This window comes from Citrobacter sp. GW821-FHT02E08 (genome assembly GCF_059421685.1).
Map to the genome: position 1 here is coordinate 115,344 of NZ_JBWKVL010000001.1, position 112,982 is coordinate 228,325.

Annotated in this window: 112 protein-coding genes, 1 tRNA gene, 1 other RNA gene, 3 pseudogenes and 1 riboswitch (2 of these 118 cut by a window edge); of the genes and pseudogenes, 50 read left to right on the forward strand and 67 right to left on the reverse strand. The window is 51.8% G+C overall.

Annotated features, from left to right (window positions below):
* Together deaD and mtr are read left to right on the forward strand one after the other, a co-directional pair.
* Window positions 1–504 carry the final stretch of an ATP-dependent RNA helicase DeaD gene (deaD, locus tag AC07UY_RS00545; protein ID WP_203359855.1) on the forward strand. It extends 1,422 nt beyond the left edge of the window, so only the last 504 of its 1,926 coding nucleotides appear in the window; its start codon lies off the left edge, out of view; the stop codon is at window positions 502–504.
* 153 nt (window positions 505–657) lie between these two features.
* On the forward strand, window positions 658–1,902 hold the full coding sequence (gene mtr, locus AC07UY_RS00550; protein ID WP_494660897.1) for a tryptophan permease: 1,245 nt from the start codon (window positions 658–660) through the stop codon (window positions 1,900–1,902).
* Window positions 1,903–1,986: 84 nt separating this feature from the next.
* Here the strand turns inward: mtr and AC07UY_RS00555 are convergent, their stop codons facing one another.
* The 3 genes from AC07UY_RS00555 to ubiU form a co-directional block, all read right to left on the reverse strand.
* Window positions 1,987–2,994: a luciferase-like monooxygenase gene (locus AC07UY_RS00555; RefSeq protein WP_494700569.1), complete on the reverse strand. Its 1,008-nt coding sequence runs from the start codon at window positions 2,992–2,994 to the stop codon at window positions 1,987–1,989.
* 78 nt (window positions 2,995–3,072) lie between these two features.
* Window positions 3,073–3,951: a U32 family peptidase gene (locus tag AC07UY_RS00560; protein ID WP_494700570.1), complete on the reverse strand. Its 879-nt coding sequence runs from the start codon at window positions 3,949–3,951 to the stop codon at window positions 3,073–3,075.
* 8 nt (window positions 3,952–3,959) lie between these two features.
* Window positions 3,960–4,955, reverse strand: a complete 996-nt coding sequence (gene ubiU / locus AC07UY_RS00565) for a ubiquinone anaerobic biosynthesis protein UbiU (RefSeq protein ID WP_203359859.1) — start codon at window positions 4,953–4,955, stop codon at window positions 3,960–3,962.
* 220 nt (window positions 4,956–5,175) lie between these two features.
* Between ubiU and ubiT the strand changes: the two genes are divergently transcribed.
* Both ubiT and AC07UY_RS00575 read left to right on the forward strand, forming a co-directional pair.
* Entirely contained in the window at window positions 5,176–5,700 is a 525-nt protein-coding gene (gene ubiT, locus AC07UY_RS00570; protein ID WP_203359860.1) for a ubiquinone anaerobic biosynthesis accessory factor UbiT, read from the forward strand.
* Window positions 5,694–6,197 (forward strand): GNAT family N-acetyltransferase, encoded by a 504-nt coding sequence (locus AC07UY_RS00575; RefSeq protein ID WP_203359861.1) that lies wholly within the window; start codon window positions 5,694–5,696, stop codon window positions 6,195–6,197. The genes ubiT and AC07UY_RS00575 overlap by 7 nt, the downstream gene beginning before the upstream one ends.
* Here the strand turns inward: AC07UY_RS00575 and AC07UY_RS00580 are convergent.
* On the reverse strand, window positions 6,184–6,486 hold the full coding sequence (locus AC07UY_RS00580) for a GIY-YIG nuclease family protein (protein WP_494660900.1): 303 nt from the start codon (window positions 6,484–6,486) through the stop codon (window positions 6,184–6,186). The two genes, AC07UY_RS00575 and AC07UY_RS00580, sit on opposite strands and share 14 nt — an antisense overlap.
* Before the next feature lie 50 nt (window positions 6,487–6,536).
* Between AC07UY_RS00580 and AC07UY_RS00585 the strand changes: the two genes are divergently transcribed.
* Together AC07UY_RS00585 and AC07UY_RS00590 are read left to right on the forward strand one after the other, a co-directional pair.
* Window positions 6,537–6,977 (forward strand): YhbP family protein, encoded by a 441-nt coding sequence (locus AC07UY_RS00585; RefSeq protein WP_494700571.1) that lies wholly within the window; start codon window positions 6,537–6,539, stop codon window positions 6,975–6,977.
* Window positions 6,978–7,014: 37 nt separating this feature from the next.
* Window positions 7,015–7,662 carry an NAD(P)H-binding protein gene (locus AC07UY_RS00590; RefSeq protein WP_494700572.1) on the forward strand — a complete coding sequence of 216 codons (648 nt, stop codon included), beginning with the start codon at window positions 7,015–7,017 and terminating at the stop codon, window positions 7,660–7,662.
* A gap of 38 nt (window positions 7,663–7,700) precedes the next feature.
* Here AC07UY_RS00590 and dolP read toward each other — a convergent pair whose 3' ends face one another.
* The 4 genes from dolP to AC07UY_RS00610 are packed head-to-tail and all read right to left on the reverse strand — an operon-like array spanning window position 7,701 to window position 11,304.
* The gene (dolP, locus tag AC07UY_RS00595; RefSeq protein WP_203359865.1) at window positions 7,701–8,276 is read right to left on the reverse strand and encodes a division/outer membrane stress-associated lipid-binding lipoprotein; all 576 of its coding nucleotides are present in this window, start codon (window positions 8,274–8,276) and stop codon (window positions 7,701–7,703) included.
* Window positions 8,277–8,285: 9 nt separating this feature from the next.
* Window positions 8,286–8,876 (reverse strand): DnaA initiator-associating protein DiaA, encoded by a 591-nt coding sequence (gene diaA / locus AC07UY_RS00600; protein WP_203359866.1) that lies wholly within the window; start codon window positions 8,874–8,876, stop codon window positions 8,286–8,288.
* Window positions 8,877–8,896: 20 nt separating this feature from the next.
* The gene (locus AC07UY_RS00605) at window positions 8,897–9,292 is read right to left on the reverse strand and encodes a YraN family protein (protein ID WP_494700573.1); all 396 of its coding nucleotides are present in this window, start codon (window positions 9,290–9,292) and stop codon (window positions 8,897–8,899) included.
* Complete coding sequence (locus tag AC07UY_RS00610) at window positions 9,250–11,304, reverse strand: penicillin-binding protein activator (RefSeq protein ID WP_494700574.1); 2,055 nt, start codon at window positions 11,302–11,304, stop codon at window positions 9,250–9,252. The genes AC07UY_RS00605 and AC07UY_RS00610 overlap by 43 nt, the downstream gene beginning before the upstream one ends.
* A gap of 62 nt (window positions 11,305–11,366) precedes the next feature.
* Between AC07UY_RS00610 and rsmI the strand changes: the two genes are divergently transcribed.
* Entirely contained in the window at window positions 11,367–12,227 is an 861-nt protein-coding gene (gene rsmI, locus AC07UY_RS00615; RefSeq protein ID WP_494700575.1) for a 16S rRNA (cytidine(1402)-2'-O)-methyltransferase, read from the forward strand.
* Window positions 12,228–12,383: 156 nt separating this feature from the next.
* On the opposite strand, the gene AC07UY_RS00620 is transcribed toward rsmI, so the two are convergent.
* From AC07UY_RS00620 to kbaZ, 6 genes are all read right to left on the reverse strand, one after another.
* Window positions 12,384–13,556: a MalY/PatB family protein gene (locus AC07UY_RS00620; protein ID WP_494700576.1), complete on the reverse strand. Its 1,173-nt coding sequence runs from the start codon at window positions 13,554–13,556 to the stop codon at window positions 12,384–12,386.
* Between the two features lie 12 nt (window positions 13,557–13,568).
* Window positions 13,569–15,140, reverse strand: coding sequence for a maltose/glucose-specific PTS transporter subunit IIBC (gene malX / locus AC07UY_RS00625; RefSeq protein ID WP_494660905.1), 1,572 nt, complete (start codon window positions 15,138–15,140; stop codon window positions 13,569–13,571).
* Between the two features lie 121 nt (window positions 15,141–15,261).
* Window positions 15,262–16,134 (reverse strand): tagatose-bisphosphate aldolase subunit KbaY, encoded by an 873-nt coding sequence (gene kbaY / locus AC07UY_RS00630; RefSeq protein WP_494660906.1) that lies wholly within the window; start codon window positions 16,132–16,134, stop codon window positions 15,262–15,264.
* Between the two features lie 12 nt (window positions 16,135–16,146).
* A complete protein-coding gene (locus AC07UY_RS00635; protein WP_494700577.1) occupies window positions 16,147–17,301 on the reverse strand; it encodes an AgaS family sugar isomerase in 1,155 nt (384 codons plus the stop codon).
* Window positions 17,302–17,609: 308 nt separating this feature from the next.
* On the reverse strand, window positions 17,610–18,743 hold the full coding sequence (gene nagA, locus AC07UY_RS00640) for an N-acetylglucosamine-6-phosphate deacetylase (RefSeq protein ID WP_494660908.1): 1,134 nt from the start codon (window positions 18,741–18,743) through the stop codon (window positions 17,610–17,612).
* 32 nt (window positions 18,744–18,775) lie between these two features.
* The gene (kbaZ, locus tag AC07UY_RS00645) at window positions 18,776–20,053 is read right to left on the reverse strand and encodes a tagatose-bisphosphate aldolase subunit KbaZ (RefSeq protein WP_494700578.1); all 1,278 of its coding nucleotides are present in this window, start codon (window positions 20,051–20,053) and stop codon (window positions 18,776–18,778) included.
* A 249-nt stretch (window positions 20,054–20,302) separates the two neighbouring features.
* Here kbaZ and AC07UY_RS00650 point away from each other — a divergent pair, with 249 nt between their 5' ends.
* From AC07UY_RS00650 to rnpB, 3 genes and pseudogenes are all read left to right on the forward strand, one after another.
* Complete coding sequence (locus AC07UY_RS00650) at window positions 20,303–21,112, forward strand: DeoR family transcriptional regulator (protein WP_203359877.1); 810 nt, start codon at window positions 20,303–20,305, stop codon at window positions 21,110–21,112.
* A gap of 14 nt (window positions 21,113–21,126) precedes the next feature.
* Window positions 21,127–21,222 (forward strand): annotated as a pseudogene (locus AC07UY_RS00655) (hypothetical protein); the annotation flags it as partial.
* A gap of 32 nt (window positions 21,223–21,254) precedes the next feature.
* Window positions 21,255–21,632: RNase P RNA component class A (rnpB, locus tag AC07UY_RS00660), an RNA gene on the forward strand.
* A gap of 278 nt (window positions 21,633–21,910) precedes the next feature.
* Here the strand turns inward: rnpB and AC07UY_RS00665 are convergent.
* From AC07UY_RS00665 to AC07UY_RS00690, 6 genes are read right to left on the reverse strand one after another with little or no spacing between them, the layout of a single operon-like run.
* Entirely contained in the window at window positions 21,911–22,606 is a 696-nt protein-coding gene (locus AC07UY_RS00665) for a 6-phosphogluconolactonase (protein ID WP_494660910.1), read from the reverse strand.
* A gap of 3 nt (window positions 22,607–22,609) precedes the next feature.
* Entirely contained in the window at window positions 22,610–23,323 is a 714-nt protein-coding gene (locus AC07UY_RS00670; RefSeq protein WP_494700579.1) for a GntR family transcriptional regulator, read from the reverse strand.
* Window positions 23,313–23,750, reverse strand: a complete 438-nt coding sequence (locus AC07UY_RS00675; RefSeq protein ID WP_494660912.1) for a PTS sugar transporter subunit IIA — start codon at window positions 23,748–23,750, stop codon at window positions 23,313–23,315. The genes AC07UY_RS00670 and AC07UY_RS00675 overlap by 11 nt, the downstream gene beginning before the upstream one ends.
* On the reverse strand, window positions 23,750–24,562 hold the full coding sequence (locus AC07UY_RS00680; protein WP_203359881.1) for a PTS system mannose/fructose/sorbose family transporter subunit IID: 813 nt from the start codon (window positions 24,560–24,562) through the stop codon (window positions 23,750–23,752). The genes AC07UY_RS00675 and AC07UY_RS00680 overlap by 1 nt, the downstream gene beginning before the upstream one ends.
* Before the next feature lies 1 nt (window position 24,563).
* Window positions 24,564–25,343 carry a PTS sugar transporter subunit IIC gene (locus AC07UY_RS00685; protein ID WP_203359882.1) on the reverse strand — a complete coding sequence of 260 codons (780 nt, stop codon included), beginning with the start codon at window positions 25,341–25,343 and terminating at the stop codon, window positions 24,564–24,566.
* Window positions 25,344–25,348: 5 nt separating this feature from the next.
* The gene (locus tag AC07UY_RS00690; RefSeq protein WP_203359883.1) at window positions 25,349–25,819 is read right to left on the reverse strand and encodes a PTS sugar transporter subunit IIB; all 471 of its coding nucleotides are present in this window, start codon (window positions 25,817–25,819) and stop codon (window positions 25,349–25,351) included.
* Window positions 25,820–26,895: 1,076 nt separating this feature from the next.
* On the opposite strand from AC07UY_RS00690, the gene tdcA reads away from it, so the two are divergent.
* The 9 genes from tdcA (at window position 26,896) to AC07UY_RS00735 (ending at window position 38,676) form a co-directional block, all read left to right on the forward strand.
* Complete coding sequence (gene tdcA, locus AC07UY_RS00695; protein WP_203359884.1) at window positions 26,896–27,834, forward strand: transcriptional regulator TdcA; 939 nt, start codon at window positions 26,896–26,898, stop codon at window positions 27,832–27,834.
* A 95-nt stretch (window positions 27,835–27,929) separates the two neighbouring features.
* A complete protein-coding gene (gene tdcB, locus AC07UY_RS00700) occupies window positions 27,930–28,919 on the forward strand; it encodes a bifunctional threonine ammonia-lyase/L-serine ammonia-lyase TdcB (protein ID WP_203359885.1) in 990 nt (329 codons plus the stop codon).
* Window positions 28,920–28,939: 20 nt separating this feature from the next.
* On the forward strand, window positions 28,940–30,271 hold the full coding sequence (gene tdcC / locus AC07UY_RS00705) for a threonine/serine transporter TdcC (protein ID WP_203359886.1): 1,332 nt from the start codon (window positions 28,940–28,942) through the stop codon (window positions 30,269–30,271).
* Between the two features lie 26 nt (window positions 30,272–30,297).
* A complete protein-coding gene (tdcD, locus tag AC07UY_RS00710; protein ID WP_494660913.1) occupies window positions 30,298–31,506 on the forward strand; it encodes a propionate kinase in 1,209 nt (402 codons plus the stop codon).
* A gap of 33 nt (window positions 31,507–31,539) precedes the next feature.
* A complete protein-coding gene (pflB, locus tag AC07UY_RS00715; protein WP_203359888.1) occupies window positions 31,540–33,834 on the forward strand; it encodes a formate C-acetyltransferase in 2,295 nt (764 codons plus the stop codon).
* 13 nt (window positions 33,835–33,847) lie between these two features.
* Window positions 33,848–34,237 (forward strand): enamine/imine deaminase, encoded by a 390-nt coding sequence (locus tag AC07UY_RS00720; RefSeq protein WP_494700580.1) that lies wholly within the window; start codon window positions 33,848–33,850, stop codon window positions 34,235–34,237.
* A 94-nt stretch (window positions 34,238–34,331) separates the two neighbouring features.
* A complete protein-coding gene (tdcG, locus tag AC07UY_RS00725) occupies window positions 34,332–35,696 on the forward strand; it encodes an L-serine ammonia-lyase (RefSeq protein ID WP_494700581.1) in 1,365 nt (454 codons plus the stop codon).
* A gap of 310 nt (window positions 35,697–36,006) precedes the next feature.
* Window positions 36,007–37,338: an SLC5/6 family protein gene (locus tag AC07UY_RS00730; protein ID WP_494660916.1), complete on the forward strand. Its 1,332-nt coding sequence runs from the start codon at window positions 36,007–36,009 to the stop codon at window positions 37,336–37,338.
* A 27-nt stretch (window positions 37,339–37,365) separates the two neighbouring features.
* Window positions 37,366–38,676, forward strand: a complete 1,311-nt coding sequence (locus AC07UY_RS00735) for an L-cysteine desulfidase family protein (protein WP_494660917.1) — start codon at window positions 37,366–37,368, stop codon at window positions 38,674–38,676.
* A gap of 84 nt (window positions 38,677–38,760) precedes the next feature.
* Here AC07UY_RS00735 and AC07UY_RS00740 read toward each other — a convergent pair whose 3' ends face one another.
* Together AC07UY_RS00740 and AC07UY_RS00745 are read right to left on the reverse strand one after the other, a co-directional pair.
* Window positions 38,761–38,922 (reverse strand): protein YhaL, encoded by a 162-nt coding sequence (locus AC07UY_RS00740; RefSeq protein WP_203359892.1) that lies wholly within the window; start codon window positions 38,920–38,922, stop codon window positions 38,761–38,763.
* A 25-nt stretch (window positions 38,923–38,947) separates the two neighbouring features.
* Window positions 38,948–39,649, reverse strand: a complete 702-nt coding sequence (locus AC07UY_RS00745; RefSeq protein WP_494660918.1) for a pirin family protein — start codon at window positions 39,647–39,649, stop codon at window positions 38,948–38,950.
* A gap of 104 nt (window positions 39,650–39,753) precedes the next feature.
* Between AC07UY_RS00745 and yhaJ the strand changes: the two genes are divergently transcribed.
* Entirely contained in the window at window positions 39,754–40,650 is an 897-nt protein-coding gene (gene yhaJ / locus AC07UY_RS00750) for a DNA-binding transcriptional regulator YhaJ (protein WP_192613565.1), read from the forward strand.
* A 39-nt stretch (window positions 40,651–40,689) separates the two neighbouring features.
* Here the strand turns inward: yhaJ and AC07UY_RS00755 are convergent, their stop codons facing one another.
* The 11 genes from AC07UY_RS00755 to AC07UY_RS00805 form a co-directional block, all read right to left on the reverse strand.
* Window positions 40,690–41,055 (reverse strand): DUF805 domain-containing protein, encoded by a 366-nt coding sequence (locus tag AC07UY_RS00755; protein ID WP_203359894.1) that lies wholly within the window; start codon window positions 41,053–41,055, stop codon window positions 40,690–40,692.
* A gap of 124 nt (window positions 41,056–41,179) precedes the next feature.
* The gene (locus tag AC07UY_RS00760; protein ID WP_494700582.1) at window positions 41,180–42,166 is read right to left on the reverse strand and encodes a glutathione S-transferase family protein; all 987 of its coding nucleotides are present in this window, start codon (window positions 42,164–42,166) and stop codon (window positions 41,180–41,182) included.
* 71 nt (window positions 42,167–42,237) lie between these two features.
* Window positions 42,238–42,630: a DoxX family protein gene (locus AC07UY_RS00765; protein WP_193568566.1), complete on the reverse strand. Its 393-nt coding sequence runs from the start codon at window positions 42,628–42,630 to the stop codon at window positions 42,238–42,240.
* 220 nt (window positions 42,631–42,850) lie between these two features.
* Window positions 42,851–43,150, reverse strand: coding sequence for a YqjK-like family protein (locus AC07UY_RS00770; RefSeq protein WP_494660920.1), 300 nt, complete (start codon window positions 43,148–43,150; stop codon window positions 42,851–42,853).
* Window positions 43,147–43,545 carry a phage holin family protein gene (locus AC07UY_RS00775; protein WP_494660934.1) on the reverse strand — a complete coding sequence of 133 codons (399 nt, stop codon included), beginning with the start codon at window positions 43,543–43,545 and terminating at the stop codon, window positions 43,147–43,149. The genes AC07UY_RS00770 and AC07UY_RS00775 overlap by 4 nt, the downstream gene beginning before the upstream one ends.
* 2 nt (window positions 43,546–43,547) lie before the next feature.
* On the reverse strand, window positions 43,548–43,853 hold the full coding sequence (locus AC07UY_RS00780; protein WP_162379426.1) for an ElaB/YgaM/YqjD family protein: 306 nt from the start codon (window positions 43,851–43,853) through the stop codon (window positions 43,548–43,550).
* A 41-nt stretch (window positions 43,854–43,894) separates the two neighbouring features.
* The gene (locus AC07UY_RS00785) at window positions 43,895–44,263 is read right to left on the reverse strand and encodes a DUF1090 domain-containing protein (RefSeq protein WP_203359897.1); all 369 of its coding nucleotides are present in this window, start codon (window positions 44,261–44,263) and stop codon (window positions 43,895–43,897) included.
* Between the two features lie 147 nt (window positions 44,264–44,410).
* The gene (gene mzrA, locus AC07UY_RS00790) at window positions 44,411–44,794 is read right to left on the reverse strand and encodes an EnvZ/OmpR regulon moderator MzrA (RefSeq protein ID WP_494660921.1); all 384 of its coding nucleotides are present in this window, start codon (window positions 44,792–44,794) and stop codon (window positions 44,411–44,413) included.
* Between the two features lie 3 nt (window positions 44,795–44,797).
* Window positions 44,798–45,460, reverse strand: coding sequence for a DedA family general envelope maintenance protein YqjA (gene yqjA / locus AC07UY_RS00795; RefSeq protein ID WP_203359899.1), 663 nt, complete (start codon window positions 45,458–45,460; stop codon window positions 44,798–44,800).
* A gap of 346 nt (window positions 45,461–45,806) precedes the next feature.
* Window positions 45,807–46,583 carry a transcriptional regulator ExuR gene (gene exuR, locus AC07UY_RS00800; protein ID WP_203359900.1) on the reverse strand — a complete coding sequence of 259 codons (777 nt, stop codon included), beginning with the start codon at window positions 46,581–46,583 and terminating at the stop codon, window positions 45,807–45,809.
* 132 nt (window positions 46,584–46,715) lie between these two features.
* Complete coding sequence (locus AC07UY_RS00805) at window positions 46,716–48,017, reverse strand: MFS transporter (protein WP_203359901.1); 1,302 nt, start codon at window positions 48,015–48,017, stop codon at window positions 46,716–46,718.
* A 475-nt stretch (window positions 48,018–48,492) separates the two neighbouring features.
* Here AC07UY_RS00805 and uxaC point away from each other — a divergent pair, with 475 nt between their 5' ends.
* The 3 genes from uxaC to AC07UY_RS00820 all read left to right on the forward strand — a co-directional run bounded on the left by uxaC (window position 48,493) and on the right by AC07UY_RS00820 (window position 52,038).
* Window positions 48,493–49,905, forward strand: a complete 1,413-nt coding sequence (uxaC, locus tag AC07UY_RS00810) for a glucuronate isomerase (protein ID WP_494700583.1) — start codon at window positions 48,493–48,495, stop codon at window positions 49,903–49,905.
* 13 nt (window positions 49,906–49,918) lie between these two features.
* Window positions 49,919–51,406, forward strand: a complete 1,488-nt coding sequence (locus AC07UY_RS00815; RefSeq protein WP_494660923.1) for a UxaA family hydrolase — start codon at window positions 49,919–49,921, stop codon at window positions 51,404–51,406.
* Between the two features lie 77 nt (window positions 51,407–51,483).
* Window positions 51,484–52,038 carry a YgjV family protein gene (locus AC07UY_RS00820; RefSeq protein WP_203359904.1) on the forward strand — a complete coding sequence of 185 codons (555 nt, stop codon included), beginning with the start codon at window positions 51,484–51,486 and terminating at the stop codon, window positions 52,036–52,038.
* Between the two features lie 15 nt (window positions 52,039–52,053).
* On the opposite strand, the gene sstT is transcribed toward AC07UY_RS00820, so the two are convergent.
* From sstT to AC07UY_RS00840, 4 genes are all read right to left on the reverse strand, one after another.
* Window positions 52,054–53,295: a serine/threonine transporter SstT gene (gene sstT, locus AC07UY_RS00825; RefSeq protein ID WP_301702353.1), complete on the reverse strand. Its 1,242-nt coding sequence runs from the start codon at window positions 53,293–53,295 to the stop codon at window positions 52,054–52,056.
* A 252-nt stretch (window positions 53,296–53,547) separates the two neighbouring features.
* The gene (locus AC07UY_RS00830) at window positions 53,548–54,516 is read right to left on the reverse strand and encodes a TerC family protein (RefSeq protein ID WP_276293814.1); all 969 of its coding nucleotides are present in this window, start codon (window positions 54,514–54,516) and stop codon (window positions 53,548–53,550) included.
* 272 nt (window positions 54,517–54,788) lie between these two features.
* Window positions 54,789–55,787 carry a Gfo/Idh/MocA family protein gene (locus tag AC07UY_RS00835; RefSeq protein ID WP_494700584.1) on the reverse strand — a complete coding sequence of 333 codons (999 nt, stop codon included), beginning with the start codon at window positions 55,785–55,787 and terminating at the stop codon, window positions 54,789–54,791.
* Between the two features lie 72 nt (window positions 55,788–55,859).
* The gene (locus AC07UY_RS00840; protein WP_490469602.1) at window positions 55,860–56,360 is read right to left on the reverse strand and encodes a M48 metallopeptidase family protein; all 501 of its coding nucleotides are present in this window, start codon (window positions 56,358–56,360) and stop codon (window positions 55,860–55,862) included.
* Window positions 56,361–56,446: 86 nt separating this feature from the next.
* Between AC07UY_RS00840 and rlmG the strand changes: the two genes are divergently transcribed.
* Window positions 56,447–57,583 carry a 23S rRNA (guanine(1835)-N(2))-methyltransferase RlmG gene (gene rlmG / locus AC07UY_RS00845; RefSeq protein ID WP_494700585.1) on the forward strand — a complete coding sequence of 379 codons (1,137 nt, stop codon included), beginning with the start codon at window positions 56,447–56,449 and terminating at the stop codon, window positions 57,581–57,583.
* A gap of 85 nt (window positions 57,584–57,668) precedes the next feature.
* Here the strand turns inward: rlmG and AC07UY_RS00850 are convergent, their stop codons facing one another.
* From AC07UY_RS00850 to ebgR, 5 genes are all read right to left on the reverse strand, one after another.
* Entirely contained in the window at window positions 57,669–59,687 is a 2,019-nt protein-coding gene (locus tag AC07UY_RS00850) for an oxidoreductase (protein ID WP_494700586.1), read from the reverse strand.
* Between the two features lie 171 nt (window positions 59,688–59,858).
* The gene (locus AC07UY_RS00855) at window positions 59,859–61,292 is read right to left on the reverse strand and encodes an amino acid permease (protein WP_203359911.1); all 1,434 of its coding nucleotides are present in this window, start codon (window positions 61,290–61,292) and stop codon (window positions 59,859–59,861) included.
* Window positions 61,293–61,351: 59 nt separating this feature from the next.
* Window positions 61,352–61,801: a beta-galactosidase subunit beta gene (locus AC07UY_RS00860; protein WP_494700587.1), complete on the reverse strand. Its 450-nt coding sequence runs from the start codon at window positions 61,799–61,801 to the stop codon at window positions 61,352–61,354.
* A complete protein-coding gene (gene ebgA / locus AC07UY_RS00865; protein ID WP_494700588.1) occupies window positions 61,798–64,890 on the reverse strand; it encodes a beta-galactosidase subunit alpha in 3,093 nt (1,030 codons plus the stop codon). Before ebgA ends, AC07UY_RS00860 begins: the two co-directional genes overlap by 4 nt.
* Before the next feature lie 207 nt (window positions 64,891–65,097).
* Window positions 65,098–66,081, reverse strand: a complete 984-nt coding sequence (ebgR, locus tag AC07UY_RS00870) for a transcriptional regulator EbgR (protein WP_276293822.1) — start codon at window positions 66,079–66,081, stop codon at window positions 65,098–65,100.
* Between the two features lie 217 nt (window positions 66,082–66,298).
* On the opposite strand from ebgR, the gene AC07UY_RS00875 reads away from it, so the two are divergent.
* Window positions 66,299–66,631: a tRNA-binding protein gene (locus AC07UY_RS00875; protein ID WP_301702343.1), complete on the forward strand. Its 333-nt coding sequence runs from the start codon at window positions 66,299–66,301 to the stop codon at window positions 66,629–66,631.
* Window positions 66,632–66,733: 102 nt separating this feature from the next.
* On the opposite strand, the gene ygjG is transcribed toward AC07UY_RS00875, so the two are convergent.
* Window positions 66,734–68,113: a putrescine aminotransferase gene (gene ygjG / locus AC07UY_RS00880; protein WP_192613541.1), complete on the reverse strand. Its 1,380-nt coding sequence runs from the start codon at window positions 68,111–68,113 to the stop codon at window positions 66,734–66,736.
* Window positions 68,114–68,543: 430 nt separating this feature from the next.
* Here ygjG and AC07UY_RS00885 point away from each other — a divergent pair, with 430 nt between their 5' ends.
* Window positions 68,544–70,064 carry a methyl-accepting chemotaxis protein gene (locus tag AC07UY_RS00885; protein ID WP_494700589.1) on the forward strand — a complete coding sequence of 507 codons (1,521 nt, stop codon included), beginning with the start codon at window positions 68,544–68,546 and terminating at the stop codon, window positions 70,062–70,064.
* Between the two features lie 72 nt (window positions 70,065–70,136).
* Here the strand turns inward: AC07UY_RS00885 and AC07UY_RS00890 are convergent, their stop codons facing one another.
* The gene (locus AC07UY_RS00890) at window positions 70,137–70,868 is read right to left on the reverse strand and encodes a PadR family transcriptional regulator (RefSeq protein ID WP_494660931.1); all 732 of its coding nucleotides are present in this window, start codon (window positions 70,866–70,868) and stop codon (window positions 70,137–70,139) included.
* A gap of 240 nt (window positions 70,869–71,108) precedes the next feature.
* Here AC07UY_RS00890 and AC07UY_RS00895 point away from each other — a divergent pair, with 240 nt between their 5' ends.
* The 3 genes and pseudogenes from AC07UY_RS00895 to AC07UY_RS00905 all read left to right on the forward strand — a co-directional run.
* Entirely contained in the window at window positions 71,109–71,891 is a 783-nt protein-coding gene (locus AC07UY_RS00895; RefSeq protein WP_494660932.1) for a siderophore-interacting protein, read from the forward strand.
* Window positions 71,892–72,128: 237 nt separating this feature from the next.
* The gene (locus AC07UY_RS00900; RefSeq protein ID WP_192613537.1) at window positions 72,129–72,452 is read left to right on the forward strand and encodes a DUF1889 family protein; all 324 of its coding nucleotides are present in this window, start codon (window positions 72,129–72,131) and stop codon (window positions 72,450–72,452) included.
* Between the two features lie 150 nt (window positions 72,453–72,602).
* Window positions 72,603–72,686 (forward strand): annotated as a pseudogene (locus AC07UY_RS00905) (YagK/YfjJ domain-containing protein); the annotation flags it as partial.
* A 68-nt stretch (window positions 72,687–72,754) separates the two neighbouring features.
* Here the strand turns inward: AC07UY_RS00905 and AC07UY_RS00910 are convergent.
* From AC07UY_RS00910 to AC07UY_RS00935, 6 genes are read right to left on the reverse strand one after another with little or no spacing between them, the layout of a single operon-like run.
* The gene (locus AC07UY_RS00910) at window positions 72,755–73,408 is read right to left on the reverse strand and encodes a hypothetical protein (protein ID WP_494700590.1); all 654 of its coding nucleotides are present in this window, start codon (window positions 73,406–73,408) and stop codon (window positions 72,755–72,757) included.
* 15 nt (window positions 73,409–73,423) lie between these two features.
* Window positions 73,424–74,179, reverse strand: a complete 756-nt coding sequence (locus AC07UY_RS00915; protein WP_203359920.1) for a PDDEXK-like family protein — start codon at window positions 74,177–74,179, stop codon at window positions 73,424–73,426.
* Between the two features lie 23 nt (window positions 74,180–74,202).
* Entirely contained in the window at window positions 74,203–74,469 is a 267-nt protein-coding gene (locus AC07UY_RS00920; RefSeq protein ID WP_494700591.1) for a YkgJ family cysteine cluster protein, read from the reverse strand.
* Complete coding sequence (locus AC07UY_RS00925) at window positions 74,466–76,037, reverse strand: cobalamin adenosyltransferase (RefSeq protein WP_494700592.1); 1,572 nt, start codon at window positions 76,035–76,037, stop codon at window positions 74,466–74,468. Before AC07UY_RS00925 ends, AC07UY_RS00920 begins: the two co-directional genes overlap by 4 nt.
* 47 nt (window positions 76,038–76,084) lie before the next feature.
* The gene (locus AC07UY_RS00930; protein ID WP_494700593.1) at window positions 76,085–77,182 is read right to left on the reverse strand and encodes a chemotaxis protein; all 1,098 of its coding nucleotides are present in this window, start codon (window positions 77,180–77,182) and stop codon (window positions 76,085–76,087) included.
* A 38-nt stretch (window positions 77,183–77,220) separates the two neighbouring features.
* A complete protein-coding gene (locus AC07UY_RS00935) occupies window positions 77,221–78,141 on the reverse strand; it encodes a helix-turn-helix transcriptional regulator (RefSeq protein ID WP_494700594.1) in 921 nt (306 codons plus the stop codon).
* 126 nt (window positions 78,142–78,267) lie between these two features.
* On the opposite strand from AC07UY_RS00935, the pseudogene AC07UY_RS00940 reads away from it, so the two are divergent.
* Window positions 78,268–78,613, forward strand: a pseudogene (locus tag AC07UY_RS00940) (transposase domain-containing protein); the annotation flags it as partial.
* Between the two features lie 148 nt (window positions 78,614–78,761).
* Window positions 78,762–79,286 (forward strand): SMI1/KNR4 family protein, encoded by a 525-nt coding sequence (locus tag AC07UY_RS00945; protein WP_203359925.1) that lies wholly within the window; start codon window positions 78,762–78,764, stop codon window positions 79,284–79,286.
* Between the two features lie 840 nt (window positions 79,287–80,126).
* Here the strand turns inward: AC07UY_RS00945 and AC07UY_RS00950 are convergent.
* Entirely contained in the window at window positions 80,127–80,642 is a 516-nt protein-coding gene (locus tag AC07UY_RS00950) for a hypothetical protein (protein WP_494700595.1), read from the reverse strand.
* 264 nt (window positions 80,643–80,906) lie between these two features.
* Between AC07UY_RS00950 and AC07UY_RS00955 the strand changes: the two genes are divergently transcribed.
* Entirely contained in the window at window positions 80,907–81,161 is a 255-nt protein-coding gene (locus tag AC07UY_RS00955) for a hypothetical protein (protein ID WP_494700596.1), read from the forward strand.
* 211 nt (window positions 81,162–81,372) lie between these two features.
* Here the strand turns inward: AC07UY_RS00955 and AC07UY_RS00960 are convergent.
* Window positions 81,373–81,448: transfer RNA gene (locus tag AC07UY_RS00960), tRNA-Ile, on the reverse strand.
* Window positions 81,449–81,573: 125 nt separating this feature from the next.
* Between AC07UY_RS00960 and mug the strand changes: the two genes are divergently transcribed.
* The gene (gene mug, locus AC07UY_RS00965; RefSeq protein WP_494700597.1) at window positions 81,574–82,074 is read left to right on the forward strand and encodes a G/U mismatch-specific DNA glycosylase; all 501 of its coding nucleotides are present in this window, start codon (window positions 81,574–81,576) and stop codon (window positions 82,072–82,074) included.
* 51 nt (window positions 82,075–82,125) lie between these two features.
* On the opposite strand, the gene ybiA is transcribed toward mug, so the two are convergent.
* The 4 genes from ybiA to rpsU form a co-directional block, all read right to left on the reverse strand.
* Window positions 82,126–82,689, reverse strand: coding sequence for a riboflavin biosynthesis intermediates N-glycosidase (ybiA, locus tag AC07UY_RS00970; protein ID WP_494700598.1), 564 nt, complete (start codon window positions 82,687–82,689; stop codon window positions 82,126–82,128).
* A gap of 58 nt (window positions 82,690–82,747) precedes the next feature.
* On the reverse strand, window positions 82,748–84,622 hold the full coding sequence (gene rpoD / locus AC07UY_RS00975; RefSeq protein ID WP_494661449.1) for an RNA polymerase sigma factor RpoD: 1,875 nt from the start codon (window positions 84,620–84,622) through the stop codon (window positions 82,748–82,750).
* A gap of 120 nt (window positions 84,623–84,742) precedes the next feature.
* Window positions 84,743–86,488, reverse strand: coding sequence for a DNA primase (dnaG, locus tag AC07UY_RS00980; RefSeq protein ID WP_494700599.1), 1,746 nt, complete (start codon window positions 86,486–86,488; stop codon window positions 84,743–84,745).
* Between the two features lie 152 nt (window positions 86,489–86,640).
* Window positions 86,641–86,856, reverse strand: coding sequence for a 30S ribosomal protein S21 (gene rpsU / locus AC07UY_RS00985; RefSeq protein ID WP_001144069.1), 216 nt, complete (start codon window positions 86,854–86,856; stop codon window positions 86,641–86,643).
* Window positions 86,857–87,093: 237 nt separating this feature from the next.
* Here rpsU and tsaD point away from each other — a divergent pair, with 237 nt between their 5' ends.
* Window positions 87,094–88,107, forward strand: a complete 1,014-nt coding sequence (tsaD, locus tag AC07UY_RS00990) for a tRNA (adenosine(37)-N6)-threonylcarbamoyltransferase complex transferase subunit TsaD (protein ID WP_494661407.1) — start codon at window positions 87,094–87,096, stop codon at window positions 88,105–88,107.
* Between the two features lie 101 nt (window positions 88,108–88,208).
* Here the strand turns inward: tsaD and AC07UY_RS00995 are convergent, their stop codons facing one another.
* From AC07UY_RS00995 to ttdA, 3 genes are read right to left on the reverse strand one after another with little or no spacing between them, the layout of a single operon-like run.
* Entirely contained in the window at window positions 88,209–89,672 is a 1,464-nt protein-coding gene (locus AC07UY_RS00995) for an anion permease (protein WP_494661408.1), read from the reverse strand.
* Window positions 89,673–89,720: 48 nt separating this feature from the next.
* A complete protein-coding gene (gene ttdB / locus AC07UY_RS01000) occupies window positions 89,721–90,326 on the reverse strand; it encodes a L(+)-tartrate dehydratase subunit beta (RefSeq protein ID WP_276293864.1) in 606 nt (201 codons plus the stop codon).
* Window positions 90,323–91,234: a L(+)-tartrate dehydratase subunit alpha gene (gene ttdA / locus AC07UY_RS01005; RefSeq protein ID WP_494700600.1), complete on the reverse strand. Its 912-nt coding sequence runs from the start codon at window positions 91,232–91,234 to the stop codon at window positions 90,323–90,325. The genes ttdB and ttdA overlap by 4 nt, the downstream gene beginning before the upstream one ends.
* Window positions 91,235–91,443: 209 nt before the next feature.
* Between ttdA and ttdR the strand changes: the two genes are divergently transcribed.
* Window positions 91,444–92,394, forward strand: a complete 951-nt coding sequence (gene ttdR, locus AC07UY_RS01010; protein WP_494661410.1) for an L-tartrate utilization transcriptional activator TtdR — start codon at window positions 91,444–91,446, stop codon at window positions 92,392–92,394.
* Between the two features lie 2 nt (window positions 92,395–92,396).
* Here the strand turns inward: ttdR and plsY are convergent, their stop codons facing one another.
* Complete coding sequence (gene plsY / locus AC07UY_RS01015; RefSeq protein ID WP_192613524.1) at window positions 92,397–93,014, reverse strand: glycerol-3-phosphate 1-O-acyltransferase PlsY; 618 nt, start codon at window positions 93,012–93,014, stop codon at window positions 92,397–92,399.
* A gap of 106 nt (window positions 93,015–93,120) precedes the next feature.
* Between plsY and folB the strand changes: the two genes are divergently transcribed.
* Window positions 93,121–93,489, forward strand: a complete 369-nt coding sequence (folB, locus tag AC07UY_RS01020) for a bifunctional dihydroneopterin aldolase/7,8-dihydroneopterin epimerase (RefSeq protein WP_271444099.1) — start codon at window positions 93,121–93,123, stop codon at window positions 93,487–93,489.
* 91 nt (window positions 93,490–93,580) lie between these two features.
* Window positions 93,581–94,399 carry an undecaprenyl-diphosphate phosphatase gene (gene bacA / locus AC07UY_RS01025; RefSeq protein WP_490469625.1) on the forward strand — a complete coding sequence of 273 codons (819 nt, stop codon included), beginning with the start codon at window positions 93,581–93,583 and terminating at the stop codon, window positions 94,397–94,399.
* 54 nt (window positions 94,400–94,453) lie between these two features.
* On the opposite strand, the gene AC07UY_RS01030 is transcribed toward bacA, so the two are convergent.
* Complete coding sequence (locus tag AC07UY_RS01030) at window positions 94,454–95,692, reverse strand: multifunctional CCA addition/repair protein (RefSeq protein WP_494661411.1); 1,239 nt, start codon at window positions 95,690–95,692, stop codon at window positions 94,454–94,456.
* Between the two features lie 63 nt (window positions 95,693–95,755).
* Window positions 95,756–96,376, reverse strand: coding sequence for a TIGR04211 family SH3 domain-containing protein (locus tag AC07UY_RS01035; protein ID WP_203359950.1), 621 nt, complete (start codon window positions 96,374–96,376; stop codon window positions 95,756–95,758).
* Between the two features lie 241 nt (window positions 96,377–96,617).
* Between AC07UY_RS01035 and AC07UY_RS01040 the strand changes: the two genes are divergently transcribed.
* From AC07UY_RS01040 to glgS, 4 genes are all read left to right on the forward strand, one after another.
* Entirely contained in the window at window positions 96,618–97,919 is a 1,302-nt protein-coding gene (locus tag AC07UY_RS01040; RefSeq protein ID WP_494661412.1) for a CYTH domain-containing protein, read from the forward strand.
* Between the two features lie 21 nt (window positions 97,920–97,940).
* Complete coding sequence (glnE, locus tag AC07UY_RS01045; protein ID WP_494700601.1) at window positions 97,941–100,781, forward strand: bifunctional [glutamate--ammonia ligase]-adenylyl-L-tyrosine phosphorylase/[glutamate--ammonia-ligase] adenylyltransferase; 2,841 nt, start codon at window positions 97,941–97,943, stop codon at window positions 100,779–100,781.
* Window positions 100,782–100,828: 47 nt separating this feature from the next.
* Window positions 100,829–102,262 carry a bifunctional D-glycero-beta-D-manno-heptose-7-phosphate kinase/D-glycero-beta-D-manno-heptose 1-phosphate adenylyltransferase HldE gene (gene hldE, locus AC07UY_RS01050; protein WP_494661414.1) on the forward strand — a complete coding sequence of 478 codons (1,434 nt, stop codon included), beginning with the start codon at window positions 100,829–100,831 and terminating at the stop codon, window positions 102,260–102,262.
* 240 nt (window positions 102,263–102,502) lie between these two features.
* A complete protein-coding gene (gene glgS, locus AC07UY_RS01055) occupies window positions 102,503–102,712 on the forward strand; it encodes a cell surface composition regulator GlgS (RefSeq protein ID WP_192613516.1) in 210 nt (69 codons plus the stop codon).
* A gap of 34 nt (window positions 102,713–102,746) precedes the next feature.
* Here the strand turns inward: glgS and ubiK are convergent, their stop codons facing one another.
* Complete coding sequence (ubiK, locus tag AC07UY_RS01060) at window positions 102,747–103,043, reverse strand: ubiquinone biosynthesis accessory factor UbiK (RefSeq protein WP_192613515.1); 297 nt, start codon at window positions 103,041–103,043, stop codon at window positions 102,747–102,749.
* 132 nt (window positions 103,044–103,175) lie between these two features.
* Window positions 103,176–103,325, forward strand: a riboswitch (FMN riboswitch).
* A gap of 105 nt (window positions 103,326–103,430) precedes the next feature.
* On the opposite strand from ubiK, the gene ribB reads away from it, so the two are divergent.
* Both ribB and AC07UY_RS01070 read left to right on the forward strand, forming a co-directional pair.
* Entirely contained in the window at window positions 103,431–104,084 is a 654-nt protein-coding gene (gene ribB, locus AC07UY_RS01065; RefSeq protein WP_494700602.1) for a 3,4-dihydroxy-2-butanone-4-phosphate synthase, read from the forward strand.
* Window positions 104,085–104,366: 282 nt separating this feature from the next.
* A complete protein-coding gene (locus AC07UY_RS01070) occupies window positions 104,367–104,543 on the forward strand; it encodes a hypothetical protein (protein WP_370552283.1) in 177 nt (58 codons plus the stop codon).
* Between the two features lie 74 nt (window positions 104,544–104,617).
* Here the strand turns inward: AC07UY_RS01070 and zupT are convergent, their stop codons facing one another.
* A complete protein-coding gene (zupT, locus tag AC07UY_RS01075; RefSeq protein ID WP_192613513.1) occupies window positions 104,618–105,391 on the reverse strand; it encodes a zinc transporter ZupT in 774 nt (257 codons plus the stop codon).
* Between the two features lie 142 nt (window positions 105,392–105,533).
* On the opposite strand from zupT, the gene ygiD reads away from it, so the two are divergent.
* The gene (ygiD, locus tag AC07UY_RS01080) at window positions 105,534–106,322 is read left to right on the forward strand and encodes a 4,5-DOPA-extradiol-dioxygenase (RefSeq protein ID WP_494661416.1); all 789 of its coding nucleotides are present in this window, start codon (window positions 105,534–105,536) and stop codon (window positions 106,320–106,322) included.
* An 85-nt stretch (window positions 106,323–106,407) separates the two neighbouring features.
* Here the strand turns inward: ygiD and AC07UY_RS01085 are convergent, their stop codons facing one another.
* Window positions 106,408–107,568: a glutathionylspermidine synthase family protein gene (locus AC07UY_RS01085; RefSeq protein ID WP_494661417.1), complete on the reverse strand. Its 1,161-nt coding sequence runs from the start codon at window positions 107,566–107,568 to the stop codon at window positions 106,408–106,410.
* A gap of 5 nt (window positions 107,569–107,573) precedes the next feature.
* Window positions 107,574–108,245 (reverse strand): DUF1190 family protein, encoded by a 672-nt coding sequence (locus tag AC07UY_RS01090; protein WP_494661418.1) that lies wholly within the window; start codon window positions 108,243–108,245, stop codon window positions 107,574–107,576.
* 28 nt (window positions 108,246–108,273) lie between these two features.
* Here AC07UY_RS01090 and AC07UY_RS01095 point away from each other — a divergent pair, with 28 nt between their 5' ends.
* Complete coding sequence (locus tag AC07UY_RS01095; protein ID WP_494661419.1) at window positions 108,274–108,429, forward strand: hypothetical protein; 156 nt, start codon at window positions 108,274–108,276, stop codon at window positions 108,427–108,429.
* A gap of 32 nt (window positions 108,430–108,461) precedes the next feature.
* Here the strand turns inward: AC07UY_RS01095 and tolC are convergent, their stop codons facing one another.
* Entirely contained in the window at window positions 108,462–109,934 is a 1,473-nt protein-coding gene (gene tolC / locus AC07UY_RS01100; protein ID WP_494661420.1) for an outer membrane channel protein TolC, read from the reverse strand.
* Window positions 109,935–110,139: 205 nt separating this feature from the next.
* Here tolC and nudF point away from each other — a divergent pair, with 205 nt between their 5' ends.
* The 5 genes in view from nudF to parE are tightly spaced (at most 28 nt apart) and all read left to right on the forward strand, a layout consistent with a single transcriptional unit that may run on beyond the window.
* Window positions 110,140–110,772: an ADP-ribose diphosphatase gene (gene nudF / locus AC07UY_RS01105; RefSeq protein ID WP_494661421.1), complete on the forward strand. Its 633-nt coding sequence runs from the start codon at window positions 110,140–110,142 to the stop codon at window positions 110,770–110,772.
* On the forward strand, window positions 110,769–111,191 hold the full coding sequence (locus tag AC07UY_RS01110; RefSeq protein WP_012135164.1) for a DUF1249 family protein: 423 nt from the start codon (window positions 110,769–110,771) through the stop codon (window positions 111,189–111,191). Before nudF ends, AC07UY_RS01110 begins: the two co-directional genes overlap by 4 nt.
* A gap of 24 nt (window positions 111,192–111,215) precedes the next feature.
* On the forward strand, window positions 111,216–112,043 hold the full coding sequence (gene cpdA, locus AC07UY_RS01115) for a 3',5'-cyclic-AMP phosphodiesterase (protein ID WP_203359961.1): 828 nt from the start codon (window positions 111,216–111,218) through the stop codon (window positions 112,041–112,043).
* A complete protein-coding gene (yqiA, locus tag AC07UY_RS01120; RefSeq protein ID WP_192613506.1) occupies window positions 112,043–112,624 on the forward strand; it encodes an esterase YqiA in 582 nt (193 codons plus the stop codon). Before cpdA ends, yqiA begins: the two co-directional genes overlap by 1 nt.
* Before the next feature lie 28 nt (window positions 112,625–112,652).
* Window positions 112,653–112,982, forward strand: the beginning of a protein-coding gene (parE, locus tag AC07UY_RS01125) for a DNA topoisomerase IV subunit B (RefSeq protein ID WP_203359962.1). The gene runs 1,563 nt beyond the window's last position; the window shows 330 of its 1,893 coding nt (coding positions 1–330); the start codon lies at window positions 112,653–112,655; the stop codon falls past the right edge of the window.

Sequence of the window (112,982 nt, forward strand, 5' to 3'; positions counted from 1 at the left end):
GAACGTGGTGGTGAAGACCGTCCGCGTCGTGAACGTCGTGACGTTGGCGACATGCAACTGTACCGCATTGAAGTAGGCCGTGATGACGGTGTTGAAGTACGTCATATCGTTGGCGCGATCGCTAACGAAGGTGACATCAGCAGCCGTTACATCGGTAACATCAAGCTGTTTGCTTCCCACTCAACCATCGAACTGCCGAAAGGTATGCCGGGCGACGTGCTGCAGCACTTTACCCGTACCCGCATCCTGAACAAGCCGATGAACATGCAACTGGTTGGCGATGCAGTTCCGCATACCGGTGGCGAGCGTCGTGGTGGCGGCGGTGGTCGTTTCAGCGGCGAGCGTCGTGAAGGCGGTCGTAGCGAAGGCGGTCGTGGTTTCAGCGGTGAGCGCCGTGAAGGTGGCCGTGGTGACGGTCGTCGTTTCAGCGGTGAGCGTCGTGAAGGCCGTGCGCCGCGTCGCGATGATTCCACTGGTCGTCGTCGTTTCGGTGGTGACGCGTAATTTACGCTGATCAACGCACCCGTACTGTAAAGTAAAATATACAGCCCCGATATTTATCATCGGGGCTTTTTTTATTTCCTTTGTACTCATGTACTGGTACAGTGCAACACAATAAAATGCAGTTGCAATATTATTCACTGGAGAGATGGCTGAATGGCAACACTAACCACCACCCAAACGTCCCCTTCGCTGCTTGGCGGCGTCGTGATTATTGGCGGTACCATTATTGGCGCAGGGATGTTTTCCCTGCCGGTGGTGATGGCGGGTAGCTGGTTCTTTTGGTCAATGGCGGCGCTGATCTTTACCTGGTTTTGTATGCTGCACTCGGGGCTGATGATCCTGGAAGCTAACCTCAACTACCGGATTGGTTCGAGCTTTGACACCATCACCAAAGACCTGCTGGGTAAAAGCTGGAACGTGGTCAACGGCATTTCCATCGCCTTTGTGCTGTACATCCTGACCTATGCCTACATCTCTGCGAGTGGTTCGATTCTGCACCACACCTTTGCCGAAATGTCATTGAACGTTCCGGCGCGGGCGGCAGGTTTGGCGTTTGCGCTGTTGGTGGCGTTTGTGGTGTGGATGAGTACCAAAGCTGTCAGCCGGATGACGGCGATCGTGCTGGGCGCGAAGGTCATTACATTCTTCCTGACCTTCGGGAGTCTGTTGGGGCACGTGACGCCAACAACCCTGTTTAACGTGACTGAAAGCCACGCATCGTATACGCCTTATCTGTTGATGACCCTGCCGTTCTGTCTGGCCTCGTTTGGTTATCACGGTAATGTACCGAGCCTGATGAAGTATTACGGCAAAGATCCGCGTACTATCGTTAAGTGCCTGGTCTACGGAACGCTACTGGCGCTGGTGTTGTACGCCGTTTGGTTGCTGGGGACGATGGGCAATATTCCACGCCCGGAATTTATCGGCATCGCACAGAAGGGCGGCAATATTGATGTGTTGGTGCAGGCGCTTAGCGGCGTACTGAATAGCCGTAGCCTGGATCTGCTGCTGGTGGTGTTCTCTAACTTTGCGGTCGCGAGCTCTTTCCTCGGCGTCACTCTGGGACTGTTTGACTATCTGGCGGATCTATTTGGTTTTGATGATTCTGCATCGGGCCGCTTTAAAACGGCATTGCTGACCTTTGTTCCGCCAATTATTGGTGGCCTGCTGTGGCCGAACGGTTTCCTGTACGCTATCGGCTATGCAGGACTGGCGGCGACCATCTGGGCGGCAATTGTACCGGCACTGCTGGCACGTGCGTCACGTAAGCGCTTTGGCAGCCCGAAGTTCCGCGTCTGGGGTGGCAAGCCGATGATTGCGCTGATTCTGGTATTTGGTGTCGGTAACGCGCTGGTGCATATTCTGTCGAGCTTTAATCTGTTGCCAGTGTATCAGTAAAACCGTTTGCCGGATGGCGGCTACGCCTTATCCGGCCTACAGATCTCGTAGGCCCGGTAAGGCGTAGCCGCCACCGGGCAAAAGTTACCCCAACAGTTCCTCTTTCACATCCATCGCCAGCCCAAACGAGTGCAGCCGTGCCTGGTGATCGAAGATCTGCCCGTTGACCATGATCTCATCCGCCTGGGTTTCACGCAGGATGGATTCCAGACTGTGACGCACTTTCGCTTTATCCCCCACCAACGACATGCTCAGCGCCTGCTGCACACCATACTGCTCAGACGCAGACCATAACTGATGCATATTCTCTACCGGCGGCGGCAGTTGCCCTGTCTCGCCACGGCGTAATTTTACGAACGCCTGCTGCATCGAGGTAAACAAGAATTCGGCATCCCGGTTGCTGTCGGCGGCGATAATGTTGATGCACACCATGGCATAGGGCTTCTTAAGGCGTTCAGACGGCTTAAACTGGGTGCGGTAGAGATGCAGCGCCTGGAACAGCATATCTGGCGCGAAATGAGAGGCAAACGCAAACGGCAGACCGAGTTGTGCGGCCAACTGAGCACCATACAGGCTGGAGCCGAGCAGCCACACCGGGATTTTTTCGCCGTAACCGGGGACCGGGCGTACTTGCGGATTAGGATCGCGGGCGTCGAACCAGTCGACCAGTTCGGTCACGTCGCGCGGGAAGTTATCGATATCGCTGCTCATATGACGACGCAGCGCGCGCATTGTCGGCTGATCGCTGCCCGGCGCGCGACCTAATCCTAAGTCGATACGCCCCGGATAAAGCGTGTTCAGCGTACCGAACTGCTCGGCAATCACCAGCGGGGAATGGTTTGGCAACATGACGCCGCCGGATCCCAGGTGCAGGGTGGCCGTATTCGCCGCCAGATAGCCAATCAGCACCGACGTTGCCGCACTGGCAATACCGGTCATGTTGTGATGTTCTGCCAGCCAGTAGCGATGATAGCCACGCTTTTCTGCCAGCCGGGCGAGATCCAGTGAGTGCGAGAAAGCTTCTTTGGCGCAGGAGCCTTCGGGGATCGGTGCCAGGTCCAGCACCGAAAAGGGAATAGTGTTGTCTGTCATAACGGCTCACTTTGTCGACGGTGAATCATTTAATACTGCATTAAAATTTGATTATCGTTGTTAACAAAGTGAGCTTTTTTACGCCTGTAACTCCAGACCGGCGAGACGCTTCCAGTAACCGTTGCAGTCGCTGTTAGCCGTCAGAGGCAGCGGCGATAAACCATTTTCGTTGGCACGGAAGGCGTCGAGCATGGAGAGCGTCTCTGCGCCCAGCGGCGACAAGCGTACGATATCGACCAACCCTTGCATGGAGTTCAGTTCATTGCCAAGGTTGTAGACGTACCCACTCATCGTCTGAATCCCGTTCAACACGAACACCTGCTGATTCTCCTGAGACAGCACATTGCGACCATTCGGATAGTGGATACAGCAGGTTTCACACTCATCCTTCGGGCGGTCTTCCGAACGGGCGGTAAAGCAGCGGGCTGAATAGGCCAGTGGCAGATGACCGTAGCTCAACACTTCCACTTCAAACTGCTGACGAATGCCCAGTTCATCACACTGGTTAAGCAGATTCACCAGCCAGTCGCGTGAAAGCTCTACTGGCATACACCAACGCACCATTCCCTGTTTGAGCAGCAAGCGCAGCGTCACGGCGTTGTAGCAGTTGAGCGCATGCCCGGCGACAAACGGCAGTTTGCGCTCAGCGCACATGTTCACGACACCGAGATCGCTGGCTTCCAGCAGGAAGTCGCCATTTTCAACATAACGTTTCAGTTCGCCCAGTTCAGACGATGCCTGAACCAGCGCCAGCGTTGAAAGCACAATCTGCTTGCCGCTTCCGGCGAGCGATTTCGCCATATCCAGCCAGTCACCGACTTTGGTTGCGCGGCGCTTACTACAGACCGCCTCACCGAGATAAATCACGTCGGCATTGCTGGTGACGGCTTGCTGGTAAAACGCTTCCAGTGTCTCTTTCGGCCAGTAGTACAGCACCGGCCCTAATGAATATTTCATTGCTTTTCTCACTGCCATTTACGGTGATATGCGCCAAGCGTTGTTTGCGTGCCTTCGGACATCGAACCGAGTGTTTCCATCCAGGCGCGTTGCGGGACAAAGTTTTGTGGGTCAGCTTTACAGCGATCGATCGCCTGACGCCACACTTTCGCCACCTGGCTAACGTAGGCTGGGCTACGCTGGCGGCCTTCGATTTTCACGGAGGCGATATTGGCGGCCAGCAGTTCCGGCAACAACTCTAACGTGTTGAGACTGGTCGGTTCTTCCAGCGCATGATAGCGCTCGCCATCCACCAGATAGCGGCCTTTGCACAGTGTTGGGTAACCGGCATTCTCACCGTCCTGATAGCGGTCAATCAGCACTTCATTCAGGCGGGATTCCAGGCCCTGCGGTGTTTGCTGCCAGCGTACAAATCGGGCAGGGGAACACGCGCCTACCGTATTGGGCGACTCTCCTGTCAAATAAGAAGAGAGATAGCAACGACCTTCCGCCATGATGCACAGGCTGCCGAAAGCAAACACTTCCAGTGGTACGGGCGTTGAGCGCGCAAGCTGTTTGACCTGATGAATCGACAGTACGCGTGGGAGTACAACACGTGCGACGTCGAAATTGCGATGATAAAAGTTCACCGCTTCCTCATTGGTCGCAGATGCCTGAACAGAGACATGGCGCTCAATATGGGGGTAACGTTCTGCGGCATACTCAAGCATGGCAAGGTCGGCCAGAATCAGCGCATCCGCACCGAGTTGTGCCGCCATATCCACAGCGCGCTGCCAGCGGGCGTAACCGTCCGGGTGTGCAAACGTGTTAATCGCGATGTGCAGCTTACGGCGATGTTGATGGACAAAACTCACCGCTTCCTGCAATTTTTTCTCGGTAAAGTTAAGGCCGGCGAAGTGGCGGGCGTTGGTGTCATCTTTCAGCCCGATATAAACGGCATCAGCGCCGTTCTCAATGGCCGCCTTAAGCGCCGGGAGATTTCCGGCAGGGCAGAGCAGCTCCATAATTTATCCTGAAGGTTGCGCCGCCTGGGACGCATAATTGTTAACGAACAGGGATTTTAGTTAACCTTGCTGCGACAATTTTTGATTTAAGGCAGTTAAAGTCGTATTGGTAACACCAATAACGGGGTAGCAATTTCACACGTAATTGTTGATTTACGCCGCTACGTTGTTTATCTGATATGGCAAAATAGCAGGATTAATGAAACAGGGAGTAAAGCTCGTGTTGGAAAAACTGCGTTCACGCTTAGTACATGTTGGTCCTTCTCTGATGAGTGTACCGGTTAAACTGACGCCCTTTGCGTTAAAGCGCCAGGTTCTGGAACAGGTCCTGAGCTGGCAATTCCGCCAGGCGCTGGCAGATGGGGAGCTGGAGTTCCTCGAAGGCCGTTGGTTAAGTATTCATGTTCGTGATATTGATCTCAGATGGTATACCTCTGTTGAGAATGGCAAACTTATCGTTAGCCAGAATGCCGAGGCCGACGTGAGTTTTAGTGCCGACGCCAGTGATTTGTTGATGATCGCGGCACGTAAACAGGATCCGGATACGCTTTTCTTTCAGCGCCGCCTGGTGATCGAAGGTGATACCGAGTTAGGGCTGTATGTGAAAAACCTGATGGATGCAATCGAACTGGAGCAGATGCCAAAAGCGTTACGCGTTATGCTGATGCAACTGGCAGATTTTGTTGAGGCGGGCATGAAACACTCGCCGGAAACCAAACAGACATCGGTAGGTGAACCATGCTGATTCGAGTAGAAATTCCCATTGATGCCCCTGGTATTGATGCCCTGTTACGCCGCTCGTTCGAAAGCGATGCGGAAGCGAAACTGGTCCATGACCTGCGTGAAGATGGTTTTCTGACGCTGGGCCTGGTTGCCACTGACGATGAAGGTCAAGTGATTGGTTACGTTGCATTCAGTCCTGTCGATGTGCAGGGCGAGGATCTGCAATGGGTAGGGATGGCGCCGTTGGCGGTGGATGAAAACTACCGTGGACAAGGGCTGGCCCGTCAACTGGTCTACGAAGGACTGGATTCGCTTAATGAGTTCGGCTATGCCGCCGTCGTTACATTAGGCGATGCGGCATTATACAGCCGCTTCGGCTTCGAACTGGCCGCGCATTACGATCTGCATTGCCGCTGGCCGGGAACAGAAAGCGCCTTCCAGGTGCACCGACTGGCAGAAGACGCGCTAAACGGCGTCACCGGTCTGGTGGAATACCACGACCATTTCAATCGTTTTTAAGCGATGGGGTTTGCAGGCTGGCTAACAACGCCTCAAACCCTTCCCCTTTCGCCACCAGACGCTCTTTCTGGGGCTTTGTCAGCTGCTTGACCCGATATTCCATGCGCAGAGCGAGAGAGCGATCGCCGACCTGTTTCGCAAAAACTAGCGTTAATTCCCCTTTCCCCCGTAACGCTTTCGCCCCTTTTCCACTTTGATGCTGTCGGTAACGGCGATCCACATCGGTGGTGATCCCGGTGTAGAGAGCGTTGTCTGCGGTGCGGATGAGATAAAGATACCAGGGTGTCATTGAATGATCATATGTTAATGTTCAGGCGCTCAGTATAAGAGAGAACAGAGATGGAAACACTGACTGCTATATCGCGCTGGTTGGCGAAACAACACGTTGTGACCTGGTGTGTACACCATGAAGGCGAACTGTGGTGCGCCAATGCCTTTTACCTGTTTGATGCTCAGAAGATGGCATTTTATGTGCTGACGGAAGAGAAAACCCGCCACGCCCGGATGTCCGGACCACAAGCACCCGTCGCCGGGACGGTGAATGGTCAGCCTAAAACCGTCGCCCTGATCCGTGGCGTACAATTTAAAGGGGAAATCCGGCGTCTTGACGGTGAGGAAAGTGACTCCGCGCGCAGGCTCTACAACCGCCGCTTCCCCGTTGCCAGAGTACTGCCTGCACCGGTTTGGGAAATTCGCCTGGATGAAATCAAGTTCACCGACAACACAATGGGTTTTGGCAAAAAAATGCACTGGTTACGTGAGCAAGCCGGTGTTCTATAGTTAGAAGGCGTATTGATGCCAGAAACCAGGAGATGCGATGAGCCAGGTGTTAATCACGGGAGCGACAGGGCTGGTGGGCGGCCATCTACTGCGAATGTTGCTGAACGAACCGAAGATCCATTCAATCGCCGCGCCTACACGTCGTCCTCTCCCGGATACGCCAGGTATCTATAACCCGCACGACCCACAACTCACCGATGCGCTGGCGCAGGTCACCGATCCGATTGATATCGTCTTTTGCTGTCTGGGAACGACCCGGCGCGAGGCGGGAAGTAAAGAAGCGTTTATCCATGCAGACTATACGCTGGTGGTGGACACCGCTCTGACGGGGAAACGTCTGGGGGCGCAACATATGTTGGTGGTGAGCGCGATAGGGGCCAATGCCCATTCGCCTTTTTTCTACAATCGGGTAAAGGGCGAGATGGAAGAGGCGCTGATGGCGCAAAACTGGCCAAGATTAACCATTGTGCGTCCGTCCATGCTGCTCGGCGAGAGATCGAAGCAACGCATGAATGAAACGATCTTTGCACCGTTGTTTCGGCTGCTGCCAGGGAACTGGAAATCGATTGAAGCGCGTGATGTGGCAAGCGTGATGCTGGCACAAGCCCTGTCACCGGACCATGAAGGGGTGACTATTCTGAGCTCTTCACAGCTTCGTGAAAGAGCGGCGTGGAAGGTGTCGTGAACATGCCCGGTGAAGCGTCACCGGGCAATGGATGACGGCTACTTAATAAAAGTAAAGGCGGTAGTGACGCGTTTCACACCGCTGACGCGACTGGCCATATCCGCCGCCGCTTTTGCTTCGCGGTCAGTCACCAGACCCATCAGGAAGACTTCTCCATTTTCGGTGGTCACTTTCACGTTAGACGATTTTACCTGGTCGCTGGTGAGCAACTGGGAGCGTACTTTCGTCGTAATCCAGGTGTCGTTAGAAGCTTCACTCAGGCTAATGGGCTGACCCTGGCGGACTTCGTTAAACACCTCAGTCGTTCCTTCCACACCCATCGCAATTTGTTTTGCTCGTGAGGAAAGCTCAGCATTCGGCGTCTGGCCGACGAGCAGAACTTTACCCTGATACGCTGTTACGTTGATGCGTGCTTCTTTCTTGATTTGTGCGTCTTTAGACAGCGCACTGCTCACGCGTAACTCCAGGGTACTGTCGTCTACCTGGGTCCCTACGCTACGTGGGTCAGTGACGGCTTTTGTGCCAACGGCTGCAGTACCGACAACGGCAGCAGCGACGCAACCTTGCAACAGCAACGCAGAAATAAGGACTGCGAGCGGCGAAAGTGCCTTCATGTGTACTCCTTAATCATCCTGGTGAGGGAAAAGCGTGTTATCGATCAGATCGCACAAGCAGTTTACCGTCAGCATATGCATTTCCTGAATGCGCGCGCTATGGTGTGAAGGGATACGAATCTCAACATCCTGCGGCCCTAACAATCCGGCCAGTTCGCCCCCGTCATAACCGGTTAGCGCCACAATAGTCATGTCACGAGTGACGGCAGCTTCTACGGCTTTTACGATATCGCGGCTATTGCCACGCGTTGAAATTGCCAACAGGACATCTCCCGCGTGTCCCAGCGCGCGGACCTGTTTGGCATAGATTTCATCATGCAGACGATCGTTAGCAATCGCTGTTAAGACCACATTATCGGTATTAAGTGCAATGGCAGGTAAACTGGGCCGTTCTGTTTCAAAACGGTTGATCATGTTGGCAGCAAAATGCTGTGCGTTGGCAGCGGAGGTACCATTACCACAACAGAGAATTTTGTTGCCATTGAGCAGGGAGTGAACCAGCGTCATGGCGGCACGGGAGATAGCATCCGGGAGCGCTTCTGCCGCAGCAATTTGAGTTTGAATGCTTTCTGTAAAGCAAACTTTGATTCTTTCTAGCACGCTAATCCTTAAATCTTCAATTACGAGCGATCGTTAAACGCATCCTGAATCCACTCAACATCATTTCCGGTGAAGGCTAACACATCGAACCGGCAATCCACAGTATCAAAACTTCCGTTATGGCGCGCGAGCCACACGCGGGCGGTCTGTAATAATTTGTGTTGTTTGCTCCGGGTCACACTGGCTGCCGCTCCACCGAACAAGGCGGAGCGACGGTATCGGACTTCAACAAAAACCGTGGTATTGCCTTCACGCATGATCAGATCGATTTCGCCACCGCGCTCATGCACGTTGGCGGCAATAAAATGCAGTCCTTTGCGCTCCAGCCATCGACGCGCGGCGGCTTCCCACGCGTCTCCGGTCTGTTTATGCGTTAACTGGCGGGAACAACCTGTCCTTGCTGGTATTTGAGCCATGATAACTTCCTGTTAATCACACAATCCGACGTGGCAGTTAATGTGCCGGTATTTCCGTTAAGCTCAAAACCTAGCATCTGGCGCATTTGCGAGAAATTGTTCGCCAGAGACCAGGCGTCAACGCCCATGGCATACATACGGGCGAGAGAGTAGTCATTACCCACAGCGCTGAGCGCTTGCTGCATCAACGGGGCATTATTGCCCGCCAGCATGGGGATTTCACTGTATTGCAGACCTTCCATTTCCAGACGGAAGTCTGGGCCTGCGGTCCCTTGCGCGCTGCGTGAGCTGGCGTACAGTGTCGCACCGCTCTGGCTACCGTTACGCATGGCGATCATCGGCTTAATAAAGGCGATTTCTTCAGGTGTTGCCAGAATATAGACTGCATCCACTCGACCACCGCTGCCTGTGATTTGCGCGTCTGTCGGCGGGGCTGGAATCGTCAGATCGCCAATCGTAACGCCAGGTTGTGACGCGGATCCGGTGGTGACAGGGCTTCCGCTCAGCGCGATACCTGCACCGCCGTTGACGCCCATTCGCAGCTCAGCGGTTGAGCCAAACTTCTGCTGCAACACGGTACTGCCGCCCAATTTCTGCCACTCCTGAGCAAACGCGTTTGTCACGCGATCGCCCAGCCCGCTACGCGGAACCAGCAACAGGGGCGCTTGTTTCCCCTGTTCGCGAATGTGGCGTGCCGCATCGCGAGCTTCATCTTCCGGCGAAAGGGCAAAGTAACAAATATTGGCGTGGTTCTGTACCGCTTCTGGCTGATTCAGCGCCAGCACATTCAGCGGCGTGTTGCTCTTCATCAGCTCTTCGACGTTATTTTTCAACAGCGGACCGACAACAATGCTGGCGCCATCTTGCTGAACCTGGGCCAGAACCTGGCTCAGTGGTTGGGAACTGGTGTCATAGACTTTCAGTTCCGCCGAAGGGTTCGCTGGGGTGCTTGCCGTTACCGGTTGAGCAGGTGCGGCTTGCACCGCGCTAACCGGCGCGTCGGGTTGCGTCTGTTGTTCGTTCGTCAGGTCGCTGACGGAGGCCTGAGAAGGGCTGGCAACACCGTCGGTGACTTGCGGTTGACTCTCTGCTACGACAGGTTCCGCTGCGGGGGCGGGTGTTGCTGTCGGTTGCGAGGCTACCGGCTGAGTCCCCATATTTTTTGCCGCTTCAAAGCCTTTCTGGATAGTGCGACCAAAGACGGCAGCCTGGCCATTCAACGGCAGCAGAAGGGCGATTTTACTGGTGGAGGCGGGTTTAAAACTCTGAACGTTAGTCAGCTGTGTTGGCAACATTTTCGCCCCCGGGTTTTGCGGGTAGCGTTTTTGCCAGTCAACAATGCCAGCCTTCATCATGTTCGGATCGTTACGGTTATCAAACCAGACACGCTGCAGATCCAGCCATCCTTGCAGGACATTTTCATCCGCGTTGATGACCAGCGCCTGAGCTTGCTCCTGCGTCATGGACGAAAGCGCTTGCCAGGTAGCATCGATATTCTTCTGCTTGTCTTTAGCGGCCAGTAACGGCTCCTGAGCGATTAAGGCACGCAGCAAAGAGAGGGAAGGCTGTCCCTGGCTGGCATCAATTTGCGCCTGCCAGTAACGCGCCTGTTGATTTTGATCGAAATCAGCAGGGGTCAGCTTATCCAGCAACGCCTGCGCGCCAGCCACATCTTTTTGTGCCAGCTTGATTTCCACCGCCAGCAGAGACTGTTCACGGCGTTGATTATCGTTCAGATTTTGCGGCAACTGGTTAAACAATTCGACCGCCTGCTGACTTTTACCTTCCTTCAGCAGTGCACGAATGGCGAGTAATTGCCAGTTGGTCTTGCTATCATCTGAACTTTGCTGCATCTGTTGCAGATAAAAGCCGGAATCAGCCTGTGCAGTGCCCTGCATATGGGCTGCACTCTGATCGGGCGCCTGGGTGCCACAACCGGCGAACATCAAGGCTGCCAGGATAACAGGCAGACAGCGCGCGGCTTTCAAACGACAAAATGTTGAGGGTACCATACTGTATCCAGTGATATTTTTTACGCAATGCTCAATATTAAATCGGCAATACGGACGACACAATGAAACAACACGAATCGGCGGATAATTCTCAAGGCCAGCTCTTTATTGTACCTACTCCTATCGGGAATTTGGCTGATATTACCCAACGAGCGCTCGAAGTTTTGCAAGCCGTTGATTTAATTGCTGCTGAAGATACTCGCCACACGGGTTTATTGTTACAACACTTTGCGATTAACGCTCGCCTGTTTGCGCTGCATGACCATAACGAGCAGCAAAAGGCCGAAACGCTGGTGGCGAAACTCAAAGAAGGGCAGAACATTGCGCTGGTTTCCGATGCGGGAACACCGCTCATCAATGATCCTGGCTACCACCTGGTGCGTACCTGCCGCGAAGCAGGGATCCGCGTGGTGCCTTTACCGGGGCCGTGCGCCGCGATTGCGGCCTTAAGTGCGGCCGGACTGCCGTCGGACCGTTTTTGCTACGAAGGATTTCTGCCAGCAAAATCCAAAGGGCGTCGCGATGCGATGAAAGCTATCGAAGCAGAACCGCGTACGCTGATTTTCTATGAATCCACCCACCGTTTATTAGACAGCCTGGAAGATATGGTCACCGTGTGGGGGGAGTCCCGCTATGTGGTACTGGCCCGTGAGCTGACAAAAACCTGGGAAACGATTCACGGCGCGCCGGTGGGTGAATTGCTTGCGTGGGTTAAAGAGGACGAAAACCGTCGCAAAGGTGAGATGGTCCTGATTGTCGAAGGGCATAAGGCGCAGGACGACGATCTTCCCGCCGATGCGCTACGCACGTTGGCATTATTACAGGCGGAACTGCCGTTGAAAAAGGCCGCTGCGTTGGCCGCCGAAATTCACGGCGTGAAAAAGAATGCGCTGTATAAGTATGCGCTGGAGCAGCAGGGATAAGACATTAACCCGGGATCCATTCGGATCACAGTTCATTCTTCACCAGTATTGCCTGAAGATTATTGTGCAGCCGGTTTAGTTTCACGGTGAGTTTTGGTTTTCGTTTTTTAAGATAAACAGTACTGCCCCCAAGGGGACAGTACTGTTGTTCGTGGATCAGTAATGCTTCAACATTCTGTCTATTGACTGTTCCAGCCAGTAACGTTGGGTGCCGAAGTTAATGCGCAAGTAGTTTTCACCGTCTTGTACATAATGGCTGCCATCCTCAATTACCACTCCCGCCTGCCGGGCAAAATGCTGAGTTAATTGCGTCGCGCTGCGTTTATCGGCACTGACATCTATCCACGCCAGATATGAAGATTCTGGATTCATCATTTTCCAGTCAGGGAAATGTGATCTGATGGAATCCGTCAGATATAACGCGTTGCTGCGTAGATAGCCATTTAACGCATCCAGCCACGGAAGTCCCTGTTGATAGGCGAAAATAATTCCCCAGACGCCAAAGATATTTGGAGAGGTAATCGAGTTTTTCTCCAACTGCTGGCGAAAACGCTGCCGGAGTGTTGCATCCGGAATCATGGAGTAAGAGGTTTTCAACCCACCTAAGTTAAAGGCTTTGTTAGGTGACGTGAGGACAATCAGGTTATCTGGCGCTGCGCACCCCGATGTCAGGCAACTGACAAACTCTCCGTCAAGAATATGCTCAGCATGCACTTCATCGACAACCAGTATCACACCGTAGCGTTTACACAGTTCTGAAACCTGACGAATTTCAGCGGCGCGCCATATCCGCCCTGACGGGTTATGCGGAGAGCAGAAGAACCACAGTTTCGGGTGATAGGTTTTAAGCTGGCTTTCAATGAGATCAAAATCCAACTGATAGCGATTGTCCTCTACACGAAGTGGATTAGCGAGAACGCGTACATCCTGTCGCTGCGCTGCCATTGCAAACGGATCGTAGACTGGCGTATTCATCATTACGTAATCACCAGGCTGGCAAAACGCCTGAACCGTGTAGTGCAATGTAGAAACGGTACCGTAGGTTAATGTTATCCACGATTTCTCAACACTGACGTGATGACGTTGCCTCTGGAAATTAATGACGGCATCGTAAAATTCATCAAAGCACCATGTGTATCCAAAGGTCCCGTGCTCGACTATTCGCTGGAAACCCTCAATAACCTCAGGCGGTGAAGTGAAATCCATGTCGGCAATCCACAGTGGAATAAAGTCCGCAGGGATCTCCCCAAAGCGAGAACAGACAAAAGCGTGATCCCATTTCCGGCATTTATCGCTTTTTCGTTCAATGATTTTATCAAAATCAAACACAGCAACCCCCTGTTAGATTAACGCTTCAATGCCTGTTTTTACGCTCTGGACTTGTGGTCCGATAATGACCTGCACGCTGTGCGCATCAAGGACAACCACTGACAATGCACCGGCATCCTTTAGTGTTTGCTGATCAATTTTGCTCATATCTTTCACTACCAGACGCAGGCGAGTAATGCAGTTGTCCAGCGAATCAATGTTCTCTTTCCCGCCAAGGGCGCGGAGAATCAGACCATGATCGTATTTCGATTTCCCTCGTGCTTTGGTGTTAGCTTCAACCGCTTGCGATGCCCCTTGTTGATCCTCCTCGCGTCCTGGTGTTTTGATATCGTGTTTGAGGATGTACCAACGGAAGACAAAGAAGTAGGTGGCAAACCATACAATCCCAACAGGGAAGACCAGGTACCATTTTGTTGACAAGCCCTGCATGACACCGAAGATCAGTAAATCAAGAATACCGCCGTCGGTGTTACCGATTGTGACGCCTAACAGCGCCATGACCATCAAGGCCAGGCCTGACATCACAATGTGGAAGACATACAACGCTGGGGCAATAAACAAGAACAAGAATTCGATAGGTTCAGAAATCCCCGTTACCACTGACACCAGCACGCCAGAAAGTAACAGACCTTTAATCACCGGGCGGTTTTCCGGGCGAGCAGTGCGATAAATGGCGTAAGCCACGGCAGGCAGGCCGAAAATGAACGTTGGCATAAACCCTTGTGACAGAAATGCCGTAACATGTGGGCTAAACGGTAAGCCCGCTTTAAGCTCCGCATAGAAGATATTCAGTGCCCCAGCGACCTCATGACCGTTAACAATCTCCATGCCACCCGCTGGGGTGAAACGCACCATCGCGAGCAGAATGTGGTGCAGGCCAAAGGGTTTGAGCAACAGTACACCCACGCCGTACAAGAATGGCCCAAAGACGCTGGTACCCTGAATGAGATGACCAATCCCTGCAATGCCAAGCGCGACGTACTCCCACAGAAGAGGAATAAACAGACCCACCAGCGAGAGCGTTAATGCAGTAATAATCGGGACAAAACGGATGCCGCTAAAAAATGCGAAAGCATCATGCAGCACGGTGTCCTGAAAACGCTCATGGAGAAAATAGGTAATTACACCAACCACAATACCGCCAAGTACCCCCATCTCAAGAGTCTGGATACCTAACACGATTGACTGACCCACTTGTTTCATTGCCGCAGGATCAGCAAGTTGGTGAGTAACGCTAAGATAGTAGTTAATGCTCATGTTCATCAGCATGTAACCCACAAAACCGGCAAAGGCGCCTACGGCTTTGTTACGTTTGGCGAGACCCATAGGGATAGCCATGGCAAACATGATAGGAAGATAGCTGAAGGCGAACCCACCAACCATAGCAATAAAGCCGAAGGTTAATTGGGTGAGCTCTCCTCCCAAAAAAGGGAAACTTTTAATTGTTGAAGGACTGGTGACTGAGCTACCAATGCCCAGTAATAAACCCATAAATGCAAGGAGGGATACTGGGAACATAAATGTTTTTCCCAGACTCTGAAAAAACTCCCACGCCTTCGATTTAAACGACTTTACCTGCGTCATGTAGGGACTCCTCGGAATCGATAATATTAATTGAAGGTCCGCCTTGTATTAAGAACGCACCTTCATATTTGAGAGGTTTAGAATTATTTTTTTATGTCGTGATTCTGGTACCTGATATTTTTCAGGCTTCAGCAGTGAGCAGCAGGCGGTTAGCCGAGCCGCAGACATTAACTTTGCTTCTCACCACGTCTTTCATGGCATCCATACCGACGCGCATGTAGTAGCGCGGGTCGTTACCCTGCGGATTTTCAGCAAACCATGCTTTGACAGCGTCGGCGAAGGCGATTTTCAGCTCTGTCGCGACATTGACTTTACATACCCCCAGTTCGATAGCGCGGCGCACATACTCGTCTGGAACATCGCTTGCGCCGTGAAGAACCAACGGCACATTAACCACTTCGCGTATTTCCGCCAGGCGCTGAAAATCAATTTTGGGGCGTTTGGTGTAGAGCCCGTGTGCAGTACCAATTGCAACGGCAAGGCTGTCGACACCGGTCTGCTCAACAAAACGCTTCGCTTCGTGTGGATCGGTCAGGAAGGCGCTTTCTGCATCAACGCTCATGTCATCTTCTACACCACCCAGACGTCCCAGTTCTGCCTCCACGCTGCAGTCACGCGCGTGGCAAAAATCGACAACCGATTTCACCAGTTTCACGTTTTCCTCGAACGGGAAGTGGCTGCCGTCGATCATGGCGCTACGAACGCCTGCATTCACTTTACGGCGGATGTCGTCCAGCGATTCATGGTGATCAAGATGCAGCGCCAGCGGCATGTCATAGGTCGTGGAATAGGCGTTGCACAGCGCGTAAATCTCTTCCAGTGCGATATGTTTGAAGGTGCCCGGCGTCCCGGCAAGGATCACCGGCGATCGCATTTCAGTGCAGACCTCGAGGATCGCCTGGATCGTTTCGGCGTTATGGATGTTGAAGGCGGGAACCGCATAACCTTTTGCCTGGGCATCCTGAAGAAGATATTTGGTGGAAATAATGCTCATCGCGGGATCCTCTTACGCATTCCAGGGGTGAATAACGACGCCTTGCACAACACGATTTACCGTGCCGCTGGCGGAAGGTGTATCTGGGGTATTACCGACGCTGATGGATTGCGTCAGGGCAAACACTTGCGCGTACATCAGGAAGCAAAATGCCTGCTCCATATCGATAAATGGGCGCGAAGGGGGCAGCAGGATATGTGGACCTGCCTCGATGATGGCGTCGCTTTCAGCCGCAATCGCCATGACGCGCATTGCCTGCTGGTCGCGACGTAATTCAGCCAACAGATCAAGATCGTACTGGCGTGTGTATGGATGGCTGGAGACAAACACCACAACCAGTGTTTCGTCATCGACCAGCGATTTTGGACCGTGGCGGAAACCGGTAGGGGAGTCGTAGAACGCAACCAGTTTACCCGCCGTCAGTTCCAGCACTTTCAATGCCGATTCGCGCGCAGCACCCTGTAGTCCACCGCTACCGAGATAAACGATGCGTTTCCATGGCGCATTGCCGAACACGCCGTGACTGAAATCGCCGAGGGAAGTGAGGATCGCATGGCAACGATCGGCCACATCACGAAACGTTTGGCTGTTAATAGCTTCAGGGGCGAAAACAGCCAGGCAACTGGCCATCATGGTGGTGATGCTGCTGGTCATTGCAAACCCACGATCGTGGGTTTCTGCAGGCATCAGCAGAGCGAAGGCGTTATCGCTTTCGGCGGAATTTCGATACAAGCTTCCGGCTTCATTGCAGGTGATGGAAAGGTGGTAGCACTCGGGGATGAATTGATTTGCCAGTTCAACGGCGGCAACGCTCTCCGGACTGTTGCCAGAGCGGGCGAAAGAAACCAGCAACAGAGGGTGTGCAGGATTCAGGTAATCCATCGGATTGGTAACCAAATCAGTAGTCGGTACGGAGCTGATGTTTTTTCCGGTATGACTGGCGAGCCAGGGAGCGATGATGTCGCCGATAAAAGCCGAGGTGCCTGCACCGGTCAATACGATCCGCAGATCATCCTTACTCAACAGCGGCGTAAGAAAATCGTCGATAGCGGCTCGAAGAGTGTCGATGTTCTTGAGCGAGCGGATCCAGCTTGCGGGTTGCTGGCGGATCTCTTCTTCAGTCCAGGTGCCGGTTGCGGCGGTGGCGGAAGTATAGGTTTCGGGCATAACTCAATCCTTAGTCGTGTGAATTCCACATCAGACGCTGGTCAAAAGACCATGGCCTTTCGTTTCATTTCACTTGTTCACATGGTCAATTGAATGAAATCTATAAGAAAGAAATCGAAACTTCAATGAAAGAAAAAGGAATAAAACGAAAATTGTGATCAATGAAATGAAAGTGAAATCTATCTCATTGAAATTTAATCTATTGAATTTGGACTCTGGACCCAGATAAAGTTGATTAAACGAAAGGAAAAGAAAGAAAAGGCCTTTCGGGTAAACACCGAAGGCCTGTGTGAGACAACGTATCAGGGCTAAAGAGAGTGGGGGTGACCCTGAATCCAGATCTGCTGAAGATGGAGCCCACTATCGAGGGCGATAATGTTGGCGCACTTGCCTGCTCTTAACGATCCGAGTTGGCGCTCTATGCCGAGTAATCGGGCCGGGTGAAGCGAGGCCATGTGGATGGCATCTTCTGGCGAGACAGCTGTGTGTTCAACGATATTACGTACCGCCGCATCAAGTGAGAGTGTGCTGCCAGCGAGTCCGCCTGCGGCGGTTCGCACAATGCCATCACGCATCTCTACTTGCTCGCCACACAGCGAGTAACGCCCATCAGGCATCCCTGCGGCTTGCATTGCATCGGTAATCAGTACCACCCGTTCTTTTGCACAGCAGCAGCAAACTTGCATAGCGCCCGGGTGGACATGATGTCCGTCTGCAATAAGTTCCAGCCAGGCACGCGAATCAATGAGTCCGGCGCCGGCCATCCCAGGTTCACGATGATGCAGTCCGGTCATACCGTTAAAGCAGTGCACTAACCCATCGGCCCCCGCATCAAATGCCTCACGCGTTTGCTCATAGGTGGCTGCGCTGTGTCCAAGCATTACCCGAATGCCTTGTTGCCTGAGATGCTGAATAGCCGCCAGCGCCCCCGGCTTCTCCGGGGCCAGCGCCACCACGCGTAACGTGTGTTGCGAGACAGAAATCAGTGCGTCCAGCTCGGCGATATTCAGTTCGCGAAACAGCTCAGGCGGATGCGCGCCCTTGTTCTGCGGCGTGAAATACGGACCTTCCAGATAGCTACCCAACACCTGCGCGCCAGGTCCTCCGTTTTGGCAACGCTGTGCGATACGCGCCAGCGTGTTGTGGATAGCACTCAACGGAGCCGTAACGGTCGTGGGCAACCAGCCGCCCACGCCTTCACGTGCCTTATACAGCGCCAGTTTGTCGAGCGTATCGGGTGCCTCATCCATAACATCGATACCTGCACCACCATGAACATGAGTATCAATGTACGAAGGGCAGAGTAATTCCGCATCGCGCTGACTGATTCCCGTAGGAATAGGTTCAATGGCGGTGATAACGCCGTTATCGACCCTTAGCTGATAATCATCGAGCCAGCCCTCTTCAGTGAGCAGGCGTCTTGCGCGCAGTAGCATGGCCATATTTTTCCTAATCCTCTGTCTGTGACGGGATGCTATTCCTGACAGGCTGCATGGTACTGTCGCAGGATGTCCTGGATATGGTCGATGATGAGGTCTCGTGGCGCAGCCTTGAGAACCCCCTCGCGGACTTTGACGTACTGCAGCGGTAAATATTGGCTAATGAGCGGCAGTGGAATCGGTTCGTCAGCCAGGTTGCGCACCAGACGGGCAAAAGCGTCATCAATGTGTTGATCCGGCCAGTAATAGCGGATGCGGTCGGAATAGCTGTAACCGCGAGCAAACCGACGCGCATTGCGATCGCCGTGGTAGTGGCTTTGCCAGTACTCAGGGCGGTCAATCATCACGCTCTCAAGGACCTGACGTAGTCCGGAACCTGCTTTTGCAGGGAGTAATTCTTCTTCAATGGCCGCCAGCGAGAAAAGAGCCTCGCGCAAAGCGAAGGTGAGAGCCGGTCCTACTTTTAGGATCGCGAAATGATCTTTCACCAGTTGGCGCAACGACTGAGGTGTTTGATAGTCCGTTGAATGTGCTTCAAAGATCAGCGTGTCGTACGCTTCTACCATCGTGCTGAGTGCTTCTGCTTTTTGCGGCTGGTAGTCAATAACATGCGTGTGATCGAACTCGACGCCGGGTTGTACCACCAGTCCAATGATGCGGGGCCAGATGGAATTTAACCCTTGCTTTTCAAATGCGTGCCGATGGGCTTCTAGTGTCGCGCGTGCTGCATCTGGCGTTGTGACTTCAAGTTCAGTGAGTGTTTCATGAGCGCCGCCGGGGACGGGGACTTCGGTGCCGATGACATAAACCAGATCGGCTTCGCCAAAATGTTCGCAGCAGGTTTCTTCCGCGATCCTCGCGAGGCGAGCGGCGCGCTCTGCGACAATCTCGTCAGTCAACGGAACAGGATCGTTGGCACAGGACATACTGCAATCAAGGTGGATCTTTTTGAATCCTGCGGCAACATAGCTTTTGATCAGCACGTCTGCATTATCCATGGCCTGATCGGCGGGGAGATTTTGCCAGCGGTTTGGGCCGAGATGATCGCCTCCCAGAATGAGCTGCGACTGGGGGAAGCCAAGTGAGTCGGCAAGACTGCAAATAAAACCGCGAAAATCGGCGGGCGTCATACCGGTGTAGCCACCGAACTGATCAACCTGGTTCGACGTTGCCTCTACCAGCAACGGAGCCTGGTGTTCGTGGGCATAGCGTATTGCGGCTTCAAGCACCAGTGGATGTGCGGAACAAACGGCATAAATCCCGTTTGTTTTTCCCCGTTTATGCTGTTCCACCATTTCTGTCAGATGTTTCACTTCCCTCTCCCGGTCAGATATCTATGACATTAATCTTTCGTTTTGTTTCGATTGATACTGCTTTATGGTGTCGTAAAAATAAAACGAAAGATACTGGTTTTTCGATCTGTTTCACAAAAGAAACATAATGAAAGGTTTCAGTGGTGCGTTGACGGGGGCATGACAGGCTTATGGGACTTGCATTCCGCTAAAGGAAAGGCGTTAATAAGAAAAACGAAATGAAACGAAAGATTTACTAAAGGATTTTTTATGAGTAATACCGACGCTTCTGCAGATAAGCGGGTAACGGGTACCAGCGAAAGGCGTGAGCAGATTATTCAGCGGTTGCGACAGCAGGGAAGTGTGCAGGTAAACGATCTTTCAGCATTGTTCGGGGTTTCCACGGTTACAATCCGCAACGATCTGGCGTTTCTGGAAAAACAGGGCATTGCCGTTCGAGCATACGGCGGTGCGCTGATTTGCGATAGCAATATGCCGGCCGCGGAACCTTCTGTTGAAGATAAAAGTTCGCTTAATACGGCGGTGAAACGCAGTATTGCCCGAGCGGCCGCGGAACTGATCAAACCCGGGCATCGCGTGATCCTTGACTCCGGTACTACCACCTGTGAAATTGCCCGCATGCTACGCCAGCATACCGATGTGATTGCGATGACCAACGGTATGAACGTTGCCAATGCGTTACTCGAAGCGGAAGGGGTTGAACTGCTGATGACGGGCGGGCATTTGCGTCGCCAGTCGCAGTCGTTTTACGGCGATCAGGCGGAACAGTCATTGCAAAATTACCACTTTGATATGCTGTTTCTCGGCGTCGATGCGATCGATTTAGATCGCGGCGTCAGCACGCACAACGAAGATGAGGCCAGACTTAATCGCCGAATGAGTGAAGTGGCGGAACGGATTATCGTCGTCACAGACTCCAGCAAATTTAACCGCTCCAGCCTGCACAAAATTATTGATATGCAGCGTATTGATATGATTATTGTTGATGAAGGCATTCCCGTTGAGTGTCTGGAAGCATTACGGAAAATGGGTATTGATGTGATTCTGGTCGAGAATTAAAGCTCCCTCTTGCACTGAAAGAGACCTTCCGGGGCGTATTTGACAATATTTATCGTGCCTCGCGCAATATTGCGGCCACGCTGGCCGTCGGGATGCACAGTGCGGGGTGACAAGGGCACGCAAACCCTCTATACTTCGCGCCGAAGCTGACCAGACAGTCGCCGCTTCGTCGTCGTCCCTTTCGGGGGAGACGGGCGGAGGGGAGGAAAGTCCGGGCTCCATAGGGCAGGGTGCCAGGTAACGCCTGGGGGGGAAACCCACGACCAGTGCAACAGAGAGCAAACCGCCGATGGCCCACGCAAGTGGGATCAGGTAAGGGTGAAAGGGTGCGGTAAGAGCGCACCGCGCGGCTGGTAACAGTCCGTGGCACGGTAAACTCCACCCGGAGCAAGGCCAAATAGGGGTTCATAAGGTACGGCCCGTACTGAACCCGGGTAGGCTGCTTGAGCCAGTGAGCGATTGCTGGCCTAGATGAATGACTGTCCAACGACAGAACCCGGCTTATCGGTCAGTTTCACCTAATTATGTAAAAACCCGCTTCGGCGGGTTTTTGCTTTTATGGGGCAGGGAAGATGAATGACTGTCCACGACGCTGTACCCAAAAGAACGCGGCTTATCGGTCAGTTTCACCTAATTAAGTAAAAACCCGCTTCGGCGGGTTTTTACTTTTACGGGACAGGGAAGATGAATGACTGTCCACGACGCTATACTCAAAAGAAAGCGGCTTATCGGTCCGTTTCACCTATTAAAAAACCCCGCTTCGGCGGGGTTTTTGCTTTTCAGGGGATGGTGTAGAAATCAAATTACATCTTCGGAATACACTATTTCAGCATTAGGATGTATTTTCACCAGCGATGCAGGTAGGGATGTCGTCACGTTACTTTTAAGTAACTTGTCAAAGATCTCCTTTTTATGCTCGCCAGTCACCATCAAAATGACTTTTTTGGCTGACATAATTTCCTGCAATCCTAATGAGATACCAAATTCAATATTATTCTTACCTGATACCATCGGATGCGCTTTTGAAGCCGAGTGCAGCGTAACTTTACTGACGTTCACTGGCAAGCCGTCGTTAGGTTCGATAAAACCAATATGCCCGTTCATACCCAGACCAATAATGCACAGGTCAGGATTTTTCATGGAGTCCATGACTTCCTGAATACGTTCAACTTCGGTTTCCGGTAATTCACCGCCATCGAACGCGATGTAATTTTCGGGTTGAATACCCCATGGCTTAACAACATGTTCAGTTAAATAGTGTTCACACGAGTCTTTATCCGAATTACTGAGACCCACCCATTCATCTAACTTAATGATTTTTGCGTTGCTGGCAGGACTGGACAGCATTGACGGTACCATATCAAATGCTTTAGTCGGTGTTCCACCTGAAGCAAGAATAAATGAAGCGTCTTCTTTTCTCGCGATAGTGTCGGCAATCTGTTGCGCTACATGGGCCGCAACATCTTCCTGGGTCGTTAATTTAACCAATTGCATCAGTTAACCTCTTTTCATATTTCGTGTAAATTCAAGAATGCCTGAATCAGTGATTGAGACGGTATATTCAAATACGCCATTCTCATTTGAACCGATGCGAATAACGCTCATCATGGGAGTGGGTTCATTCACCTCAAAAATTTTGCACTGCTCTTCATTGAGAATAATGGGCGTGAGCTTTTCTTTAATGCTCATTTCGCCGCTCTTGCCGATATCATCAAGGGCCCGGTACAAGCCAACCTGTTCAACATGTTCAATATTAAGCAAGTTAAATGTTGATTGCAGAAGATAGGTATCTTCAAGCACAGCCAGAGCGTCGTTGACATAACGACGACGGGATATGACTGCAAAACATTCATCTGCGGCAACACCAAAAATATTTGCGATAAACGCAGACGTTAGAAAATCAACTTTCTCAATAATGGTTTTATGTTTCAGCCCTTTTTTATCGACATCCTGAGTAAAGCTCAACTCAGGTTCGACTTCCTCACGGAGCATCGGAATGGTCACAATATTACCAATGCCCTGTTTCGAGACGAGGTAGCCACGTTCAATCAGGTAGGCAATAGCGCTACGTATGGTTGAGCGGCTGCATTGATATTTTTCTTTTAGCATCAATTCTGACGTTAATTTATCACCTTCCTGTAAACCGCGAATCTCTTCTAAAATCAGTTCAGAAATCTGCAGATACTTCGGCAATAAATGTTTAGATTCCATCGTCTTCTTCCTCAAAGGATATCTGCGTATCTTCTATAACAAACGCAGATATTGATTCTTTCCCCTGCTCTAACACTATTTCAACAAGCTCAGGCATGGTACCGACGTCATCTCGAGCCTCGATAGCGGCCACCACCATATTGAAATTTGTACCGGTTAGAACCTCAATGTCATAACCTTTTAGTTTTAACTCTACTGACTTATTAAAAGGGGTACCACCCTTCATGTCAGTGAGGACTAAAAATGCAGAGTTCGGTTCCTGAGATGTCACCAGACATTCCAGTTGATCCCTGAACACGGCGGAAGACATATCGTAGGCATAGGGAACGGCATAAAAATTGTCTATATCACCCAATACGCCTTTAATCAGACTCTGTAGCCCTTGAGAGAATTCTCCGTGGCCGCTAATGATCACCACAACGTTCATTACACAATCCCCACTGCTGCGCCAAGAATTGAAAGTGCAGTGATGGCGCCAATCATGACCAGCGGTTTGATTTTTTTCACCTTAACGGCATAGAACACAGCGATGGCGACCAGTGCAGGCAGTAAGTTAGGCATCACTGCGTCGAGCAGATCGCTTTGCAGCTTAACCACCATGTCTCCGGCATCGAGCGTTAGCGGTGTCGATATCGATATATAGGAGGCCATCAGACCGCCTATTACTGTCATCCCAAGAATGGTGGCGGTGCGTGAAAGCTGTGCAGAAACCGTCTTGATGTTGGCAAAGGCCTTTGTGCCATTTCTGTAGGCAAAGTGCATCAGGCCAAAACGGATCGAAAACTGAATCACGAAGAAGCTGATCAGATAAAAGAACGGCGCGAACACATTACCGTGGCTTGCCAGACTCGCGGCAATACCGGCAATGATGGGGATCGCCGTCGCCCACAGTAACGAGTCGCCTAAACCTGCCATTGGCGCCATTGCGCTGATTTTAATGCTACGGATAACGTCAGGCGCCGCTTTCTTACGTTCGGCGGCCAACGCCAGGCCAAAAGCAAATGTGGGCACAAAGGTGTTGGTGTTGAAAAACTCACTGTGCAAATTCAACGACTTTTTAAGATCGTCAGGATTGGTGTGGATCTTCTTCAATGCGGGCAGCATTGAGTAAATGACACCGCCTGCCTGCATACGCTCGTAGTTAAAACTGGTATTCAACAGCATTGAGCGCCAGCACACCTTATTTAAGTCTGCTTTGGTTAACTCAGGCGCTTCAGTTTGGTCGATAAAATCGCTCATCTTAGATCCCTTCCTCTTCGGCTTCTGGTGCCGTTTTAGTCATAGTCTGCTGACGATGTTGATTAGAAAAGAAATCGTAAGCGGCGAAACAACCCCCAAAGATAGCCAGTGCAAGGATCGGCATCTTCAGGTAACTCACTGCGGCGAAACCGGCAATCAGGAACAGGATATGCTGGCGTTGCCACATCATTTTAAGCAGCATGGCGAAACCAACGGCAGGCAGGATCCCGCCAGCGACGCTCAGACCGTGGATGACAAACTCAGGTAACGATTTGATGAAACCGGAAGCTTGTTCGGCGCCAAAGTAAATCGGAATAAAAGCGACAACAAAATACAAGATGAAGGCGAGGCTAAGACCCGTCCATTGAGTACGGGCAAAACCAGAGAAATTCATGGTTTCGATATAGCGATCGTTTTTATGCATGTACACCGCAAGGAAAGTACAAAATGCGGTCATGATCGCCTGCATCAGGATGGCGAATGGCACCGCCAGCGCAACAGATACCTTTGGATCGAGCCCGCTCACAATCGTGAACGTTACGCCGATAACGGTACCGATCACCATGTTAGGGGGTTGGGCGCCGCCAAATGCCGCAGTCTGACCCAGAAAGACCAATTCCAGAATCGCACCGACCATCAAACCTGTTTTGACGTCACCCAGCACCAGGCCAACCAAAAAGCCAACAACCACCGGGCGATAGGTTTGAAACTGCTCAGCAAACGAATCTGCACCGGTAAATGCGGCAACAAGCGCAATGAGCAAAACTGTTGTTAATTCCATGAAATTTAACCTTTGTAGACTTGTTTGCTGTCATTAGGCGTCAGCGCGTAGTACACAGTAATTCCCTTGCTGACCAACGTGTCCAGGGCGGCTTTCTCTTCAGAGCTTACGTGATAGGACTTGTAAACTTTAATGTCGTGCTCGGCGGACCAGGCGCGATTCCCCAGGTTGATCTCTTTGATCGGCACGCCGTTTTCAACAAGCTTTAATGCATCCAGCGGGTTGTCCGTCATCAGCAGAATGTGTTGTTTCTGCGAGGCCTGGTGAATGACATCGATCGTTTTTTGGACTGAAAAATAGCGAACCCCAACTCCCTCTGGCGCGGCAATGGATATCAACTGTTTCCTCAATTCATCTCCGGCTACAGCGTCATTGCAGATAACAACCAGATTTGACTGTGTATGCGGAATCCATCCCGTCGCAACCTGACCGTGAATGTAGCGGTCATCTAAGCGGGTGTGCACGATATTCACCATGGTTCATTCTCCAGACCGTTGAGTGATTATTTGTCCGGATGTCCGGACAAGTGCAATTATCAACCATAACCCAGAGTAAAAATGAGAACGTGGTCAAAAAAGAGAACAAAATGAAAAACCATTTCAGACCAGAATGGAGAACGCTGAAAACTTCAGTGGTGAGGTGTGGAGGGGCTGATAGCACATGAACACAGTGAATTGTGCTGCTCAGGGGACCTTGTCTGGCCTTCTTTGTGGCGTAAAGGCAACGGATAATCGGCGAGAATTTCCGATCATTTTGCGGTTTTGTGGTGAAAGAAATGAGTCAGGGGGAGGGACGTGCTTACCTTTGGAAGCCAGCACTGCGTCCGATAAACGTTTTATTAGCGGGTAATGTACTCGTTGCTTGCATGAATTTAGCGCTCCTGGAGTGCAATAAACGGGAAGGACAGGGTAATAAATCGGCATATTTGAAATAACGTGGGCAGTATTCATCTGGAGAGATTTCTTGTTTTGTGACGATTAACACAAAACGCTACCACCGAGGATTTTTGCCAGACAAAAGAAATGCTGATGATCAAAATCACAAAATTACGCGCTGCAAAAACTAACAAATAAAGTGTTAAAATATTGTTTAAAATGATAATAAAAAGAGCGAAATAGTTTAGTAAATGATAAATATAATATTTATTCACACACAAACAAGGTAGAAAAATGTGATGTGCCACAGTTTTTAACGGCAATTTTGTCCTGCTTATACAGATAGTTGATAAATTACTTTATAAATTTAAATGTAAATTCGCGTAATAATCACGCTGTAATTGCTTGAATTATCGTCTGTGTGGTCTTTTTAAAATAACCTCTAAAACGTAGATGTTATCGCCATAAAATATCGTTATCCCCTGTGTTTTTTCTTGATAAAAGCCCATCAAAAGTCTCTGCTGAAATGCATATGACTATGATTTATAAGTATTTATTTTGAAAATCATAGGTCTGGCAAATGTAAGGTAAGGTAATTTGTGAGTGGTCGCACATAACCACATAACTTTTATTTGGTACACTTCCTGCCGTCAATAAAGTAATTAGTGTAGGCCGATATGAATACTATTCTTCTCCCTAAAACACAGCACTTAGTGGTCTTTCAGGAAGTCATTAGAAGCGGTTCTATCGGCTCGGCTGCAAAAGAATTAGGATTAACTCAGCCAGCGGTCAGCAAAATTGTTAGTGATGTCGAAGCCTATTTTGGTGTTGAGTTAGTTGTTCGTAAAAATACGGGTGTGACGTTGACGAGTGCGGGTCAGGTATTGTTATCCTGGTCCGAAACAATCACCCGCGAAATGAAAAAAATGGTGAGTGAGATGAACAGCATGACCTGCAATACGGTCGTCGACGTCTCGTTTGGTTTTCCTTCGCTAATTGGCTTTACGTTCATGTCAGACATGATTCACAAGTTTAAAGAGGTGTTTCCGAAAGCGCAGGTTTCGATGTACGAAGCGCAGCTTTCCTCTTTTCTACCTGCGATTCGTGATGGCCGACTGGATTTCGCTATCGGTACGCTGAGCGATGAGATGAAACTGCAAGATCTGCATGTGGAGCCGCTCTTTGAATCCGAGTTTGTGTTGGTTGCCAGCAAGTCCCGAACATGCACCGGCATCACTACGCTGGAATCGTTAAAGAACGAACAGTGGGTGTTGCCACAAACGAATATGGGCTACTACAGCGAACTCCTCACCACGTTACAAAGAAATGGCATCAACAGTGAAAACATCGTTAAAACAGATTCTGTTGTCACCATTTATAATCTTGTTCTCAATGCTGATTTTCTGACAGTCATTCCTTGCGATATGACCACACCTTTTGGTTCAAATCAGTTTATTACTATTCCAGTTGAGGAGACTTTACCGGTTGCGCGATATGCCGCGGTATGGTCTAAGAATTATCGAATTAAAAAGGCAGCATCGGTTTTGGTTGAATTAGCCAAAGAATATTCATCATATAATGGTTGCAGACGAAAGCAATTAATCGAAATTAACTGAATTTAGTTTTAATACGCAATTGACGCCATGTGTCTAAATATCAGACAGTGGTAACAGCTATTCATATTAGTTTAATACCCAGGTAAGAGGTTTTCATGCACATTACATACGATCTCCCGGTTGCTATTGAAGATGTCATCGAAGCGAAAAAAAGACTTGCGGGCAAAATCTATAAAACGGGGATGCCTCGCTCCAACTATTTGAGTGAACGTTGCAAAGGTGAAATATTCCTGAAGTTTGAAAATATGCAACGTACCGGCTCATTTAAAATCCGTGGCGCATTTAATAAACTCAGCTCTTTAACGGAAGCTGAAAGACGCAAAGGTGTCGTGGCCTGTTCAGCGGGTAACCACGCGCAAGGGGTTTCTCTCTCCTGTGCCATGCTCGGTATCGACGGCAAGGTTGTCATGCCTAAGGGCGCGCCGAAGTCTAAAGTCGCAGCCACCTGTGACTATTCTGCAGAAGTGATCCTGCACGGTGACAACTTCAACGACACGATTGCTAAAGTTAGTGAAATTGTTGAAACCGAAGGGCGTATTTTTATTCCACCTTATGATGATCCGAAAGTGATTGCCGGTCAGGGTACAATTGGCCTGGAAATCATGGAAGATTTATATGATGTCGATAACGTGATTGTGCCAATCGGTGGCGGCGGCTTAATTGCAGGTATTGCGATTGCAATTAAATCCATCAACCCGACCATTAAAATTATCGGCGTACAGTCTGAGAACGTACACGGTATGGCGGCATCTTACCATGCCGGTGAAATAACCACGCATCGAACGACCGGCACCCTGGCGGATGGTTGTGATGTCTCTCGCCCGGGTAATTTGACCTATGAAATTGTTCGTGAATTAGTTGACGACATCGTACTGGTCAGCGAGGACGAAATTCGCAGCAGTATGATTGCGTTAATACAGCGTAATAAAGTTGTCACCGAAGGCGCTGGTGCTCTGGCTTGTGCAGCATTATTAAGCGGGAAATTAGATAGCTATATCCAGAACAGAAAAACAGTCTGCATTATTTCTGGCGGTAATATCGATCTTTCTCGTGTATCTCAAATTACTGGTTTAGTTGACGCTTAATATTTCGTTGAGGATAGGATATGAGTACTACTGATAGCATTGTATCCAGCCAGACAAAACAGTCGTCCTGGCGCAAATCGGACACCACCTGGACACTGGGTTTATTTGGTACAGCCATCGGCGCAGGGGTATTGTTCTTCCCTATCCGCGCAGGTTTTGGCGGACTGATCCCCATTTTGTTGATGCTGGTGTTAGCGTACCCCATCGCGTTCTATTGCCACCGCGCACTGGCACGCCTGTGTCTTTCCGGTTCTAATCCATCCGGGAACATTACAGAAACGGTTGAAGAGCATTTTGGTAAAACAGGTGGCGTGGTTATCACGTTCCTCTACTTCTTTGCGATTTGTCCACTGCTGTGGATTTATGGTGTCACCATCACCAACACCTTTATGACTTTCTGGGAAAACCAGTTGCAGATGCCAGCGCTTAACCGTGGCTTCGTGGCACTGTTCCTGCTGCTGCTGATGGCATTCGTCATCTGGTTCGGTAAAGATCTGATGGTTAAAGTGATGAGCTACCTGGTATGGCCGTTCATTGCCAGCCTGGTGCTGATCTCCATGTCGTTGATCCCTTACTGGAACTCTGCAGTCATTGATCAGGTGGATCTCAGTAATATCGCGTTGACCGGGCATGACGGTATCCTGGTTACCGTATGGCTGGGTATTTCCATCATGGTGTTCTCTTTCAACTTCTCGCCGATTGTCTCTTCTTTCGTGGTCTCTAAACGCGAAGAGTATGAGAAAGACTTTGGTCGTGAGTTCACTGAGCAGAAATGTTCCAAGATCATCTCCCGCGCCAGTATGTTGATGGTTGCCGTGGTGATGTTCTTCGCCTTCAGCTGCCTGTTCACGCTCTCTCCGGCAAACATGGCGGAAGCCAAAGCGCAGAACATTCCGGTGCTTTCTTACCTGGCAAACCACTTTGCTTCACTGTCCGGCACGAAATCGACTTTCGCGACGGTTCTGGAGTACGGTGCTTCTATTATCGCACTGGTTGCCATCTTCAAATCTTTCTTCGGCCACTATCTGGGCACCCTGGAAGGTCTGAACGGTCTGGTACTGAAGTTTGGTTATAAAGGCGATAAAACCAAAGTTTCCTCCGGCAAACTTAACACCATCAGCATGATCTTCATCATGGGTTCCACCTGGGTTGTGGCCTACGCCAACCCGAACATTCTGGACCTGATTGAAGCCATGGGTGCGCCGATCATTGCATCGCTGCTCTGCCTGCTGCCGATGTACGCCATCCGTAAAGCGCCGTCTCTGGCGAAGTACCGTGGTCGTCTGGATAACGTGTTTGTTACCGTCATTGGTCTGCTGACCATTCTGAACATCGTGTACAAACTGTTTTAATCCTTAAACGCAGGATGAGTAGTGAAATGAATGAATTCCCGGTAGTTTTGGTTATTAACTGTGGATCATCTTCAATTAAGTTTTCAGTGCTGGATGCAACCCATTGTGATGTTTTGATGGCGGGTATTGCGGACGGAATTAATTCTGAAAATGCTTTTTTGGTCGTGAATGGGGGAGAGCCAGCGCAGCTGGCTCACCACAGCTACGAAGGTGCATTCCAGGCGATAGCCGTTGAGCTGGAAAAACGTAAATTAATCGATAGCGTGGCCTTAATTGGCCACCGTATCGCCCACGGCGGAAATATCTTTACTGAGTCAGCCATTATCACTGATGAGGTTATTGAAAATATTCGCCGGGTTTCTCCTTTAGCACCATTACACAATTACGCGAATTTAAGCGGAATTGAATCGGCAAAGCAGTTGTTCCCTGGTGTTCAGCAGGTGGCCGTTTTTGATACCAGCTTCCATCAAACGCTGGCACCTGAAGCTTACCTGTACGGTTTACCGTGGAAATATTTTGAAGAGCTGGGTGTGCGCCGATATGGATTTCATGGCACATCGCATCGCTACGTTTCACAACGTGCATTCGATCTCCTTGAACTGCAGGAGCAGGATTCCGGTCTGGTGATTGCTCATCTCGGCAATGGCGCGTCAATCTGCGCGGTCCGTAACGGACAGAGCGCCGATACCTCAATGGGGATGACGCCGCTGGAAGGGCTGATGATGGGCACGCGCAGCGGCGACGTGGACTTTGGCGCCATGGCGTGGGTAGCCAGCGAAACCAACCAGACGCTGAGCGACCTTGAGCGAGTGGTCAACAAAGAGTCCGGCTTACTGGGCATTTCGGGTCTGTCTTCTGATTTACGCGTGCTGGAAAAAGCCTGGAGCGAAGGCCATGAACGCGCACAGCTGGCGATCAAAACGTTTGTGCATCGCATTGCACGCCATATTGCTGGTCACGCTGCGTCGTTACATCGTCTGGACGGCATTATTTTCACTGGCGGTATCGGTGAGAACTCCGTGTTAATTCGCCGCCTGGTGATTGAACATCTGGCCGTACTGGGCGTGAGTGTAGACAGCGATATGAACAGTCTGCCTAATTCCCATGGCGAAAGAATTATCTCAGGCAAAGAGGCCCGTGTTATTTGCGCCGTCATTCCAACGAATGAAGAAAAAATGATTGCACTTGATGCTATTCATTTAGGCAAAGTTAACGCCCCCGTGGAATTTGCATAACTTATTTGTTGTTCTGTAGAGAGATTATTTTTCATGAAGGTAAATATCGATACCAGCGATATGCTGTATGCCGACGCCTGGCTTGGTTTTAAAGGTACGGACTGGAAAGAAGAAATTAATGTCCGTGATTTTATTCAGCACAACTATACGCCATATGAAGGGGATGAATCTTTCCTTGCAGAAGCGACCCCGGCAACCACAGCATTGTGGGAAAAAGTCATGGCGGGAATTCGTATTGAAAACTCAACCCATGCTCCGGTTGATTTCGATACCAATATAGCGACAACGATCACCGCGCATGATGCGGGATATATTGAACAAGAGCTGGAAAAGATCGTCGGTCTGCAAACGGATAAACCGCTGAAGCGCGCCCTGCACCCGTTTGGCGGCATCAATATGATCAAAAGCTCGTTCGATGCTTATGGTCGCGAGATGGATGCCGATTTTGAGTACCAATATACTGAACTGCGTAAAACCCATAACCAGGGCGTGTTCGACGCCTATTCCCCGGATATGCTGCGCTGCCGTAAGTCCGGTGTATTGACCGGTCTGCCAGACGGCTATGGTCGTGGTCGCATCATTGGCGATTACCGCCGCGTCGCGCTGTACGGTATCCGCTATCTGGTGCGTGAGCGTGAACAGCAATTTGCCGATCTTCAGTCGAATCTGGAGTGGGGACAGAATCTTGAGGCGACCATTCGCCTGCGTGAAGAGCTGTCTGAACACCGCCGCGCGCTGCTGCAAATGCAGGAAATGGCTGCGAAATACGGTTGCGATATTTCCCGTCCGGCGCGTAATGCGCAGGAAGCCGTACAGTGGGTTTACTTCGCCTATCTGGCTGCGGTGAAATCGCAGAACGGCGGTGCAATGTCACTGGGCCGCACCGCGTCGTTCCTTGATATCTACATCGAACGCGACTTTAAAGCTGGCGTCCTGACGGAGCAGCAGGCACAGGAACTGATCGACCACTTCATCATGAAGATCCGTATGGTGCGCTTCCTGCGTACGCCGGAATTCGACACCCTGTTCTCCGGCGACCCTATCTGGGCGACCGAAGTGATCGGCGGGATGGGGCTGGATGGTCGTACGCTGGTGACCAAAAACTCCTACCGTTACCTGCATACGCTGCACACCATGGGGCCAGCGCCAGAACCAAACCTGACCGTGTTGTGGTCAGAAGCGCTGCCGATTGCGTTTAAAAAGTATGCTGCGCAGGTCTCTATCGTCACCTCATCGTTGCAGTATGAAAACGACGATCTGATGCGTGCTGACTTCGACAGCGACGATTATGCCATTGCCTGCTGCGTGAGCCCGATGGTGATCGGCAAGCAAATGCAGTTCTTTGGTGCGCGTGCCAACCTCGCGAAAACCCTGCTGTACGCAATCAACGGCGGTGTTGATGAGAAGCTGAAAATCCAGGTTGGGCCGAAAACGGCGCCATTGATGGATGACGTGCTGGAATACGACACGGTGATGGAGAGCCTGGACCACTTTATGGACTGGCTGGCGGTGCAGTACATCAGCGCCCTGAACATCATCCACTACATGCATGACAAGTACAGCTACGAAGCGTCACTGATGGCACTGCACGATCGCGATGTTTATCGGACGATGGCGTGCGGAATGGCGGGCCTGTCCGTTGCAGCGGATTCCCTCTCTGCAATCAAATATGCACGAGTGAAACCGATTCGTGATGAAAACGGACTGGCTGTCGACTTTGAAATTGAAGGCGACTACCCGCAGTACGGGAATAACGATGAACGTGTAGACAGCATTGCCTGCGATCTGGTTGAACGCTTTATGAAGAAAATTAAAGTGTTGCCAACCTACCGTAACGCAGTGCCGACGCAGTCCATCCTGACCATCACCTCCAACGTGGTGTATGGCCAGAAAACCGGGAACACCCCGGATGGTCGTCGCGCCGGTACACCGTTCGCACCAGGGGCTAACCCGATGCACGGCCGTGACCGTAAAGGGGCTGTAGCGTCGCTGACATCGGTAGCAAAACTGCCGTTCACCTACGCCAAAGACGGTATTTCGTACACCTTCTCCATTGTGCCAGCAGCGCTGGGTAAAGATGACGGCGTGCGCAAAACCAACCTGGTCGGCCTGTTGGACGGTTACTTCCATCATGAAGCGCACGTTGAAGGTGGACAGCACCTGAACGTGAACGTGATGAACCGTGAAATGCTGCTGGATGCCATTGAGCACCCGGAAAACTATCCAAACCTGACAATCCGTGTCTCCGGTTACGCTGTGCGCTTCAATGCGCTGACCCGCGAGCAGCAACAGGATGTCATTTCGCGTACTTTCACCCAGGCGATTTAACGCCGGAGGCGATATGAGAAAGAGTATTGAGACCCAACGTGCACCGGGGGCCATCGGCCCCTACGTACAGGGCGTTGATTTAGGCAGTTTGGTGCTCACGTCGGGTCAGATCCCGGTTTGCCCACAAACGGGCGCGGTCGCAGAAAACGTTGCCGATCAGGCACGTCAGAGCCTTGAGAACGTGAAGGCAATCGTGGTTGCAGCCGGGTTAGAGGTGGGCAGCATCGTGAAAACAACTGTCTTCATTACCGATATGAATGACTTTGCCACCATCAATCAGGTTTACCAGCAGTTCTTTGACGAACATCAGGCTATCTATCCGGCGCGCAGTTGCGTTCAGGTTGCCCGTCTGCCGAAGGACGTGAAACTGGAGATTGAAGCCATCGCGGTACGCAGCGCATAAGTCATCCCCTGCGGGGCGATCGTCAGGATCGCCCCGATCCCAATAATGAGTGTGAAACCTGGTCTTCACTGAACGGCAATCCGAGGGTGTGGATATGATTAGCGCATTCGAAATTTTTAAGATTGGCATTGGACCTTCCAGCTCGCATACCGTAGGGCCAATGAATGCTGGAAAATGTTTTATTGATCAACTGACCCATTCTGGAACGCTGCTGCAGACGACGCGTATGGTGGTCGATCTGTATGGATCGTTATCGCTGACCGGAAAAGGGCATGCAACCGATATCGCCATCATGATGGGACTGTCTGGAAATAGTCCACAGGATGTTGATATTGATGGTATTCCTGCGTTTATTCAGGAAGCTACCCGTACCGGACGCCTGCTCGTGGCGGACGGCGCTCACGTGGTCGATTTTCCCGTCGCAGACAGTATTCTTTTCCATGAAGAAACGCTCCCGCGCCATGAGAATGGGATGCGCATCACTGCGTGGAACGGGCAGGAAAAACTGTTAAGCAAAACCTATTACTCCGTTGGCGGCGGCTTTATCGTCGAAGAGGAGCGTTTTGGCCAGGCGCATGACGTTGAAACGTCGGTTCCTTATGGCTTTCACTCCGCCAGCGAACTCCTGAAACTGTGTGAAAGAAATGGCCTCTCCGTCTCTGGCTTGATGATGCAAAATGAGCTGGCGATGCGCAGTAAAGACGAAGTGGATGCGGGATTTGCGCGTATCTGGGAGGTGATGCATGCAGGGATAGAACGTGGCATGAACACCGAAGGCGTGTTGCCTGGGCCGCTTAATGTGCCGCGTCGTGCGGTCGCGCTGCGTCGGTTACTGGTCTCCAGCGACAGCCTGTCGAGCGATCCGATGAATGTCATCGACTGGATCAACATGTTCGCCTTAGCCGTGAGTGAAGAGAACGCGGCGGGAGGACGGGTCGTGACTGCGCCCACGAACGGTGCGTGTGGCATTATCCCTGCCGTACTGGCCTATTATGACAAGTTCCGCCGTCCGGTGAATGCAAACTCAATTGCTCGTTATTTACTGGCGGCTGGCGCCATCGGCGCATTGTACAAGATGAATGCTTCCATCTCCGGGGCCGAAGTCGGCTGTCAGGGCGAGATAGGCGTCGCCTGTTCGATGGCCGCGGCAGGACTCACGGAATTGCTGGGCGGTAGCCCGGCGCAGGTCTGTATTGCGGCGGAAATCGCGATGGAACACAACCTGGGATTAACCTGTGATCCGGTAGCCGGACAGGTACAAATTCCGTGCATTGAACGTAACGCGATTAATGCTGTAAAAGCGGTGAATGCGGCGCGCATGGCGTTGCGCCGGACATCTGAACCACGGGTTTCTCTCGATAAAGTCATCGAGACGATGTATGAGACCGGTAAAGATATGAACGATAAATACCGTGAAACCTCACGTGGCGGTCTGGCAATTAAAGTCGTTTGTACCTGACAGAACCCCTTCTTCTCTTCCCCCTTTAGGCGCATCCTGGTGCGCCTTTTTTTATGTTGTGATCTCCGTCAAATTCATGTTGTGATCCCCTTCAAATAGAGAAAGTGTACTCACTTATTGCTTTTTAAATAGAAAATATTTCTTAACTTTTAGAAATTGTAGGGGTTTTATTGTGAAGTTTTTCTCTGACCCTGCGCGTATGATTTCTTCATTACAAAAGCTCGCCTGCAGAAAACGTACCGCGTATCGCCTTGATGCGGCACGAAAAAAATAAAAAAATACCTCTACCTGGACATTAAGCGAGAACCTTATGGAAACGGCAACGAATAATAGCGTCATACTCGACGCATCGACTCCAGCGCGCCGGGCTGGAATGAGTGAAAGTGAGTGGCGTGAAGCGATTAAATTCGACAGCATGGACACTGGCTGGGTCATTATGAGTATCGGCATGGCGATTGGCGCGGGGATTGTTTTTCTCCCCGTCCAGGTGGGATTAATGGGGCTGTGGGTCTTTTTGCTCTCCTCCGTTATTGGCTACCCGGCGATGTACCTCTTTCAGCGTTTGTTTATTAACACCCTGGCGGAATCCCCTGAATGCAAAGACTACCCCAGCGTCATCAGTGGCTATCTGGGTAAAAACTGGGGGATCTTGTTAGGCGCGCTTTACTTTGTGATGTTGGTTATCTGGATGTTTGTGTACTCCACCGCCATAACCAATGACAGCGCGTCATACCTGCACACGTTCGGCGTCACCGAAGGTTTACTCTCTGACAGCCCGTTCTATGGCCTGGTGCTGATTTGTGCTCTGGTGGCCATCTCATCACGTGGTGAAAAGCTCCTGTTTAAAATCTCTACCGGCATGGTGCTGACCAAGCTGTTAGTGGTGGCGGCGTTAGGGGTTTCTATGGTCGGGATGTGGCGTCTGTATAACATTGGCGCGCTGCCGCCGATGGCGCTGTTGGTAAAAAACGCTATCATCACGTTGCCCTTTACGCTGACCTCAATTCTGTTTATCCAAACCTTAAGCCCGATGGTGATCTCTTACCGTTCACGTGCAAAATCCATCGAAGTGGCGCGTCATAAAGCGCTGCGCGCCATGAATATTGCGTTCGGGATCCTGTTTGTCACGGTCTTCTTCTATGCAGTCTCTTTCACACTGGCGATGGGCCACGATGAAGCGGTGAAAGCGTATGAGCAGAATATTTCCGCCCTCGCGATTGCCGCGCAGTTTATCAGTGGCGCAGGGGCCGGCTGGGTCAAAGTGGTCAGCGTTATTCTGAACATCTTTGCTGTGATGACGGCGTTCTTCGGGGTTTACCTGGGCTTTCGTGAAGCCACGCAAGGGATTGTGATGAACCTGCTGCGTCGCAAAATGCCTGCCGAGAAGATCAACGAAACCCTCGTCCAGCGCGGCATTATGCTGTTCGCCATCTTACTGGCCTGGAGCGCAATTGTATTGAATGCGCCCGTCCTTAGCTTTACCTCAATCTGTAGCCCAATCTTCGGCATGGTGGGATGTTTGATCCCCGCGTGGCTGGTCTACAAAGTTCCTGCACTGCACAAATACAAAGGCGCGTCGTTATATCTGATTATCTTCACTGGCCTGTTGCTGTGCGTTTCTCCGTTCCTGGCATTTTCTTGATATTGATGAAATTTTAAGGTCATTGTTATGTTTGAGACTACAGTAAATCCATTATGGCAGCGTTTTATCCTGGCGGTGCAGGAAGAAGTCAAACCGGCGCTGGGATGTACTGAACCGATTTCACTGGCCCTGGCGGCGGCCGTTGCGGTCTCTGAGCTTGAAGGCCCGGTCGAACGCATTGATGCGTGGGTCTCGCCAAACCTGATGAAAAACGGCATGGGAGTTACCGTACCGGGCACGGGGATGGTCGGGTTGCCCGTCGCGGCAGCGCTGGGTGCGCTGGGGGGCGATGCTCATGCCGGTCTTGAAGTGCTGAAAGACGCATCTGCTGAGACGATTGCAGAGGCGAAAAACCTGCTGGCGGCTGGAAAGGTTTCGGTGATGTTGCAGGAGCCTTGCGAAGATATCCTGTTCTCACGCGCTAAAGTTTATAGCGCCTCAGGATGGGCATGCGTGACGATCGTCGGCGGTCATACCAACATTGTGCATGTTGAAACAAACAAGGGTGTGGTGTTTACGCAGGATGAATGCCGTCAGCATGAAGATCAGGCGTCGCCGCTGGACGTACTTGCAGAGACGTCGCTGGAGGAGATTTTAGCCTTTGTGAACGCGGTTCCGTTCGAATCGATCTGTTTTATTCTCGACGCCGCGAAGCTCAACGGCGCGCTGTCTCAGGAAGGCCTGCGTGGCGCCTGGGGGTTGCATATCGGGGCGACGATGGAGAAACAGTGTGCACGGGGTCTGCTGGCAAACGATCTGTCCACCGCCATTCTGATCCGCACCAGTGCGGCGTCAGATGCGCGGATGGGGGGCGCAACGTTACCTGCAATGAGTAACTCTGGTTCGGGTAATCAGGGGATTACCGCGACGGTGCCGGTGATGGTGGTTGCAGAGCATTTCGGCGCCGATGAGGAGCGTCTCGCGCGTGCGTTGATGCTGTCACACCTGAGCGCGATTTACATCCATTACCAGTTGCCGCGTTTGTCTGCCCTGTGTGCGGCGACCACGGCGGCGATGGGCGCGGCAGCAGGAATGGCGTGGCTGATTGACGGGCGTTACAACACCATTGCGATGGCGATCGGCAGTATGATCGGCGACGTCAGTGGGATGATTTGCGACGGTGCGTCGAACAGCTGCGCAATGAAAGTGTCCACCAGCGCATCGTCGGCATGGAAAGCGGTGTTAATGGCACTGGATGATACGGCGGTGACCGGTAATGAGGGGATTGTGGCGCATAACGTCGAACAGTCTATCTCGAACCTGTGCGCGCTGGCGTCTCGTTCCATGCAGCAAACGGACAAGCAGATCATTGAGATTATGGCCAGTAAGGCACATTAATCGCCAGGCCGGATAAGATGCGTTGGCGTCACTATCCGGCAATTTACCGTCTGACTCCCCGATGGCGTTGCGCTTATCGGGTTGTCAGGCGGCGTCTTCTTCCGCCAGCCGGATTTCGGCATCCGCGACAATCGCTTCCAGCTCGGTCAACATCTCTTCATAACCAAACGGAGCAGGTTTGCTCACGGTTTCCTGCACGCTTTTTTTTGATACGGATTGACGCTGTTTAGCCGACTTTTTGCTCATAGTCATACTCCCTTGTTTTTCCAGACTATATAGGCAAATCTATCAGCAATGCGCGCAATGGCGTATCGGCCACTAACGTTATGTTAGCTTCATCACGAATAAATGCGCCGTCACCGCAGGTTAGCGCTTCTTTTTCTTCGTTATGGGTCACCGCATGGAACGTACCGTGAATCGATTGCAGGTAGGCGCGTGGACCATGCAGTTGAAAACTCACGGATTCACCCTGATTGAGCATGATGTGATGCACCCACACCTGTTGACGCAGTTGCAGGCTTTCCTGCGCGCCGTCCGGGGACGCGATCAGTTGCTGCTTGCCCAGGGTTAGCGCGGTTTTTTGTACCAGCGCATTTTCCCTTTCAGGGCAGGCGTCCAGCCACAGCTGCATCCGGGTCAGTGGCTTCTCTTTGCTGAGATTGTGTTCGCTGTAGCTGATTCCCGGCTGGGTGGCGAGCAGTAATGCCTCTCCCGCTTTCGCCTGGACATGGTTTCCTTCGCTGTCGCGATACTCGGCTTCGCCTTCCAGAATCAGATTTAAAATGTCCACCTTCGGATAGGCGCGCGGCTGGAAAGAGGCGCCCGGCGCAAGGACTTCCTGGTTCAGGACGCGCAGCGAGGCGTATCCCAACAGTTTGGGGTCAAAGTAGTGTCCAAAAGAAAAGGTGTAACGGGCCTGCAACCATCCATAATCTGCCTGGCCGCATTGTTTGGCTGTTCGGGTAGTAATCATAATTCTTGACCTCTCTTTACTTCCTTTTATGTTAAGGGGCTGGACGCTGCATTGTTAGCCAGATATTCTGCCCGGTATGTTCAAATTTCCTGAATGAGAACGCTATGGCCAAAGAAAGGGCGTTAACGCTGGAAGCGTTACGTGTAATGGATGCGATTGACAGGCGTGGCAGCTTTGCTGCCGCGGCGGATGAGCTGGGGCGCGTGCCGTCTGCGCTCAGCTACACCATGCAAAAACTGGAAGAAGAGCTGGATGTGGTGCTGTTTGACCGTTCGGGCCACCGGACAAAGTTCACCAATGTCGGGCGTATGTTGCTGGAGCGCGGGCGGGTACTGCTGGAAGCGGCTGACAAGCTCACGACGGATGCGGAAGCGCTGGCGCGTGGCTGGGAAACGCATCTGACGTTAGTGACTGAAGCTCTGGTGCCGACGTCGGCGTTCTTCCCGCTTATCGACAGGCTGGCCGGTAAAGCGAATACCCAGCTTTCGGTTATTACCGAAGTGCTGGCGGGCGCATGGGAACGTCTGGAGCAGGGGCGTGCCGATATTGTCATCGCGCCGGATATGCATTTTCGTTCCTCGTCAGAAATTAACTCCCGCAAGCTGTACACCCTGATGAACGTCTACGTGGCGGCACCTGACCACCCGATTCATCAGGAGCCTGAACCTTTATCGGAAGTTACGCGTGTCAAATATCGTGGGATTGCGGTGGCGGATACCGCCCGTGAGCGTCCGGTGTTAACCGTTCAGCTTCTGGATAAACAGCCTCGTCTGACGGTGAGCACCATTGAGGATAAGCGTCAGGCGTTATTGGCCGGACTTGGTGTCGCAACGATGCCGTATCCGCTGGTGGAGCAGGATATCGCCGAAGGGCGGCTACGTGTTGTCAGCCCGGAATCGACCAGCGAGATCGATATCATCATGGCGTGGCGACGTGACAGCATGGGAGAAGCGAAGTCCTGGTGTCTGCGGGAGATCCCCAAGCTGTTTGCCGGAAAGTAAAAGTGAAACGCACCTCTGACGAGAGGTGCGAAGATGACATCAGGCGTTAAGCTTCGGATCCGCTCCGAAACGGTTTTCGCCCGACACGCCGCTCTGGCAGGTAAAGATAAAAATGACCAGCCAGCCGATGATGGGGATGAGTAATATCAATAGCCACCATGCTGTGCGGTCGGTGTCATGCAGACGGCGAAACAGTACCGCTAAGCCGGGTAAAAAGATCAGAACCCCATAAATGCTGGTCAGCATGCCTTCTCCCGCAGTGCCCTCCCAGCCAAACATCTTGTCCAGTACCGCCAGTACCACTGTAAAGATGCCGTTGACCAGAACAAACATCCAGTACTCTTTGCGGCGCGCACGACCGCCAAAACCGATGTAGTTCTTTAATACTTTTAAATACCAGTCCATTTTTTCCTCAATCGTGGTCAATCACTTGTTTTTAAAGTAATCAAACCAAGAATAGCCGCGAATGGGAAAGTGGTAAATATTTGAGGTGTGAATAAACAAAGCACCCTGAAGGGTGCCCTGTAAACTAGCGAAAACGGAGATCGCGTCCGTGAGGCTCGTTAAGATCCTGCCACGGGCCGACAGAAATAATGCCGGTTGGGTTGATGGTTTTGTGACTGCGGAAATAGTGGTGGCGAATATGGTCGAAATTGACCGTTTCCGCGATGCCCGGAATTTGATAAATATCGCGCAAAAAGCCGTACAGATTCAGGTAGTCGCTGATACGGTGCTTGTCGCACTTGAAATGTGTCACGTACACCGGGTCGAAGCGCACTAATGTCGTCCACAGCCGGATGTCTGCTTCTGTTAACCGATCTCCGGTCAGATAGCGATGCTGCCCCAGAATCTGCTCCAGGCGCGCCAGCGAGTCAAAGACGTGGGTCACGGCGTCATCATAAGCCTGTTGGCTGGTGGCAAAACCGGCTTTATAGACACCGTTGTTCACATTGTCATAAATCCAGCTGTTCAGTTCGTCTATTTCAGTGCGCAGTTCCGGAGGGTAGTAATCGCCCGCTTTCGCGCCCAGCGCGTCAAACGCCGTGTTGAACATACGGATGATTTCCGCCGATTCGTTACTGACGATGGTGTGATTCTTTTTATCCCACAGCACCGGCACGGTGACGCGACCGCTGTAATGCGGGTCGGCGTGCAGGTAGAGTTGGTAAAGAAATTCATGCTGATAGAGTGTATCGCCCGTCACCGCGGGAAAATCATCGTCGAACGTCCAGCCGTTTTCCAGCATCAGCGGATTGACGACCGACACCGAGATGAACGGTTCCAGACCTTTGAGTTTACGTAAAATCAGTGTGCGGTGCGCCCAGGGGCAGGCAAGAGAGACGTACAGATGATAGCGGTCTTTTTCCGCGGCAAAACCCCCGTTGCCAGATGGACCCGGTGCGCCATCCGCAGTGAGCCAGTGGCGGAAAGCCGATACGGAACGTTGAAATTTCCCTCCGGTAGATTTGGTTTCATACCAGACATCATGCCAGACGCCGTCAATCAGTTGTCCCATTTTTTCTCTCCTGCGGATAGTAAAAACGAGGAGTAAACCTCCTCGTTTTTTGATTCTTAATTATAGTGCGCTTACCACTTTTTATTCAGCACACGGTCGATGCTGAATGCGCCCGGACCCGTGATAGCCAGCAGCAGGAAGCCGCCTGAAATGGTCAGGTTTTTCATGAACATCAGCGAGTTTACGCCTTCAGCAAAGTTGCTGTGGAACAGGAATGCCGTTAACAGTGTAAAGCCCGCAGTGAACAGCGCGGTCGTACGGGTCAGGAAACCAAACAGGATTGCCAGACCGCCGCCAAACTCAAGCAAAATCACCAGCGGCAACATAAAGCCAGGGACGCCCATCGCTTCCATATATTGTTGGGTACCCGCATATCCGCTGATTTTTCCCCATCCTGCGGTAATAAACAGGATTGGCATCAGAATGCGCGCTACCAGTACACCAACATCTTCTAATTTTTTCATTTTACTCTCCAGGAAACCACTCAGGCTGCTGATTATGTTTTTTATGCTATTACGCGGTAAAGCGCGTCGTTGCTGTCGATGGAGGGAATCATAAACGTGGCTAATGACAATTGTTAGCAAGGAAAACTGTCAGTATTTTTCAAAAAATTTGAGTGATGCGCAGAAGAAAGGGTGTGTAGCCTGATAAACGAAGCGTTATCAGGCTTGAGGTGTGGCAAGGTTAATTACGTAAATGCTGCTGCCGTAGCGTCGACTTAACCAAGCGCCAGGCACTCCAGAGACCGAATCCTCGTTTCGTCCAACGCACCAGCCTGTTGGGGTGACGAAGTGTCCAGATGGCCATCACGCTGCTGCCCACTAGCGCCCATGAGCGTAGATTGAGCAGCGTGTTCCAGCCGCGATCGTACGCACGGGTGGTTTCAAGCCAGTCCCGGCGACAGACAGACAGATCCAGCCTTTGCTGCTGGATCTGACTAAGCAGGATGGCCTTACGCTTTTGGCGTTCGACTTTGCTGCTCATTGGGCATCATCCTCAAGGATTTGTCTGTCGTTCGCCAGTTCGCGTCGTGTGTGGCGCAACAGGGTAGAACGACGCGCCTTGCGTAACGTCCAGATTCCGCCGATCAATGCCATCACCAGCAGCACCACTGTCGTGGCGATCATGACATTGAGTCGATACTGAGGATCAACGGCCCAGATGATCAGAATCATCAGGCTCATCAGACCGAAAGCGGCAAACAGCATGGTGAGACCCAGCATCAGCAAAAGCTGGATGAGGTTTGCTTTTTCTTCTTCCAGCTCAACAACCGCCAGTCGCAAACGGGTCTCCACCATCTCAACGAGAATAGTGACAATTCGCTGGCCAATCCCCAGAACGCTTTTACCCGGTCCTGGTGTTTGATGGGAATCCGCCATCATTAACGACGCGTCAGCAGTACGCCCAGCACGACACCTACCGCAGCGCCGATGCCGACGCCCGTCCACGGATTTTCACGCACATAGTCATCGGCGCGGGCCGCAGCTTCACGGGTCTGTTTTGCAATCGCGTCTCCGGTTTCTCCCAGACGATGGCGGCTTTCTTTCAGCGCGCGCTCGGCTTTGCTACGAATCTTACTCAGCTCTTCTTTTGACTTATCGCCAGAGGAACTGAGCACCTCTTCAAGCGTATCGGCCAGGGATTTCAACTCAGCGCGCAGATGTTCCGTAGTGTTATCATTCGACATAGTTTTCTCCAGGTGAGTGAGTAGTGATTGTTACAGATAAATCAGTAGTCGCGAGCTTCCAGTTTTTTCAGGTCTTCCTGAGCTTCCGCAAGCTTGTGTTCGCGTTTTGCAATCTTATCCGCATCGCCTTTTTGCTTAGCCTCTGCTAAGTCACGTTGACGCTCAGAAATCTCTTTTTTCTGTTCTGAGATTTTTTTCTCATGGTCAGCACGCAACTGACTGTCGCTACAGTTTGCTCTGACTTCACTGAGTGCTTTATTCAGACCGTTGATGCGGTTCTGGTTGTTGTGCTTCTCGGCATAGCTGATTTCCCGCTGAATATCCTGCTCTTTTTCCTGACAGAGGGTGTTGGCGTAGCTGCCTGCACTGAGCGTGAAAAGGGTAATAGCTAAAGCAATGCGGTATTTCATTCTTGAACCTTCCATTGTGACTCGTACCCATTTTTCGGGCGCGATGATCCAAATAACAAAGCGGCGGGTAATGTACCCGCTCACTTAATCATAGCCAGTAAACAGCGAAATCACCAAAGTGAGTGATATGATTCGGATTGTTTGAAATTATCCGAAGCGAAGCGGGGTATCTCGTAAACGGGAAATCCACTGCACCGCTGAGTTTTGGCCATCTTGTTGGGCAATGATGTAGCCATGGGGCAATGTTCTGACTAACACCGCCCGGGCTGCTGCGCTTTGCGCGTGGGAGTCGAATGTGATCAGTAAGGTGTCGTTATGCGGGGTGATGCTTTTGAAACGAATGCCATTGGCATCCAGATGATGCCAAATTGAAAAGCCATCCGGCATGCTGGCACCCTGATTAATTGCACGGATAGCCAGCGTCGACTCTTGTTGACGAATCGCTGACCACACCAGAATCAGTACGGTCAGCAGCACCAAAAATGAGGTTGTCCAGCCCAGTTGTCGAAGCGTCAGGCGTGGTTTCAGCATCACTTACCCTCGATTACCGTATTTCTTTTTCCACACCACGACCAGCGAACCTCCCAGCCCAAATACCAGCAGGACCACGGGAAGTAACATCAAGCACGACATCAACTGATCTTCGTACTTCAGGAAGACGGGCGTTTTGCCCAGCATGTAGCCCAGGGTGGTCAGTATCAGCACCCACAATAAGCCGCTCATCCAGTTGAAGAACTGAAAACGTGCATTATTGAGGCCGGACAAACCGGCGATGGTGGGCAGTAATGTACGCACAAAGGCAATAAAGCGGCCGACCAATAATGCCGATAAGCCATGCTTGTGGAAAAGGTGGTGCGCGCGTTGGTGATAGTGCGCCGGTAAATGAGACAGCCAGTTCTGTACGATTCGGGTGTTGCCTAACCATCGACCCTGTATATAGCTGACCCAGCAGCCTAAGCTGGCGGCGGTGGTGAGTAACAGAATCGTTTGTGGGAATCCCATGGCGCCTTTTGCAATGAGTACGCCGACCAAAACCAACAGGCTGTCGCCAGGCAAAAAGGCAGCAGGAAGCAACCCGTTTTCCAGGAACAAAATCATAAACAAGACTAAATAAAGCATGCCAATCATCGAAGGGTTGGCCAGTGTTTCAAAGTCCTGCGCCCAGAGGGCATGCAGCAATTGGGTAAAAAGTTCCATTCAGTATTCCTGGAGAATCGGTTGTCGTCATGCCGGTTTTCTGGAGTTTGCAACATTGCGACATTCTTCGTTTTTTGTATGGGTCGCTGTAGGGTGCAAAGTCACGGGCTTGCACAATTCATTGTTAAGTTATGAAGTAAGCAAGCACTAACACACATAATTTAAAAAACATCTAAGTGTAACAAAGGTCAACGTAGTCCGTTATAGAAATTGCCGTCGATACACGCTGATTTTGCTTATCGCAAAGGAGGGTGGCGAGAGGATTTACACAGGCTGACACTTTATACCTTCCGCTTACTGAATACCGCAGACAGGCGCATTGCCGCGCCTGCCGAAGTCAGAGTGTTTATTTTGCGCCGTTGGCCGCAGTATCGAGATGAACAACGGGATTTTCCGCAAAAAGATAACGGTCGGCGTTGAACTCAAAATCGTCGCTGGTTTCATTGAATAGCATCTGTTTTGTATTCTCAAGATGCTGCCACATCGCCAGTTTGGCCGCGTGGGGATCTTTGCGAATCAGCGCTTTCAGGATCTGATCATGGTCATCGCACCAGTTATCCACGGTGCGGAGATCGATGTGATCGTGAAGTTTCTTCCAGTAGGGGTTATGCACGCGCTGAGTCCACATTTTCTCAACGATAGCGGCCAGTGCGGTATTTTGTGTGGCCAGTGCGACCTGAACATGAAACTGGAGATCCCACTCGGAGTCGCGGAAACATTTTTCGTTACGCGCATTCTCCTGAATTTGCATCAATTTCATGATGTCTTGTTTGGTCACCTGGGTGGCAGCAAATTCGGCAATATTACTTTCGATGAGTTGTCGAGCCTGGAGCAGTTCAAACGGACCATAGCTGGCGAACTCAAGGTTTTCGTCTGGCGTAACATATTGTTTTGGCTGGTTCGAAACGACGTGAATACCGGAACCTTTACGCACTTCTACATAGCCTTCAACTTCCAGCATGATGATGGCTTCGCGAACCACAGTGCGGCTGACATTCTTTTCATCGGCAATAAAACGTTCTGCAGGCAGTTTTTCGCCCACGAGATAAGCGCCTTTTTCGATACGCTCTTTAAGGTCAGCAGCTAATTGTTGATACAAACGTCGTGGTTCGGTGATTTCCATATGCGCTCCAGGCATGATACGGCAGGCTACATTTGTTATACCACTTTTGCGAGTCTGGCTCCACTTGTACTGATGAAAAAGCCGCCTGTGAACAGGCGGCTGTGGAGGTAATTGATGACAGATTGTGTTGGGTCAATTTTGCGGGGCAGGTTCATTGAGCGATTCGCCTGAACCTGAATCGTCCGCCGATTTGTTTTGCAACACGGTCCAGATGACCAGCGCGCCCAGCAGGTCGAACACCGCCAGCACCGCAAACAGCGGGCTAAAGCCAATGGTGTCGGCCAGTGCACCAACCACCAGCGCAAACATCGTACTCGCCATCCAGGCGGACATCCCGGTCAGGCCATTTGCCGTCGCCACTTCGTTACGACCAAAGACGTCCGAAGAGAGCGTAATCAGTGCGCCGGAAAGCGCCTGGTGGGCAAAGCCGCCGACGCAAAGCAGCGCGATGGCGGCATAGGGGCTGGTAAACAGACCGATCATGCCAGGGCCAATCATCAGGAATGCGCCCATGGTGACGACCATTTTACGGGAAACGATCAGATTCACGCCAAACCAGCGTTGGAACAGCGGCGGCAGATAACCCCCAACGATACAGCCCAGATCGGCAAACAGCATTGGCATCCAGGCGAACATGGCGATCTCTTTCAGGTTAAAGCCGTAGACTTTAAACATGAACAGCGGGATCCATGCGTTGAAGGTACCCCAGGCCGGTTCAGCCAGGAAACGCGGCAGTGCAATACCCCAGAACTGGCGGTTACGCAGGATCTGGCCAACGGACATTTTCTTCGCCGCCCCGACCTGGTGCTGTGCTTCCTGACCATTAATGATGTAGTCACGCTCTTCGTCAGACAGTTTTTTCTGATCGCGAGGATGTTTGTAGAAAACCAGCCATGACATCGCCCAAATAAAGCTCAGCGCGCCGGAGATAATGAACGCCATTTGCCAGCTGTGCATGACGATCGCCCAGACCACCAGAGGCGGAGCTATCATCGCGCCAATCGAGGAACCGACGTTGAAATATCCCACGGCAATGGAACGTTCTTTTGCCGGGAACCATTCAGAACTGGCTTTCAGACCTGCCGGGATCATGGCAGCTTCAGCGGCGCCGACAGCACCACGCGCCAGGGCCAGACCGCCCCAGCTTCCTGCCAGCGCTGTCGCACCGCAGAAAATGGCCCACAGTACGGCAAACATCGCGTAGCCCACTTTCGTACCGAGTATATCCAGGACGTAGCCCGCGACAGGTTGCATAACGGTGTAAGCAGCAGAATAGGCTGCGATGATATAGGAGTACTGTTGGGTGGAGATGTGTAACTCTTCCATCAGCGTTGGCGCAGCGGCCGCAACCGTGTTACGTGTCAGGTAACCCAGCACGGTGCCTAAGGTCACCAGTGCGATCATGTACCAACGTAACCCTTTAATTTTACGCATGTAAAGCCTCATCGTTTTGTTATTTCCGCAAAAAATGCGGCTATCCTCCTGCTCGGGGCGGAGGATGTTCTTTAACGAAAGGGGGGTAGCCGTAAAATGAGATACTCCCCGAACCTTGCCATTTAAGTCATCGTGCTAATTCGGTTTCCGTACCGTTTAATTCGAGGGGGAACCCTCGATATTTTTATATTCAGTCGGTTTATATATCGCGACGAAAAAAAGATAACTTGTCATACAACTTCAAAAGGTGAGTGACATCACAAAAGTATGAATCTTCGCAGGGGTATTATTTTGATTCCACGAAGCCAGTGCTGGTGCGGCCTGGAGCACTGTTTACTCCGTAAAGGGGAATTTAATTGTTTAGGTTTATTGATCTATCTCACGAAAAATTCTTCAGTGACTGGAAATTGGTGTGATAACTTTGCAGCATCTAAACATAAGCAATCTGACGCACTCGTTGAGAGGAAGACGATAAATGACTCCGTTTATGACTGAAGATTTTCTGCTGGATACCGAATTTGCCCGTCGTCTGTACCATGATTACGCCAAAGACCAGCCCATCTTCGACTACCATTGCCATCTGCCGCCGCAGCAAATCGCCGAAAACTACCGTTTCAACAACCTGTATGACATCTGGCTGAAAGGCGATCACTACAAGTGGCGTGCCATGCGTACCAACGGCGTCGCTGAACGTCTGTGTACCGGCGACGCTTCCGATCGTGAAAAGTTTGATGCCTGGGCAGCGACCGTTCCACACACTATCGGCAACCCGTTATACCACTGGACGCACCTTGAGCTGCGTCGTCCGTTTGGCATCACTGGCAAACTGCTTTCTCCGTCTACCGCCGACGAAATCTGGAACCAGTGCAACGAGTTGCTGGCGCAGGATCAATTCTCCGCGCGCGGCATCATGCAGCAGATGAACGTGAAAATGGTCGGCACCACCGATGACCCGATCGATTCTCTGGAGCACCATGCAACGGTGGCCAAAGACATCACCTTCTCCGTTAAAGTGCTGCCGAGCTGGCGTCCGGATAAAGCCTTCAACATTGAGCAGGCGACCTTTAACGATTACATGGCGAAGCTGGGTGAAGTTTCCGATACCGATATTCGTCGTTTCACTGACCTGCAAACTGCACTGACCAAACGTCTGGATCACTTCGCCGCACACGGGTGTAAAGTCTCCGACCATGCGCTGGATGTCGTGATGTTTGCTGACGCGAACGAAGCGGAGCTGGACAGCATTCTGGCGCGTCGTCTGGCTGGCGAAATTCTGAGTGAGCACGAAGTCGCGCAGTTCAAAACAGCTGTACTGGTGTTCCTTGGCGCAGAATACGCGCGTCGCGAGTGGGTACAGCAGTACCACATTGGCGCGCTGCGTAATAACAACCAGCGTCAGTTCAAACTGCTGGGCGCAGACGTCGGCTTTGATTCCATCAACGACCGCCCGATGGCGGAAGAGCTCTCCAAACTGCTGAGCAAGCAAAACGAGCAGAACCTGCTGCCGAAAACCATCCTCTACTGCCTGAATCCGCGCGATAACGAAGTGCTGGGCACGATGATCGGTAACTTCCAGGGCGAAGGGATGCCGGGCAAAATGCAGTTCGGTTCCGGCTGGTGGTTCAACGACCAGAAAGACGGCATGGAACGTCAGATGACCCAACTAGCGCAGCTCGGCCTGCTGAGCCGCTTTGTCGGTATGCTGACCGACAGCCGCAGCTTCCTGTCCTATACGCGCCATGAATATTTCCGTCGCATCCTGTGCCAGATGATTGGCCGCTGGGTCGCGGCTGGCGAAGCACCGGCGGATATCCAGCTGTTGGGTGAGATGGTGCGTAATATTTGCTTTAACAATGCGCGTGACTACTTCGCCATTGAACTGAACTAAGGTCTGGGTTGATATGCAATACATCAGGATCCATTCGCTGGATAACGTTGCAGTTGCCCTGGCCGATTTGGCGCAGGGCACAGAAGTCAGCATTGATAGCCACATCGTGACGCTTGGTCAGGACATTGTCCGCGGACATAAATTTGCGTTAAGCCAGATCGCAAAGGGCGAAAACGTTATTAAATATGGCCAGCCGATCGGTCATGCTCTGGCGGACATTGCGGCGGGGGAGCACATTCACGCCCACAATACCCGTACCAATCTGAGCGATCTGGATACGTATCGCTATCAACCCGATTTTCAGGCCGAAGAAGCACAGCCTGCCGATCGCAATGTGCAGATCTATCGCCGCGCCAACGGCGAGGTGGGTGTGCGCAACGAATTGTGGATTTTGCCGACGGTCGGCTGCGTGAACGGTATTGCACGCCAGATCCAGACTCGCTTCCTGAAGGAGACCAACGACGCCGAAGGTACTGACGGCGTGCATCTCTTCAGCCACACTTACGGCTGCTCTCAACTGGGTGACGATCACATCAATACCCGCACCATGCTGCAAAATATGGTGCGCCATCCGAATGCCGGAGCGGTGCTGGTGATTGGCCTGGGCTGTGAAAACAACCAGGTGGATGCCTTCCGCGAAACGCTGGGTGAGTTTGATGCCGATCGCGTTCACTTTATGATCTGTCAGCACCAGGACGACGAAGTGGAAGCGGGCCTCGAGCATCTCCATCAGTTGTATAACGTGATGCGTTACGACAAGCGCGAACCGGGCAAACTGGGCGAATTAAAGTTCGGTCTGGAGTGCGGGGGTTCAGATGGCCTGTCCGGCATCACTGCCAACCCGATGCTGGGACGCTTCTCCGATTACGTGATTGCCAATGGCGGAACGACCGTATTGACGGAAGTGCCGGAAATGTTTGGCGCAGAGCAATTGCTGATGACGCATTGCCGTGATGAAGAGACGTTTGAAAAACTGGTCACCATGGTTAATGACTTCAAACAGTACTTCATTGCCCATGACCAGCCGATCTACGAGAATCCTTCTCCGGGCAACAAAGCGGGCGGTATCACGACGCTTGAGGATAAATCGCTGGGCTGCACCCAGAAAGCGGGGGCCAGTCAGGTGGTGGATGTGCTGCGCTACGGCGAGCGTCTGAAAACGCCGGGCCTGAATCTGCTGAGCGCACCGGGTAATGATGCTGTCGCCACCAGTGCGCTGGCGGGGGCTGGCTGTCACATGGTGCTGTTCAGTACCGGTCGCGGCACGCCATACGGCGGCTTTGTACCGACGGTAAAAATCGCCACGAACAGCGAGCTGGCGGCGAAGAAAAAGCACTGGATCGATTTTGATGCCGGGCAACTGATCCACGGTAAAGCGATGCCGCAGCTACTCAACGAGTTCGTCGATACGATCGTTGATTTTGCCAATGGTAAGCAGACCTGCAATGAGCGTAACGACTTCCGGGAACTGGCGATCTTCAAAAGCGGCGTGACGTTATAAAACGATCGCTTTAAAATTGAAACGGCGTTTCATATAATGAGGCGCCGTTTCTTTTTGCCTGTCTACAGGGACTCTTCATGACCGCGTATTGGTTGGCTCAGGGCGTTGGTGTCATCGCCTTTCTGATTGGTATTACCACCTTTTTCAACCGCGACGAGCGTCGCTTCAAACTGCAACTTGCCGTCTATAGCGCCACCATTGGCGTGCATTTCTTTTTGATGGGGGCCGCCCCAGCCGGGATGAGTGCTGAACTTAACACCGTACGTACGCTGATTTCGATGTATACCCGGCGGCTTTGGGTGATGACCGTTTTCATCGTGCTCACGTTGGTTCTCGGCCTGGCAAAACTGCAACATGCGATGGAACTGTTGCCCATTATGGGCACGCTCGCCAGCACCTGGGCGCTGTTTCGCTGCAAAGGATTAACCGTGCGTTGCGTGATGTGGTGTGCCACGGCCTGTTGGGTCATTCATAACTTCTGGTTGGGATCGATTGGCGGTACGCTTATTGAGGGCAGCTTTTTGGTGATAAATGGTCTCAATATCATCCGCTTCAGACGTATGCAAAAACGCGGTATTGATCCTTTCAGAATGGAGAATGCAGCGTCGCAGGAAAACCCCTCCGCACGTTGACGGAGGGGGAAGAGATTACCCGCGCAGTGCGTTGTTAGCCAGACGTTCGTCTTCTGCCTGGCAGGCTGCTGCGGTGAACAGGACGTCAGTCGACGAGTTCAGCGCCGTTTCGCAGGAGTCCTGCAGTACGCCGATGATGAAGCCGACGGCAACCACCTGCATGGCAATATCGTTAGGAATACCGAACATATTGCACGCCAGCGGGATCAGCAGCAGGGAGCCACCCGCCACACCTGACGCACCACACGCGCACAGCGAGGCAACCACGCTTAGTAACAGCGCTGTCGGGAGATCCACCGGAACGCCTAACGTGTTAACTGCGGCCAGCGTCAGGACGGTAATGGTGATCGCCGCCCCAGCCATATTGATGGTCGCGCCCAGCGGGATAGAGACGGAGTAGGTATCCCGGTCCAGGTTCAGCTTTTCACACAACGCCATGTTTACCGGGATATTGGCGGCTGAACTGCGGGTAAAGAAGGCATAAACGCCGCTTTCACGCAGACAGGCCATGACCAGCGGATACGGGTTACGGCGAATCTTCCAGAATACCAGCAGCGGGTTAATGACCAGCGCGACCAGCAGCATACAGCCAATCAGCACGACCAGCAGTTGCGCGTAACCCCAGAGCGTTGCAAAACCGGTCGTGGCGAGCGTGGATGAAACCAGCCCAAAGATACCGATAGGGGCGAAACGGATAACCAGTTTCACCATGAAAGTCACGGCGTTTGCCATGTCATTAACGAGATTTTTTGTCGTCTCATTACCGTGGCGAAACGCAAAGCCCAAACCTACGGCCCAGACCAGAATACCAATGTAGTTCGCATTGAGCAGGGCATCAATCGGGTTGGTGACCATGCTCATCAGCAGGCCGCGTAACACTTCTACAATGCCTGAGGGCGGTACGATATCCCCAGCGCTGGTGGATAAATGCAGCGTTGACGGAAAGGCAAAACTGAACACTACTGCCGCCAGGGCAGCAGAAAATGTGCCCAGAAGATACAGGAACAGAATCGGACGGATATTGGTTTTCTGACCCTGCTGGTGATTGGCGATAGATGCCATAACCAGCGTTAGCACCAGGACAGGGGCAACGGCTTTCAGGGCGCCAACAAACAGCGTTCCCAGCAGACCCGACGCTTCTGCCGCAGGTTTAGATACCAGAGCCAGCAAAACGCCGAGCACTAAACCTACGAGGATTTGTTTTACGAGACTACCTTGCGACAGGCGTGCGAGCAGGCCTGAAGTTGATGACTTCATGGAGATTTCCTTAAGTGATATTGCGTCCATCCTGGAACGTACTCTTTGTTACGTTTATGCCCGGATGTAATAAATGTTTGCCTGAGTGAGTATAAGGAAAGATGCGCTCTGGGGAAGCGTAAAATGCTGAAATTTACGTGTCACATCATATTTTTTAACTATTTGTTTACGTATTGCCAGGGGGCGCTACGTTTGTCGGTCTGCGGAACGTATTTTTGCTGGCCCGGCAGGCATACTGCCGGGCCATGGAGGTTACTGCGCTTGCTGTTTCTTATCGTTTTGATGGTTTACCCATGCGTTAACGAGCAGTGTGACGATCAGGATGCCAAACACCACACCTAACGAGATGGCGATAGGAATATGATAGAAGTCGACAATCAGCATCTTGATACCAATGAACACCAGGATTATCGACAAACCATATTTGAGCATTGAGAAGCGCTCCGCGACACCCGCCAGCAGGAAGTACATCGCACGCAGACCCAGAATCGCGAACAGGTTAGAGGTCAGTACAATGAACGGGTCGGTCGTCACGGCAAAGATAGCCGGAATACTGTCGACGGCGAAAATGACGTCGCTCAGTTCAACCAGAATCAGTACCAGCATCAGCGGCGTTGCGAACAGCAGGCCGTTCTTACGCACGAAGAAATGCTCGTTCTCGATGGTGTCGGTCATGCGCAGATGCCCACGTAGCCAGCGAACCACCGGTCTGTCGCCGATGCCGGACGCATCATCTTTCGCCAGCGCCATTTTTACACCGGTAAACAGCAGGAAGGCACCGAACACATACAGCAGCCACTCGAACTGCGCGATCAGCCAGCTTCCGGTAAAGATCATGATGGTACGCAGTACGATCGCACCCAGTACGCCATAGACCAACACCCGACGTTGCAGCGCGGGCGGGACAGAGAAGTAGCTGAAGAGCATCAGCCAGACAAAGACGTTATCCACCGCCAGTGATTTTTCGATCAAATAACCGGTCAGAAACGCCAGCGCCTGCGGATCGGCAACCGCACGTCCTTGCGTTTGAGCCAGATACCACCAGAATACGGCGTTAAACAATAATGAGAGTGTTACCCAGACCAGGGACCAGATTGCCGCCTGCTTCATTGACATCGTATGTGCGCCACGACGCCCCTGTAGCAGAAGATCAATAGCCAGCATAATCACCACAACGACAGCGAATCCACCCCATAACAACGGTGTGCCGACAGTATTCATAAAATTTCCTTACACATAAAAAAACGGCTGACGTCAGAAGACGACAGCCGTTGCTTTTTATATGCATAGACCTCGCCTTCCGGCAAGGTCTCACTTACAACAAAACAGGAATACGACGACGCATTCCTGTTTTGTTGCCCGGTGACCGGATGTGGTTTTTCACACATCGTAATGACGATCCACCGGCAATGAAGTTACTCCCCTTTGCGGGTAACAAAATATGACAGGCCATGCTTCCAGTCAATGGCCTGTTACATCTGTTTTACATTGATTTACGCAGTGGCTGCGGGGTTTTGATCATCCGCCGGGAATAGTACCCCAGTCTGGCGACGAATTTCCGTTTGCAGTTTCGCAGTAATGCGGCTGACTTCCAGAGCGGGATGGTTCACCTCATGCGTTTCAACCAAATGTGCAAAGACCTCTGCCTCATAGAGCATAGTATTAATATGCTGAGGTGCAGTGAGATCCTGCGTCTTCCCGCCGCGTGGAATAAAGCAGACTTTCTGACACTCGGCGATTTTCTCAATCACCAGGGAACCCGCTTCTCCCTGAATTTCGCTGGCCAGCACAGAGTCGCTGACTTTGGAGTGCTGCAAGGTCACGCTGAAATCACCGTAATTCAGCACCACGACGCCATGGGCATCAACGCCGCTTTCCAGCAGGCTGGCAGAAGCCTGCACGCTGCAAGGTTCACCCCAGAGTGCGATGGCGGACGCCAGGCAATAAAAGCCGATATCCATGATCGAGCCATTTGAAAACGCCGGATTAAAGGTGTTGGGGTTTTCACCGTCCAGATAGCGCTGGTAACGCGAGGAGTACTGGCAGTAATTGATAAAGGCCTTACGTACTTTCCCCACCTTCGGCAAGGCTTGTTGTAGCAGCAGGAAATTGGGCAGGCTGGCCGTTTTAAAGGCTTCAAAGAGCACGACCTGATTTTCGCGGGCACAGGCGATAGCCGCTTCAACCTCAGCCAGATTCGATGCCAGCGGCTTCTCGCAAATCACATGTTTTTGGTGACTGAGAAAGAGCCGGGTCTGGGAAAAATGCAGTGAATTTGGGCTGGCAATATAGACCGCATCAATCGCCTCGCTTTTTGCCATGGCGTCCAGCGAGGTAAACAGATGTTCGACGGGATAGTCGTTAGCGAACGTTTGCGCCTGTTCGAGGCTGCGGGAATAGACTGCAGTTAACTTATATTTGCCGGTTTCATGAGCGGCATCGACAAACTGGCGGGTGATCCAGTTTGTGCCAATAACAGCGAAACGTATCATAAACGCCTTCAGGCTCCATAAAGGGATTCTCGCGCCAATGTATCACGCCTTTATGGCAAAGCCAGTGCGCGACTACGCAGTTTCCTTTAACGACAACTGCGTCAGCCACAGGCGGGTATCAAACTCAAGCTGGTGATACTGCGGCTCCATATGACAGCACAACTGGTAGAACGCTTTGTCGTGCTCTTTTTCCTTCAGATGCGCCAGTTCATGGACGACGATCATCCGCAGGAACGGCTCCGGCGCGTTGCGAAAAACCGTGGCGACGCGGATTTCCGCCTTCGCTTTCAGCTTTCCACCCTGGACGCGTGAAACGGCGGTATGCAAACCCAGTGCGTTTTTCAGCACGTGGATCTTATTGTCATACATCACTTTATTGATCGGTGGCGCATTACGCAGAAACTGGCTTTTCAGATCCTGGGTGTACTGCCAGAGCGCCTTATCGGTCGCGAAGCTGTGTGTGCCTGGGTAACGTTTTTCAAGAACGCTGCCCAGCCGCTCTTCGGCAATTAAGGTGCGTACCTGGGAAAGTAAATTCTCCGGATAGCCCTGCAGATAACTAAGATTGCTCATCAACAACGCCCCAACTGAATAATAAAAAGGTATACTCACGCACCCTTTTCAGGGATAACGCCAAATTTTACCACTCAGGAGGGCCGATGAGCCACTTAGACAACGGTTTCCGTTCACTCAATCTTAAACGTTTCCCGGAAACGGACGACGTTAACCCGCTTCAGGCGTGGGAAGCGGCGGATGAATATCTGCTGCAACAGTTGGATGACACTGAAATTGTCGGTCCGGTTCTGATCCTGAATGATACCTTCGGAGCACTGGGTTGCGCGCTGGCTGAACACACGCCTTACAGCATCGGTGATTCCTATTTAAGCGAACTCGCGACGCGCGAAAACCTGCGTCACAACGAGATTGCGGAATCCAGCGTCAAGTTTCTCGACAGCACGGCACAATATCCGCAGGCACCGGGCGTTGTGCTGATTAAAATTCCTAAAACGCTGGCCCTGCTGGAACAGCAACTGCGCGCACTGCGTCAGGTGGTCACCCCAGAAACGCGGATTATTGCGGGTGCTAAAGCGCGTGATATTCACAACTCCACGCTTGAGCTGTTCGAAAAAGTGCTGGGCCCAACGACCACCACGCTGGCCTGGAAAAAGGCGCGTCTGATCAACCCAACGTTCACGAAGCCCGAACTTGCCGATGCACCAGAGACGCTGAGCTGGAAGCTGGACGGAACCAACTGGACCATTCACAACCATGCCAACGTCTTCTCGCGCACGGGGCTGGATATCGGTGCCCGTTTCTTTATTGAGAATTTGCCCGACAATCTGGAAGGGGAGATCGTGGATCTCGGATGTGGCAACGGGGTGATTGGTCTGACGCTGCTGGAGAAAAACCCGGAAGCCAGCGTCATCTTTACCGATGAATCGCCGATGGCCGTGGCGTCCAGTCGTCTGAACGTAGAAACCAACATGCCTGAAAACCTGGATCGCTGCGAGTTTATGATTAACAACGCCCTATCAGGCGTGGAGCCTTTCCGCTTCAACGCGGTCATTTGTAATCCGCCGTTCCACCAGAAGCATGCCCTGACGGATAACGTCGCTTGGGAGATGTTCCATCACGCGCGTCGTTGCCTGAAGATCAACGGCGAGCTGTATATTGTGGCGAACCGTCACCTCGACTATTTCCACAAACTGAAGAAGATCTTCGGGAACTGCGAAACCATCGCCACCAACAATAAATTCGTGGTGCTGAAGGCGGTGAAACTGGGCCGTCGTCGCTAAACTATTGTTTGCCGGGCGGCGCTTCGCTTGCTCCGGCCTACGAGGTTTTGTAGGCCCGGTAAGCGTAGCGCCACCGGGCAATAGGTTAAATTTCCAGCGCTAGCTTTGTGCCCTGCGCAATGGCTCGCCGGGCATCCAGCTCCATTGCCACATCGCATCCACCAATCAAATGCACCACTTTACCTGCTGCGTGCAACGGATCGGCCAGTTCGCGTCTTGGATCCTGCCCGGCGCAAATCACCACGTTGTCGACGGCCAGAAGTTGCGGCTCGCCGTTGATCAATACGTGTAACCCTTCATCATCGATCTTCTGATAACTGACCGCCGGGATCATTTTTACCCCGCGAGAGAGCAGGGTCGTGCGGTGGATCCACCCCGTTGTTTTCCCCAACCCCTGACCGGGTTTGCTGGCCTTACGTTGCAGCATCACGATTTGTCGCGGACTGCGTGATAAATGCGGGCCTTCCGGGCGCAGGCCGCCCGCCTGTTGCAGGCTGGTGTCGATACCCCACTCCACGCAAAACTCGGCAATGCTCTGACTGGTGGGATCGCCTGGCTGACTCAGGTACATGGCGGTATCAAAACCGATCCCGCCGCAACCAACAATGGCCACGCGCTTCCCGACCGGGGCTTTGTCGCGCAAGACGTCAAGATAGGTCAGTACTTTCGGATGATCGATACCGGCGATCGGCGGTTTACGCGGTTCGATCCCACTGGCGAGGATCACTTCATCAAAGGACTGAAGGGCGTCGGCGCTCACGAACTGATTCAGTTTCAGCGTGACGCCAGTGACGTCGATCATTCGGCGGTAATAGCGCAGCGTTTCATAAAATTCTTCTTTGCCGGGGATCTGTTTGGCAATGTTAAATTGCCCGCCGATCTCGGCGTTGGCATCAAACAGGGTGACAGCATGACCACGCGCGGCGGCGTTGATCGCAAAAGCAAGACCTGCTGGCCCGGCCCCTACCACCGCCAGTTGTTTCTTCACCACCGCCGGCAAGACAGGCATTTTTGTTTCGTGGCAGGCGCGTGGGTTTACCAGGCATGAAGTGACTTTGCCAACGAAGATCTGATCCAGGCACGCCTGGTTACAACCGATGCAGGTGTTGATCTCATCGGCACGTCCGGACTGCGCCTTTGAAAGCAGTTCGGCGTCGGCGAGGAACGGACGCGCCATCGACACCATATCGGCATCGCCACGGGCCAGAATATCGTCGGCCACCTGCGGATCGTTGATGCGGTTGGTGGTGACCAGCGGGATTGTCACGAGACCTTTCAGCTTGCGGGTTACCCAGCTAAATGCACCGCGCGGGACCGGCGTGGCGATGGTAGGAATGCGGGCTTCATGCCAGCCGATGCCCGTGTTAATGATCGTTGCGCCTGCGGCTTCAATGGCCTGCGCCAGCTGTACGGTTTCCTCAAAGGTGCCGCCGTTTTCCACCAAATCCAGCATCGACAGGCGATAGATAATGATGAAATCGTTGCCGACGCGCTGGCGTACTGCCCGCACGACTTCTACAGCAAAACGCATACGGTTGACATAGTCGCCGCCCCATTGGTCCTGGCGTTGGTTGGTGCGTACGGTGAGAAACTCGTTAATCAGATACCCTTCAGAGCCCATCACCTCCACGCCGTCGTATCCTGCTTCGCGCGCCAGTTGTGCGCAGCGCGCGAAGTCGTCAATCAGTTGCAGGATCTCGTCATGGGTCAGCTCATGAGGCGTAAAGCGGTTTATCGGCGCCTGTAGCGCGGAGGGCGCCACCAGGTGCGGTTGGTAGCTGTAACGCCCGGTATGCAGGATCTGAAGGGCGATTTTACCGCCTTCATCATGAACCGCATCGGTGATGGTGCGATGGAATGGTAATTGCCTGGCGTCATTCAGCGTTGCGCCGCCTTCCATTCCCACGCCGGAGAGCGCAGGGGCGATACCGCCGCTGACAATCAGCGCGACGCCATGCTTCGCACGCTCGGCGTAGAAGGCCGCCAGACGTTGTGCGCCGTCGGGATACTCCTCAAGGCCGGTATGCATTGAACCCATTAGCACGCGGTTTTTAAGCTGGGTAAAGCCCAGGTCGAGTGGGGCGAACAGCGACGGATAGCTCATAAGGGTGTCCATTATGTAAAATTATTGTTATGTGGTCGGATGAGTTCTAATTTAGCTGTCGGCGCGCAAAAGGGAAAAGAGGAATGTAATGATTGTGATGGGATTCAAAAAAGATGCTCCCCCCGAAGGGAGAGCGAACCGGAGATGGTGCTTTTTTTAGTGTGCTGGTCGTTACTGAATGTTTGAAGCGGGGGCGGCTTCGATTGCTTGCTCTTCTTTGGTTAACCCTTTTATGTACCTGCTGTATTTCCACCAGGCAAAACCGAGGAAGATAACAATGCCACCCACGTTATAAAAAATAATGGTCATGATGTTCCCGCCGGTAGGGAACGTAGAGGCGATAAATCCGACGGTAAAAAGCGCAATCAGCATGGAAACCACAATAATGCCGGTGCGTTGTGATCCCATGCGGAAGTCGCGCGGTAAATGATCCAGTTTTACCCGCAGATTCAGATAAGCCAGCATAATAAACAGCGGCGGCAGCATGGAGGCAGCGGCAGTCATATTAATGATGGTGTTCATAAGATCCTGCACGGTATTGGAGCCGAGCATTGGGATGATCATCAGCGGAATAACAATCAGATACTGGATCCAGGCGGCTCGCGCCGGTACGCCGTTCTCATTCAGCGAGACGGTTTTCTTGCCGAAAATGCCTTCCGGGATCTCAGAGAAGAAAATTTTCACCGGCGTTGCGGTCCACATCAGCAAGGAGCCGAACATGGCGGTAAAGGAGACCAGACCGACAAAACGATTGACGATGAGTTCTGGCAGACCGAAATACGCGGCCAGGCCGTGGAATACCTGCACAGAGCCGCCGGTAAACTTCAGCTCTTTGCTGCTGACAAAGACGTTGATCAGCACCGATGAAATGGAATACAGAACGCCGATAAAGATCCCGGCAATAATGATCACTTTTACGAACGATTTCGAACCGCCTTTGACGTCGTTAACGTAAACGGCGACGGATTCTGCACCGCCTGCGGCCATGAAGATCCAGGTGGTAATGCCGAGGAATGCCCAGTTGAAATTCGGGATCATCGCATCAACGGTAATTGGATCGGCTGGCTGGACACCACCAACCAGCGCGGTGCCTGCCAGTAAAATGTAGGACAAGGTGAGCAACAGCATCAGCGTGGACGTGACTGAAGTGATGGGACCCAGCATTTTCGCCCCGTTAGTGGAGACCCAGGTCGAGAAGGCGAACAGCACCATACTCAGGACGGTGGTCGCAATCGGCGTCAGAATATATTCGTAGCCGAGAAACGCGTAAGAGGCATAGGCAATAACGCGCGGCAGCAGCGAAGTGAAAAAGAACAGATTGACGAACCAGTAGGTGTAGGCGGTAATAAACGCCCAGCGACCGCCCAACGAACTTTTTACCCACGCATAAACCCCGGCCTCTGAGTTCTTATTCAGCGAGACAAATTCCGCGATGATTAAGCAGAAGGGAATAAAATAAAAAATCGTGGCCAGGAAAAACATCGGTGCGGATGCCAGCCCAAGCTCAATATTATTATTGATGACGTTATTGAAACTATAAACGGCGGCAAACGTGAGTGACAGTAAACCGAATTTACCGATTGTATTACGTTTGGTATCAGACATAACACATCTCCGAACATTTGTAGGGTAGGGCGATACCATTCTGACATCGCCCGTTTTTTTTATTTGTTATGGAAGTAACCGTCTTCGATGGTTACTCTGAGGACAACTTTCTTGACTGCGTTATTGCAAATAAAACGGTAAGCCTCATGGTTATCACAAATAACCATCTGGCCTTCATGCACTTCGACGGTTTGTCCACACCCTTTCAGGTATTCGCGATCGGTTTCATCACGGTAATATTCAACAATTTGCAATTCATCCTTGGGCGCAAATTCAATTTTTTGCTGTCCCTGTAAGTAATAATGCACGTCAAAATAACGACGATGCCCGGTAAATAGCGCATCGGTGGCTGAATCGGTTTCCACGCGATAACTGAGCGAATCGCCGATGGAATGGGCGACACCGGGTCGAATGTTATCAATATTTTCGATCGCTTCGACGCAGCGCTGCCATTTCCGACCGGAGGCGTAGAGTTGTCGGAACTGTTCTAAGTTATCGAGGATTCTCATTTTTCATTCTCGCTGTGCAAATTCGTGGAAAAGAAACCCGCGCCAAAGGCGTGACAAGCGTAGGTCTGAGCGGTGGTTTCTCCGCCAGAAACCGGCAGCAATGTAAAGCCGTAGTGGAAAGGTCTGAACCAGACCCGCCAGCTATCAAGCACTTCGCTTCCCCAGGAGTTGGAGCCAAGCCCGAGCAGCTGGTGGTCCAGATTCAGCGTGATGTCATCGCGACGCTGCAACTCATTACAATGCTGTGCGGAATGAATATCCTCTGGCGTGTAGTGCCAGGCGCTAAAGTTGATCGGCTGTTGCGGCACAACCAGCAGGCCATTGCCGTGACGATTGGTCAGCGCAGCCCAGCGCACATGCTGGCGGTTGCCGTTGTTTTGCGGGAAGGGATAGTTCTCGAACATCTCATCCACGGTGGCACGCCAGATGTCGATGATATTGGCCTGCTGACTGTCGGCGTAGTTTTCACCCGGCCCACGGCCATACCAGGCGACCTGATCGAGCGCGCCGTTGATGCCCAACGTGAAACCGATGCACGGAATAATGTGCGGGTACTCGCCGTAACGCTCGCCCGAAAGCTCGACATTCACCTGGCCGTCTGCCGCAATGCGCCAGCGATAGGTGCAGCGCATCCCGAAATCAAACACCGGCGGCGCGATGATGGTGCGACTGGTGATAAGAATTGCGTCGTCAGCCTGTTCAATGGCGAAATCGCGCAGATGCTCCTGCATGATCTGCAGATGGTTCGGTTGCCAGAGACCCTCAAACTCCTGTTTGTGGTTATCAATCATCGGTTTGAAGAAGTTAATCTTCGGCTCGCGGGTGATCAGCTCCTCACCGTTAACCTGCCAGGAGGTGGGTTTTCCATTCAGCTTTGAGAAGGTCAGCGCGAAGTTAAAACCACCAACGGTACAGTGCTGTCGATCTTCCTCCAGAGTCAGAGGACGCGCATTTTTCTGGCTGAACGGCACCGGTGCGGTGGTGCGGGCCTTCAGCGGGAACTGGTAAGTGGCGATGTGATGTCCGGCGTCGCTGTAGAGCGTGCGGGAATCTTTCGTCACGGTGATATTGAGGAACGCTTCGCGGGCGTCCAGCGTCGGCAGCGCGCATGTCACGAGCGCGTCACTGTCTGGCGCGACACCGTGCAGTTTGATGCTCTGTGTGGAGAGCGTTTCGCCTTCTGCGCGAACATCAATGTGCAGGGTGTAATCGTCGAGGGGGGTAAACCACAGCTTATTTTCCACCCGCAGTTCGCCGCGCGCCAGATCCACCGCGTGAATTTTCACCGGCGCGATGACCTGTTTGTACTCTTTCAAACCCGGCCCCGGTGTTTGATCGGAATAAATCAGACCGTCGAGACAGAAGTTGTAGTTGTTCGGGTAATCACCGTAATCACCGCCGAATTTGTACCAGACGTTACCGTCGTCATCTTTTGCCTGAATGCCGTGATCGCACCATTCCCAGACATAGTGGCCCTGGATGCAGTCATGCTGGTAAAAAACGTTTTGATACTCCGTCAGTCCGCCAGGGCCGTTGCCCATTGCGTGGGCGTATTCGCAGATAATGCGCGGCTTGGGATGAGGATACTCACCAAATTCGTTCATCAGCGGTACACGGGTGTACATGGTGGAGATGATATCCACGATTTCCGCGTCGCGATCTTCTTCGTAATGAATCAGTCGTGTGTCGTCCAGCGCTTTGGCGGCGTGGTACATGGCGCGGATATTACAGCCGTATCCGGACTCGTTACCGAGTGACCAGATGATGATCGAAGGGTGGTTTTTCTGCGCGTGGACGTGGCGCACAATGCGCTCGACATACACGTGCTCCCAGGCCGGATCGTCGGTGATCTGGCTGATATTGCCGACGTTGGCAAATCCATGCGATTCGACATCGGTTTCCGCCATCACAAACAGGCCATAGATATCGCACAGTTCGTAAAAACGGGGATCGTTAGGATAATGTGCGGTACGGACCGAGTTGATGTTGTGCTGCTTCATCAGCAGCAGATCTTTTTCGACGCGATCCATCCCGACCGCGCGGCCTTTGAGATGATCATTATCGTGACGGTTGACGCCGTGCAGCATCACATAGCGGTTGTTTATGTAAAACAGCCCGTCGCGGACTTTAATGTCGCGGAACCCGACGCGCTGTGGCACCACTTCCAGGATATTACCGTTGGCGTCTTTCAGCACCATCACCAGATGGTAGAGATACGGCGACTCTGCGGACCACTGTTGTGGCGCGTTCACTTCAATCGCAAAATCAGCGTGGGTGAGCTCGTCTACGTTTAGCGTTTCGATAACGCCAGTGTGAACGACGCTCTCGCCGTCAAACAGCGTATATTCCAGCGAGGTGAGCGCAGGGACGGAAGCCAGGTTTTCCAGCGTCATCTGACAGCTCAGCTTGGCGTCGCGGTAGTTGTCGTGAAAATCGGTACGGACGGTAAAATCCTGAATGTGGGTTGCATGCTTACCGACCAGATAAACGTCGCGGAAGATCCCCGCAGACCACCACATATCCTGATCTTCAATATAGGTGGAGTCCGCCCACTGCATGACCCGCACGCACAGCAGGTTGTCGCCTGTTGTGGCGACTGCGCTAATATCGAACTCTGCTGTCAGACGACTGCCTTTGCTGAACCCAACATAATGGCCGTTAACGTAGACTTCGAAATAGGTTTCGACACCGTCAAACTTGATAATCGTCTGCTTGTCTTTCCAGTCTTCGCTAAGGGTAAAAATACGCTGGTATGCGCCAGTGGGGTTATCGCTGGGAACATAAGGCACATCGATCGGGAACGGGAACCCTTCGTCGGTGTACTGGAGCTTTCCGTGGCCTTCCATCTGCCACATGCCGGGAACCGTAATAGACCCCCAGTCATTCATATACTCAGTGGTAAACGCGTCCGGTACCTGCAGCGGATGGTCAAAGAACTGGAAGTTCCACTGACCGCTCAACGGCAAAAAGTAGCTGCTGGTTTCGCGAACAAATGAGCGAGCCTGGGCAACCGAATCATAAGAAAAAAAGTACGCACGTGGCGCCAGTCGATTTTCGTGGGTGAGCTGAATGTTTTCCCAGCGATTCATAGGGCCTCCCGGTGGAGAGAAATCGGAACCATTCATGTAGATGGTGAGTAAGTGTTATTGGAGGTGATTTTAGTAAAAGTTTTACTAAAATATAGTAATAAAAATGATTAACTTTAACTTGATCACAAAACCAGCGTGTAAGCCGACTGCGGATGAATGAAAATGCGCGCCCGGCGTGCTGAGTCGCCAGGCGGGAGAAAAGGGGGATTAGCGGGTGGTGCCGCGCAGCTTTAACTTGCTGGGAACGAAGACTAAAAGCGGGAGTGCGCGCCCGTCGCGGGCTTTTTCATACAACAGGTTGACGCCCTGGCTGCCCATCATTTCGGAATGAATACGTACGGTGGAAAGCGGAGGAAAGGTAAACCGCGCGGTTGGGATGTCGTTTACGCTGATCAGTGAAATGTCGCGGGGAATCTCCAGTCCGCGTTCATGGATGGCACGCAGCACGCCAATGGCGATAGAGTCGGAGGCGACAAACAGCGCGCTGGGGAAATCGTCTTTGGCCAGCATCTGTTTTGCCAACTTATATCCCGATGAGCTGGAGAAGCCGCCGCGCCAGATATCCTCTTCACGGACAACCTTCTTCAGGCGGCCATATTCCACAAATGCCGCTTCGCGGATATCCGCTTTGCCGGGTTCATCTTCTCCGCCAATAAAGCCGATACGGTTCATGCCCTGCGCGATGAAAAAGTCGATAATTTCTTTGCTTATCCGCGCCAGGTCGATATCAATGGCGTCATATTCGCTGCTGGATTCATGAAAGTCGATAAAGCAGATATTGTCAGTTAACGCCGTTGCCGCGTCACGCAGTTCGGTAGAGGGTTTACCGACGATCAAAATGCCCGTGATGTTCCTGATTTCCGGCAGTCCGCTGTGCTCATAGCAGTTGGTCAGCTCGATCCCGAGTTTTTCGCATTGCGTTTCAATCCCGTGACGGATCGCGAGATAGTAAGGATCGTTAATCTCCAGCTCCTGCTGGTAGCTGTAGATCGCCAGAATATGTTGCAGACTCACCGTGGCAGACTGGCTCTTACGGGCGCTGCTGGTTTTGTACTCCAGCTTCTCCGCAATCTCCAGAATGCGATGTTTGGTCTCTTCTTTGACATTCAGCGTGGGGTCATCGTTTAAAACCCGCGACACGGTCGCCAGGGATACGCCAGCTTCGAGTGCAATATCTTTAAGTGTTGCCATAATTACCTTTTTCGACTTTTCCCTGAGTAGCGTTTTCATTGTAAAGGAAGTGCTTATCTATTCATCTGTTTTCAGTAAATAAAGCGTGTTTATTTGACTCGCACGGGGTAAATCCTTGCCTGAAGAGTGTGATCAGCGCGTCATTTTCCCTTATTTCAGCGAAGTGAAAGGAAAACATTTTGCTATGATTTAGTAAATTTTTACTAACGGAGGAAAAATGGATACTGTCGCATTTGAGGAGTTCGCCCGACTGGAAATACGGGTTGGAAAAATTGTCCAGGTTAAGCGCCATGAAAACGCCGATAAGCTTTATATCGTTCAGGTCGATGTTGGCGAGCGGACGTTGCAAACCGTCACCAGCCTGGTGCCTTACTACAGTGAGGAGGAACTGACAGGGAAAACGGTGGTGGTGCTGTGTAATCTCGCCAAAGCCAAAATGCGCGGCGAAACCTCGGAGTGCATGTTGCTTTGCGCCGAAACCGACGATGGTAGCGAAAGCGTCCTGTTGACGCCGGAACGTGTGATGCCCGCCGGTGTGCGGATTGTGTGAGTGCTGTGAACAGGCCGGATGGCGATGCTAACGCATCTTATCCGGCCTACGGTGCGGTGCCTGCGTAGGCCGGTTAAGAACGTCGCTGCCATCCGGCATCTGTCACACTTGCTCCACGCTGACGCGCATGGCCGCCAACGCTTTGCGAGTCGCTTTGAGTACCAGTTCACACTGCTCAATAGTCAGCGTGAGCGGCGGTTCGATACGAATCGTTTTCGCGTTGTTGAGCGTTCCGGCAACCAGTACGCGCTGGCGGAACATCTCGCTGGCAAAGTTGTAGCCGATCTCGTTATCGACAAACTCAATCGCCATCAGCATCCCTTTCCCACGCGCTTCCTGGATCAGATCCGGATATTCCCGACCCAACTGGCGGAAACCGTCCAGCAGAATGTCGCCTTTCTGTTCCGCCTGAGCCGGTAAGTTCTGCTCCAGCAGCACGTTAATGGTGGCCAACGCCGCCGCACAGGCCAGCGGGTTACCGCCAAACGTCGTGGTATGCAGGAAGGGGTTGTCGAATAACACCGAAAACACTTCTTCGGTTGCGATAGTGGCGCCAATCGGCATCACACCGCCCCCCAGCGCTTTTGCCAGGCACAGAATGTCGGGTTGCACATTCTCATGCTCACAGGCGAACATTTTGCCGGTGCGTCCCATCCCGGTCTGCACTTCATCCAGAATCATCAACGCGCCGAACTCATCGCAGAGTTTACGTACGGCGGTCAGATAACCTGGCGGCGGCAGGATCACCCCGCCTTCGCCCTGGATCGGTTCCAGAATGACGGCGGCCACATCATCACCGGTTTTTTTACACTCGCTAAGCGCGGTACGCATGGCCTCAACGTTACCAAAAGGCACATGACGGAACCCCGGCAGCAGCGGCATAAACGGTTTACGGAAGGTGGATTTTGCCGTAGCGGATAGTGCGCCCAGCGATTTTCCGTGGAACGCGCCGCTGGTGGCGATGAAGGTATATTTGCCACGCGGTGACTGATACGCCTTCGCCAGTTTCAGCGCGGCCTCCACAGACTCTGTTCCACTGTTACAGAAGAAGCTGTATTTCAGTTTACCGGGCGCCAGTGCGGCGAGTGTTTTCGCCAGCATGGCACGAAGCGGGTCAAGTAATTCCTGACTATGCAATGGTTGTTTCGCGAGTTGATTCTGTACGGCGGAAACCACAACTGGATTACGGTGCCCCACGTTGAAAATTCCAAAACCACCCAGGCAATCAACAAACTCCTGTCCCTGAGTGTCGACAAGCGTATTCAGACCTCCTGCTTGCCACTCTACGGCTCCGTAATCCCCGCCTGCAGTCACAGATTTTCGGTACTCTAAAAACCCCGGATTGACGTGCTCTTTGAAATACTCAATCACCTCTCGGTTCAGTGCTTTCATCTCCTCATGATCAAGCGTTCGCTTCTCAATGAGATTCAGTGCGTGCGCGCTGCAGGCTAAGGCTGAGGCGCTGGAAGGTAACCTGTTCAAAATGTGCTCCCGGGGATCGCGTATCACATGATACCGATTTAAGTATTGCAGGGATTGCGCCATCCCGAAGGCGTTCATGAAAATCGGGATAAACACCAGGAATAATCGCATTTACGCAACATTTAATCTTATTTGTTAACAATCGAGACGGCATAACCGACTTTACGTACGCAGATGCGCCCATTTTTACCCGCAAAACGCCCCGAAAAAGTGCAAAAAACGCCCAAAAATAGGGCGGAGGATTCAGCACGGCTTGATAGTTACGCAATGAAAGTAATTTAAATCAATGGATTAGATTGCGTACAAATATTGAGGTTTAATCGCAAATTGCGATCTAAATCAATTTTAACAACTAAAGATAAATCGATTAGCGCCGAAATAACATCTGACAGAAAAGTTAACATCAAAATAACCTGCATAGGACGCGATCATGTCTTCTCATCTCTACGTCAGCCAGAAAAGCATTCCACTGGACGACGATACGACCCTCATGTCCACGACTGACTTACACAGCTATATCACGCATGCGAATGACACCTTCGTGCAGGTGAGCGGCTATTCGTTGAGCGAACTCCAGGCGCAGCCGCATAACCTTGTGCGTCATCCAGATATGCCGAAAGCGGCATTTGCGGATATGTGGTACACCCTGCAACAAGGGGAACCGTGGAGCGGCATCGTTAAAAATCGCTGCAAGAATGGCGATCACTACTGGATCCGCGCCAATGCGGTGCCGATGGTTCGCGAGGGAAAAGTGACCGGGTATATGTCCATTCGTATCCGCGCGACGGAAGATGAAATTGCGGCGGTTGAGCCGTTGTATCACGCTCTGAAGGAAGGGCGCTGCCGTAAACGCCTCCACAAGGGGCTGGTGGTGCGTAAGGGCTGGTTAGGCAAACTTCCGGCGCTCCCCATCCGCTGGCGGGTACGTTGTGTGATGGCGTTTATCTTCGCGGTACTGGCGGCGAGCCTGATGCAGCAAAATGCGCCCGTGACGTCGCTCATGATCGGCGCGCTGACCATGCTGCTGGGGACGGCGATGTTTGAGTGGCAAATTGTGCGTCCGATTGAAAATGTGGCCCGGCAGGCGTTAAAGGTGGCGACAGGGGATCGTAACAGTGTGACGCATCTGAATCGCAGCGACGAGTTGGGTTTGACGCTGCGGGCTGTGGGTCAGCTCGGGTTGATGTGTCGCTGGCTCATTAATGATGTCTCAAGCCAGGTTTCCAGCGTCAGAAATGGCAGTGAAACTCTGGCGAAAGGGAACGACGATCTGAACAAACACACCCGCCAGACGGTGGAAAATGTGCAGCAAACTGTAACGACCATGAACCAGATGGCGGAGTCGGTGAAGAAAAATACTGCCACCGCATCCGCTGCCGACAAACTTTCCATCGCGGCCAGCGGTGCGGCAACTCAGGGTGGGGAAGCGATGGAGACCGTCATCAAAACGATGGATGACATTGCCGACAGTACGCAACGGATCGGCACGATCACCGCACTCATTAACGATATCGCGTTTCAGACCAATATTCTGGCGCTGAATGCCGCAGTCGAAGCTGCACGAGCTGGTGAACAGGGCAAAGGATTCGCCGTCGTCGCCGGAGAGGTTCGCCACCTTGCCAGCCGAAGCGCCAGCGCGGCGAACGATATTCGTAAGCTAATTGATGCCAGTGCTTCACGGGTGCAGTCCGGCTCAGAACAGGTTCATGCGGCAGGAAGGACGATGGATGACATTGTGGCGCAGGTGCAAAATGTGACCCAGCTCATCGCCCAAATCAGTCATTCGACACTGGAGCAGTCGGACGGGCTTTCCAGCCTGACGCTGGCGGTGGATGAGTTAAATAACATCACGCATAAGAATGCCGAACTGGTGGAAGAGAGCGCCAGAGTTTCAGCAATGGTGAGACACCGCGCCAGCCGTCTGGAAGATGCCGTCACGGTTCTGCATTGAGTCCGCGTCCCTGACGCGGTTTCTCTCGCCTCCAGAGGGAGGCGAGGGCAGGGACGCGAATACACAGCCCGTTTAATCGAGTTGGGTGATGTCCAGCGCTGCACGGTCAATCACACCGATGATTTTTTTGATCTGTGCTTCACTGATATCAGCCTGATTCACCCGCAGATCCAGCACGGCTTTGAAGTTATCCAGCGCCCGCTTCATCTGCGGGTTTTTACGTAATTCGAAACCCACGCAGCGTGCTTTTACGCGCTCCTGAATACGTTCGAGCTGTTCATTATTTTCATCCAGCCACTGCTGTCCGGCCTGAGTGATGGCTATCTTCTTCCGACCGCCTTCTTCTTCGCTGATACTGATAAATTCCTGATCTTGCAGAAAATCCAGCGTCGGATAAATCACGCCGGGGCTTGGGGTGTAGTTACCCTGCGTCAGTGTTTCAATGGCTTTGATAAGCTCATAGCCGTGGCTTGCATCGCGGGTCAAGATATCCAGAATCACCAGACGTAACTCGCCGTGGCCGAAAAATCGCTGGCGGCGTCCGCCTCGACCGTGGCGATGCTCGCAGCCATGTTCATGGCCGTGATGGCGTTCCCTGCCGCAACCTTCTTGATGATGTTCGTGATGGCAGCCTTCGTGCTGATGTCCTTCGCCTTTACAGCAGCCCTCTTGATGATGCTCTTGATGGCCGCCATCGTGCTGATGCCCTTCACCTTTACAGCAGCCCTCTTGATGATGCTCGTGATGGCAGCCTTCGTGCTGATGTCCTTTGCCTTTACAGCAACCCTCATGTGGATGTTGCATGATCATCTCCTGATGTTATTTCGATATATCTAATTTATATCTAAATGTTTTTGTTATGCAAGTTTTAAGTGGGTTTTGTTTTTAATTTTATGATTTTATTGGTATTTATTTTGTTTGTGGTTACAGGCTGAAGAACATGGCATATATCATAAAAATCTTGCAATATTTTCAATTAACAATCATTATCATTTGCGATAAACAATTTAGATATATCGTAATACAATCACGAAGGCGAAAAGAATGACCAAAAAAACCTCACGCTATCCACAGCGCGTTCGTAATGAACTGCGCTTTCGCGAACTGACCGTCCTGCGTGTTGAACGTATCAGCGCGGGTTTTCAGCGTATTGTGCTGGGAGGAAATGCTCTGGAAGGCTTTCGCTCTCTGGGATTTGACGATCACACCAAGGTCTTTTTCCCGGAGCCGGACAGTCGCTTTGTACCGCCGACGGTGACTGACGAAGGTATCGTCTGGGCGGATGGTATTCGCCCAACAACACGTGATTACACACCGTTATACGATGAGGAGCGCCATGAACTGGCGCTGGATTTTTATCTCCATGATGGCGGGGTGGCGAGCACCTGGGCGAAGCATGCCCGCGAGGGGGACACGCTCACGATTGGCGGACCGCGCGGTTCGCTGGTGGTGCCAGACGATTACGCATACCAGGTTTATGTTTGTGATGAATCGGGAATGCCGGCATTGCGCCGCCGCCTGGAGGCGATCAGCCGACTGACTGTGCGCCCGAATGTCACGGCGCTGGTCAGTGTGCAAAACGCGGCGTATCAGGATTACCTCGCCCATCTTGATGGATTTGCGATTGAGTGGTTCGTCGGGCAGGACGAGCAGGCGGTGGATGTGCGCTTGTCACAGCTTTCGATTCCTGCAGAAGATTATTTCATCTGGATCACCGGTGAAGGGAAGGTTGTCAAAAAACTCAGTCAACGGTTCGATACTGAGGCTTTTGATCCTCATTTAGTGCGGGCAGCGGCCTACTGGCACAACAAGCCATCGCTCGATTAATTCATCAGCAATCTCCCTAACAATGCAATTAGGGGAGCCAACGATGAGGCTTGCCCGACGACCACGAACCGTGTTGCGTCGGTGCTGTCAGCATAGATATGGCATCGCCAGAACCCTCGCGCCGTTACGTACCAATGAATCAGAAACGAAGGAATGAACCGCGTAAACCGACATAAATTTAATGATTTCTTTGATATTAAGATCGGTTTAAGGTCATAGTGTAGATGTGATGTTTACGTGGTTAATTTTAAGGATAAGAGCATGCCAACAGCAATTGAGAAAGCACTGGATTTCATTAACGGTATGAATACATCCGTCGCCCCCCCAGACTCAATGGATGAAAGTACCACAAAGGGAATTTTGAAATATTTGAATGAGTTAGGTGTGCCAGCCAGCGCAGCCGAGATTACTGCACGAGGCGAGCAGGAGGGGTGGAACCCCGAATTCACCAAAAAAGTGGCCGGATGGGCTGAAAAAATTGCGTCAGGGGAGCGTGTACTGATCAAAAACCCTGAATTTTTTACTTCCTATATGCGTGAGCAACTTCAGGCTCTGGTATAGGCTGAACACGCTTTAAAAGATCACCTTATTCCCGATGCTCTCACCTCCGATGTGGGAGCATCCATTTCTGCCATAAAGGATAGGCAGAACAGCCCGCCTCTCTGGACCCTGGCCTAAAATCAGTGCAGTACTAAAACAGAGATCAACCCCATGAATCGGATTGATTATATGAGAAAGGTACGTACTAAATTCGTTGGCGATGGAGAACGTAACTTCGGCTGTAGCCGAGGATGATTTATTATGTGTAGCACTGGCCTTTCCTCCATCAGAAAGGCCAAACTGAATCAGGTGATATTCATTATTTAAACGGACTCACTTGCTGCAGTCTGTGCTTCTGAAAAAAATATGGCATCCAGAATTTTTGTAGCTTGCAGCATTTTCTCAAGAACAGTTCGCAATGGCGAAAATACTTCATGTTCCACAGGAAATTCACCATACTCTTTCCAGCATTCAGTAAGTAAATTAGATTCAATAGTGACAGGTAGGAAATAGTTACCTTTCCCTTGATCCAATAGTCCTAATTCATGAAGTTGCTCACGATAGGATTGCTGAATAGTATTGGCGTAGTTGGCTATCTTCCTGACCCCACCAAAATATCCGGCATTCAGTTTAAACTCAAAACCGAACTGACCCTGTTCGGTTCCTGTACCCGTCAGGACCGCCAAAATATAATCATTTCCTTCACTAACCGTTGAACTGCTCTCAAACCAACATTTGCAGTTAACACCTTCAATGACCCAGCCGGGATGCGCCAGCCAGCAATAGTCCTGGCGCTCATAATTGGCTTTGCCAGTCCAGTTATTGTCTTTCATAAATCGTTCAATACACTGATCAAAGCTTTTCCAGAATACAGGGCTTAAATGCTGTTCAAAATAAACTACAGCTTCGTTAAACATCTTTAGTTGTGAGAGAATCAGTGTACCGGCCTGACGTTCTACATCGCTGTGTTGATTCATGTCTATTCCCTTTGATTAAAATGTACGAATCCGATTAAGAAAGCAAAATACGGCATGTGCAGCCATTTGACGCGAAGGTGAGGATTTATCGTCTGCAATAAGTTCTTTGTAATACGGTTGCAGTGAAACCTCCAGGGTTGTGGCAAGTTGCCGCCATGAAAGGCAGGGGACATCCTCAGGTGTAAAAGCCGACCCACTGGTAAACGGTTTTCCACCATGGGGCGTTAAAAATACAACGGCCCAGGGGCGTGATATGGCACGTATTTTGGCATCAGAACAATATCGGGCGACTTGTTCCTGCTGCTCACAGGCATCAATTTTCACTTCGACAAGCAGAAAAAAATTATCCGCATCGATTTCAATATCGACACGATTAGTACTATCCCCAGTGGGATTCGTTTCGACCTGAACCCGACAATAGTGGTGATAATCTTCAGGGATATCATTCCTTTTGTGCCTTATACCACTAAGAAATGCTTTTAAAGGTAGTCTCCCAAAACCATGAGTTCCTTCGGGGTCAAGAAGCCAGGCCAGGATTGCCGTGTTGCGAACTTCTTTACGCCCAAGGCCTGCAACTTCCCATGGATCAAAAGATAAAGAGCGATTCTGCACAACTTTCAGTGGCTCAGAGAGTTGGCTGAAAAACTCCGCTAAATGGGTGGCATCAATATTTATTTTTTTGTCTTTTTCTCTGGCCCACGCCATGTTTTGCGGCCATTGCTGAAAAAATTCCGGTAGCCACTCAACCAGTGAAGAATTGTTATGTTCCATCAGATTTCCCTCCCTTTTTCGCTTTAGAGCTTTTCAAGAATCAGACATGCCTCACGATTCAGCGTAATGAACTCCTGCCAGCTATAATGCTGCTGGTAGTTAAGCTGATACTGCTTCTCAACATGGCAAATCAGCGGACGCGTTTCATAAATTGCGCACAGCTTTGTCTCCATCTGATAGTGCTGACAAATACCGTCGCCTCGATCGAGGAACTGTGTTTCACTGGCGCGATCGACGTGACGACAGCAGGCGCCGCACTGGTTGCAGGGAAATTCCGGAGTGAGTTTCATAACTTGCTTAACCAGTTACGTACGGAGCGGGTATTTCCGGCCTCAAACGGCAGTGCGATATTCCTGCGGTCGACCTCGGCTTGCAGCAACAAGCCACGCTTAATTTCGCTATTCACTACGTTAAGATGCAGGGTAAATCGCGTCAACGCTGACGAATCTATCGCGAATTCCAGCGCCGTAAGCTCCAGTAGGTAACGATCGAGTTCGGTATTAACCTGTTGATAATACTCAAGCGCTTTCTGGTACTTATCTTTAAAGGTGTCCAGAAACGCCCAGACCTTTTTCATCAATGCGCTGTGTTCGAGAAAATAGTTCATCACTAGCGTCAGGATACCGGTCGCCAGCGCGCCGCAGAAGGCGGCTAATTCCGGGCCAAAGGGAAAAACGAGAATTTTTGCTAATGCTTCGTTAACCACCACACCCGCTGCGACAGCCACCCCGGCAGCCACCAGCTTACTGACCGCCTTCGCCAACTGCCCCGGTGGCAAACCCTCTGGATTAAAAACCATCACTTTGAAGGCCTGCACCAGGTTGTTCCACATCTCGCGAATGAGCCTCACCATCATTTTCTTTGTGGTAAAAAAGATATTGAAGAGCGTAGTTGTAATGCTGGACAGCATGCCGCCAATCGCTCCGTCTTTAAAGGAGGTAAGGAAGGTGTGAAATTTGGTTTGTACCCGCAACCAAACGGCGCGTAATGCTTCAGTAGCATCCTGCAGGAAATCTCCGGCATCAAATGCGCGACGATGTTTCTCAAACATCACTGGAATACGCTCGCGAAATTCAAACCAGGTCTCCGCCAGAATGAGTCCAAGCATCTGCCGCGTTCCCATGCGAAAGGCGTTGTTCAGCGTAGCGCTGGCGACATTCTTCGCAAACTTGCTGCTGGTGTAATACTCTTGGTGGATAGTGCTGTTGTATTTTGCCCGCGCCTGCTTATCCGCCTCTTTCATGCGTTCAAAATCAGCGGCAGCTTTATTTTCCAGCTTATTCAGTTGCTTCTGTTCTTGCTCGGAGAGTGATGGCTGGCTGCGTAACCGGGCAATTTCCTGCGTTGTGGCGGCATGTTGGTCTTGCAGCGTTTGCACGAAGGCATCCATCGTTTTCGCCTTCTTCGCCTTATTTAGCGACTCATTCGTGAAAGTAAGATTCGATGAGTCATTGGCCAGATCGGCGCCATCGCACTCGGCGAGAACACGTCCGGGATCGTTGTGAATCTCATGGGCGGAAATAATGTGGTCGAGATTTTTTTTATCATTGGCCGCAAAATGTTCACCGGTATAGGTATCAGTTAGCGTACCTGTCTCATGCGCCTTTTTTCCTGCTCGGTTGGTGGCGATGTAGTTTTCGTGGCTGTGGTAATGATGCGAATCATACCCTTCGCGCTGTTCATACCGTTGACGTTCGGCATCTGTGGCATACACCCCCTGACGGACATTGTGAATGGTATTCACATCGCCGCCGTGCTTATCCTCCAGCAAGAGAAAATCTAACCCAAACGAGGTGGTGAGGCTCTTGACCACCGTCTGATGTAACTCTTCACCCCAGTCAAACCTGGCTGCGTTCATTGTGCTCTACCCATAGCAATGCCGGGCTGGTTAGCCCGGCCAGTCGATTAAATACGAGAGGAAAACGTGTCGAAATCAGAGGCTGATGCCGTCAGTTTTTCATCCAGCGCCTCTTTGTTAAGCAGATTCATACCGTTGCTGTCGGTCTGCAGCTGGATCACGCCATCTTCAATAACGGCTTCGCCGTTTTCCTGCGTCACCGGTTTGAACAGTGGTGTGGTAATCACGTCGGTCATGATGGCAGCTAATTCGTAGCCGTGGTCGATAAGCGTCATGATCTCTTCCGACTCATCAATTTCGGTGGTGATATTTTTTTGATGACGTTCGACGATGACCGCGTGCATCGCTTTCAGCGGCTCAAAATAGTGCTGAACGAAGACGGCATGCATACCGGTGATCGATTCATAAATGCTATTTACATATTGCTGCACCTTTGTCAGATGCGCTTCAGCTGCATTCATTTTCTCTACCGCCGCGGTTACTTCACGGGAGCTTTGGTAGGCGTTGTTGAGCGCTTTTTCCGCATGGTTATCGTAGGCCCAGCCAGCAATAGCAATCAGTGGAGCCACCACTGCACCGCCAAGCACCATCGCGCCGCCTGCCATCCCCCAACCACCTGCAGCCAGCGAACCGCCGCCAATTGCCGCCATCGTGGCATTATAAGCTGCCGCACCCGACAGCGCCGCAATCGGCGTTCCGGTAGAGGCGGCAGCAAAAGCCATCACTCCGCTGTACACGGCAAAACCGGCGGCGGCACCAGACACGCCTGCACCGACGACCGTGGTCAGGTATTCTGTTGCCGAAATAGCCAGGTTCTGAATCTTATTAATGCTGTGCTTTGGTACCGTCAGCTTGAGATTCTTATGCCCATCCTTTGCCATTCGCTCAAGAAGATCAATGGCTATTGTATTGAATTCATTGAAATCATTACCGATTTTCAGCTCCACTTCGCCTAATTCTGCGAGTTTTTGCGACGTCGTCTTGTTAGCTGTCTCAAAACTATCTTTATGCTTATCAAAACGACGCTGTGCGCGATCTAATACGTCGTCGGCTTCCGATTTTTTCTGGTAGCCGTCATACGCTTTTTTGCCACCAAAAGCTGTTGCCGCTGCCGCGACGCCCAAAATAATGAAAGGTAATGCCATAGATAATTATCTCCTGTGCAATGAGTCGTCGTTACTAGCTATCCATCACATTCCAAAACAGGAACTGAGTTGTGATCGCCAGTGACGTAGTTATGCAACATGTTGATGACGGTTGTTTTTAACCATTCAGGTTCCAGAATTTCGATATTGGGTAACCAGAATAAAATTAATGGAATAATTTGATTCTGATGTGCGGCCTGGCAGAGTAATGTCACCCCGTCGTCCCCTTCGCACAATAATTCTTGCTGAGGCAGCAAATCGCGTCTTCTGAAGTAGCCAGCAATGCTATGGTTAATACGCACCCGAACCTCAAAAGTCTCTTCGCTCACCCAAGGGTCACGATGCTCATCAATTAATGAAAGCGTGAAACTATCAACCGCAAAGTGTTCTTTTCTTATATCCAGCCAATGAATTTTGTTTAACGAAAACGACTTTAACTTACCGCCCTCTGTCGCCTGCAGATACCAGATATTTTTCTGGTTAACCAGCTTATAAGGATGAATAGTGCGCGTTTTACTTTTATATAAAATATGGCAAACACTATTTTTCTGAATCGCTTTCTCTAATAAATTAAAGTACTTTCGCAAAGCATTTCTGACCGAATGCTCAGGGCTGTTAAAATGAACTCTCACATGCTGTTCCGCAGCCCGTTTTTCCAGGTTGCTCCAGAAGGCCTCATCTCTGTCGGGAAACACCGCGTCGGCATCCAGCAGCGTTGCCAGCGGGTTATGCAGAGCATCATGGCTATTATTCTGAGCTCTTGACGGAATTAACCGATATTCCCCGCCACCACAGCCTTCAACGAATGCGGAGAGCATGTTGAGATCGCGATAAACCGTTCGTTCAGTGATATTAAATTTCTTCATCAACCGATAGCGACTGACCACGCCATAAGTTTGTAGCTCCATCAGGATATCTACTAAACGTTCTGCTGAGCGACTCCGTGCTGAATCAGCCATAAGCTCCTACCAGTCTGTTTGTCTAAAGCGAATTATATATAAAGGTCTGACACACTCTGTCAGTACATCGGCAGATGTGTGTTTTTTTTTAGAGCTACCAAAAATTTATTTGATTATCATCAAGCTTCCCCGGACCGTAGGCAAACCACCAAATCGCTGGAAATGGTCTGGGAAGTCTGTGGTAAACCAGACGGCGCGATGTTGCACCGTGCCGGGGAAGCTATTACACAAGCAGGCAGTTACTGCGGCGTGACCCGATCAAGCAAAGTATGAGCTGACGCGGAAACTGATGGGATTACAGCCCGACGAAGCGTTTCTTCAGGAACCAGAAAAACGCGCGGATGTCGGTGACAGGCCACACGAATGTAACGGTGGATTACCACCAAACGAATCGGAAAACCGATACAGGAAAACTCCAAAGCGGGCTATGGTCACTATTTACACCACTACCACCAGCAAGAAAACAATGTAGTTAATCTGTTTGAAGAGGTGCGTTTGCAAAATGATCTTCGTTGATAAAGATATACATACAGCATACAAAAATAGTGAGACAAGTGTTGTTAATAGTGGGACACTTCATGTAGGTGGTGATTCAATGTGACGTGGTGAGGGTTTTTAGTATGAAAATACAGAAAGATGACTTGGTGAAATGGGAAGTAGATGAGCCAGATTTAATCGCTGACCCACTCTTGATAAGAAAAGGAATCACTGATGTCGAAAAATCGTTGTTGATTAGCTTGCCAAATGAATATAAGGATTATATTCATTTGGTAGCTGATCAAGCATGTACTCCATTATCTAATTTAGATAACTTTATAGCGAGGTACAACGAAAAAAACAGGATAATAGTAATGGCTACCTTATCTTCTACAAATAGAGTTGTGACTTCAACGAAATTGTTACAAGAATCAATATATGATCATAGATCATTACTACCTGATGGCTTGATTGTCATTGGTTCAGATTATGATGATGATGGTGATGCGTATATTATTTATGATGTGAGGGCTGATTCTCCTACTTATAGAAATGTATTTCATTGGCGATATTATGCGGACAATTTAGTAGTGGGTGATGGGTTAGGGTTATTGGCTCTATCGTTAAGAGAGTTTTTACATAAACCCGCATTAGAAGATGAGCTATAGTTCATTGAACTTAGTTAGCTGAATTTTTTGTGAAAATTCATACACCTCACAAATGCGATCGAGTGCATCAACGTAGCTCCATCCTAAAGAATCCATTCTCATCTCGATAAAGCCTATTTATTACTTCTCAATTGGGAAGTATATTTTGTCTAAACCTATGCAATTGATTCCCCAATGTTGGTAAACGGTGGCCCTTTAATTGCAAACTATTAGTAAATAGGGAACCATGCTACATGGCTTCTGAAATCGCAATTATCAAAGTGCCTGCTCCTGTCGTCACCCCGTAACAGTTCGCTGAACTTGGGGGGCAACGAGCATCGCGAGGCGGTATTATGGGAGGGCGTGACTACAATTTCCAGGCTGTCTATCGTGGTGAAGCACTACAGAGCTTTGTTGAGGGCGGGTGGGTATTTTCCCAGCGTTTAAAAGAATATGGTAGCGGCTATTCGCTCGGGCGGACGTACCAGGAAACATTTGTTTTCAGTTTTGACAGGCCAATATTTTTTGTTTAAGGGGGTAGGATTTATTTTTACTCAGGAAATTGCTGAACGAAAACGTAAGGAATCTACGATACTGAATGATGATCAAGATTATTCACTGTTTTGAGGTGTTTTAAATATAGCTAAAATTCTCCTAAAGGAGCGTTTTAGTTGCGGTAAATGCGGTTCTAATACCAACGGTTATATTTTATATATAAAAACGAAATAATAACAACCAATATTATGCTAAGTAGCGCAGTTTTATTTGGAATAAATATTACAAATAGGGAAATACCGCAGATAAGCAACGCGAAAGGGATTAAGTAAAAATGCGCTTGAAGCAACCATAAAAGGGATTTTTTCATCGTTTCAGCATCTCATATAGCGCATCTGCAACCACTTCCTCATTATTTCCTCCTGATTCAACTTGGTAAATAACCTTTGACATCTGAGGTTCAATAAGAAAGTAAAGCATCTCTGGTTTTTCATTGCATAAACTTTGGTAATAAGCAGCATCTTGGAGTTTTAGTCTGTTTGCCGCTAAAGCCGCGATTTGAATTTTTGAATACATCGCCGCGCCTTTAACAAACCATGTCGACATATTGTTGACCATCTTGATATGCGATTCCTGGAAATAAGCACTGTCAATTATTAGCATTAAAATAATTAAAGATATTGCTAATTTACTAGATTTGACGGCAGCATCGTGAGCTTTATCCCCTATTTTCTTTTTGATAAAAGACACGAGATTAAAGCTCTTTTCCTCGCCAAGTCTGTTAAGAGTTTTCCGAAAATAAAGTTCAGCCATGTCGAGTACAACATCATTACGTTTGTACATTTCGCTAAAGCAGAGGAAAAACGTTTGTCTTCCTGCCATTGCTCATAGCAGGTACTACGATAGTCATCGCCAGGAATCAGACACAAACCATAGTTTATGAATCGCTGACCGCCTAATTTCACTTGCTTAACAGTTTCCATATGGCTCGCATGTAACTCGCGTAATGATTTTGTTACAGCGACAGCCATCCGTTTATCAGACTGCATTTTCAATTTAAGATAGTTTTCTGCAATTTCAATTAGCCTTGTTTTAGCATTGTAACTTAATAATTGATCACGCTCGTCGAAGGGGGCAAGAAAGAAAATGACAAAGGGAAAGAAAACAGCGAGTTATGTTGTTGCAATTATTTTCTTTCTAATTATTCCGGAGTTCGCATTAAGGTATATTTCGACGGATTTGCTGGGTAGGATTAGTGACTTTACGAGTCTGTGGGGGACATTTAGCCCCTTTCTTTCCATGCTTGTTTTTCTTGGTTTATCTTCAATAATTCTGGCTGTTATCACCGTTGCTCTTGTGGGGAAAATTTACCGAGTTTTATCCCGTTCCGGCGGTCAATAAATCCGACCCAAAAAGTGGGCAGGCGAGGTGGGCGGCGGTGACAGCATTTAATTTTATGCGTCTGCGGGCGTCCTGACTGCGCTCATTTGTCGTGGTTCTGATAACGCAGCCTGTACCCCAGATGCGAAAATCCCATGCGACACTCATACTGATGGAAACAAAAAAGCCACTCGCCAGAGTGGCTTAATTATATGATTTTAAAGCTAAAATTTGGTGGCCCCTGCTGGACTTGAACCAGCGACCAAGCGATTATGAGTCGCCTGCTCTAACCACTGAGCTAAGGGGCCGTGGCGAGGGATTATAAAGTAACTCTGTGCTGCAATCCAGCCATAACCGTACGTATGCTGTTTTTATAAACAACGTATTTTCAATTCGTTATACTTCCTCTCTGTTGTATTGTTTGGGGGATATCATGGTTAAGGACATACTGGCGCCGGGGCTTCGCGTTGTGTTTTGCGGCATCAACCCGGGGTTGTCTTCGGCAGGGAAGGGGTTTCCGTTTGCGCATCCCGCCAACCGCTTCTGGAAGGTGATTCATCAGGCCGGATTTACCGATCGCCAACTAAAACCGGAGGAGTCGCAACACCTGCTGGATTTTCGCTGTGGTGTGACCAAACTGGTCGACAGACCGACGGTACAAGCGAATGAAGTCTCGCGAGAGGAGTTACACAGCGGTGGGCGCAACCTGATTGAGAAGATTGAACGCTATCAGCCACAGGCGCTGGCCATTCTGGGTAAGCAGGCTTTTGAGCAGGGATTTAGCCAGCGTGGCGTACAGTGGGGCAAACAGGCGATGAGTATTGGCGCGACACAGGTATGGGTATTACCGAATACCAGCGGGCTAAGCCGGATCGCTCTGGACAAGCTGGTCGAAGCCTATCGGGAGCTGGATGAGGCGCTGACAGTGCGCTGACGTTAAGCATGACATGAAAACCCCGACGCAAGCCGGGGTTACGTTGAATCATCACTCTTTCGCCAGGCGATCCCTGACTTCCATGAGAGCAAATCCCAACAGATTTTCACCCTGCCAGCGCGACGGTGTTGCGGCATCTGGATGATCTTTTGCCAGACCAATTCCCCAGATTTTATCTACCGGACTGGCTTCCACCAGAACACGAGGGGCGGTACTGAGGATAAATGATTTGAGCGCCAGGTGCTGGCTAAACTTGTGGTAATTGCCTTCGCACACCAGCTCGAAACAGCTCTCCTGCCAGCGACGTTCGTCAAATCCTGCGACTTTGCGCCCCAGCTTTTTGGCTTCCGCGGGCGTTTGCGCTGCGAGGATCTTCGTCAGCATGGCCTCATCGCCAAACAGACGCGCTTTTCCGGCCATCATCCAGTGCTCCGCCGTGGCATATACCACACCGTTATGACTGAATGGCGCATTCTGCCACCACTGACTGAAACAAGAGGCGGTAATCGTTCCGTCAGCGGAGGGTTGATGTCCCCAGAACCACAGGTATTCAACGGGCTGGCCGTTATCGAGCGCACGGACCAGAGCGGAGAGTGAATAGCATCCTTGTTGCATGACAGTTGCTCCTGTAAAAAAGCCCTCACGAGGAGGGCTTAAGAACAATTAATTATGATTAATCGTCGAGGAAGCTACGCAACACTTCAGAACGGCTCGGGTGGCGCAGTTTACGCAGCGCCTTCGCTTCGATCTGACGGATACGTTCGCGGGTAACGTCAAACTGTTTACCCACTTCTTCCAGCGTGTGGTCGGTGTTCATGTCGATACCGAAACGCATACGCAGAACTTTCGCTTCACGGGCGGTCAGGCCAGCCAGAACGTCGTGCGTTGCGGCACGCAGGCTCTCGGTGGTCGCAGAGTCCAGCGGCAGCTCGAGGGTGGTATCCTCGATGAAATCACCCAGATGCGAATCTTCATCGTCGCCGATCGGCGTTTCCATGGAGATAGGCTCTTTGGCGATCTTCAGCACTTTACGGATCTTATCTTCCGGCATCAGCATACGTTCAGCCAGCTCTTCCGGCGTCGGTTCGCGACCCATCTCTTGCAGCATCTGGCGGGAGATACGGTTGAGCTTGTTGATCGTCTCAATCATATGTACCGGGATACGGATGGTACGCGCCTGATCCGCGATCGAACGGGTGATCGCCTGACGGATCCACCAGGTTGCATAGGTGGAGAACTTGTAACCGCGACGGTATTCGAACTTGTCTACCGCTTTCATCAGACCGATGTTGCCTTCCTGAATCAGATCCAGGAACTGCAGACCACGGTTGGTGTATTTCTTGGCGATGGAGATAACCAGACGCAAGTTTGCTTCAACCATCTCTTTTTTCGCACGGCGGGCTTTCGCTTCACCGATGGACATACGACGGTTGATGTCTTTTACCTGTTCGATGGTCAGGCCGGTTTCTTCTTCAATCTGCTGCAGTTTTTGCAGGCCGCGGTGAACGTCATCTGCCACGTCATGCAGTTTTTCAGACCACGGTTTGTTCATCGCGATTGCGGCGTTGAACCAGGTTTCGCTGGTTTCGTTACCGGTGAACAGCGTGATGAAGTTTTTCTTCGGCATTTTGCACTGCTCAACGCAGAGCTTCATAATCAAACGTTCCTGGGTACGCACGCGATCCATCATGACACGCATGCTGTTCACCAGGTAGTCGAACTGTTTCGGCACCAGGCGGAACTGTTTGAACACTTCAGAAAGCTTCTGAATTTCTTCCTGAGCGGCTGCATGGCTGCGGCCTTTCGCTTTGATCGTGTCGCGGGTGATTTCGTACTGAGTACGCAGCTCACCGAATTTCTCACGCGCTAATTCAGGGTCGATGCTGTTGTCGTCATCGCTGCTGTCGTCGTCTTCTTCTTCGTCTTCATCTTCGTCGTCATCCAGCTCTTCCTGGGAGAGTTCAGAACCGACGTGAGTGGCGGTAGGTGCCAGGTCTTCTTCCGCGTTCGGGTCAACAAAACCGGTGATCAGATCGGACAGACGCGCTTCTTCAGCTTCAACGCGATCGTACTGTTCAAGCAGATAGGTAATGGCTTCCGGATACTCGGCAACGGAGCATTGAACCTGGTTAATCCCGTCTTCGATACGTTTAGCGATGTCAATTTCGCCTTCACGGGTTAACAGTTCAACCGTGCCCATTTCACGCATATACATGCGTACCGGGTCAGTTGTGCGACCGATTTCAGATTCCACACTGGAGAGAACCTGAGCCGCAGCTTCTTCCGCGTCTTCATCGGTGCTGTTGGTGTTTTCAGCAAGCAGCAGATCATCGGCATCCGGTGCTTCTTCCATCACCTGAATACCCATGTCATTGATCATTTGGATGATATCTTCAATTTGATCTGAATCGACGATATCTTCCGGCAGATGGTCATTGACCTCGGCATAGGTCAGATAGCCTTGCTCCTTACCACGTTGGACAAGAAGCTTCAGCTGTGACTGCGGGTTTTGCTCCATAAGACGGTATCCACACTTATTTCGTTTGATTGGTGTTGGGCGGTTAAACCGCCAACGGCAAAACGAGGGCGTACTTATATTTGTGCCGCTGCCTCTCAGTGCGGCTGCCGGGGGCTTCCCGAACGATATTCGGCACTTAAGCCGTTAAATTCATTTTTTTGCCAGTTCCTGGTTTAGTGTCCAGAGTTCCCGGCGTTCTTCGCTGCTTAAACCGTGTGTGCGCTCACGAGCTATCAACTCTTCCTGGCGCAGCTCAAGCATCGAATCAAACATATGGTTGAGTGAGTCGGTGAAGGTTTTTTCTGCGATATCCTTATCTGCTATATCGTCCCACATCGACAATTTTTCAAGGGTCGCCGCATCATTTGTGCCGCGATAATGTTCTAAAAGTTGCCCGGTGGTCAGACCTGGCTGAGACAGACAAGTGTTGACCAGTTCTACAAATAAGCCAAGTCCTGGCAATTTTTTTGGATCCAGTCCACCCAGCGGTGGAACCAACGGTGCTAAATCTGGGTTTTGCACCAGTAGTCCTATCAGTATACGCATGGTCGTGCGTTTTAGCTGCGGAGCTGGCCTGGAAGCACCGCTTTCGGACAATTTAGGCATTAAACGTTCAAGCTGGCTGTCATCCAGAATGCCAAGCTTGTTGCCCAGTTCCTGCCGCAAATAAATACGCAGCGTTTCACCCGGCACCTGCGTGATTAACGGCAGCGCCAGTGTACTGAGCTGGGCACGTCCGTCCGGGGTACTCAGATCCACTTGCGGCAGCAGGCTGTTAAACAAAAACGCGGAGAGCGGCAATGCCTGCTCCATCCGGGCTTCAAATGCTTCTTTGCCTTCTTTACGCACCAGGGTGTCAGGATCTTCACCGTCAGGTAAGAACATAAAGCGTAACTGGCGACCATCCGTCATATAAGGCAGCGCGGTTTCCAGCGCTCGCCAGGCGGCATCGCGTCCGGCGCGGTCACCGTCGTAACAGCAAATGACGTTGTTCGTCGCACGAAATAACAGCTGGATGTGATCGGCAGTGGTCGATGTCCCCAGAGACGCCACGGCGTAGTTAATGCCGTATTGCGCCAGCGCGACTACATCCATATAGCCTTCCACCACTAACAGGCGCTGCGGGTCAGCGTTATCCTGCTGGGCTTCATAAAGGCCATATAACTGGCGGCCTTTATGAAAAATATCGGTTTCCGGGGAGTTCAGGTATTTCGGCATGGCGTCACCCAGCACGCGTCCACCAAAACCAATCACCCGTCCACGCTTATCGCGGATGGGGAACATCACCCGTTCGCGGAAGCGGTCGTAACTGCGTCCCTGATCGTTGGTAACCAACATACCCGCATCAACCAGCGATTTGCGATTCTCAGTATTGTTGCCAAACCGTTTCAGGACGTTGTCCCAGCCGGGGGGCGCAAAACCAATAGCAAAACGGGCGATCACGTCGCGACTTAATCCTCGCTTTTCCAGATACTGGCGCGCGGGGGTTGCGGCGGGTTGCATCAGAGACTGTTGATAAAATGTGTTCAGGCCGTCCATCAATTGATAAAGACTTTGCCGTTGATGGCGCTCTATCTGACTGGGGCCGTTGCCTGCTTCATAGGGCACTTCAAGATTGTGCATCGCAGCCAGCTCTTCGACCGTTTCCACGAACTCGAGCTTGTCGTAGTTCATGAGAAAATCGACGGCGTTACCGTGCGCGCCACATCCAAAGCAGTGATAAAACTGTTTTTCACCGTTTACGGTGAAAGAGGGGGTTTTTTCGTTATGGAATGGACAGCACGCATGGTAATTTTTGCCCTGTTTTTTTAGCTTCACCCGCGCGTCGATGAGATCGACGATGTCGGTGCGCGCCAGCAGGTCATTGATAAATACGCGTGGAATTCGTCCAGCCATATGCCCCTTTTATACACTTCATCCTTGACGCATCATGAATGATTTTGTGTATATGCCAATGCATAAACGAAAATAAGCCGCGCATTCCTTTCGGAAGCACGGCCTTACAACTACAACTCGGTCTGAATTGAGGGCCGCGACCCTCAGAAGACTTAGTACAGACGAGTGCGGCGTGCGTTTTCGCGAGCCAGTTTCTTCGCGTGACGTTTCACAGCGGAAGCTTTAGCGCGCTTACGTTCGGTAGTCGGTTTTTCATAGAACTCACGACGACGAACTTCCGCCAGAACACCTGCTTTTTCGCAGGAACGCTTGAAGCGACGCAGTGCTACGTCGAACGGCTCGTTTTCACGTACTTTAATTACCGGCATGTAACTCTCACCTTTAATAAATTCGGTTTGCCGCTGGCATCAACGCCAGCTTATTTCAAAATGGTGCGGAATTTTACTGCAATTGCTGCTGCTTTGTAAAGCACCGCGGCCTTTTTTGAAAGGGACTTTTATAAGGGTGAGGAGTATACACGAGGCTTCTTCCAGGGGCGAACAAAGTTTTACATCAACCCGCATTGGTCCTACACTGCGCGGTAATAGAGCGAGGTAGAATAAGTCATGCGTGTATTGGGTATTGAGACATCCTGCGATGAAACCGGCATCGCCATTTACGACGATGAAAAGGGTCTGTTGGCCAACCAATTGTATAGTCAGGTGAAATTGCATGCTGACTACGGCGGCGTGGTGCCTGAACTGGCCTCGCGCGATCACGTGCGCAAAACCGTACCGTTGATCCAGGCAGCGCTGAAAGAGGCAGGTTTAAAGGCGAAAGACATTGATGCGGTGGCGTATACCGCGGGGCCGGGTCTGGTTGGTGCGCTGCTGGTCGGCGCAACCGTTGGGCGTTCACTGGCCTTTGCGTGGAATGTTCCTGCCATCCCTGTGCATCATATGGAAGGGCATCTGCTGGCTCCGATGCTGGAAGAGAACCCGCCGGAATTTCCGTTTGTCGCGCTGTTGGTTTCTGGCGGCCACACTCAGCTCATTAGCGTGACGGGGGTCGGCCAGTACGAACTGTTGGGCGAATCCATTGATGATGCGGCGGGTGAAGCTTTTGATAAAACCGCCAAACTGCTGGGGCTTGATTATCCTGGCGGCCCGATGCTGTCGAAAATGGCGGCCCAGGGCACTGCCGGACGTTTTGTCTTCCCACGGCCTATGACCGATCGTCCGGGGCTGGACTTCAGTTTCTCCGGCCTGAAGACCTTTGCAGCCAACACGATTCGCAACAATGGCGATGACGATCAGACCCGTGCGGATATCGCCCGCGCGTTTGAAGACGCGGTGGTGGATACGCTGATGATCAAGTGCAAACGCGCGCTGGATCAGACCGGCTTTAAACGTCTGGTGATGGCGGGCGGCGTTAGCGCCAACCGCACGCTGCGCGCAAAGCTGGCCGAGATGATGCAAAAGCGTCGTGGCGAAGTGTTCTATGCGCGCCCGGAGTTTTGTACGGATAACGGCGCGATGATCGCCTATGCCGGGATGGTGCGTTTTAACGCCGGAGCCACGGCTGATCTCGGCGTGACCGTGCGTCCACGCTGGCCGCTGGCAGAGTTACCCGCAGCGTAATGTGTGTTTGCCGGATGGCGGTGTAAGCGCCTTATCCGGCAAAACAGTCATCTGAGAAGTGTATGGAAAAAAGGGGCGACATCATGGCTCCCCAACCGGGTTTACAGCAAAACGAGGGGCATCCAGAGCAGACCGGTTACCACCAGCAGAACGAGAAAGATCAGGCCGAAAATGGCACCTAACCGCCAGTAATCAACCGTTGGCAGATACCCACTGCCGTAATAGATGGGGCTTGGCCCCGTCGCATACGGGGTAAGAATACTGCCCAGACCAATGGCTGCGCCCACCATCAGGCAGAACACCGGTAACGGGATCTCCGGCATCGCCAGCGCGGCGGCAATCATCATCGGTGCCAGCGCTGAGGTATAGGCGGTGGCGCTGGCAAAGAAGTAGCGCAGCAGATAGAACACCACAATCAGCGCGATCATCACCATCACCGGCGAATAGCCGCTCAACCCGTCTGCCAGCAGCTTACCAAACCAGGTGATAAAGCCGGTATTGTTGAGTCCTGTGGCGAGGGTAATCAGCGAAGCTAGCCAGAAGAAGACGTTCCACGCGGCTTTATTACTGACGATGTCATCCCAGGAGATGATGCGTAATACCAGCATTAATGCCACCACGCTGTAACCGACCATCGCAGCATCAATATAATCACCGCCGAATATCCACAGCACCAGCGCGCCAACCATCAGCACCAACATCTTTTTCTCACGCGAGCAGAGTGGCCCCATTGCCTCCAGCTCCGTCTCCGCCCAGCGCGGCACCTGATCGCCTGATTTCAGCACTGGCGGATACAGCACGTAGGCCAGCCAGGGCACCAGCAGGACCAATGCAATACTCAGCGGTAGCATGCCTAAAAACCAGTCTCCCCAGCTTAGCGCCGTATGGGAAGCGCCTTTCATCAGACCCATCAGCAGCAGATTAGGCGCCATTGCGGTCAGGAAAATGGCGCTGGTCACGCAGTCGGCGACAATTCCCATCCACATAATATAGGAGCCAATAGACCGGGAACTGGCGTCATTAGGCTGTGAATTATAGAGCGGCGGCAGGTTACGGATTATCGGGTAGATTATCCCGGCGCCGCGCGCGGAGTTGGAGGGGGTAACGGGGGCGAGGATCAGCTCAGAGAACATCACCGCATAGCCGAGAAATAGCGTACGATGCCCCATCTTTTTCACCAGCATCAAGGCAATACGCCGACCGAGTCCGGTTTTTTCATAGCCAGTGCCAAACATAAAAGCGGCGAAAATCAGCCAGATAACCGAGTTAGAAAAACCAGAGACCGCCCACGACAATGATTTGGCGGTAAATTTGAAGCCTTCCTGCGCGAGCTGTTCCGGACTGAACAGCAGCCACGGCGACAGGACGGCGATGATCGAAATCCCGATCATCGCGACTACCGCGCCCGGCACAGGTTCCAGAATGAGTCCCACGATAACGCCGGTAAAGATCGCAAAATAGAGCCAGGTGTGGCTCTCAAGACCGGTGGGGGCAGGCAAAACAGCAATAATGGCGATGACCACCAGCGGAGCCAGGTATCGCCACCAACCAGCTAAAGGTGCCATTGTAGTATCCCTGCGAAGAGGGAGAGGCGCAAAGCCTCTCCGGAAGGGTTATTTGATGTAATGGACGTGCTCGCAGATCTCGTCGACGATAGGACCGCGACGTGCGGCGAACTGTTTTTTGTTTTCGGCGATCAGGTTATTGCCGTGGGTATCGATAGAGACAATCAGCGGACCGAACTCTTTCACCCGGCAAACCCAGAGGGATTCCGGCATGCCGAGTTCCGTCCAGTGCACTTCTTCAATCTCTTCAACCTGGGTCGCAGCAACGACTGCGCAGCCCGCCGGGAAGATCACGTGCAGCGCTTTAAATTTCTGGCAACCCTCTTCGGTGAGCGGACCCATGCCGCCTTTACCCACCACCAGCTTCACGCCGGTCTGCTCAATAAACTCTTTTTCAAAGGCTTCCATGCGCATGCTGGTAGTTGGGCCGACGGAGACCATCTCCCACTTCTCCCCGTTCTTACGCACGATGGGACCGGCGTGGAAAATCGCTTTGCCGTTGAGGTCGTAAGGGATCGGACGCTTAAGTTCGATCAGGCGACGGTGGCAGACGTCGCGGCAGGTCACCAGTGTGCCGGTCAGGTAGATCACATCGCCAATACGGATATCTTCCAGGTCTTCGGCCTTGATCGGGGTAGTCAGGATCTTTTTCATAACGCGCTCCGGGTGTGGGACAGGTTTTCGAAGGAGAGGTCAGAATGAACCAGCAGCGTGCCGCGACGGTGCGCCCAGCAGCCGGTTGAAACGGCAACGCCGATCGTCGACGGGTGGCGCGCGGCGGATTCGATATGCACGCCCATCACTGAGCTGTTGCCGGTGAGTCCTTGCGGGCCAATTCCCAGCCGGTTAAGTCCTTCTTCCAGGCGCAGTTCAAGCTCGGCGGCTTTTGGATTTGGATGTCGTGTGCCAATCGGGCGCAGCACCGCTTTACGTGAGAGTACGGCGGCGGTTTCAACAGAGGTTGCGATTCCCACGCCCACCAGTACCGGCGGACAGGCGTTTACGGCCAGCGTGGAGATATTTTCAAAGACGAATTTCACCATGCCTTCGTAGCCTTCGGAGGGCATTAGCACTTTGGAGCGTCCCGGCAACGTACAGCCGCCGCCTGCCATGTAGACTTCGATTTCTGCCTCATTGCCGTCGGGGATGATGTCCCAGGTCACCCACGGCACGCCGCTGCCGGTGTTTTTACCGGTGTTTACTTCGTCAAAAATCTCTACCGCATTGTGGCGCAGCGGCGCTTTCACGGTGGCATCTTCTACGGCCTGTTTAAGAATGCTTTGCAGCTCACCCAGCAGCGGGAAACGGGAACCGACCTTGACAAAAAACATGATCTCGCCGGTGTCCTGACAGGCCGGGCGGTTCAGGTCGATAGCCTTCTGCATGTTGTCGAACATGGTGTGGTAAATGATTTTACCCATTGGCGAGGTTTCGCCTTCTCGTAGCTGTTTTAATTTATCCACTACGTCGTCGGGCATCCGGGTAGAAATCATGGCGGTAAAATTAGCGACAATTTCTGTCAACGTATTAACCGCGTTTTGATTATTTTGATTGCTCATCATGTTAACTCCAGTTCTTTATTTATCTGGAAATAAATTCTCCGAAGTAAACTACCACTAAAAATGTGGATTTATATTTTTTGCTGCTGTGTATATGTAATTAACGGTTCGTGAATCATGCTGTAGAAAGGTGATGAAAATTGAGCAAAGGCAGAGATTGACGGCGTGAAGAGAATTACACTGCGGTTATCAAAATCACGGGTAATCCGAAAATGCTGAATAACTATCCCTTAGCCAAAGATCTGCAGGTGCTGATTGAAATTGTCCATACGGGAAGCTTTAGCGCGGCGGCGGCGGCGCTGGGGCAAACGCCCGCATTTGTGACTAAACGGATTCAGATCCTCGAGACAACCCTTGCCACCACGCTGCTGAACCGTTCGGCAAGAGGCGTTGCGCTAACGGAAAGCGGGCAGCGGTGCTATGAACATGCGCTGGAAATTCTTACCCAGTATCAGCATCTGGTGGATGAAGTGACGCAAATCAAAACCCGTCCGGAAGGAATGATTCGCATTGGCTGTAGTTTTGGTTTTGGTCGTAGCCATATTGCGCCCGCCATTACCGAACTGATGCGCAATTATCCTGAACTACAGGTCCATTTTGAACTCTTTGATCGGCAGATTGATTTGGTGCAGGACAATATCGATCTCGATATTCGAATTAATGATGAGATTCCAGATTATTATATAGCGCATTTGTTAACGAAAAATAAAAGGATATTGTGTGCGTCCCCCACGTATTTGCAAAAATATGCTGAACCGAAATTATTACAGGAATTATGTCATCATGATTGCCTGGTGACAAAAGAGCGCGATATGACCCACGGAGTATGGGAACTGGGAAATGGCGAAGAGAAAAAGTCGGTGAAGGTGACGGGGCATCTTTCCTCCAACAGCGGCGAAATTGTTCTGCAGTGGGCGCTGGAGGGAAAAGGAATTATGTTGCGTTCTGAGTGGGATGTGCAGCCGTTTCTGACCAGCGGCAAGCTGGTTCGGGTGTTACCGGAGTATGCACAAAGCGCCAATATCTGGGCTGTTTATCAGGAACCGCTTTATCGCAGCGTGAAGTTAAGGGTATGCGTGGAGTTTCTGGCGGCATGGTGCCAGCAGCGGCTAGGCAGGCCCAATGAAGGCTACCAGCCTGCGCTGACGATGGGCAGCGAATAAGATCACTCGGGATCTTTTTCGCTCTTCTTCTTCAGTTTTGTCCAGATCTTCGTCTCCTGACGACGCCACAGTCGCTGGATGTTGTCATGGTGACGCAGCAAAATCAGGCACGATAGCAAGGAGACCGGGAGGGTGAACTGCGGTTTAAACCACCAGACGTAGAACGGTGCTATCAGGGCACTGACAATAGCACCGAGCGATGAATAGCCGCTCAGTAACACGGTCAGCAACCAGGTGCCCGCCATGACGCCCGTTAAGTCCCAGCCAATCGGCGCTATGGCGCCAAATGCAGTCGCGACGCCTTTGCCACCTTTAAAACCAAAGAAGACCGGCCAGATATGCCCCAGACAGGCCGCGATCGCAATTAATCCCAACCAGAGAGGGCTGACGCCTAACGCGTATGCGCCCCAGACGGGCAACATGCCTTTCAGGACGTCGAAAGCCAGTACTGCTACGGCCGCTCCCTTGCCACCGATTCGTAACACATTGGTCGCGCCCGGATTACCGGAACCGCTCTGACGCGGGTCAGGCAGTCCAGCGATGCGGCAGACCAGAATGGCGCTGGAAATTGAGCCGCAGAGGTACGCGAAGAGGATCATTCCAGGCGCGATTGCACTCATAAGCTGTTCCGTTTTGAAAATGTCGTGTTAAACGTTACTTCTGTGGATAATACGCATAATTCGCCGGAAGTGGTATCCGGGTTAGCCAAAAAGCGAGCAGGTCGTGATGGATATTGTATTTATAGAGCAACTTTCGGTCATCACCACTATCGGTGTTTACGACTGGGAACAGACCATTGAACAGAAATTGGTGTTCGATATCGAAATGGCGTGGGACAACCGCAAATCCGCCAAAAGCGATGATGTGGCGGATTGTCTAAGCTATGCTGACATTGCCGAAACGGTTGTCAATCACGTGGAAGGCAGTCGTTTTGCGCTGGTTGAAAGGGTGGCAGAAGAGGTTGCCGATCTGCTGTTGGCTCGGTTTAATTCTCCGTGGGTGCGTATCAAGCTCAGTAAACCCGGTGCCGTGGCGCGCGCGGCAAATGTGGGCGTAATCATTGAGCGTGGCAATAATCTGAAAGAAAATAATTAACTTTATAATTTTTAAACCAACTGGGTATAAATGGGTCTTAACGCAGGATCCATTTTTTGCTGCATGATTTTTTACATTTAGGGGTTTATTGATGAGCGATATGCACTCGCTGCTGGTGGCGGCAATATTGGGTGTGGTCGAAGGATTGACGGAGTTTTTGCCCGTCTCCAGTACAGGGCACATGATTATCGTTGGCCATCTGTTGGGGTTCGAAGGCGATACCGCGAAGACGTTTGAGGTGGTGATTCAACTGGGATCTATCCTGGCCGTCGTTGTGATGTTCTGGCGACGTTTATTCGGACTGATCGGCATTCACTTTGGCAAGCCAGCGCATGAAGGCACCGGAAAAGGGCGTTTGACGCTGGGCCATATTCTGTTGGGGATGATCCCTGCGGTGGTGCTGGGACTGGTGTTCCACGACGCCATTAAATCGCTGTTTAACCCGGTTAACGTGATGTATGCGCTGGTGGTCGGTGGTTTGTTGCTGATTGCGGCGGAATGTCTGAAGCCGAAAGAGCCGCGCGCGCCGGGTCTGGACGACATGACCTACCGTCAGGCATTCATGATTGGCTGTTTCCAGTGTCTGGCGCTGTGGCCGGGCTTTTCCCGCTCGGGCGCCACGATTTCCGGTGGTATGCTGATGGGCGTGAGCCGTTATGCGGCCTCTGAATTCTCCTTCTTGCTGGCAGTGCCGATGATGATGGGCGCCACGGCGCTGGATCTCTACAAAAGCTGGTCGTTCCTGACGGTTGCCGACATCCCGATGTTTGCCGTCGGCTTTGTCACCGCTTTTGTCGTCGCGCTGGTGGCGATCAAGACTTTCCTGCAACTGATCAAACGCATCTCGTTCATTCCGTTTGCGATTTACCGTTTTATCGTTGCAGCGGCCGTTTACGTGGTGTTCTTCTGATTTAAGCTTGCCGGAGAAGGCGTTTACGCGACTATCCGGCATTTATTCCTGCAATCATTCCGGCTTCGGGCAGCGCAATGCTTTCCAGTCCGTCACGGCGTCAATACGGCGCCGGGTCAGCTCTTCACGGATCGCCTGGCCTTTGAATCCTGCGTCAACCACCTCTTTGGTCGGTACGGCCTGTGCCACCTGCCAGGCTTCTCGTAACCAGCGGCCTTGTGGATAGTCCGCCGCTTCAAAGCCCGTACGCCCGCGAACATCCGCTTCGCTGGTCAGCGCGATTTGTTCCACCCGTTGCGGTTTTCGCCAGGCATCAATCGAATCGAACAGTTTAACGATCGTTTTTGGCTGCAAGATGGGGAAGGTATGAATGAGATCGTGGAACTCCGCCACCAGTTTGGCTAAATCGCGAATGTCATTGGGAACGCGTAAACGCTGGCATAACTGTTCCACCAGTTTAACGCCCGCCGGGCCATGACCGTGATGACGCGGCCAGAACTCCTTTGGCGTTAACCCTTTCCCCAAATCGTGACACAGCGTGGCAAAGCGCACATCCACTTCAGGGCTGAGCATGGCGGCCATCGACAGCGTCATCAGCGTGTGGATCCCGGTGTCGATTTCCGGGTGCCACTTTGCCGGGGCGGGGACGCCAAACAGGGCGTCTATTTCGGGGAACAGCACGCGCAACGCGCCGCAGTCGCGGAGAACCTGGAAGAAGACCTGTGGGTTACGTGTGGTCAGGGCATTTTCGGTTTCTTTCCACACCCTTTCCGGCGTGAGGTGTTCCAGCTCACCGGCAGCCGTCATCTCACGCATGAGCGTCATGGTTTCATCAGCAATACGGAAGCTAAGGTGGGCATAACGGGCGGCAAAACGCGCCACGCGCAGGACGCGCAGCGGATCTTCGCTGAAAGCGGGAGAGACATGGCGTAGCAGGCGGTTGTCCAGATCGCGACGCCCGTGATACGGGTCGATTACCTGACCGTCGTCGTCACGCGCAAGGGCGTTGATCGTCAGGTCACGGCGCTGCAAATCGTCTTCCAGCGTCACGTCGGCGGCGGCATAACAGGTAAAGCCGGTATAGCCGGAACCCGATTTACGCTCGGTGCGCGCCAGCGCATACTCTTCACGTGTTTGCGGATGAAGAAATACGGGAAAATCGCGGCCTACCTGCTGGTAGCCCGCGTCAAGCATCTCCTGAGGCGTGGCGCCAACCACCACCCAATCTTTATCTTTAACCGGTAGCCCTAATAACGCGTCCCGAACAGCACCACCGACCAGATAAATCTTCACGCCACTTCCTCTCCTGAAAAACATCATCTCTCAATGATATGTCAGTGCGGGGGAGAAGGCGATTTAGTTCATCCAGCGGTCTTTGCGTTTACGGCTTGGGATCATGTGCGGCAGGACGAGGCCGAGCAGCAGACCGAGACCCAGCACGCCGCCGCCATACATGAACCACTGCATGATGATGGTGCGCTGCTTGTCATCAAGCTGCACGCTGGCAGCATCGACTTTCTTCTGCGCAACAATCAGCTCGTTTTTCAGCTTCTGGTTCTCTTCTTTTAACCCGTTAATCACGCTGTCGCTCTGGGACACTTTTTGCTGCATGTCGGAGGTGCGCTGATTCCAGGTCGTATCAATATTGTTGAGCTTATCGGTCAGCGTTTTGACCTGATTTTCCAGATCCGGTACGCGAATACGCAGGCTGGGCGTGCTGTTCAACTCTTTCATCGGGATCCAGGCAGTACGGCCGGTACTGTCTTTTACCTGAGCATAATTGGTATTCGCGTCGGTTTGTAAGAGTGTCACTTCCTCACCGGCGTTAATCGTACCCAGCAGGCGATAGTTATCCCCCGGACCGCTGCGGACCCAGGTGTTCAGTTCATCAGAAACATAGCGCTTTTCTTCAGCATGGGAGACGGCAGTGGCGCTAAGTGCAAGTAAAGTTAATCCAATCAGGCGTAATTTTGGCATCAGGCTGTCGTTATTGTCATAGAAAGTGGAACGATAGTAGTGGCATCAGTGTCTCTACGCAAAGCATTCGACATCAATCGGAATCTTCTGTGTCATCTATGCCACTGTTTCAAACTTTTACGCCCGTCAAATTGCTCGTTGTATGGCAATTTGGCGCAAAATACTATGTACTGACAAACAAGAACGCATTAAGTTCGCCGTCATTCTTCCCATATGTGACATAACCCATAAGTACAAGGCCATGGCTCAGGAAATCGAATTAAAATTTATCGTCAATCGCGAAGCGGTAGACGCACTGCGTGACCATCTGCACACGTTAGGCGGGGAGCATCATGCCCCCAGTCAATTGCTGAACATTTACTACGAAACATCAGATAATTGGTTGCGTAGTCACGATATGGGACTGCGTATTCGGGGCGAGAACGGTCATTATGAAATGACCCTGAAAATCGCTGGCCGGGTGACAGGAGGACTGCATCAGCGTCCGGAATACAATGTACCGCTGACCGAACCGACGCTGGATCTCGCCAAACTCCCTCCCGAAGTCTGGCCCAACGGCGAAATGCCAGCCGATCTCGCGTCACGCGTACAGCCGCTGTTCCGCACTGATTTTTATCGTGAAAAATGGGTGGTTGAGGTTGAAGGCAGCCAGATTGAAATCGCGCTCGATCTGGGGGATGTGAAGGCGGGAGAGTTCGCGGAGCCTATCTGCGAACTGGAGCTTGAGCTGTTAAAAGGCGATACGCGCAGCGTGCTGAAACTGGCAAATCAGCTGGTTTCGCAATCCGGATTACGCCAGGGCAGCCTGAGCAAAGCAGCCCGTGGCTACCATCTGGCGCAGGGAAACCCGCCGCGTGAAATCAACGCGACACGAATTCTGAAGGTGCCAGCGAAAGCCAGCGTTGAGCAGGGGCTTGAGGCTGCGCTGGAGTTAGCGTTGTCACAGTGGCAATACCATGAAGAGTTGTGGGTTCGCGGTGAGAAAAAGGCCAAAGCCGATGTTCTGGCAGCAATGGGACTGGTTCGCCACACCATCATGCTGTTCGGCGGGATTGTTCCTCGTAAAGCGAGCGCTCACTTACGTGATTTGTTAACCCAGTCAGAAGCGACGATCGCCTCTGCGGTTTCAGCGGTAACGGCGGTTTACAGTACACAAACAGCGATGGCTAAACTGGCATTGACGGAATGGCTGGTCACCAAAGGCTGGCAGCCGTTCCTGGATGCCAAAGCGCAGGACAAAATTTCAGGTTCGTTTAAGCGCTTTGCGGATACACACCTCTCACGGCATGCCGCTGATCTGAAATCTGTTTTCGACCAGCCGTTAGGCGATCAGTATAACGATCAGCTTCCGCGCCTGAACCGTAACATTGACAGCATCTTATTGCTGGCCGGTTATTACGACACCCATGTGGCGCAGGGCTGGCTGGAGAACTGGCAGGGATTGCGTTATGCAATTGCGACCCGCCAATATATTGAAATTGAACATTTCCGCAACGAAGCGATTTCTCAGGAACCGTTCTGGCTGCACAGCGGAAAACGATAATCTGGCAAGGATACGTCTTTTATGAAGCCGCTCTCTTCTCCCTTACAGCAGTACTGGCAGACCGTTGTTGAGCACCTGCCAGCCGCAATCTCAGAGACGACGCCGGGTGTTCAGGCGAAGTCAGTACTTACCTTCAGTGATTTTGTTCGGGACAGCGTTATTGCGCATCCCGAATGGCTTGCTGAGCTGGAAAGCACGTCGCCGCAGGCCGACGAATGGCAACATTACGCGGCCTGGTTGCAGGAGGCACTGGCGCAGGTCGCTGACGAAGCGGCGCTGATGCGGGAGCTACGGGTGTTTCGCCGTCGCATTATGGTACGTATTGCCTGGGCGCAGGCGCTGCGGCTTGTGGAAGAAGAGAGCATTTTGCAGCAATTAAGCCATCTGGCTGAAACGCTGATCATCGCTGCGCGCGACTGGCTCTACGCCGCCTGTTGTCGTGAGTGGGGAATCCCCTGCAACCAGAGTGGCGTCCCGCAGCCGTTGCTGATTTTAGGGATGGGAAAACTGGGCGGCGGCGAGCTGAATTTCTCCTCCGATATCGACCTGATTTTTGCCTGGCCGGAGCACGGTTCCACGCAAGGCGGGCGACGTGAGCTGGATAACGCGCAGTTCTTCACGCGGATGGGGCAACGACTCATCAAGGTGCTGGACCAACCCACGCAGGATGGTTTTGTTTACCGTGTGGACATGCGTCTGCGTCCGTTTGGCGACAGCGGCCCGCTGGTGTTGAGTTTTGCCGCGCTGGAAGATTATTACCAGGAGCAGGGGCGTGACTGGGAACGCTATGCGATGGTTAAAGCGCGGATCATGGGTGATACCGATGGCGTTTATGTTGACGAATTACGGGCCATGCTGCGGCCTTTCGTCTTCCGCCGCTACATCGACTTCAGCGTGATCCAGTCTCTGCGAAACATGAAGGGGATGATTGCCCGTGAAGTTCGCCGCCGGGGTCTGAAAGACAATATTAAACTCGGCGCGGGCGGTATTCGCGAAATCGAATTTATTGTTCAGGTGTTCCAGCTTATTCGCGGCGGTCGTGAACCTTCACTGCAGTCACGCTCTCTTTTACCTACGTTGAATGCGATTGCGGCGCTGCATCTGCTGTCGGAGAATGACGCGGAACAGTTGCGAGTTGCTTATCTCTTCTTGCGCCGCCTGGAAAACCTGCTGCAAAGCATCAATGATGAGCAAACGCAGACACTGCCGGGGGATGAGCTGAATCGTGCGCGTCTGGCGTGGGGAATGGATACGGATGACTGGTCGCAGCTCACCGACGAGCTGGACGGTCATATGGCGAATGTGCGCCGGGTGTTTAATGAGTTGATTGGCGATGACGAAACCGAGACGCAGGAAGAGTCATTGTCGGAACAGTGGCGCGAACTGTGGCAGGATACGCTACAGGAAGATGACTCCACGCCAGTTCTGGCCCATCTTACCGACGAGGGGCGGGGACGCGTGCTGGCGCTGATTGCGGATTTTCGCAAAGAGCTGGATAAACGCCCCATTGGCCCGCGTGGCCGTCAGGTCCTCGATCATCTGATGCCACATCTGCTCAGCGACGTCTGTTCCCGTGAAGACGCCTTTGTGCCGCTGTCGCGTATTACGCCGTTGCTGGTGAGCATTGTAACCCGCACCACGTACCTCGAATTGCTGAGCGAATTCCCGGGGGCGCTAAAACATCTGATCTCGCTTTGTGCTGCCTCCCCGATGGTCGCCAGCCAACTGGCGCGCTACCCACTGTTGCTCGACGAACTGCTCGACCCGAACACGCTGTATCAGCCGACCGCGACGGACGCTTACCGTGATGAGTTGCGTCAGTATCTGCTGCGTGTGCCGGAAGATGACGAAGAGCAGCAACTGGAGGCGTTGCGGCAGTTTAAGCAAACTCAGCTATTGCGCATCGCGGCGGCGGATATTGCAGGCACGTTACCGGTGATGAAAGTCAGCGACCATTTGACCTGGCTGGCGGAAGCCATCATCGACGCTGTGGTGCAACAGGCGTGGACGCAAATGGTGGCGCGTTACGGTCAGCCGACGCATCTGAGCGAGCGCCAGGGGCGAGGCTTTGCCGTGGTCGGTTACGGTAAGCTGGGCGGCTGGGAACTGGGCTACAGTTCCGATCTGGATTTGATTTTCCTTCACGACTGTCCGATGGACGTGATGACCGATGGCGAGCGCGAAATTGACGGCAGGCAGTTCTATCTGCGCTTGTCGCAGCGGATTATGCACCTGTTCAGCACCCGAACTTCCTCGGGTATTTTGTATGAGGTGGATGCGCGATTACGCCCGTCCGGCGCGGCGGGAATGTTAGTTACTTCAGCCGAAGCCTTCGCCGATTATCAGCAAAACGAAGCCTGGACGTGGGAACATCAGGCGCTGGCGCGTGCGCGCGTGGTGTATGGTGATCCGCAACTGACTGCGCAGTTTGACGCCGTGCGACGTACGATCATGACTCTCGTTCGCGACGGCAAAACACTGCAAACCGACGTGTGTGAAATGCGTGAAAAGATGCGCGCGCATCTGGGGAATAAGCATCGCGACCGCTTTGATATTAAAGCTGACGAGGGTGGGATCACCGACATTGAGTTTATTACGCAATATCTGGTGCTGCGCTACGCGCATGAGAAGCCGAAGCTGACGCGCTGGTCAGATAATGTGCGCATTCTGGAGCTGTTGGCGCAAAACGACATTATGGAAGAGCAGGAAGCGCAGGCGCTGACGCTGGCCTACACCACGCTGCGCGACGAACTTCACCACCTGGCGTTGCAAGAGTTGCCGGGGCATGTGGCGCAGACGTGTTTTAGCAAAGAGCGTGAACGGGTAAGGGCCAGCTGGCAGAAGTGGCTGGTTGCCGAGTGAAATGTGCTATTATCGCGCGCAAATTTTGAATCTCTCAGGAGACAGGAATGAAAGTAACGCTGCCAGAGTTTGAACGTGCAGGGGTCATGGTTGTTGGTGACGTGATGCTGGATCGCTACTGGTACGGGCCGACCAGCCGTATTTCACCGGAAGCGCCAGTACCCGTTGTCAAAGTGGACACCATTGAGGAACGTCCTGGTGGCGCGGCTAACGTGGCGATGAACATTGCGTCCCTGGGGGCCAATTCACGTCTGGTCGGATTGACCGGCATTGATGATGCCGCGCGTGCGCTCAGCAAAACGCTGGCGGCTGTGAATGTGAAATGCGACTTTGTTTCTGTCCCGACACATCCCACCATCACCAAACTGCGTGTACTTTCACGCAACCAGCAGCTGATTCGCCTGGACTTTGAAGAAGGCTTTGAAGGTGTCGATCCACAACCGCTGCATGAGCGCATTAATCAGGCGCTGGGTTCGATTGGCGCGCTGGTACTCTCTGACTATGCGAAAGGCGCGCTGGCCAGCGTTCAGCAGATGATCGCGCTGGCGCGCAAAGCGGGCGTGCCGGTATTGATCGACCCGAAAGGCACCGATTTTGAACGCTACCGTGGCGCCACGCTGCTGACCCCGAATTTGTCAGAGTTTGAAGCGGTGGCCGGTAAGTGTAAAAACGAAGAAGAGATTGTCACTCGCGGCATGAAAGTGATTGCGGATTTCGATCTCTCTGCGCTGCTGGTGACGCGTTCTGAGCAAGGGATGACGTTGTTGCAGCCGGGCAAAGCACCGCTGCATATGCCGACCCAGGCGCAGGAAGTGTATGACGTCACTGGTGCGGGTGATACGGTGATTGGCGTGCTGGCGGCGACGCTGGCGGCAGGAAAATCGCTGGAAGAAGCCTGTTACTTCGCCAACGCGGCGGCAGGCGTGGTTGTCGGCAAGCTGGGGACATCCACCGTTTCGCCCATCGAGCTGGAAAATGCCGTACGCGGTCGTGCTGACACGGGCTTTGGCGTGATGACTGAAAATGAGCTGAAGCAGGCCGTTGCCAGCGCGCGTAAGCGCGGCGAGAAAGTGGTGATGACCAACGGTGTCTTCGATATCCTGCATGCCGGACACGTTTCTTATCTGGCGAATGCGCGCAAACTGGGCGACCGCCTGATTGTTGCAGTCAACAGCGATGCGTCCACTAAACGTCTGAAAGGCGAAACGCGTCCCGTCAATCCGCTAGAACAACGCATGATCGTATTGGGCGCGCTGGAAGCCGTCGACTGGGTGGTTTCTTTTGAAGAAGATACCCCACAGCGTCTGATTGCAGGCGTACTGCCGGATCTGCTGGTTAAAGGCGGCGACTACAAGCCGGAAGAGATTGCGGGTAGTGAAGAGGTATGGGCCAACGGCGGCGAAGTGTTGGTGCTGAACTTCGAAGACGGTTGTTCAACGACCAACATCATCAAAAAAATCCAGAAAGACAGCGACAAGTAATCTCTCCGCCAGTAAGTTAGGCGGCGCTGTACACTCCTTATCAGACCTGTGAGCCTCTGCGCGATGCAGGTCTGATAAGCATTCCGTTATCATTTACTCCCATCCCTTTACATTTCCTGGAAAAGTGTGACTTCCTGCAGGTGATTTGCGCACATAATGTACAAATACTTTGCGCCCAGAAGCGAATACTGGAATCAGAAAAAGCATATGGCCTTATCAGAAATTCGTTAACTGGAGGGTATGCTCATGAACAACAAGAATGTGTATTCGTTGAACAACTTCGATTTTCTGGCCCGTAGCTTTGCCAGAATGCAGGCTGAAGGTCGCCCTGTCGATATCCACGCCGTCACCGGAAACATGGATGAGGAGCACCGGAGCTGGTTCTGCAAGCGCTACGCGCTTTACTGCCAACAGGCGACACGAGCAAAACAATTAGAACTCGAACACTGAAAAAAGAAACGGGCCCATTGGCCCGTTTCTTTTTTTACTCTTGTGTATCCACTGGCGGAATGGCGGGCGCAGGTTTGACGTCGACAGGCGACTGGCGCGTTTCCAGTTCACTGAGGCGCTGCTCAAGCAGTGCCAGCTTTTCACGGGTACGCAGTAACACCTGAGTTTGCACATCAAACTCTTCGCGGCTCACCAGATCGAGACGCGTCAGCTGTGATTGCAGCGTTTGACGAATTTTCTTCTCGACGTCTTCCCCGAACTCCCGGATCCCTTTCGGCATCGACTCGTGAACCTGGCGAGCGATTTGCTCAATTTTTTTCGGGTCAATCATTGTGGTTTCCCTGAACTGGTAAGTGTTGAGGCACATTGTAGTGCGATCTGCGTGAGGCATAAACCAGAATTGTGTGACCTGTGGCTGAGTAAAGGCGTTGATGAAGGTAATCAATAGCGTTATAGTTATCTCGCTTATTCTCAGGGCGGGGCGAAATTCCCCACCGGCGGTAAATCAACCTATGTTGAAAGCCCGCGAGCGCTTTGGGTGCAAACTCAAAGGTCAGCAGATCCGGTGTAATTCCGGAGCCGACGGTTAGAGTCCGGATGGGAGAGAGTAACGATCCAGCCGGGCATGGACCCGCTCACGTTATTTTTTTGCCGCATTGCGGTACTCCTAAGACTGCCCTGATTCTGGTAACCATAATTTTAGTGAGGTTTTTTTACCATGAATCAGACGCTACTTTCCTCTTTTGGTACGCCTTTTGATCGTGTCGAACACGCTCTGTCCGCGCTGCGTGAAGGACGCGGAGTGATGGTGCTTGACGACGAAGATCGTGAAAACGAAGGCGATATGATTTTCCCTGCCGAAACGATGACCGTTGAGCAGATGGCATTGACCATTCGTCACGGTAGCGGCATCGTTTGCCTGTGTATCACTGAAGATCGCCGCAAACAGCTCGACCTGCCTATGATGGTGGAAAATAACACCAGCGCTTACGGCACGGGCTTTACGGTGACGATTGAAGCCGCTGAAGGCGTGACCACCGGTGTTTCTGCGGCCGACCGCATTACCACTGTGCGTGCTGCCATTGCCGACGGTGCTAAACCTTCTGACCTCAACCGTCCGGGGCACGTTTTCCCGCTGCGCGCTCAGGCTGGTGGGGTGTTGACTCGCGGCGGCCATACGGAAGCGACCATCGATCTGGTGACGCTGGCAGGTTTTAAACCTGCAGGCGTTCTGTGTGAACTGACCAACGATGACGGCACAATGGCTCGCGCGCCGGAGTGCATCAAGTTTGCAGGTGAACACAATATGGCTGTCGTCACCATTGAAGATTTGGTGGCTTACCGCCAGGCGCACGCGCGTAAGGCCAGCTGACTGGCGTACCACCCGTCGGGTGGTAATACGTGATGAAAGAAACCGAAGCCAGTTTACTGACTTCGGTTTTTTGTTTTTATTGGTTCGAAAAAATACACCGTTTATCCCACAGACGTTAATTTTGCGGACGGTCTGGCCTTTAATAAAAGCCCAATCTTTTTCTCTATGATCAAAATCATATTCTCAATTTCATACTGTGCCAGTATATGAATATACCTAAAGATAGGTATGTAAAATTTTAACGTTAAATGTTTGGCAATGTTAAATTTTAAGGGTAAAAGGATGTTTATCGCCTGGTATTGGATTGTATTAATTGTTCTTGTCGTTGTAGGTTATTTTTGCCATATGAAACGTTATTGCAGAGCGTTCAGGCAGGACAGGGACGCGCTGCTCGAGGCCCGCAACACGCTATTTCGCCGCACTGGTGAAGATGGTCGTGTTGCCAGGGATCGGGAATAACTTTTATTCTCATATTTTCTTGATGGGAAAGCATGATGTTGTCCTGAATGATGAGGACAACATCTGTGGTTGCGTTACCCGATTCCCATCGATTGAAGTATCACAAGGCTGAGTCCCATCACCGACATCCCACACAGAACGCCGTAGCTGGGGTTATTATTAGGGTCGATCTCTTTTGCCAGAGGCATTAATTCATCTACGGATAATGCCACCATAATTCCCGCTACCGCAGCCATAATCGACGCCATTACGACAGGCGAAATCAAACTGCCTAGAATTAACCAGGCTAATATGCCGCCGAGAATTTCCGCCATACCGGAAATCCCTGCCCAGAAAATGGCCGTACGTTTTGAACCTGTTGCGGCATAAACCGGCCCGGCAACCGCTAAACCTTCGGGAATATTGTGTAAGGCGACCGCCAGAGCAATCCCGAAGCCCAGTTCAAGATTGCTGCTGGCGGTAACAAACGTCGCGATCCCTTCCGGAAAATTGTGCAGACTGATGCCCAGCGTCAATAAGATGGCGGTGCGTTTAATGGAGCCAGGCAGCGGCCGCGTTGTTTTCTGTACTAAATCTTGCGGGTGGGCGTGGGGAAGCAGGCGATCCAGCCCGAAATAACCCAACAGTCCAGTAATAAACATGCCGTAGCCTAAGAGGGGGGACATGCCTTCCGCTGCCAACGCTGCCGGCAGCATTTCCATCAGCGAGATAAGCAGCATGATGCCTGCCGCGAATCCCAGCGAAAACGCCAGCACGCGATTAGAGGGTTTTTGTCCCAGCACGCCAAGAAAGGCGCCAATAAAAGTGGCGGCACCCGCCAATAAGGTCAGAATTAAAGGTACTGACATCGACAACTCCTTATGATTCTGCTGTCCGGACCTGACCTTCAAAATAACTGATGATCTTCATCATGGTTATCTGAGTTCTTCAACTACCGAAAAAGCGTATTGTGAGGATATCAAAATGACCTCCCTGAGTAAGGATATCATCATGTCTTCAACGCGTATGCCAGCATTGTTTTTGGGTCACGGCAGTCCAATGAATGTTCTGGAAGATAACGTCTATACCCGCGCCTGGCGGCACCTGGGGGAGGTATTACCGCGTCCGAAAGCGATTGTGGTGGTATCGGCTCACTGGTTCACCCGCGGGACCGGCGTGACGGCAATGGAAGCCCCGAAAACCATTCATGATTTTGGCGGTTTTCCACAGGCGCTTTACGATACCCACTATCCGGCGCCCGGTTCGCCAGAGTTGGCGCAACGTCTGGTGGAGTTGCTGTCTCCTGTTCCTGTTACGCTCGATAAAGAGGCCTGGGGCTTTGACCATGGCTCCTGGGGAGTGCTGATCAAGATGTATCCCGACGCGGATATCCCGATGGTGCAGTTAAGCATCGACAGCACAAAACCCGCCGCCTGGCACCTCGAAATGGGGCGTAAACTGGCGGTCCTGCGCGATGAAGGCATTATGCTGGTCGCCAGCGGTAACGTGGTGCATAACCTGCGCACGGCGCGCTGGCACGGTGAGAATACGCCGTATCCGTGGGCGACATCATTCAATGATTATGTGAAGGCGAATCTGACGTGGCAGGGACCCGTTGAGCAGCATCCGCTGGTTAACTATCTCGAGCATGAAGGGGGTTCGTTGTCGAATCCAACGCCGGACCACTACCTGCCACTATTGTATGTGTTAGGTGCGTGGGATGGCAAAGAGCCAGTATCAATACCGGTGGACGGTATCGAGATGGGCAGCCTGAGTATGTTGTCGGTACAGGTGGGGTGATTAATACCCGATGGCGCTATGCTTATCGGGCCTGGCGTTTGCGCCGCAGGCCGGGTAAGGCGAAGTCGCCCCCCGGCACAACGAATTACTCAACGAAAATATGCGGGTAGAAACGGGAAAGATCCTGAGTGATCAGCGCTCTGTCTTCGCGAATGCCGATCCCGGCTGGTTGATCGTTAATCAACCAACTGCCGATCAACATGTAGCTGTCGCCAAATTTTGGCAACTGATAAAACTGTTGCACGATCATACCTTCTTCACCGTACGGGCCTTCCGCCGCTTCGATCGTTTTACCGTTCTCAATGATCGAGACGTTGGCACCTTCACGAGAGAAGATAGGCTTCACGACGAATTTTTCCATCTGCGGATGGTCATCTTCGGCGAAATAGGCTGGCAGCAGGTTCGGATGGTTCGGGAACATTTCCCACAGCAACGGTAACAGAGCTTTGTTGGAGATGATGCTCTTCCATGCCGGTTCCAGCCAGCGAACGCCAGCATCTTCCAGTTTGGTGGAGAACATCTCGCGCAGCATAAACTCCCACGGATAGAGCTTGAACAGGTTGGCAATAACCTGATCCTGTAAGTCCGTGAACTGACCTTTTTCACCGAGACCGATATCTTCGATGTGGAGGAATTCAGTGGCGATTTCGGCTTCAGCTGCACAATCCTGCAGGTATTGAATCGTACCGCGATCTTCAACCGTATCGCGGCAGCAGGTTAGATGTAGCAGTTGAAAACCGTACTGCTCACGAAGTTCTGCAAAGCGCTCGATCAGCTTCTCTTGCAGGCTGTTAAACTGATCGCTACCTTCCGGTAAGTTGCCTGCATTGAGTTGATCTTCCAGCCAGATCCACTGGAAAAATGCCGCTTCATACAGCGAGGTCGGGGTATCAGCGTTATTCTCCAGCAGTTTGGGTTCACCGATGCCGTCCCACGCCAGATCAAGGCGGGAATAGAGCGAAGGCTGACTCGTCTGCCATGACTGGCGAACAAATCCCCAGGTATGCTTCGGAATACGAAACTTCGTCATGAGCTCATCGCTGGCGATGACCTTCTCAACCACCTTGAGGCACATCTGGTGCAGCTCAGCGGTGACCTCTTCCAGTTTCTCAACTTGGGCGAGCGTCAGCTTGTAATACGCATCTTCACACCAGTAGGGCTCGCCGTACATGGTGTGAAAATTAAAACCGTATTCTGTGGCTTTGTCGCGCCAGTCCGGGCGCTCAGTAATACTGACTCTTTCCATGAGTATCAGCCACCCATCGAACGCGTTGTGGTGCCGCTGGCGCTACGCTGCATCGTGCTTTGTTTCGCAACAGATTCACCAAAACCACCGCGCGTCACGGTTGATGTGGTTGCCGGTTTAGGCGCCATCGCCGTCTTCGGTACGGTCATGGTGCGGCCTGGCTGCGCGGCACCGTAGTTCTTGCCGCCAGCATCGGTATATTTACCGTAAGCAGGGCTGGCCGGGTTTTTCGAGCTAAACAGCGGTTGCTGCGCAAAGCCTGCGCCGCCGCCCATCATGCGGCCCATCATGTAACCTGCCATCAACGGCATCCAGAAGCTGCCGCTGGATTGTTGCGCCTGTGCCTGATTCTCTGGTGCCACTCCTGCCTGGGCAGGCGTTTTCTGACACTGGCCTTCGCCAAATTCGGCGATGCAATCTTCACGCGTGGCATATTTTGGCGCGGTACGTTCTGCTTCTTTCACGGCATTGTTGAATGCCGTTGTACATTCCGCGCTTTTACCTGGGTTAGCTGCAGAACAGTCGTCCGCATTTTGATAAAGCGAAACCGTTTCATCGGTTTGTTCACAGCCTGCCAGCATAAAGACTGCGGTGACCGCCAGTGCGACCGGCGTTAAATGGCGAGCGCTCCAGCTTTTGCGGAACGAGGCGTGATGTATGGATTTTGTCCGTTTCATTTTCGTCTTCCAGGACCCAGTAGTGAATATGGCAAATAATGCTCAGGATAGAGGATGGCTGGTCGAAAATGAAGCGAGAAGAGGCGAGAATGCGGGGAAATCGCGGGATCTTTACGTTGCCTTACGTTCGACCAGCAATTTAGCGCCAGCTGGCGCTGCGCTTCCCGAACCTACGCGTTTGTAGGCCCGGTAAGCAGAGCGCCATCGGCAATTTTATCAGTTACGGAATGGGTTGTTGCCGTTGCTGCTGGTCGGTTGTACTGACGCAGGCTGCGTTTCCGGGGCAGCGTTGTCGGCAGTATAGCCGTCAGCGCTGGCGTCCTGCTGTGCGTTTTCCGGCGCCACGATATCTGGCGTAGTGGAAATCGGTTTGCCCAGCGTGTTGTTCAGAGCAACCAGGTCCTGTTCGTTCAGCGTACCGAGCGCAGCTTTGATGTTCAGCTGGTTAATCAGGTAGTTATAGCGAGCGCTGGAAAGTTGTTGCTTCGCGTTGTACAGCGTGGTGGTGGCATCCAACACATCCACGATGGTACGCGTACCGACGGAATAACCGGCTTCCATGGCATCCAATGAACTTTGTGCAGAGATAACGGCTTGTTTATACGCGTTAATGCTGCTGATAGAGGCATTGATGTTGTTGAAGGAGGAACGCACGGTCTGCACGACGCTGCGGTGTGCGCTTTCCAGTTGCTCACTCGCACCAACAAAGTTGTACTGCGCTTGTTTCACCTGAGAATTGACCTGTCCGCCCTGATACAACGGCAAAGAGAAGCTCAGACCAATTTTGTTTTGGCCCAGGTTGCTGTCGTCATACTGTGACGTGTTGGTTTTCGACCCGCTATACGAGGTATCGGAGATCCCCGTTGATGCGTTTAAATCCAGCGTTGGCAAGTGACCGTCCTGCGCCAGACGGATTTGCTCACGCGCCAGATCCTGGGTCAGGCGGGCTTGCAACAGCGCCAGGTTACGGTTTTCTGCTTCTTTCAGCAGTGCATTCACGGCCTGCGGTTTGTTGGTTTTAAAACCATCAACATTCAGGGATGCCAGTTCTGGGTAGTAATTGCCGGTGACCTGGCGCAACGTTTCAACTGCATTATCGAGGTTGTTACGTGCGGTCACTTCGTCCGCTAACACGGTATCGTATTGTGAACGGGCGTTCTGAACGTCAGTGATCGCAACCAGACCCACGTTAAAACGTTGAGTGGTTTGATCCAACTGACGATAAATCGCCTGTTTCTGCGCTTCGGTAAAGGAGAGCGCGTCAATGGCGCTCAGCACATTGAAGTAGGCTGTTGCGGTGTTCAGGATCAGCGTTTGCTGGTCTGTCTGAAAGGTGACGTCCTGAATACCGGCAGATTTTTCCTGCAATGTCAGCGCGCGCCATTTCGACATATCGAACAGGGTCTGAGTCAATTGCAAAGAGGCGCTGGTTGCGTTGGAGTCGACGCCGTTGGCGTCACGGTAGCCGTTGCTATAGGTGTAATCGGCACCTAAACCCAGTTGCGGCAGTAAAGGACTACGCGCTTCGTTAATTTTTTCGAATGCAGCATCGCGATCGGCGGCGGATTTACGCAATTCCGGGTTGCTCAGGCGTGCTTGCTGATAAACTTGCATCAGGTTCTCTGCCTGGCTCAAAGTGCTGAACCCCGACAGGCTCAGGCCGATAAGGATGGGGAGCAATTTCTTCATTTGCATTCCTTGTTGTGAAGCAGTATTTAGCGCTGATCAAATTGTAAAATAATTGATGATTCTAGCAGAATCCGCCACTGCGAAAAGTTGGCGTTATGTGCCATACGGCGTTAATTTGCACCAATTTATCACAAGCCAGGTGAAACAGTATTCAAACGGCCTTGAAATTCACATTCTAATCACTATTGGTAACCAGGACAGAACAATGAATAAACAAGACAGCTCGCCGATGACTTTCTCCAAAAACGATGTAGAAATTATTGCACGAGAAACGCTTTATCGCGGTTTTTTTTCATTGGACCTTTATCGCTTTCGCCATCGTTTATTCAATGGAGAAATGAGTGGTGAGGTTCAGCGTGAAATTTTTGAGCGCGGGCACGCCGCAGTCTTGCTACCCTTTGACCCTGAGCGTGACGAAGTTGTGCTGGTGGAACAGATCCGTATCGCGGCGTATGACACCAGTGAGAGCCCGTGGTTGCTGGAGATGGTCGCCGGGATGATCGAAGAGGGCGAAACCGCAGAAGATGTCGCTCGCCGCGAGGCGATGGAAGAGGCTGGTCTTGACGTCAAACAGACGAAGACGGTGATGAGTTATCTGGCAAGCCCTGGCGGCACCAGTGAGCGCCTGTCAATTTTAGTGGGTGAAGTGGACGCCACGACCGCAAGCGGGATTCACGGTCTGGCGGATGAAAACGAAGATATTCGTGTTCATGTGGTAAGTCGGGAGCAGGCATACCAGTGGGTGGAAGAGGGGAAAATCGACAACGCGGCGTCTGTCATCGCTTTGCAATGGCTGCAACTGCACTATCAAGAGTTAAAAAACGAGTGGAAAAAATGAAGCGTTATACACCTGACTTTCCTGAGATGATGCGCCTGTGCGAAACCAACTTTTCGCAATTGCGCCGCCTGTTGCCGCGTAATGACGCACCCGGCGAAACAGTGAGCTATCAGGTGGCAAACGCACAATATCGGTTAACGATTGTGGAATCGACCCGATACACTACCCTGGTGGCGATTGAGCAGACCGCGCCTGCCATCACCTACTGGAGCCTGCCGTCGCTGACGGTGCGCCTGTATCATGATGCGATGGTGGCTGAAGTGTGTTCAAGTCAGCAGATCTTTCGCTTCAAAGCGCGGTATGATTATCCAAATAAAAAGTTGCATCAACGCGACGAAAAGCATCAAATTAATCAGTTTTTAGCTGATTGGTTAAGGTACTGTTTAGCACATGGAGCGATGGCGATTCCGGTTTACTAGCGTCGTGAAACCTAAGGACACCATTTGGAAAGCCTGTTAACCCTTCCTTTGGCTGGTGAGGCCAGAGTCAGGATTTTACAAATTACAGACACTCACCTGTTTGCCGCAAAGCACGAAACACTACTGGGCGTGAATACCTGGGAAAGCTACCAGGCCGTACTGGATGCGATCCATGCGCAGCAGATCGCGTTCGATCTGATCGTGGCAACGGGCGATTTGGCTCAGGATCAAAGTTCTGCGGCCTATCAGCATTTTGCTGAAGGCATCGCAAGCTTTCGTGCGCCTTGCGTTTGGTTGCCTGGCAACCACGATTTTCAACCCGCGATGTACAGCGCGTTACAGGATGCGGGGATCTCCCCGGCCAAACGTGTCTGGATTGGCGAACAGTGGCAAATTTTGTTGCTGGACAGTCAGGTTTTTGGCGTTCCCCACGGCGAGTTAAGTGAGTTCCAGCTTGAATGGCTGGAGCGTAAACTTGCCGATGCGCCGGAGCGAAATACGCTGTTGCTTCTGCATCACCACCCGCTGCCTGCGGGATGTAGCTGGCTTGACCAGCACAGTCTGCGCAACGCCGCGGAACTGGACAACATACTGGTGAACTATCCTCGCGTTAAGTATTTGTTGTGCGGGCATATTCATCAGGAGCAAGATCTGGACTGGAATGGACGTCGTCTGATGGCGACCCCGTCGACATGCGTTCAGTTTAAGCCGCATTGCGCGAATTTCACGCTGGACACGATTGGTCCGGGCTGGCGTACGCTGGAGTTGTTTGCCGACGGTACGCTGAAAACGGAAGTCTGTCGTCTGCAGGGGACACAGTTCCGACCTGATACCGCTTCAGAAGGCTACTGATGTCTACGCTTCTTTATCTCCACGGATTTAATAGTTCTCCCCGCTCGGCCAAGGCTTGCCTGCTCAAAGGCTGGCTGGCGGAGCACCATCCTCATGTTGAGATGGTGGTGCCGCAATTACCGCCGTATCCTGCCGATGCGGCAGAGCTTCTGGAATCGATTGTGCTTGAACATGGCGGAGAATCGCTGGGCATCGTCGGTTCCTCGCTTGGCGGATATTACGCCACCTGGTTATCGCAATGTTTCATGTTGCCAGCCGTGGTGGTGAACCCCGCAGTAAAACCCTTTGAACTGCTGGTCGACTACCTGGGTCAGAACGAGAACCCCTACACGGGGCAGCAATATGTGCTAGAGTCACGCCATATTTACGATCTTAAAGTCATGCAGATTGACCCGCTCGAAGCACCGGATTTGATTTGGCTGCTGCAACAAACGGGGGATGAAGTGTTGGACTACCGCCAGGCGGTGGCGAATTACGCCTCCTGCCGTCAGACAGTGATTGAGGGCGGAAACCACGCATTCACAGGCTTCGAAGATTATTTCAACCCGATTGTCGATTTCCTTGGACTGCACAGTTTTTGACGATCAACTCGAATTGCTAATTTAAACCATGACGCAAACTTATAACGCTGATGCCATTGAGGTACTCACTGGGCTTGAGCCGGTACGCCGCCGCCCGGGGATGTACACAGATACCACACGCCCTAACCATATGGGTCAGGAAGTTATTGATAACAGTGTGGATGAAGCGCTTGCCGGGCACGCGAAACGTGTCGAGGTAATCCTTCATGCCGATCAGTCACTGGAAGTTATCGATGACGGTCGCGGCATGCCCGTCGACATCCATCCGGAAGAGGGCGTTCCGGCCATTGAGCTGATCCTTTGTCGGTTGCACGCAGGCGGTAAATTTTCTAATAAAAACTACCAGTTCTCCGGCGGC

Excerpts from the sequence above, each read along its gene's own strand:
- AC07UY_RS00765 (WP_193568566.1), bottom strand. The coding sequence starts at position 42,630 with ATGAAAAAATTAGAAGATGTTGGTGTACTGGTAGCGCGCATTCTGATG.
- tsaD (WP_494661407.1), top strand. The coding sequence starts at position 87,094 with ATGCGTGTATTGGGTATTGAGACATCCTGCGATGAAACCGGCATCGCC.
- AC07UY_RS00635 (WP_494700577.1), bottom strand. The coding sequence starts at position 17,301 with ATGCCCGAAACCTATACTTCCGCCACCGCCGCAACCGGCACCTGGACT.
- AC07UY_RS00935 (WP_494700594.1), bottom strand. The coding sequence starts at position 78,141 with ATGGCTGATTCAGCACGGAGTCGCTCAGCAGAACGTTTAGTAGATATC.
- AC07UY_RS00685 (WP_203359882.1), bottom strand. The coding sequence starts at position 25,343 with ATGGAATTAACAACAGTTTTGCTCATTGCGCTTGTTGCCGCATTTACC.
- AC07UY_RS00745 (WP_494660918.1), bottom strand. The coding sequence starts at position 39,649 with ATGATTACTACCCGAACAGCCAAACAATGCGGCCAGGCAGATTATGGA.
- AC07UY_RS00830 (WP_276293814.1), bottom strand. The coding sequence starts at position 54,516 with ATGAATACTGTCGGCACACCGTTGTTATGGGGTGGATTCGCTGTCGTT.
- ttdB (WP_276293864.1), bottom strand. The coding sequence starts at position 90,326 with ATGAAAAAGATCCTGACTACCCCGATCAAGGCCGAAGACCTGGAAGAT.
- AC07UY_RS00815 (WP_494660923.1), top strand. The coding sequence starts at position 49,919 with ATGCAATACATCAGGATCCATTCGCTGGATAACGTTGCAGTTGCCCTG.
- bacA (WP_490469625.1), top strand. The coding sequence starts at position 93,581 with ATGAGCGATATGCACTCGCTGCTGGTGGCGGCAATATTGGGTGTGGTC.
- AC07UY_RS00590 (WP_494700572.1), top strand. The coding sequence starts at position 7,015 with ATGAGCCAGGTGTTAATCACGGGAGCGACAGGGCTGGTGGGCGGCCAT.
- AC07UY_RS00770 (WP_494660920.1), bottom strand. The coding sequence starts at position 43,150 with ATGAGCAGCAAAGTCGAACGCCAAAAGCGTAAGGCCATCCTGCTTAGT.
- AC07UY_RS00690 (WP_203359883.1), bottom strand. The coding sequence starts at position 25,819 with ATGGTGAATATCGTGCACACCCGCTTAGATGACCGCTACATTCACGGT.
- AC07UY_RS00895 (WP_494660932.1), top strand. The coding sequence starts at position 71,109 with ATGACCAAAAAAACCTCACGCTATCCACAGCGCGTTCGTAATGAACTG.
- ubiK (WP_192613515.1), bottom strand. The coding sequence starts at position 103,043 with ATGATTGACCCGAAAAAAATTGAGCAAATCGCTCGCCAGGTTCACGAG.
- AC07UY_RS00665 (WP_494660910.1), bottom strand. The coding sequence starts at position 22,606 with ATGCAATTGGTTAAATTAACGACCCAGGAAGATGTTGCGGCCCATGTA.
- malX (WP_494660905.1), bottom strand. The coding sequence starts at position 15,140 with ATGACGCAGGTAAAGTCGTTTAAATCGAAGGCGTGGGAGTTTTTTCAG.
- AC07UY_RS00925 (WP_494700592.1), bottom strand. The coding sequence starts at position 76,037 with ATGAACGCAGCCAGGTTTGACTGGGGTGAAGAGTTACATCAGACGGTG.
- AC07UY_RS01070 (WP_370552283.1), top strand. The coding sequence starts at position 104,367 with ATGTTTATCGCCTGGTATTGGATTGTATTAATTGTTCTTGTCGTTGTA.
- sstT (WP_301702353.1), bottom strand. The coding sequence starts at position 53,295 with ATGAAGTCATCAACTTCAGGCCTGCTCGCACGCCTGTCGCAAGGTAGT.
- AC07UY_RS00835 (WP_494700584.1), bottom strand. The coding sequence starts at position 55,787 with ATGATACGTTTCGCTGTTATTGGCACAAACTGGATCACCCGCCAGTTT.
- AC07UY_RS00840 (WP_490469602.1), bottom strand. The coding sequence starts at position 56,360 with ATGAGCAATCTTAGTTATCTGCAGGGCTATCCGGAGAATTTACTTTCC.
- AC07UY_RS00560 (WP_494700570.1), bottom strand. The coding sequence starts at position 3,951 with ATGAAATATTCATTAGGGCCGGTGCTGTACTACTGGCCGAAAGAGACA.
- AC07UY_RS00910 (WP_494700590.1), bottom strand. The coding sequence starts at position 73,408 with ATGAATCAACACAGCGATGTAGAACGTCAGGCCGGTACACTGATTCTC.
- mzrA (WP_494660921.1), bottom strand. The coding sequence starts at position 44,794 with ATGCTGAAACCACGCCTGACGCTTCGACAACTGGGCTGGACAACCTCA.
- kbaY (WP_494660906.1), bottom strand. The coding sequence starts at position 16,134 with ATGAGCATTATTTCCACCAAATATCTTCTTCAGGATGCCCAGGCAAAA.
- AC07UY_RS00805 (WP_203359901.1), bottom strand. The coding sequence starts at position 48,017 with ATGCGTAAAATTAAAGGGTTACGTTGGTACATGATCGCACTGGTGACC.
- yhaJ (WP_192613565.1), top strand. The coding sequence starts at position 39,754 with ATGGCCAAAGAAAGGGCGTTAACGCTGGAAGCGTTACGTGTAATGGAT.
- ubiU (WP_203359859.1), bottom strand. The coding sequence starts at position 4,955 with ATGGAGCTGCTCTGCCCTGCCGGAAATCTCCCGGCGCTTAAGGCGGCC.
- AC07UY_RS00950 (WP_494700595.1), bottom strand. The coding sequence starts at position 80,642 with ATGGCAGGAAGACAAACGTTTTTCCTCTGCTTTAGCGAAATGTACAAA.
- AC07UY_RS00755 (WP_203359894.1), bottom strand. The coding sequence starts at position 41,055 with ATGGACTGGTATTTAAAAGTATTAAAGAACTACATCGGTTTTGGCGGT.
- ebgR (WP_276293822.1), bottom strand. The coding sequence starts at position 66,081 with ATGGCAACACTTAAAGATATTGCACTCGAAGCTGGCGTATCCCTGGCG.
- AC07UY_RS00860 (WP_494700587.1), bottom strand. The coding sequence starts at position 61,801 with ATGAGAATCCTCGATAACTTAGAACAGTTCCGACAACTCTACGCCTCC.
- AC07UY_RS00995 (WP_494661408.1), bottom strand. The coding sequence starts at position 89,672 with ATGGCACCTTTAGCTGGTTGGTGGCGATACCTGGCTCCGCTGGTGGTC.
- ygiD (WP_494661416.1), top strand. The coding sequence starts at position 105,534 with ATGTCTTCAACGCGTATGCCAGCATTGTTTTTGGGTCACGGCAGTCCA.
- tdcC (WP_203359886.1), top strand. The coding sequence starts at position 28,940 with ATGAGTACTACTGATAGCATTGTATCCAGCCAGACAAAACAGTCGTCC.
- AC07UY_RS00780 (WP_162379426.1), bottom strand. The coding sequence starts at position 43,853 with ATGTCGAATGATAACACTACGGAACATCTGCGCGCTGAGTTGAAATCC.
- rpsU (WP_001144069.1), bottom strand. The coding sequence starts at position 86,856 with ATGCCGGTAATTAAAGTACGTGAAAACGAGCCGTTCGACGTAGCACTG.
- AC07UY_RS01085 (WP_494661417.1), bottom strand. The coding sequence starts at position 107,568 with ATGGAAAGAGTCAGTATTACTGAGCGCCCGGACTGGCGCGACAAAGCC.
- AC07UY_RS00735 (WP_494660917.1), top strand. The coding sequence starts at position 37,366 with ATGTTTGAGACTACAGTAAATCCATTATGGCAGCGTTTTATCCTGGCG.
- AC07UY_RS00760 (WP_494700582.1), bottom strand. The coding sequence starts at position 42,166 with ATGGGACAACTGATTGACGGCGTCTGGCATGATGTCTGGTATGAAACC.
- hldE (WP_494661414.1), top strand. The coding sequence starts at position 100,829 with ATGAAAGTAACGCTGCCAGAGTTTGAACGTGCAGGGGTCATGGTTGTT.
- AC07UY_RS01110 (WP_012135164.1), top strand. The coding sequence starts at position 110,769 with ATGAAGCGTTATACACCTGACTTTCCTGAGATGATGCGCCTGTGCGAA.
- AC07UY_RS00650 (WP_203359877.1), top strand. The coding sequence starts at position 20,303 with ATGAGTAATACCGACGCTTCTGCAGATAAGCGGGTAACGGGTACCAGC.
- AC07UY_RS00740 (WP_203359892.1), bottom strand. The coding sequence starts at position 38,922 with ATGAGCAAAAAGTCGGCTAAACAGCGTCAATCCGTATCAAAAAAAAGC.
- nagA (WP_494660908.1), bottom strand. The coding sequence starts at position 18,743 with ATGGCCATGCTACTGCGCGCAAGACGCCTGCTCACTGAAGAGGGCTGG.
- exuR (WP_203359900.1), bottom strand. The coding sequence starts at position 46,583 with ATGGAAATCACCGAACCACGACGTTTGTATCAACAATTAGCTGCTGAC.
- tolC (WP_494661420.1), bottom strand. The coding sequence starts at position 109,934 with ATGAAGAAATTGCTCCCCATCCTTATCGGCCTGAGCCTGTCGGGGTTC.
- AC07UY_RS00930 (WP_494700593.1), bottom strand. The coding sequence starts at position 77,182 with ATGGCATTACCTTTCATTATTTTGGGCGTCGCGGCAGCGGCAACAGCT.
- mug (WP_494700597.1), top strand. The coding sequence starts at position 81,574 with ATGGTTAAGGACATACTGGCGCCGGGGCTTCGCGTTGTGTTTTGCGGC.
- AC07UY_RS00575 (WP_203359861.1), top strand. The coding sequence starts at position 5,694 with ATGCTGATTCGAGTAGAAATTCCCATTGATGCCCCTGGTATTGATGCC.
- dolP (WP_203359865.1), bottom strand. The coding sequence starts at position 8,276 with ATGAAGGCACTTTCGCCGCTCGCAGTCCTTATTTCTGCGTTGCTGTTG.
- dnaG (WP_494700599.1), bottom strand. The coding sequence starts at position 86,488 with ATGGCTGGACGAATTCCACGCGTATTTATCAATGACCTGCTGGCGCGC.
- AC07UY_RS00785 (WP_203359897.1), bottom strand. The coding sequence starts at position 44,263 with ATGAAATACCGCATTGCTTTAGCTATTACCCTTTTCACGCTCAGTGCA.
- tdcG (WP_494700581.1), top strand. The coding sequence starts at position 34,332 with ATGATTAGCGCATTCGAAATTTTTAAGATTGGCATTGGACCTTCCAGC.
- AC07UY_RS01090 (WP_494661418.1), bottom strand. The coding sequence starts at position 108,245 with ATGAAACGGACAAAATCCATACATCACGCCTCGTTCCGCAAAAGCTGG.
- rlmG (WP_494700585.1), top strand. The coding sequence starts at position 56,447 with ATGAGCCACTTAGACAACGGTTTCCGTTCACTCAATCTTAAACGTTTC.
- AC07UY_RS00920 (WP_494700591.1), bottom strand. The coding sequence starts at position 74,469 with ATGAAACTCACTCCGGAATTTCCCTGCAACCAGTGCGGCGCCTGCTGT.
- glnE (WP_494700601.1), top strand. The coding sequence starts at position 97,941 with ATGAAGCCGCTCTCTTCTCCCTTACAGCAGTACTGGCAGACCGTTGTT.
- AC07UY_RS00605 (WP_494700573.1), bottom strand. The coding sequence starts at position 9,292 with ATGGCTCAAATACCAGCAAGGACAGGTTGTTCCCGCCAGTTAACGCAT.
- mtr (WP_494660897.1), top strand. The coding sequence starts at position 658 with ATGGCAACACTAACCACCACCCAAACGTCCCCTTCGCTGCTTGGCGGC.
- AC07UY_RS00890 (WP_494660931.1), bottom strand. The coding sequence starts at position 70,868 with ATGCAACATCCACATGAGGGTTGCTGTAAAGGCAAAGGACATCAGCAC.
- yqiA (WP_192613506.1), top strand. The coding sequence starts at position 112,043 with ATGTCTACGCTTCTTTATCTCCACGGATTTAATAGTTCTCCCCGCTCG.
- AC07UY_RS00555 (WP_494700569.1), bottom strand. The coding sequence starts at position 2,994 with ATGACAGACAACACTATTCCCTTTTCGGTGCTGGACCTGGCACCGATC.
- folB (WP_271444099.1), top strand. The coding sequence starts at position 93,121 with ATGGATATTGTATTTATAGAGCAACTTTCGGTCATCACCACTATCGGT.
- AC07UY_RS00730 (WP_494660916.1), top strand. The coding sequence starts at position 36,007 with ATGGAAACGGCAACGAATAATAGCGTCATACTCGACGCATCGACTCCA.
- AC07UY_RS00875 (WP_301702343.1), top strand. The coding sequence starts at position 66,299 with ATGGATACTGTCGCATTTGAGGAGTTCGCCCGACTGGAAATACGGGTT.
- AC07UY_RS00670 (WP_494700579.1), bottom strand. The coding sequence starts at position 23,323 with ATGGAATCTAAACATTTATTGCCGAAGTATCTGCAGATTTCTGAACTG.
- AC07UY_RS00915 (WP_203359920.1), bottom strand. The coding sequence starts at position 74,179 with ATGGAACATAACAATTCTTCACTGGTTGAGTGGCTACCGGAATTTTTT.
- AC07UY_RS00720 (WP_494700580.1), top strand. The coding sequence starts at position 33,848 with ATGAGAAAGAGTATTGAGACCCAACGTGCACCGGGGGCCATCGGCCCC.
- AC07UY_RS01095 (WP_494661419.1), top strand. The coding sequence starts at position 108,274 with ATGGCAAATAATGCTCAGGATAGAGGATGGCTGGTCGAAAATGAAGCG.
- uxaC (WP_494700583.1), top strand. The coding sequence starts at position 48,493 with ATGACTCCGTTTATGACTGAAGATTTTCTGCTGGATACCGAATTTGCC.
- AC07UY_RS00885 (WP_494700589.1), top strand. The coding sequence starts at position 68,544 with ATGTCTTCTCATCTCTACGTCAGCCAGAAAAGCATTCCACTGGACGAC.
- AC07UY_RS00610 (WP_494700574.1), bottom strand. The coding sequence starts at position 11,304 with ATGGTACCCTCAACATTTTGTCGTTTGAAAGCCGCGCGCTGTCTGCCT.
- ebgA (WP_494700588.1), bottom strand. The coding sequence starts at position 64,890 with ATGAATCGCTGGGAAAACATTCAGCTCACCCACGAAAATCGACTGGCG.
- pflB (WP_203359888.1), top strand. The coding sequence starts at position 31,540 with ATGAAGGTAAATATCGATACCAGCGATATGCTGTATGCCGACGCCTGG.
- ttdR (WP_494661410.1), top strand. The coding sequence starts at position 91,444 with ATGCTGAATAACTATCCCTTAGCCAAAGATCTGCAGGTGCTGATTGAA.
- tdcB (WP_203359885.1), top strand. The coding sequence starts at position 27,930 with ATGCACATTACATACGATCTCCCGGTTGCTATTGAAGATGTCATCGAA.
- AC07UY_RS00675 (WP_494660912.1), bottom strand. The coding sequence starts at position 23,750 with ATGAACGTTGTGGTGATCATTAGCGGCCACGGAGAATTCTCTCAAGGG.
- ribB (WP_494700602.1), top strand. The coding sequence starts at position 103,431 with ATGAATCAGACGCTACTTTCCTCTTTTGGTACGCCTTTTGATCGTGTC.
- AC07UY_RS00955 (WP_494700596.1), top strand. The coding sequence starts at position 80,907 with ATGACAAAGGGAAAGAAAACAGCGAGTTATGTTGTTGCAATTATTTTC.
- rsmI (WP_494700575.1), top strand. The coding sequence starts at position 11,367 with ATGAAACAACACGAATCGGCGGATAATTCTCAAGGCCAGCTCTTTATT.
- plsY (WP_192613524.1), bottom strand. The coding sequence starts at position 93,014 with ATGAGTGCAATCGCGCCTGGAATGATCCTCTTCGCGTACCTCTGCGGC.
- tdcD (WP_494660913.1), top strand. The coding sequence starts at position 30,298 with ATGAATGAATTCCCGGTAGTTTTGGTTATTAACTGTGGATCATCTTCA.
- AC07UY_RS00775 (WP_494660934.1), bottom strand. The coding sequence starts at position 43,545 with ATGGCGGATTCCCATCAAACACCAGGACCGGGTAAAAGCGTTCTGGGG.
- AC07UY_RS00850 (WP_494700586.1), bottom strand. The coding sequence starts at position 59,687 with ATGAGCTATCCGTCGCTGTTCGCCCCACTCGACCTGGGCTTTACCCAG.
- tdcA (WP_203359884.1), top strand. The coding sequence starts at position 26,896 with ATGAATACTATTCTTCTCCCTAAAACACAGCACTTAGTGGTCTTTCAG.
- glgS (WP_192613516.1), top strand. The coding sequence starts at position 102,503 with ATGCTCATGAACAACAAGAATGTGTATTCGTTGAACAACTTCGATTTT.
- AC07UY_RS00585 (WP_494700571.1), top strand. The coding sequence starts at position 6,537 with ATGGAAACACTGACTGCTATATCGCGCTGGTTGGCGAAACAACACGTT.
- nudF (WP_494661421.1), top strand. The coding sequence starts at position 110,140 with ATGAATAAACAAGACAGCTCGCCGATGACTTTCTCCAAAAACGATGTA.
- AC07UY_RS00680 (WP_203359881.1), bottom strand. The coding sequence starts at position 24,562 with ATGAGCGATTTTATCGACCAAACTGAAGCGCCTGAGTTAACCAAAGCA.
- AC07UY_RS00580 (WP_494660900.1), bottom strand. The coding sequence starts at position 6,486 with ATGACACCCTGGTATCTTTATCTCATCCGCACCGCAGACAACGCTCTC.
- AC07UY_RS01035 (WP_203359950.1), bottom strand. The coding sequence starts at position 96,376 with ATGCCAAAATTACGCCTGATTGGATTAACTTTACTTGCACTTAGCGCC.
- zupT (WP_192613513.1), bottom strand. The coding sequence starts at position 105,391 with ATGTCAGTACCTTTAATTCTGACCTTATTGGCGGGTGCCGCCACTTTT.
- yqjA (WP_203359899.1), bottom strand. The coding sequence starts at position 45,460 with ATGGAACTTTTTACCCAATTGCTGCATGCCCTCTGGGCGCAGGACTTT.
- AC07UY_RS01040 (WP_494661412.1), top strand. The coding sequence starts at position 96,618 with ATGGCTCAGGAAATCGAATTAAAATTTATCGTCAATCGCGAAGCGGTA.
- AC07UY_RS00945 (WP_203359925.1), top strand. The coding sequence starts at position 78,762 with ATGAAAATACAGAAAGATGACTTGGTGAAATGGGAAGTAGATGAGCCA.
- ybiA (WP_494700598.1), bottom strand. The coding sequence starts at position 82,689 with ATGCAACAAGGATGCTATTCACTCTCCGCTCTGGTCCGTGCGCTCGAT.
- ttdA (WP_494700600.1), bottom strand. The coding sequence starts at position 91,234 with ATGATGAGCAATCAAAATAATCAAAACGCGGTTAATACGTTGACAGAA.
- AC07UY_RS00855 (WP_203359911.1), bottom strand. The coding sequence starts at position 61,292 with ATGTCTGATACCAAACGTAATACAATCGGTAAATTCGGTTTACTGTCA.
- AC07UY_RS00820 (WP_203359904.1), top strand. The coding sequence starts at position 51,484 with ATGACCGCGTATTGGTTGGCTCAGGGCGTTGGTGTCATCGCCTTTCTG.